The 115,343-nt window shown below is 65.2% G+C and carries 84 protein-coding genes and 2 pseudogenes (2 of these 86 running past the window's edge); 49 read left to right on the top strand and 37 right to left on the bottom strand.

Translation table 11 applies throughout. From position 1 onward, the window contains the following. The 3 genes from OG225_RS41420 to OG225_RS41410 all read right to left on the bottom strand — a co-directional run. Positions 1 to 341: the 5' portion of a thermonuclease family protein gene (locus OG225_RS41420; protein WP_331758696.1), read on the bottom strand. The gene continues 133 nt to the left of window position 1, outside the view; the window shows 341 of its 474 coding nt (coding positions 1-341); the start codon lies at positions 339 to 341; the stop codon falls past the left edge of the window. 574 nt (positions 342 to 915) lie between these two features. Next, on the bottom strand, positions 916 to 1,272 hold the full coding sequence (locus tag OG225_RS41415) for a regulator (RefSeq protein ID WP_405183666.1): 357 nt from the start codon (positions 1,270 to 1,272) through the stop codon (positions 916 to 918). Further along, a complete protein-coding gene (locus tag OG225_RS41410; RefSeq protein WP_331758692.1) occupies positions 1,269 to 1,550 on the bottom strand; it encodes a hypothetical protein in 282 nt (93 codons plus the stop codon). Before OG225_RS41410 ends, OG225_RS41415 begins: the two co-directional genes overlap by 4 nt. Before the next feature lie 312 nt (positions 1,551 to 1,862). Here OG225_RS41410 and OG225_RS41405 point away from each other — a divergent pair, with 312 nt between their 5' ends. From OG225_RS41405 to OG225_RS41395, 3 genes are all read left to right on the top strand, one after another. Continuing rightward, on the top strand, positions 1,863 to 2,039 hold the full coding sequence (locus tag OG225_RS41405) for a hypothetical protein (RefSeq protein ID WP_331758691.1): 177 nt from the start codon (positions 1,863 to 1,865) through the stop codon (positions 2,037 to 2,039). 395 nt (positions 2,040 to 2,434) lie between these two features. Next, complete coding sequence (locus OG225_RS41400; protein ID WP_331758690.1) at positions 2,435 to 3,217, top strand: MerR family transcriptional regulator; 783 nt, start codon at positions 2,435 to 2,437, stop codon at positions 3,215 to 3,217. Positions 3,218 to 3,410: 193 nt separating this feature from the next. Further along, positions 3,411 to 3,950 carry a GNAT family N-acetyltransferase gene (locus OG225_RS41395; protein WP_331758688.1) on the top strand — a complete coding sequence of 180 codons (540 nt, stop codon included), beginning with the start codon at positions 3,411 to 3,413 and terminating at the stop codon, positions 3,948 to 3,950. A 198-nt stretch (positions 3,951 to 4,148) separates the two neighbouring features. Here OG225_RS41395 and OG225_RS41390 read toward each other — a convergent pair whose 3' ends face one another. Genes OG225_RS41390 through OG225_RS41380 form a run of 3 tightly spaced genes read right to left on the bottom strand, consistent with a single transcriptional unit; the run spans position 4,149 to position 8,114 of the window. After that, positions 4,149 to 6,656 carry a hypothetical protein gene (locus tag OG225_RS41390; protein WP_331758686.1) on the bottom strand — a complete coding sequence of 836 codons (2,508 nt, stop codon included), beginning with the start codon at positions 6,654 to 6,656 and terminating at the stop codon, positions 4,149 to 4,151. Next, entirely contained in the window at positions 6,649 to 6,999 is a 351-nt protein-coding gene (locus OG225_RS41385) for a helix-turn-helix transcriptional regulator (protein ID WP_331758684.1), read from the bottom strand. The genes OG225_RS41390 and OG225_RS41385 overlap by 8 nt, the downstream gene beginning before the upstream one ends. Continuing rightward, positions 6,990 to 8,114, bottom strand: coding sequence for a tyrosine-type recombinase/integrase (locus tag OG225_RS41380; protein WP_331758682.1), 1,125 nt, complete (start codon positions 8,112 to 8,114; stop codon positions 6,990 to 6,992). The genes OG225_RS41385 and OG225_RS41380 overlap by 10 nt, the downstream gene beginning before the upstream one ends. Before the next feature lie 136 nt (positions 8,115 to 8,250). On the opposite strand from OG225_RS41380, the gene OG225_RS41375 reads away from it, so the two are divergent. Next, on the top strand, positions 8,251 to 9,045 hold the full coding sequence (locus tag OG225_RS41375) for an ATP-dependent DNA ligase (RefSeq protein WP_331758812.1): 795 nt from the start codon (positions 8,251 to 8,253) through the stop codon (positions 9,043 to 9,045). A 254-nt stretch (positions 9,046 to 9,299) separates the two neighbouring features. On the opposite strand, the gene OG225_RS41370 is transcribed toward OG225_RS41375, so the two are convergent. Continuing rightward, positions 9,300 to 10,244: a replication protein RepA gene (locus tag OG225_RS41370; RefSeq protein WP_331758680.1), complete on the bottom strand. Its 945-nt coding sequence runs from the start codon at positions 10,242 to 10,244 to the stop codon at positions 9,300 to 9,302. Positions 10,245 to 13,158: 2,914 nt separating this feature from the next. On the opposite strand from OG225_RS41370, the gene OG225_RS41365 reads away from it, so the two are divergent. The 4 genes from OG225_RS41365 to OG225_RS41350 all read left to right on the top strand — a co-directional run bounded on the left by OG225_RS41365 (position 13,159) and on the right by OG225_RS41350 (position 15,502). Beyond that, positions 13,159 to 14,127, top strand: coding sequence for a replication protein RepA (locus OG225_RS41365; RefSeq protein WP_331758678.1), 969 nt, complete (start codon positions 13,159 to 13,161; stop codon positions 14,125 to 14,127). Positions 14,128 to 14,427: 300 nt separating this feature from the next. Continuing rightward, positions 14,428 to 14,574, top strand: coding sequence for a hypothetical protein (locus OG225_RS41360; protein WP_405183665.1), 147 nt, complete (start codon positions 14,428 to 14,430; stop codon positions 14,572 to 14,574). Then, the gene (locus tag OG225_RS41355) at positions 14,571 to 14,960 is read left to right on the top strand and encodes a hypothetical protein (protein ID WP_331758675.1); all 390 of its coding nucleotides are present in this window, start codon (positions 14,571 to 14,573) and stop codon (positions 14,958 to 14,960) included. The genes OG225_RS41360 and OG225_RS41355 overlap by 4 nt, the downstream gene beginning before the upstream one ends. Positions 14,961 to 15,040: 80 nt before the next feature. Next, a complete protein-coding gene (locus OG225_RS41350; RefSeq protein ID WP_331758673.1) occupies positions 15,041 to 15,502 on the top strand; it encodes a hypothetical protein in 462 nt (153 codons plus the stop codon). A 134-nt stretch (positions 15,503 to 15,636) separates the two neighbouring features. Here the strand turns inward: OG225_RS41350 and OG225_RS41345 are convergent, their stop codons facing one another. Together OG225_RS41345 and OG225_RS41340 are read right to left on the bottom strand one after the other, a co-directional pair. Next, on the bottom strand, positions 15,637 to 16,077 hold the full coding sequence (locus OG225_RS41345) for a hypothetical protein (RefSeq protein ID WP_331758670.1): 441 nt from the start codon (positions 16,075 to 16,077) through the stop codon (positions 15,637 to 15,639). Positions 16,078 to 16,538: 461 nt separating this feature from the next. Further along, complete coding sequence (locus OG225_RS41340; protein ID WP_405183664.1) at positions 16,539 to 17,270, bottom strand: hypothetical protein; 732 nt, start codon at positions 17,268 to 17,270, stop codon at positions 16,539 to 16,541. Positions 17,271 to 17,515: 245 nt separating this feature from the next. Between OG225_RS41340 and OG225_RS41335 the strand changes: the two genes are divergently transcribed. From OG225_RS41335 to OG225_RS41310, 6 genes are all read left to right on the top strand, one after another. Continuing rightward, entirely contained in the window at positions 17,516 to 19,819 is a 2,304-nt protein-coding gene (locus OG225_RS41335) for a DUF6603 domain-containing protein (protein WP_331758663.1), read from the top strand. A 1-nt stretch (position 19,820) separates the two neighbouring features. Then, positions 19,821 to 22,403: a hypothetical protein gene (locus OG225_RS41330; protein WP_331758660.1), complete on the top strand. Its 2,583-nt coding sequence runs from the start codon at positions 19,821 to 19,823 to the stop codon at positions 22,401 to 22,403. A gap of 70 nt (positions 22,404 to 22,473) precedes the next feature. Continuing rightward, positions 22,474 to 26,151, top strand: a complete 3,678-nt coding sequence (locus tag OG225_RS41325) for a hypothetical protein (RefSeq protein WP_331758658.1) — start codon at positions 22,474 to 22,476, stop codon at positions 26,149 to 26,151. Then, positions 26,151 to 27,656 carry a hypothetical protein gene (locus tag OG225_RS41320; RefSeq protein WP_331758656.1) on the top strand — a complete coding sequence of 502 codons (1,506 nt, stop codon included), beginning with the start codon at positions 26,151 to 26,153 and terminating at the stop codon, positions 27,654 to 27,656. The genes OG225_RS41325 and OG225_RS41320 overlap by 1 nt, the downstream gene beginning before the upstream one ends. Continuing rightward, a complete protein-coding gene (locus OG225_RS41315) occupies positions 27,653 to 31,363 on the top strand; it encodes a S8 family serine peptidase (protein WP_331758653.1) in 3,711 nt (1,236 codons plus the stop codon). The genes OG225_RS41320 and OG225_RS41315 overlap by 4 nt, the downstream gene beginning before the upstream one ends. Next, positions 31,360 to 32,829, top strand: coding sequence for a hypothetical protein (locus OG225_RS41310; protein ID WP_331758651.1), 1,470 nt, complete (start codon positions 31,360 to 31,362; stop codon positions 32,827 to 32,829). The genes OG225_RS41315 and OG225_RS41310 overlap by 4 nt, the downstream gene beginning before the upstream one ends. Before the next feature lie 361 nt (positions 32,830 to 33,190). Here the strand turns inward: OG225_RS41310 and OG225_RS41305 are convergent, their stop codons facing one another. Together OG225_RS41305 and OG225_RS41300 are read right to left on the bottom strand one after the other, a co-directional pair. Beyond that, positions 33,191 to 33,988, bottom strand: a complete 798-nt coding sequence (locus OG225_RS41305) for a hypothetical protein (RefSeq protein WP_331758648.1) — start codon at positions 33,986 to 33,988, stop codon at positions 33,191 to 33,193. Continuing rightward, positions 33,988 to 35,109, bottom strand: a complete 1,122-nt coding sequence (locus tag OG225_RS41300; RefSeq protein ID WP_331758646.1) for a ParA family protein — start codon at positions 35,107 to 35,109, stop codon at positions 33,988 to 33,990. The genes OG225_RS41305 and OG225_RS41300 overlap by 1 nt, the downstream gene beginning before the upstream one ends. A 1,558-nt stretch (positions 35,110 to 36,667) precedes the next feature. On the opposite strand from OG225_RS41300, the gene OG225_RS41295 reads away from it, so the two are divergent. Continuing rightward, positions 36,668 to 36,829: a hypothetical protein gene (locus OG225_RS41295; protein ID WP_331758644.1), complete on the top strand. Its 162-nt coding sequence runs from the start codon at positions 36,668 to 36,670 to the stop codon at positions 36,827 to 36,829. Positions 36,830 to 37,108: 279 nt separating this feature from the next. Here OG225_RS41295 and OG225_RS41290 read toward each other — a convergent pair whose 3' ends face one another. Both OG225_RS41290 and OG225_RS41285 read right to left on the bottom strand, forming a co-directional pair. Continuing rightward, a complete protein-coding gene (locus OG225_RS41290) occupies positions 37,109 to 38,410 on the bottom strand; it encodes a ParA family protein (RefSeq protein WP_331758641.1) in 1,302 nt (433 codons plus the stop codon). A 513-nt stretch (positions 38,411 to 38,923) separates the two neighbouring features. Continuing rightward, positions 38,924 to 39,502 (bottom strand): hypothetical protein, encoded by a 579-nt coding sequence (locus tag OG225_RS41285; RefSeq protein WP_405183663.1) that lies wholly within the window; start codon positions 39,500 to 39,502, stop codon positions 38,924 to 38,926. 289 nt (positions 39,503 to 39,791) lie between these two features. On the opposite strand from OG225_RS41285, the pseudogene OG225_RS41280 reads away from it, so the two are divergent. Next, positions 39,792 to 39,920, top strand: a pseudogene (locus OG225_RS41280) (hypothetical protein); the annotation flags it as partial. Positions 39,921 to 39,948: 28 nt separating this feature from the next. Next, a complete protein-coding gene (locus tag OG225_RS41275) occupies positions 39,949 to 40,236 on the top strand; it encodes a hypothetical protein (RefSeq protein ID WP_331758637.1) in 288 nt (95 codons plus the stop codon). A gap of 218 nt (positions 40,237 to 40,454) precedes the next feature. Here OG225_RS41275 and OG225_RS41270 read toward each other — a convergent pair whose 3' ends face one another. Together OG225_RS41270 and OG225_RS41265 are read right to left on the bottom strand one after the other, a co-directional pair. Next, a complete protein-coding gene (locus OG225_RS41270; protein WP_331758634.1) occupies positions 40,455 to 41,582 on the bottom strand; it encodes a PASTA domain-containing protein in 1,128 nt (375 codons plus the stop codon). Positions 41,583 to 42,281: 699 nt separating this feature from the next. Then, positions 42,282 to 42,938, bottom strand: coding sequence for a hypothetical protein (locus tag OG225_RS41265; protein ID WP_405183662.1), 657 nt, complete (start codon positions 42,936 to 42,938; stop codon positions 42,282 to 42,284). Positions 42,939 to 43,047: 109 nt separating this feature from the next. Between OG225_RS41265 and OG225_RS41260 the strand changes: the two genes are divergently transcribed. Together OG225_RS41260 and OG225_RS41255 are read left to right on the top strand one after the other, a co-directional pair. After that, positions 43,048 to 43,572 carry a hypothetical protein gene (locus OG225_RS41260; protein WP_405183661.1) on the top strand — a complete coding sequence of 175 codons (525 nt, stop codon included), beginning with the start codon at positions 43,048 to 43,050 and terminating at the stop codon, positions 43,570 to 43,572. Positions 43,573 to 43,942: 370 nt separating this feature from the next. Then, entirely contained in the window at positions 43,943 to 45,058 is a 1,116-nt protein-coding gene (locus OG225_RS41255; RefSeq protein WP_405183660.1) for a pentapeptide repeat-containing protein, read from the top strand. A gap of 695 nt (positions 45,059 to 45,753) precedes the next feature. On the opposite strand, the gene OG225_RS41250 is transcribed toward OG225_RS41255, so the two are convergent. Continuing rightward, positions 45,754 to 49,782 (bottom strand): hypothetical protein, encoded by a 4,029-nt coding sequence (locus OG225_RS41250; RefSeq protein ID WP_405183659.1) that lies wholly within the window; start codon positions 49,780 to 49,782, stop codon positions 45,754 to 45,756. Between the two features lie 417 nt (positions 49,783 to 50,199). Here OG225_RS41250 and OG225_RS41245 point away from each other — a divergent pair, with 417 nt between their 5' ends. The 8 genes from OG225_RS41245 to OG225_RS41210 all read left to right on the top strand — a co-directional run bounded on the left by OG225_RS41245 (position 50,200) and on the right by OG225_RS41210 (position 59,255). Next, the gene (locus OG225_RS41245) at positions 50,200 to 50,400 is read left to right on the top strand and encodes a DUF397 domain-containing protein (RefSeq protein ID WP_331758623.1); all 201 of its coding nucleotides are present in this window, start codon (positions 50,200 to 50,202) and stop codon (positions 50,398 to 50,400) included. 190 nt (positions 50,401 to 50,590) lie between these two features. Further along, entirely contained in the window at positions 50,591 to 53,002 is a 2,412-nt protein-coding gene (locus tag OG225_RS41240) for an NB-ARC domain-containing protein (RefSeq protein WP_331758620.1), read from the top strand. 172 nt (positions 53,003 to 53,174) lie between these two features. Next, the gene (locus tag OG225_RS41235) at positions 53,175 to 53,510 is read left to right on the top strand and encodes a hypothetical protein (RefSeq protein ID WP_331758618.1); all 336 of its coding nucleotides are present in this window, start codon (positions 53,175 to 53,177) and stop codon (positions 53,508 to 53,510) included. A gap of 1,251 nt (positions 53,511 to 54,761) precedes the next feature. Next, entirely contained in the window at positions 54,762 to 54,959 is a 198-nt protein-coding gene (locus tag OG225_RS41230; protein ID WP_405183658.1) for a hypothetical protein, read from the top strand. After that, positions 54,956 to 56,248, top strand: a complete 1,293-nt coding sequence (locus OG225_RS41225) for an integrase (protein ID WP_331758615.1) — start codon at positions 54,956 to 54,958, stop codon at positions 56,246 to 56,248. The genes OG225_RS41230 and OG225_RS41225 overlap by 4 nt, the downstream gene beginning before the upstream one ends. Next, on the top strand, positions 56,245 to 57,258 hold the full coding sequence (locus OG225_RS41220; protein ID WP_331758613.1) for a hypothetical protein: 1,014 nt from the start codon (positions 56,245 to 56,247) through the stop codon (positions 57,256 to 57,258). Before OG225_RS41225 ends, OG225_RS41220 begins: the two co-directional genes overlap by 4 nt. A gap of 287 nt (positions 57,259 to 57,545) precedes the next feature. Continuing rightward, positions 57,546 to 58,142 carry a hypothetical protein gene (locus tag OG225_RS41215; RefSeq protein WP_331758611.1) on the top strand — a complete coding sequence of 199 codons (597 nt, stop codon included), beginning with the start codon at positions 57,546 to 57,548 and terminating at the stop codon, positions 58,140 to 58,142. A gap of 399 nt (positions 58,143 to 58,541) precedes the next feature. Next, complete coding sequence (locus OG225_RS41210) at positions 58,542 to 59,255, top strand: hypothetical protein (RefSeq protein ID WP_405183657.1); 714 nt, start codon at positions 58,542 to 58,544, stop codon at positions 59,253 to 59,255. Between the two features lie 68 nt (positions 59,256 to 59,323). Here OG225_RS41210 and OG225_RS41205 read toward each other — a convergent pair whose 3' ends face one another. From OG225_RS41205 to OG225_RS41170, 8 genes are all read right to left on the bottom strand, one after another. Continuing rightward, positions 59,324 to 59,578: a hypothetical protein gene (locus tag OG225_RS41205; protein ID WP_331758606.1), complete on the bottom strand. Its 255-nt coding sequence runs from the start codon at positions 59,576 to 59,578 to the stop codon at positions 59,324 to 59,326. A 173-nt stretch (positions 59,579 to 59,751) separates the two neighbouring features. Then, the gene (locus OG225_RS41200) at positions 59,752 to 60,354 is read right to left on the bottom strand and encodes a hypothetical protein (RefSeq protein ID WP_331758605.1); all 603 of its coding nucleotides are present in this window, start codon (positions 60,352 to 60,354) and stop codon (positions 59,752 to 59,754) included. A gap of 231 nt (positions 60,355 to 60,585) precedes the next feature. Further along, complete coding sequence (locus OG225_RS41195; RefSeq protein ID WP_331758601.1) at positions 60,586 to 61,227, bottom strand: ankyrin repeat domain-containing protein; 642 nt, start codon at positions 61,225 to 61,227, stop codon at positions 60,586 to 60,588. Between the two features lie 22 nt (positions 61,228 to 61,249). Next, positions 61,250 to 62,593 (bottom strand): hypothetical protein, encoded by a 1,344-nt coding sequence (locus OG225_RS41190; protein ID WP_405183656.1) that lies wholly within the window; start codon positions 62,591 to 62,593, stop codon positions 61,250 to 61,252. Between the two features lie 830 nt (positions 62,594 to 63,423). Beyond that, complete coding sequence (locus tag OG225_RS41185; protein ID WP_331758595.1) at positions 63,424 to 66,225, bottom strand: ATP-binding protein; 2,802 nt, start codon at positions 66,223 to 66,225, stop codon at positions 63,424 to 63,426. 8 nt (positions 66,226 to 66,233) lie between these two features. Then, positions 66,234 to 68,153, bottom strand: a complete 1,920-nt coding sequence (locus OG225_RS41180) for a hypothetical protein (RefSeq protein ID WP_331758592.1) — start codon at positions 68,151 to 68,153, stop codon at positions 66,234 to 66,236. Positions 68,154 to 68,549: 396 nt separating this feature from the next. Then, positions 68,550 to 68,678: a hypothetical protein gene (locus tag OG225_RS41175; RefSeq protein WP_405183655.1), complete on the bottom strand. Its 129-nt coding sequence runs from the start codon at positions 68,676 to 68,678 to the stop codon at positions 68,550 to 68,552. Between the two features lie 212 nt (positions 68,679 to 68,890). Next, entirely contained in the window at positions 68,891 to 69,136 is a 246-nt protein-coding gene (locus OG225_RS41170; RefSeq protein WP_331758587.1) for a hypothetical protein, read from the bottom strand. 3 nt (positions 69,137 to 69,139) lie between these two features. Here OG225_RS41170 and OG225_RS41165 point away from each other — a divergent pair, with 3 nt between their 5' ends. Beyond that, a complete protein-coding gene (locus OG225_RS41165; protein ID WP_331758584.1) occupies positions 69,140 to 69,760 on the top strand; it encodes a hypothetical protein in 621 nt (206 codons plus the stop codon). Continuing rightward, entirely contained in the window at positions 69,757 to 70,410 is a 654-nt protein-coding gene (locus OG225_RS41160; RefSeq protein ID WP_331758582.1) for a hypothetical protein, read from the top strand. The genes OG225_RS41165 and OG225_RS41160 overlap by 4 nt, the downstream gene beginning before the upstream one ends. Positions 70,411 to 70,428: 18 nt before the next feature. Here the strand turns inward: OG225_RS41160 and OG225_RS41155 are convergent, their stop codons facing one another. Beyond that, positions 70,429 to 70,908 (bottom strand): hypothetical protein, encoded by a 480-nt coding sequence (locus OG225_RS41155; RefSeq protein WP_331758579.1) that lies wholly within the window; start codon positions 70,906 to 70,908, stop codon positions 70,429 to 70,431. 167 nt (positions 70,909 to 71,075) lie between these two features. Here OG225_RS41155 and OG225_RS41150 point away from each other — a divergent pair, with 167 nt between their 5' ends. From OG225_RS41150 to OG225_RS41135, 4 genes are all read left to right on the top strand, one after another. Then, positions 71,076 to 74,393, top strand: a complete 3,318-nt coding sequence (locus OG225_RS41150) for a hypothetical protein (protein WP_331758576.1) — start codon at positions 71,076 to 71,078, stop codon at positions 74,391 to 74,393. Between the two features lie 52 nt (positions 74,394 to 74,445). Beyond that, positions 74,446 to 75,156 carry a hypothetical protein gene (locus tag OG225_RS41145; protein ID WP_331758574.1) on the top strand — a complete coding sequence of 237 codons (711 nt, stop codon included), beginning with the start codon at positions 74,446 to 74,448 and terminating at the stop codon, positions 75,154 to 75,156. Positions 75,157 to 75,319: 163 nt separating this feature from the next. Further along, on the top strand, positions 75,320 to 76,135 hold the full coding sequence (locus tag OG225_RS41140; protein ID WP_331758571.1) for a hypothetical protein: 816 nt from the start codon (positions 75,320 to 75,322) through the stop codon (positions 76,133 to 76,135). A 722-nt stretch (positions 76,136 to 76,857) separates the two neighbouring features. Continuing rightward, on the top strand, positions 76,858 to 77,163 hold the full coding sequence (locus OG225_RS41135) for a hypothetical protein (protein ID WP_405183654.1): 306 nt from the start codon (positions 76,858 to 76,860) through the stop codon (positions 77,161 to 77,163). 468 nt (positions 77,164 to 77,631) lie between these two features. On the opposite strand, the gene OG225_RS41130 is transcribed toward OG225_RS41135, so the two are convergent. The 4 genes from OG225_RS41130 to OG225_RS41115 form a co-directional block, all read right to left on the bottom strand. Further along, positions 77,632 to 78,057 carry a PPOX class F420-dependent oxidoreductase gene (locus OG225_RS41130; protein WP_331758565.1) on the bottom strand — a complete coding sequence of 142 codons (426 nt, stop codon included), beginning with the start codon at positions 78,055 to 78,057 and terminating at the stop codon, positions 77,632 to 77,634. A 484-nt stretch (positions 78,058 to 78,541) separates the two neighbouring features. Next, the gene (locus OG225_RS41125; RefSeq protein WP_331758560.1) at positions 78,542 to 79,687 is read right to left on the bottom strand and encodes an IS701 family transposase; all 1,146 of its coding nucleotides are present in this window, start codon (positions 79,685 to 79,687) and stop codon (positions 78,542 to 78,544) included. 2,352 nt (positions 79,688 to 82,039) lie between these two features. After that, positions 82,040 to 83,104 carry a hypothetical protein gene (locus OG225_RS41120; protein ID WP_405183653.1) on the bottom strand — a complete coding sequence of 355 codons (1,065 nt, stop codon included), beginning with the start codon at positions 83,102 to 83,104 and terminating at the stop codon, positions 82,040 to 82,042. A 69-nt stretch (positions 83,105 to 83,173) separates the two neighbouring features. Continuing rightward, positions 83,174 to 83,866, bottom strand: a complete 693-nt coding sequence (locus OG225_RS41115; RefSeq protein WP_331758552.1) for a DUF6372 family protein — start codon at positions 83,864 to 83,866, stop codon at positions 83,174 to 83,176. Between the two features lie 101 nt (positions 83,867 to 83,967). Between OG225_RS41115 and OG225_RS41110 the strand changes: the two genes are divergently transcribed. From OG225_RS41110 to OG225_RS41090, 5 genes are all read left to right on the top strand, one after another. After that, positions 83,968 to 84,333 carry a hypothetical protein gene (locus OG225_RS41110; protein ID WP_405183652.1) on the top strand — a complete coding sequence of 122 codons (366 nt, stop codon included), beginning with the start codon at positions 83,968 to 83,970 and terminating at the stop codon, positions 84,331 to 84,333. An 85-nt stretch (positions 84,334 to 84,418) separates the two neighbouring features. Then, positions 84,419 to 84,865 carry a hypothetical protein gene (locus OG225_RS41105; protein WP_331758549.1) on the top strand — a complete coding sequence of 149 codons (447 nt, stop codon included), beginning with the start codon at positions 84,419 to 84,421 and terminating at the stop codon, positions 84,863 to 84,865. Further along, positions 84,865 to 85,176, top strand: coding sequence for a hypothetical protein (locus tag OG225_RS41100; protein WP_216917688.1), 312 nt, complete (start codon positions 84,865 to 84,867; stop codon positions 85,174 to 85,176). The genes OG225_RS41105 and OG225_RS41100 overlap by 1 nt, the downstream gene beginning before the upstream one ends. A 778-nt stretch (positions 85,177 to 85,954) precedes the next feature. After that, entirely contained in the window at positions 85,955 to 86,953 is a 999-nt protein-coding gene (locus OG225_RS41095) for a hypothetical protein (RefSeq protein WP_331758546.1), read from the top strand. 261 nt (positions 86,954 to 87,214) lie between these two features. Continuing rightward, positions 87,215 to 87,700, top strand: a complete 486-nt coding sequence (locus OG225_RS41090) for a winged helix-turn-helix domain-containing protein (protein WP_331758545.1) — start codon at positions 87,215 to 87,217, stop codon at positions 87,698 to 87,700. A gap of 157 nt (positions 87,701 to 87,857) precedes the next feature. Here the strand turns inward: OG225_RS41090 and OG225_RS41085 are convergent, their stop codons facing one another. Continuing rightward, entirely contained in the window at positions 87,858 to 88,400 is a 543-nt protein-coding gene (locus tag OG225_RS41085; RefSeq protein WP_216917692.1) for a hypothetical protein, read from the bottom strand. 286 nt (positions 88,401 to 88,686) lie between these two features. Between OG225_RS41085 and OG225_RS41080 the strand changes: the two genes are divergently transcribed. From OG225_RS41080 to OG225_RS41055, 6 genes are all read left to right on the top strand, one after another. Next, the gene (locus OG225_RS41080) at positions 88,687 to 89,085 is read left to right on the top strand and encodes a hypothetical protein (RefSeq protein ID WP_405183651.1); all 399 of its coding nucleotides are present in this window, start codon (positions 88,687 to 88,689) and stop codon (positions 89,083 to 89,085) included. Then, positions 89,082 to 89,645, top strand: coding sequence for a bifunctional DNA primase/polymerase (locus OG225_RS41075; protein ID WP_331758543.1), 564 nt, complete (start codon positions 89,082 to 89,084; stop codon positions 89,643 to 89,645). The genes OG225_RS41080 and OG225_RS41075 overlap by 4 nt, the downstream gene beginning before the upstream one ends. Further along, positions 89,642 to 89,845 carry a hypothetical protein gene (locus OG225_RS41070; RefSeq protein WP_331758541.1) on the top strand — a complete coding sequence of 68 codons (204 nt, stop codon included), beginning with the start codon at positions 89,642 to 89,644 and terminating at the stop codon, positions 89,843 to 89,845. Before OG225_RS41075 ends, OG225_RS41070 begins: the two co-directional genes overlap by 4 nt. Positions 89,846 to 92,016: 2,171 nt before the next feature. Continuing rightward, the gene (locus OG225_RS41065) at positions 92,017 to 93,078 is read left to right on the top strand and encodes a hypothetical protein (RefSeq protein WP_331758539.1); all 1,062 of its coding nucleotides are present in this window, start codon (positions 92,017 to 92,019) and stop codon (positions 93,076 to 93,078) included. A gap of 2,162 nt (positions 93,079 to 95,240) precedes the next feature. Further along, positions 95,241 to 101,759, top strand: coding sequence for a PA14 domain-containing protein (locus OG225_RS41060; protein WP_405183650.1), 6,519 nt, complete (start codon positions 95,241 to 95,243; stop codon positions 101,757 to 101,759). 18 nt (positions 101,760 to 101,777) lie between these two features. Further along, positions 101,778 to 102,044: a hypothetical protein gene (locus OG225_RS41055; protein WP_405183649.1), complete on the top strand. Its 267-nt coding sequence runs from the start codon at positions 101,778 to 101,780 to the stop codon at positions 102,042 to 102,044. Positions 102,045 to 102,391: 347 nt separating this feature from the next. On the opposite strand, the gene OG225_RS41050 is transcribed toward OG225_RS41055, so the two are convergent. Further along, positions 102,392 to 103,024 carry a hypothetical protein gene (locus tag OG225_RS41050; protein WP_331758533.1) on the bottom strand — a complete coding sequence of 211 codons (633 nt, stop codon included), beginning with the start codon at positions 103,022 to 103,024 and terminating at the stop codon, positions 102,392 to 102,394. Positions 103,025 to 103,404: 380 nt separating this feature from the next. Here OG225_RS41050 and OG225_RS41045 point away from each other — a divergent pair, with 380 nt between their 5' ends. Further along, a complete protein-coding gene (locus OG225_RS41045) occupies positions 103,405 to 103,608 on the top strand; it encodes a hypothetical protein (RefSeq protein ID WP_331758531.1) in 204 nt (67 codons plus the stop codon). Between the two features lie 170 nt (positions 103,609 to 103,778). Next, complete coding sequence (locus tag OG225_RS41040; protein WP_331758528.1) at positions 103,779 to 105,209, top strand: DHA2 family efflux MFS transporter permease subunit; 1,431 nt, start codon at positions 103,779 to 103,781, stop codon at positions 105,207 to 105,209. 56 nt (positions 105,210 to 105,265) lie between these two features. Here the strand turns inward: OG225_RS41040 and OG225_RS41035 are convergent, their stop codons facing one another. Beyond that, on the bottom strand, positions 105,266 to 105,973 hold the full coding sequence (locus OG225_RS41035) for a TetR family transcriptional regulator (RefSeq protein WP_331758525.1): 708 nt from the start codon (positions 105,971 to 105,973) through the stop codon (positions 105,266 to 105,268). On the opposite strand from OG225_RS41035, the gene OG225_RS41030 reads away from it, so the two are divergent. Then, a complete protein-coding gene (locus tag OG225_RS41030) occupies positions 105,972 to 107,222 on the top strand; it encodes an NAD(P)/FAD-dependent oxidoreductase (RefSeq protein ID WP_331758522.1) in 1,251 nt (416 codons plus the stop codon). The two genes, OG225_RS41035 and OG225_RS41030, sit on opposite strands and share 2 nt — an antisense overlap. Positions 107,223 to 107,507: 285 nt before the next feature. Beyond that, positions 107,508 to 108,338: a response regulator transcription factor gene (locus OG225_RS41025; RefSeq protein WP_405183676.1), complete on the top strand. Its 831-nt coding sequence runs from the start codon at positions 107,508 to 107,510 to the stop codon at positions 108,336 to 108,338. A gap of 140 nt (positions 108,339 to 108,478) precedes the next feature. Here OG225_RS41025 and OG225_RS41020 read toward each other — a convergent pair. From OG225_RS41020 to OG225_RS41005, 4 genes and pseudogenes are all read right to left on the bottom strand, one after another. Further along, positions 108,479 to 109,015: pseudogene (locus OG225_RS41020) on the bottom strand (IS630 family transposase); the annotation flags it as partial. Positions 109,016 to 109,134: 119 nt separating this feature from the next. Beyond that, entirely contained in the window at positions 109,135 to 110,646 is a 1,512-nt protein-coding gene (ltrA, locus tag OG225_RS41015) for a group II intron reverse transcriptase/maturase (protein ID WP_331758516.1), read from the bottom strand. 545 nt (positions 110,647 to 111,191) lie between these two features. Further along, positions 111,192 to 111,782 carry an IS630 family transposase gene (locus tag OG225_RS41010; RefSeq protein ID WP_405183648.1) on the bottom strand — a complete coding sequence of 197 codons (591 nt, stop codon included), beginning with the start codon at positions 111,780 to 111,782 and terminating at the stop codon, positions 111,192 to 111,194. 32 nt (positions 111,783 to 111,814) lie between these two features. Further along, positions 111,815 to 112,915, bottom strand: a complete 1,101-nt coding sequence (locus OG225_RS41005; protein WP_331758509.1) for a hypothetical protein — start codon at positions 112,913 to 112,915, stop codon at positions 111,815 to 111,817. A 411-nt stretch (positions 112,916 to 113,326) separates the two neighbouring features. Between OG225_RS41005 and OG225_RS41000 the strand changes: the two genes are divergently transcribed. Next, positions 113,327 to 114,157 (top strand): class I SAM-dependent methyltransferase, encoded by an 831-nt coding sequence (locus OG225_RS41000; RefSeq protein ID WP_331758503.1) that lies wholly within the window; start codon positions 113,327 to 113,329, stop codon positions 114,155 to 114,157. A gap of 1,161 nt (positions 114,158 to 115,318) precedes the next feature. On the opposite strand, the gene OG225_RS40995 is transcribed toward OG225_RS41000, so the two are convergent. Beyond that, on the bottom strand, positions 115,319 to 115,343 hold the 3' portion of the coding sequence (locus OG225_RS40995; protein ID WP_331758497.1) for a cytochrome P450. It continues 1,385 nt past the right edge of the window; the window shows 25 of its 1,410 coding nt (coding positions 1,386-1,410); the start codon falls outside the window, past its right edge; its stop codon occupies positions 115,319 to 115,321.

The following is a 115,343-nucleotide window of genomic DNA, read 5'->3' as shown; positions in this document are numbered from 1 at the left end:
CGTGCGGCTTCGATGCTGTAGTTCCAGCCGTCGCGGTCCACGACGGCCAGCAGGCGCCGGTATCGGTCGCGTTCGTCCTGGGTGGGGTCGGTACTTAGCGTGACCACCCGGCCCGCGAGTTCGGCGGTGGCGAATGCGGTGGCTTCGGGACCCCAACATTCGACAGCTTTGTCGGGGTGTTTGGTCTCGGGGGTGTCGATACCGAGGATGCGGACGGTGTCGTCACGACCGTCGGAGTACTCGACACCGATGGTGTCACCGTCGACGACCTTCACCACGGTCGCGGTCGTCGTATATGCCTGGGCTGACGGTGGGGTGAGAAACGCGACTGTGGTCGCCATCCCGAGGCCACAAGCGAATGAGATAGCCGTCTTTGACATCGAATACCTCCAGGTCGAGGGCATTCAACTCTAGTCGCCACCGTCCCGGACCGAAGCGTTCCAGTCCGAACTGATCGGTTTGATCGGGTCTGGACTCGGTTTGGTTCGACTCGGCGATGTGCCCAACTCATCCCCACGGTCTGGCTACGCGATGAGATCGACTTGTCGGGGGGAAGGGAACCCGGTCCCCGGCCCCAAACTTGATCGTTGGGGCCAACGCATTTCCGACACGGAGGCAGTGGTGATCGGCGCCAGGAAACCACGGGTCGCCGGTTCGGTCGAAACCGTCCGGGCCGCTGACACACCGAGTTGCTCGGTGGGGCCCCAGTCCGTGACAGCGCTTTCGGAATCTTCGGGCATGTCCTGACGAATTCCTGGCGCCGCAGGCTTCGAAGGGTCATCGGTCATCGCCCCCTTCAGTGACGTGACCGCACGGTGGCGTGCCGCATTCCTGCCACTGGCGGAATCGAACCACTGTCCAGCGAGTCAGAGGGTTTGATCACCAGCACGAAGCTGGCTGTGGCGTGGTAAATAGTCAGGCCGAGTGCGGGAGGCTACGTAACGCACGTACCGCCTCGTCGACGGTGATCAACTGCCTCTCCGGATGTTCGGACGCCTCGATCTGATGATCGACCCACTCCCGCAGCAGGCTGGACACATCGGTCCCGCGTTCTTTCGCGAGCTCGGCGAGCTTTTCTCTCTGCGTTAGCGAGAACCGAACTGTTGTCGGCACCAGCGCCACCGACGCCACCTCTGCGGCATCTGGTACTGGCAACTCGGACACGTCGGCTGCCTCACTGCTACGGACCAGCCGGCCAGCTAGGAAGTCGTCCATGAGACCGGCGTCGGCTGCCTGTCCGGTCAGTTCTTCGATGCGGCGTTCGGTGCTCATTGCTGTGCCTCCCATACGGTGTATTCGGCGTTCTCGTCCACCTCTAGGGGTCGAGCTGCGAAGATCAGCCAGTCCCAGTGATCTATCTGGATCACCACCAGGGCGACAGCGCGACCTTCGCTTGTGCGGCTGAAGACTTGAAGCACTCGCGCGTCGACTTTCGACTCGATCCGCAGCGGCCACCGCCGCGGGTAGGCGAGCGCTTGCAATGCCTCCGCTTTCGTGACGTCGTGCAGGAACTCGTCCTCGGCAACGTCGTCCCGAAAGTGATAACCCACCCATTGAGCATACAAGCGAATACGCAGGACGGGTAGTCACTAAGCGGTGGTCGCCGTCATACCCCAGATTCTGTGTCATCAGTTGTTCGTACGCGGTGATGACTCGGGCCGATTCTTCGCGGGCCAGCAACCATGGATCGTGTACCGCGTGCCAGGTCTCGTCACCGCGAGTACCGAACAGCACGAACTGCACTCACCGCACCGTCGAAAAACGGGATAGCTATATCTGGGAGCATACCCAGTAACACCAGTTCAGACGGTTATAGCGCGGATTGCTAACCGTACGCTGGAGGGGTGGTTTTGCCGCTACCCATGCTCGCGACCCCGGGGACGCCGCCGGTGGATAACGAGCGATGGGCGCGAGAAATGAAATGGGACGGTGCCCGGGCTTTGGCGGTCGTTCGCGGGGGTCGGTGCAGGATATTCAGCCGGAACCATCGAGAGTTGAGCGGCTCGTTCCCTGAGCTCGTTGTGACACTGTGTTGGTAGAGAGCGCTTTTGCTATGTGCGGAGTTGCCGCAAGTACGTGTGTCCCAACAGCTTTGGATCGCTAGGGCTCGTTGATCTTCCATACGACCGCGCTGGCCGCTATCGCTCGGCCAGGCCTCACTGCAAGGGACAACTCCGCGCCTGCCGATCCTCGCGACCGTTCGCGATCCTGTTCCGCGAGAGCAGCCATGCCGTGATGTGGAATCAAAACCGTCTGCGCCGACCAGGATGCAGTCCGGTCCGCCGCGACCTGTACGCGGCAATACAGGACGTCTTCGCCAGCGTTGCAGTAGCGCGATCCAACGGAAAGTTTCGACTTGCTCCTGACGTAACGTGAGGTCATAGCGTCGGCGGTACCCGCGCGAGGTGCGCCGGTGGAAGTGAGACGGAAGCGGATGGACGAGACGGGTATCGAGCAGGTGTGGAAGGTCGGCGAGCTCGCGACCAAGTCCGGGCTGACAGTGCGCACGCTGCATCACTATGACCACATCGGGTTGGTGTGCCCGGCCGGGCGCACCAGCTCCGGTCACCGGCTCTACTTCGAAGCCGATGTCCAGCGTCTGTATCAGGTTTTGGCTTTGCGCCAGTTGGGTCTTGGTCTGGACCAGATCGCGCAAGTGCTCACTGGCACAGTAGCTATGGCGCAAGTGCTGGCCGCACATCGCGATTATCTGGCTGCTCAGGTGGCCGCGACACAGGACCTGCACGCTCTGGTAGCGACGCTGGTGACGACGGCCGAGAACCGGCCCGAAGTCTCTGCGGATCACTTCCTGGCACTAATCAGGAGGACTGTCATGGTCGACGACACTGCCAAGCAATACTTCACCCGCGACAATGCCAAGGCATTCACTACCCTCTACTTTGCGCAGCTCGCGGCCCAACAGCGTGCACTGGAGCTCTGGTACGCCGAGGATGCGCGACTCACTGTCGGGGACGCTCCGTACGTGGGCACCACTGCGATCTTCGAACAGCTCCTCCGCCTGCCACAGGCTGGGTACAAGGTCAACGCGATCGATGTTCAGGCGGGCACCGATGTCTCTGTGCTTCTACGGGTGAACGGGAATCTCATGCGGGACGGAGTTCTCGAGGCTCGCCCGTTCGAGACGTCGTTCACGCTGAGCAGATCCTCGGCAGACGACGCATACACGATCGCCAGTCAGATCTTCCAAGTCGTCTAGATCGCGATCAGCCGCAAGACTTCGCGTCACGCGATGCCATGAGTTGGCTGGCCGTAGCGGAAGCGCGCGATATCAGGTCGCGCGCTTCTCTGCAGATGCGGACGTTCGTGGCCGCGCCCAGCGCCATGCGAGAGCGTATGCGAGGATCCTGAGCCGAGCGGCAGTTCGACAGTGCACCCGTCATACTGCCCACATGGGAGATCTTGTTATTCGCGCGGCGAGCCCTGGAGATCTATTGGCCGTGCTGAGGCTTCACGGCGGGCTGACATCGGATGGTGATTCACTCCGCGCCGCAACGGACCTTCAGCAGCGAACTTGGGCACGCATGATGCGTCGGTCGGATGATCTCACGGTCTACCTCGCCGAGGTTGATCATCAGCCCGTGGGGACCGCTACCCAACTCCTCATGCCTCATGTGACATACGGCTGTGCGCCAACCTCTTTCATCGAGGCTGTCGTAGTCGCTCACGAGTATCGGCGCCAGGGAATCGCTAGCGCGCTGATTCGCCGTCTGCTCGGCGATGCCGAAAGAGCAGGGGCCAACAAGGTCCAGCTCCTATCCCACAAGCGCCACGCCAACGATGGAGCGCACCGGCTCTACACATCGCTCGGGTTCGAGCCAGAAGCAGAAGGATTCCGGCTATATCTTCAGCAAGTTCCAGCGGCCGTTCAGGCTGCCAAGGCTGCCGCAGACCCGCGGTTGGTCAGCGGATCGCGGCCGTCTTCGCAGTGATATCGACCCCCGACCATCGGAACTACCGCGCATTGCAGCCCGAGTGATGAATGCTCAGCCGAGCTCTCTAGCCTGCCTTGCCGCCGGGGGTCGTGAACATCGAACCGGGTTACGGGGACACGCCGCTAGGGTGCGCGAACATCCGACGGTGCGAGAACAACCGACGCCGGAGTTCATGGACAGAGCCATGATGGCCGGTCATCGGTTCGGGAGATGGTTGTTGTGGGGACCAGTGCCGCCGTCGGTATTTACTTCAGCCAGGCGTAGTGCGCCATATTGTGCGTTGCTCGCGGCGACGGCATCGGCCCATCGCGTGACTGCGGTGATGTTCATCCCGGTCAGCCGGGAGATGATGGCAGCGGGTAGCTGCATCGCCAGCGAGGCCAGCGCGGTCGTGCGAGCAGGGCTCGGCGAGACCCCCAGTGCGCGGACTCGCTCGGCCAAGGCATCAGGTGTCATCGGGTGCCCGGGAATGGCGCCGGGGTAGAGCCACTGTAGGTCGCTGGTTTTCCCGAACAGCCTCACCGCCTGGCGATCTCGCGTCGCCGACTGCGCAAGGACCCCCACCTCCTCGGGCAGCAGCAACGGCTCGGCGCCGAGTTTGACGTGGACCAGATCACCACGGTGGGTGACATCGCTGAGCTTCAGTTCGGTGATGGCATGGCATCGGATGCCATAGAGCAGGATCAACGCGGCCGCGAGGCGGATGCGGGCGGGGACGGTCTCGGCGGTGAAGACCGTGTTGAGTTGACGCCAGTGCTCGTCCTCGCTGAGACCGACCACGACCAGATCGCTTCGCCGAGCGCGGGTTACCGTCAGCGGTTGGGCGTAGCCGTTGCGTCGGGCCCATGCCAGGAAGTGTTTGATTCGGTACCGCTCGGCGGGTCCGGCGGCCCGGAAGCGGTCGACCTCGCTTTGGCTCAGTGTGGCAAGGGATTCGCCGGTCTCGCGGGCCCAGGTGAGCAGGTCGATCACCAGTGTGAGTTCCCGGCGTCGGCTGGCAGCTTGGCCCAAGGTGGTCGGCCGGGGGCTGGTGCGCAGTGAACGCAGGTGGCGCCAGCGCGCAAATTGGACGAAGGCCTTGCTTTCGACGGGATCGGCGATGGTGACCGCGGCGTTTGCGATCCACTTTTCCAGCGCGGTCAGGCGTTCATCGCGGGGCGGCAGGACGGCGTGTTCGACGAGAAAGGCCCGGACCGCGAGGGTGCGATTCGGGCTGCCGAGGTGATCGAGGGCGGCGTGGTCGATATGTTGCATGCGCAGCAGTGCCCGCAGGATTTCGGTGGACTTCTTGCGATCGAAAGTGTTCAGCACCGAGGCTGGATCTGCGGCCATGCAGGCGTTGCGCAGCAAGCGAATTCGGTCGTCGTGGGTGTCATCGCCGAACAGGGCGGTGATCTTGTCCTGGGCGCGGCAGCGCTGGCACAGCGATCGGGTCAGGTGGGCATGTCTGGTGCACCGCTGGCAGTCACGGAACGAGACCGGGTTCTTGATCCAGCACGGCGCGCAGTAGTCGTTGCCATTCTTGCGCGCGTGCACGCGCCGGGGGCGCTGGCAATCGGCGCATTGGATGATCGCTTGTTCGGCGCAGGTAGGGCAGATGGCGTCCCCGTCGCGGGTGCGTCGGCTGACGATCCTGATGCGCTCGCAACGCATACACAGATCGATCGGTTTGGAGCAGGCCTCGCAGATCGCGCGGTCGGAGCCGGCGAAGCGGCAGTACCCGTGTCGCCCGCATCGGGTGCAGGTATCGGTCAGCTGTTTGCGTCTGCATAGATCGCAGAGGGCGCCCTCGGGTGCGCGGTAGGCGATACGGCGATGCTTGCCACACGCCAGGCAGATCGCCTGTTCGTCGGGCAATGCGGTGGCGCAGCTTTGGCACAGCCGTGTTCCATCCGGTTGGACCCGTTCGAGATGGGTGGTGGTCTGACCACAGCCGCCGCAGCGGGACGCATGGCCACGGCGATAGCACTTGCTGCAGCAACGCCGCCCGTCGAGCACATCAGTCAGCCGGTTCTCGGTGCCGCAATGTCCGCAACGACGGCCAGGCAGCGGAGCCCCGGCGGCGCGTAGAGCGTCATAGAGGATGCCGAACTGCACCGATCCCAGCGCTGGATCATCGAACCAGGACCGAGCGTAAGCCTCGAGTTCCAACGCCAGAGTCAGCCGCCCCCGCGCCGAACCGACGCGGGCACCGATGATCTTGTCGATGACCGTCGGCGCGAGCGTCGGCACCCACTTTCCGATGACCGCGGCGATTCGTGCATGCGCGGTCGGTAGCATCCGCCTCCAGCAGCTGCGGCAGTAGTTTTTGCCGGCGACAGCGGCCCGGAATGCCTGCTGCGATCCGCAGCACGAGCATCGGCATTTCATGCGCCGCTGCTGGGCCTTGCAGCCGTCGCAGCAGCGCATGTCACCGTCACGGTTGCGCAACCGCCGGGCTCTTCCGCAGCGGCTGACAGGCCGTCGGACTGTGGTCGCGCCGCGGCCGTGCAATTCGGTGATGATCCGTTCCAGGGCTTGGGGCATCGATGACGATCCGCAGGTCAACAGGTCTCGGTCGTGCTCTAGCGCAGCCAGCAACCGCAGCGCCGGTGGCCCTTTGATAATGATGGCGTCGACGACGCCGTGGATCTCCTCGACGGGCAGCGTCGTTTCGACCTCGGTGATCAGCGCAGTGATCGCCTCGATGGCGTGTTCACGCATCGGTGCGTGGCAGAATTTCTGCCCGGCGCGGCCGCAAACCCTTCTCGCGCAACACCTCCGCCGAGGAGTGCTCACCTGCCGACGCAGCGTCGGTGCCGGTCGCCGCGGCCCCCATCTGCACCCGGTCGATCAGATCGTCTGCGCTGCAGTCGAAGATGTCCATCAACGCGACCAGCACGTGCATGTTCAACCGCTCCGGCTTCTCCGCGACGAGACGATAGACCTGGCTGGGCGACAAATGGATGCCGCGTTCGGCCAGCATCGGTGCCAGCTTGGTGGTGCTGAACATTCCGCGCGCCGCCATGACCTCGCGCAGCTTCCACTCGTATCCGATTACTCGCATGGTGAGCCTCCTGGTGGCGCTCCCGCTGCCCGCATCCGGTCCAGCGCCTGGCGCATCATCTTGTTGGCGAAATCGCCGCTGACGGTCGTGTAGATCGCGGTCGTCGACTGATAAGCGTGTCCGACCTGCTGCTGCACGAAGCGTGGGTCAGCGCCGTCCTCGATCAAATGAGTGACATAGCTGTGCCGCAACGCATGTGGCGACAGAACCGGATCCAAGCTCAGCGCGTGGCGGTACTGCGCGAATCGCTCGGCGACTTCCCGGGTGCGCATTCGCCGTCCTCGTTCGGTCAGCCACAGCGCATTGGTGCCCTCGCTTCGCAGCAACGGCCGGACGTTGGCGATGTAGTCCTCCACCGCCGAAACAGCCCATCCCCACACAGTCACCACCGACCGGCGTTTCGGCGCGCCACCGCGAGATGCCTTGCCGTGGCGGACCTGAAGCATCCCGAACGACCCGAACTCCGGGGCATGGGCGTTGCGGTAGAAGTCGCAGGTATCGAGGTTGACAACCTCGACCGGCCGCAAACCCCACCCGTACATGACCTTGAACAATGTGGCATCGCGATAGGCAGGAAGCGCACCCTTGCGGCGAGCGCTCAGCCGGAGCTCGACCTCGTTGTCTGCGTGGTCGAGAAACCCCTGTAACTCCGGCCGCGTCAGAGCACGACGTCCTGGCCGGCCTTCATAGTCCTGCAAATGCGTGACGGTGTTCCACTCGTGGCACACCTGCACCGGATGGGTTCCGAAGCGCGCCTCGCATTCCTGCACCCACCCGTAGTGCTCAGAACAGATGTAGTCACAAAAGCCTCGCACCGCTTGCTGGTAGACGCGGATCGTGGACGGCTCTCGCCGCAGGACCCCCACCAGGTGCATCATCCATTCATCCAACGCCCCGGCGTTCCACTGCCATGGCCACTCGCCGGTGAAGCGCTGGAACTGCCGGACTGTACCGACGACCCGATCGACGGTGTTCTTGCGCAGATTGCGGCCGCCGATCTGCTGCATCGCCCAGCCGTCCAGTATCGCGTCGAACACGGCCTCCTCCTCGTTGAGGAAAGAGACGCCAGAGGCCAGGTACAGAGACGAATCACCGTGCGGAACACCTCTGCGCATTCCGTACCACCCGTCATCAGACGAACTATTCGGTCATTAGACGGGCGACATTAGCCGACCGGAACCCGTACCAGCACCCCAACCGCGAAACTGATGCTGACGACACGCCACACCGCCGCCCTGATCACGAAAGTTCCTGCATCAGACGCAATTCCGCCGAGAATCGAATCTGTCCGGACCTGATGGATTGCTGCTCGACGGGGAGATAGTGGCACCGGAGCCGGCAACCGGTGTCCCCCGATTCGGTCTTCTGCAACGCCGGTTGCACGCAAAAGCCACTGCCGCGTTGATCCGTTCGATCCCCAGCCAGTTCTACGCCTTCGACCTGCTCCACCTGGGCGCCGAGGATCTCATGCCCCTCCCCTACCTCGAGCGCCGCCGCGCACTGCTGAACCTGGAACTGTCCGGTGGCCGAGTGGTGACCCCGCCACACTGGCAAGTCGCGGCCTCGACGCTGCTCGAGGTCGCCCGACAGCACGAGGTCGAGGGAATCCTCAGCAAGCGAGTCGACGGCCCCTACGTCCAAGGACGGTCCAAACTCTGGATCAAGTCGCCGATCCGTCGCACTCTCGACGCTGTGGTCGCCGGGTCGCTCGGCCGCGACGCCGAAGGGGTATTCCGCTCCTTGATCCTTGCCGGGCATACCGAAGACGGTCGCCTGGCCTTCGTCGGCTGCGTCGGCAGCGGAGGAACCCGAGCCGTCAGACGCCTCACGCAGACCAAGCTCGAACGCTTGTTCCGCGACACCAGCCCTCTGGATATACCACCACCCGGCAATGTCAGCGCCCATGCTCACTGGGTCGAGCCACGCCTGGTCGCCGATGTCACCTACAGAGAATGGACCGGTAACGCACTGCGTCACAGCGCCTTTCGCGGGCTCCGTACAGATATCGACCCCGACGATGTCGGCCTCCCCGCAGGTAGTACCTGACAGCCGCATGAATGTCTTGCTCACGCGCACAGCCTTACGCCGCGGCAGGGAGGGGCTACGTGCGAGCAGCGCCACTCCTCGCGACGCAGACCTGTCCCTGCCCCGCCGACAATCCGTTCCTGCTCGCAATATATGCGCGGCGCTATCGCGCATATATTGCGAGTCGGTCCCTCAGGAGTGAGAGGTGCGCGGGCCCCTGACGAGGCGGATGGCATCGTCTCCAGACCCTGCACGTGTGGATTGAGTGCAGCCGATCAACTTACTTGAGTGCCGACGGCAAGCGAGCGAAATCCCGGTGAAGGCGCCACATGAGGCAGGCCCGGCAACAGCTTCACGCCAGAGTCGGTGACCTCGACGTTGGCTTGCGGGTACACGGCGACTACCTCTTTGAGGGCCTTCATGAAGTCGTTGCGGAACTGGTGTCGCCGCCGCCGATCCGTAATATCGGCGGTGGAACCGAACTGAACCATCAAGGAATCCCAGGGCACCGTCGTCGCTCTGCTGACGGTGAACATTCGATAGGTCAGCCAGGTGTAGACATCCAGACGCAGAGCGGATCCTCCGAGCGCTTTGATCGCGTTCAGATCAAGCGGCACCGGATGCCGGGTCACTTCGTCGAAGAATTCCGGGGACAGGCGGACCATCGAGGAGAACAGCGCTCCTTGACCGTTTTCTGGTTCTGCCCCGCACCACAGGTTGTACGCAGAGGCAACCGAAAGTTTCGCCCCGACCTTACGGTTCGCGTCACCTTTGTATTCGACGCTGATGTTGGCGTTGAACAGACGATGGCCTTGCTCGCGCATACGAGTGAGCGAGCCTGTCTTGCCGCCGGTCGCTGTGAGGCCCATCGCTGCCATGAACTCGGTCAACGATCCGAAGGTGATTTCCGGCGACTGTGTCCGCACGGCCTCGGTGGCGAGCAGTGTCATCATCAAGCGGGGCATGGTCCCGTACGGGAACCCAATCGACTCTTCCTCACCACGGTCGTTGATGGTCATACCAGGCGAGATGGTGAGCAGTAAGTCACCGTTGCGGCGTCCCCAGACTCGCTTGTCCTTGCCCGGGTTGCGATACGGCAGGGACGCTTGGGCTAGCAACCGCGGGCCGAAACCGACTTCTTGGTCGCCCTCCCATACCTCGGCGGCCGCGCGCACGATGTCCAGTGAGGTCCGGGGCGGTCGCGGCATGGGGTCCAGCATTCCACGCCGACCACAAATTGCCAGTTCTAACTACCGGCGTTTCGCTCACACAGTCTCGAGACAGATCCCCCGCTCACGCATATCTTGCGGACAACGCGCACGCCTCGAATAGCGTGTTCGCTTATCGAAGCTGGTCAACCCGCTGCAAAGGGAGTCGATGCGAGGTACGTCGCGCACCGCTTCGGGCGGCCATCCCTAGCTGAAGGAGCGGCGCACCCCTCTTGACGCGCACGCTGCCACCCCGAGGGCGTCATACCGACCAATGCCTGAAGCCGCCTTCGCGGGTGACGGTGGCGTCTTCCACCTTGGAGGTCTGTAGGCGGACGCATATCTGGCGGACACGCTCGTTCCGCGCGCATATCTCGCGGACACACGCCAACACCTACTGCGCATATCTAGCGGACTCGGCGTTGTGCCCCGCGCATATCTCGCGGACAGGCTCGCGCCCCAGTACGCATACTTCGCGGACACACACGAGAGGCTGCGCATATCTCGCGGACTGTGGATAAGTCACGTCCGTCAGATATGCGCAGTGAAGAGGCTCGACTGGCAGAGGTGACGGCAATCTCCCAGTTCAGAACAGGGATGTCCGCAAGATATGCGTGCACGAAGCAGCGGTTCTGCGCATATCTCACCGACTGTTGGAGGGAGAAGTTGTCCACGCATATCTTGCGGACGTTTTCCACAGGACCGTCGCGCACACAGCGCAGGACGGGCGGCGTGTGCGCATATCTTGCCGACCGGCCGAATCGCATTTCCCCAGGACAGCACGCATATCTAGCGGACACACCACGCATAACTCGCGGACGCAGACTCTGTATTTGTCCAGGTGACACGCCAAAAATCGGCTCCTCCTGTAGTTCTTTCCCTAGAAGAGAAATCCTGTAGTAGGCTCGCGCTGGCTGTGGATACGGACCCCCCTGGCCAAACCCCGAGAGCGATGCCTGATCAAGGACGTTCTGTCGACAGCGCCTTCATCAGCGTCGGAATCCTGCCCCTATGGCAAAGTCTGACCTCCGCGCCTTGCTTTGCGGGTTGGCGTGCCGCGGACACCACAGGCTCCGCCTGAAGCTCCTTGTGAAACTCGCGGTGAGCCTGCCTGTCGAAGCGACTATGTCTGCGGCCATCGCCGTCACGTGCCTATTCAGCGTTGATGGCTGCAGCCGCCCTGGCCTCAAGACACGCATGGGGGACGGGATCCTGACCGCGACATGCGGCAAAGTGCCGGTTCCACGCGAGCGCCTCTTGCGCAGCCGTACGCCCCAAGACCACGAAGCTGTTCGACTGTCCTCGGCCGCGCAGTTTGACGCTGTCAGTGGAGCTGACCGCCAGCGTGTCACAGGGCCAAATCCTGCAGTGCCAGAAGTAGATCCCGCCGTGAGCCGTTCATCCTTGACGGTCGTTCCTTCAGAAGTCGCTGTCCGCGCATTTGATGCCGACCCGAACGCTCTCTCAGGTCGCGACTGTTGCGAACATGCAGATCAGCGACCACCGTCGGCATCGAATGCAGCCAGGAGCGGTTCCAGTCCATCGCCCCTGCTTCGCGCACTGACAACACCACCGGTGGCCATACGAACGACAGTTGATCATCCGGTCGCGTTGATACCGACCCTGGTCGGTCAAATATGCGCAGCGACAGCCTATTCACCTGCCCCACCCGCCTGTGAAGCTGTCGAGTGGAACCACCGTGTGTGCTCGATCGTCCAGATCGTCATGACCTCGGGTTGCGAGACGGCGACTGAGTAGGGAATCCGCGCACCATCACCGGTCAGCTCAGCTCTCGCCCTGAGCTGGTGGTGGCGGGACTCCGGTCACACGTCCAGCGAGTGCGCATTAGAAACCGACCGCGGACCCGCCGTCCGATGATCGAACGTGGCCCCACCAGCGGGGGTGCGGACTGGTCGGCTTCTTATGCGCGCGATGTGACCGCGCGGGAACAGGGTGAATGAACCTGCTCTACGCATAAGAAGCCGACCGCGCAGGTCAGGACACTCATTCGGGCACGCTGATCACGCCGCCTCCGAGCAAATCACCGCAGTCGAGGGTCCGCAGTCGCAGTCGACATACGCATTTCTTGCCGACCTGAGGTGTCGAGTGCTGTTCGCACCTTCCGCTGCCATCACGAAACTGCCGCACTACGAGCCCCCTCCCACTCGCGAACGGGCACCGTCGTCGCAAGGACTGCGCACTAGCCTGAATCAGCGGCACGACCTAGCCTCATGGGCCGAGCGCCGCTGACACGAGGCGCGACACTCCAGATCTGCGCATTTCTTGCCGACCCTTCAGATATCCAGCTAGTCGGCTGTCAGGTGCGGCGTATTTCTTGCCGACCTGTTCATAAATGTGTGGACAACCCTGTGGATATGTATTTTGCCCACACATTAGAAGCCGACTCGTTTTCTGGGACTTTGGTGCTCGTCCACACATTTGTTACCGACCATACCCACATTTGTCGCCGACCTCGTTGCTCTGTTTTGCCTGGTCAAAGCATGTAAATTTCGCCCTACAAGTAGTGTCTTTCCTGTAGAGAAAATCATCTAGTAGCAGTAGGGCCCGCCCACCTGTGGAGCATCGCTGGACCTGGACATCCATCGCGGCAGAACCTTTCCTCTGCCTGCTGGGCGCGGCCGGCCGAGAGCCAGTCGGCGTCGTGCTGGCGGTTCGCGCCGTCCGCGCTCGGGCTCCGAAGCCCGCCTGACTCGGTTGGTCGGCTTGTAATGCGTGGATTCTGCCGAAATGCGCCGTCATAGGATCTCGAATTTCCTTTTCTCCACGACAGTGCGCATTTCTTGCCGACCTGCTCGATCGATCCGCGTTGGTCATGCACGTCCGCTTAGATAAAATAAGTCGGCTTCTAATGCGCACAAATGGCGACACGCCGCCCGTGCCCGCGCACATCCGGGGCAGACATGCAATGCTGGCGGTCATGGCGCGGCCGAAACGTGATGACGCAGAACTCGCAGCCTGCGCTTCTGAGATCCAGGCTCTTCGTGAGCAGGAACTGCAAGAAGTCGGCTACCTGGGCCGACTGTTCACGCAGTTCAGCCTGCCCTACAAAGATCCCGGCCTGGACAAAACCGTCTGGGGCCGCCAGAGCGGCGCATACCGGATCTCCGTACAACCCGGCATGGTCCTGGAGGACGGCGCCCCCCAATCCTACGGATTCCCCTTCGGCGGCATCCCCCGGCTGATCCTGGCACACCTGTCCACCGAGGCAGTCCTCACCGGAGAACCCGTCATCGAGCTCGGCCACTCCCAGAGCGAGTTCATGCGCACAGTCGGTCTCGGCCGCGCCACCGGCGGAAAAACAGGCACAATCGGTCGCTTCCAGAACCAGACCGAGCGACTGCTGCGCTGCAGCATCATCATCGACTACCGAGACAGCAACGCCAATCAGCGCTCGAAGGCCATCAAACTCAGCGTCGCCACCAGCTGGGACCTGTGGTGGACAGGCCAGTCGCCACGCCCCAGACGCCAAGGTGACCTTCAACCCTCCCTGATGCCCAGCACCATCCACCTGTCCAGCGAGTTCTTCAAAGAAGTCATCGCCCACCCGGTGCCAGTGGACATGAAGGTGCTCAACGCCTTGCAATCCTCGCCGATGGCAATGGATATCTACATTTGGGTGACCTATCGGGTGTTCAAACTCGAAGAACCCGTACGTATCTCGTGGCCGCTGCTCATGCTGCAATTCGGCACCGCCCTCGCCGACACCAAACAAGGCCGCTTCCAATTTCGCCGCGACTTCAAAAAACACCTCGAAGCAGTCAAGAGTTTCTATCCGGACCTCAAGTTCATCGTCGACGACCAAGCAGGACTGACTCTCTACCCCAGCCCAACTCACGTCCTCAAGAGACCCTCACGACGCCTGCACGCCATCTAGCGCTGCGCATATACGGGGGCCAAGCCGTTCGCCGGAACAAGTCCAACCATTCCGCCCGGACCGCATAACGCGGCCCGCGCGCTGCACGCCAGCGAGGCGAGCAGGGTGTGTGACCGGAACGCAGCCACGAAGCACGGTCATATCGTCACAGTGATAGGCGCGAACGTCGGACAGACGCCGACCGTGACGATGCCAGGCGTCCGACGGAACACAACAACAGGTCCGTAGGCGGCCTGCGGGGTGGACCAAGCGCCGTGAACGTCGGTATCCCCCTGTCGCTGATCTCGTATGATGTGGTCTATGAGCGAGCAGCCCCAAAGCGAAACGACCACTCCGTGGGTCGTCGACGCTGAGGCGAGCGCCGAGGACAAAGCTGTGGCGCACGCCCGTGTGGAGGCGTTCATGGCGCGCCAGCGCGAGCGTGAGCGCACCGCTAGCGCCGCGTGATCTACGACTCCCCCGCTGCCGGTATCATCCTGGACTCGACGGCCCTGGCTGAACTGCCTGCCAGCTTTTTTCTGCAAACCCTGGTCAAGACCCACATCGAGCAAGACCGACGCGTCGTAGTCCCGGTCGTGGCTCTCTCTCACGCCGCCAACACCAGCCGCATCACCTACGCTCGCATCCACCACCGCGGCGTCACCACCATCGACTACACCGCAGGCATCGTCGACGACATCGCCGATCTCGCCCGCGAAGCCACCGGACCCGTCGCCCTCGATGTGCTGCATTGCGCCTATGAGGCGGTCCGGACCGGCTACTACCCGATCCTGACCGGCCAACCCCAGGCGTATGCCCATATCCCCCACGCTCTGCACCTCGAACCTCTCTGACCATCCGGCCAGAGGCACGGGGGAACGTGCGCACAGCTGATGTCAGGTCGTGTCCGCGTTCGCGGATCGAACGCCGGTTCGTGTACGCCCGAGGTCCCGGCCCTGCCAGTGACCCGCGCAAGTCGGCGTCGGAGCTCTGTTCTACCGACTGCCTGCTGCCCGATCTCGAACAGGTGCTGGGGTTCACCGCGATCGACGACTCCGCCGTGGCCTGCCGCAGGCTGCTTGAGCTCGGCGCGGGACTGGTGGCCGCGACCATAGGCGGCGACGGCGTGCTCGTCGCGCAGGGTGAACGCCGCACGTGCCCGCCTTCGCCACCGCAGTGGTGGACACCCTGCCGCAGCGTCGCCTTCTCCGCACGTTTCCTGGTCGGCGTGGCGGCGGACCGTGATCCCCGGCAGGTAGCTGTACTCGGCTGCGCCATAGCGGCATTGGTTGCCGGTGGACTCGCCAGCGACCACGGCGAATTCGTCCTCGCCGCCGCTGACGAGTTCGCCGCGGTGACACCCGTGCTCGCGACGTCCTACACCCCGCCGCGCTGATCGACCCGGCATCGAAGTCCTCGTGGTGCCGGACCTCGGGTGGACCGCCGGGCTGCACTGAGGTTTCGAGCGCAGATTGCCCCGCCACCGTGATTGCGCGCGGCAGCCCCACTACCTGCCTGTCGTTCCGGCGCTCAGCCCCTGCCGAATTGCCGCCATTCGGCCCATGCCTCGTCGAGCAACCCGGCCACGGCGTCATAGGTTTCCCAGGTGTCGGGGGCGTGATAGATCGTCTCGTATCGGGCGACCTCGGGAACAAAGCCGTAGGCCCGCAGATACGGCCCGTAGGCGGCCGCCGCGAACGCCTGTCCACGCGCGTTGAGATCACCGACATTCAGTTCACCGCAACAGTGGTCGAGCAGGTAGCGTCCCGGTGTCTTCGCCCGCGTGCGCAGCAGTTCCAGTTCGGGCCGCGGTTCCGGTTCCGGTGCGCCCCAGACGAGCACGGTCGGCGAATGCAGGTCGCGGGCCACGGCCCAAGCGTAGAACATGCCGATATGGGTGGCCGCCGCCGCGGGCGCCAATCCCAACTCGGAAGTCGAGTCCGTATGCCAGCCCGAATCGTCGTATGTCACCGAGTCCTCCACCTTGGATAAGTGCACATCGTGTCCGGATCACATGATCCCCGCGCTCCGATCATGCCTACCTCCACCGGCTCACAGCCCCCCGGGGCCGACGCCTCGTAACTCACGGCGATCGCCGCAGCGCGGTCGTGCAGGTGCGGCGCAGCGAAGAGGAGCCGACGGCACCTCCGTGTTGTCGGCCGCGCCCATAGCACTCACTCGGCGTGCCTGACGTCCTGGAAGCTCGCCTCCACCTGCGGTCTCCAGGAAACGTCCGCACGCTGACCTCAGGGCTCGACCGCGCTCGCGGATCGAACGCCGTCCGGTATGGCACGCCCCTGGATCTGCCAGTAGCCTCTCATGTCGGCGTCGGAGTTCTGAACTGCCGCCAGGGCGAAGCCACGGCTTCCGCAATCGCCGCCGCCTATCACATCGCTCACCCGATCTCGGCACACTGCACCTTCCGGCTTCGACTATCCGTAGACGCCCTTCTCGATGCCAGGCTCATCGAGATCCGGACCAGTCCACCAGAGTTCGCCGAACTCCGGGTACAGACAGATCACCGGAACTCGGCGCAAATCCCAGGGCGTACTCTCACCGGTCGCACCCTTGAGCCAGGCTTCGACTGCGGCCCGGGGACCGTCATCGTGTGCGGGGATCGCTCGACTCAGAAGGTCTACCCGTCGGCCGCTATATCGTTCCCAAGCAGGAATCTTCCTGGCTATCTTCGGGTCTGCCCGATCGGCGGCCGTGTAGAGCTGTCGACCCAGCTCGCTCACTCCGAAATCGCGATTGCGTGTATTTGCACCGCGGTTCCAGGGAAACTGGCCTCCGTTGCGTCCGGCAGGGAGCGTGTAGAGCAGGTAGACGTCGAGGTCCTTGACGCCGCGGTCGCCACGCACGTAGTGCCTCGCTCCACCTTGGACGAGACAGCATGCCAGCAGATCGGCGGCCCACTCGGGATGCTTCTGACGAAACTGCTGGTGATCCACCTCGGCGAAGTACGCGAGCCGACTCAGGTGCTCGTGTGTGAGCGGTAGAAAACTGCGCTCCGAGCGCTCATCGGTCATCCGACAAATACTGCCACCGCCAGCAGCCGAGTCGCGCGGCTTCTCGGCCCAGTTGAACCAATGCGTAAAGTACCGCGTGTATTCGATGCCGCCCGGGTAGCGAACGAAGGATCGCTGCCCGCGCGCGTAGGCCACCCGGGCCTCTCAGCGCTGGGCGGTGCCCGGATGCAGGTCGTGCAGGTTGCCGAGGACGACATCCTGGTTAGCCAGTTCGCGGTGGAGGCCTAGCCTGTGGCGGTTCCCGTAGACATGCTCATAACTTCCGTTCGTGCAATTCTGCAGACCGGCACGAAATTCGAGTCGACGCTGACCAAGCACTACTAGATCCCTGTATGATTTCGCAAGGAGATCGGTGTGGGTGTACTCACGCAGGGAGCGCCATGAACGGTGCAGATCTTGTCGCTTTTGTGGATGACCTGCGCGATCGCCTTGCGGCGGCCGCAGGCGAATCTGTAGATCTCACCGCCGATCTCAACGCCCTCGTTACCGATGCCGAGCAGGTCGCCGGTCTCTTGAGCAAACCGACAGGGACGGTGCCCGAAGCGAAGTGGCGGGCCGCTGTCACCAAATTCGAGCAGAGTCGCTCACGCGTTCTAGAGTTCCTCACAAGGGCGACCGCAGGTGCGCTTGCCGACACCCCGGTGTTCAAGGACGTGCTGGGCAACGCAGAGGAGATCGCCCGCACCGGCCTACGCGTGAGTTTCGACCTCGGGCCGGTCCACGTCGCCGCGAGTTCAGGCGTGCTCTACCTCGACCCTCCGAAGCTGGAGGGTGACGTCGTAATGCCCCCGGTCCCCATCGGGCCGTTCCCACTCGGCGCGGTCAACGCAACAATCGCTTCGCCGTTCGGCGGGAACGGGCCGTCGATGCCGGGCGGCGGTGTGCTGGTCCGGCTGGCCCACCCGGACGGCAGCGAGAAGGGCTGGGGCGGGCGGATCGAGGTCCCACTCCCGCCCGTGCAGGTCAGCGCGGCGGCCATTCTCGCGGTCGACGGCACGGTCCCGAGTTTCCTGGCGGTGCTCGGAATCGAGTTCGTCCCCCCGATCCAGTTGTCCTTCGGCTTCTCGCTGGACCGGGTCGGTGGGATCATCGGCGTCAACCGGACGATGTGGGTCGATGAGCTGCGAGCCGCGATCCGGACCGGTGCCGCAGCTGACGCGCTCTTCCAGGTTCGTCCGCCGAGCGATCCCGCAGTGTTCGCGACCACCCTCGACCGGCTATTCCCCCGCAGCAACGGTTCTCACCTCGTCGGTCCGTCGCTCAAGCTCTCCTGGCTCTCCTTCGGCCAGCAGGGGAGCTTGGTCGCTCTCGATGTCGCGGTGATCGTCGAGGTTCCGGTGGGACGGGTCGCCATCCTGGGCTCGGCACGGATAGCGATTCCGAACCTTCCGGCTGTGCTGAATCTCCGGCTGGATCTGCTCGGACTCTTCGACCCGGTCGAGCAGCTGGTCAGTATTGACGCCAGCCTCGTCGACAGTCATATCCTCGGGATTTTCGAGGTGTACGGGGACGCCGCACTGCGGCTGTCCTGGGGCAGCCAGCCATACGTCGTCATTTCAGTCGGCGGCTTCTTCCCCGGCTTCGACCCCAAACCCGCCAAGCTGCCACCGATCCGGCGGGTCGGCATGTCCCAGTCGGTGCCCGGCGGTGTTATAGCGCTGCGCGTCGAGGGGTACTTCGCCGTGACCGGCAACTCCCTCCAGATGGGTGGACGCATCGAGGCCGGGATCGATTTCGTTATCAAGGCGCACGGCTTCATCGAGGTCGACGCCCTGATCCAGTTCCGCCCCTTCCGGTTCCAGGCTCGTATAGCCGCCGGCTTCTCGGTCTCTGTAGAGGGATTCCAGTTCGGCAGCGTCCACCTTTCCGGGCAGGTCTCTGGCCCCGGCCCCATCGTCATCCAGGGCTCGCTGTCGATCTCGGTCTTCCTCTTCGAGATCTCCTGGGATCAGACCTTCACCCTCGGCTCGGGTCCCGCCGACGCGCTGCCCCCATCCCGGCCCCTGCTCGACATTCTTGCCGAGGAGCTTGGCAAGAAGGAGGCTCTTCGCGCCGCCAGCACCTCCGACCCGCATGTAGTTCTCGCCCCTCGCCCGCCGGCCACAGGGTTTGCCCTCGTTCCGCCGACAGGGACGTTGCAGGCCGTCCAGCGGGCCGCGCCCCTCGGGATCCCGCTCGACCGTGTCCACGGCCTGCCGCTCGACGGGAAGCAGGGCGCGCGAATCGCGGGCAGCGGAAACGACGTGCTCGATGGTTTCGCTCCCGCCAGCTTCCTCAACTTGACCGACGCCGAGTCGCTCAACCGCAAACCGTTCGAGGACCTGCCTGCCGGCAAGGTGCTGACCCCGGCCGATCCCCTGCTCACGGACTTCCCCAGCGTCGCCGAGATACGCAAGATCCACCAGATCGTCATCGACACTCGGACCGGTGCGACGCTCGAGGGCAAGAAGGCCGCCATCGTGGACCTCGCCCGCCTCGCCACGATGGTGGTCGCCGCACGAGCGGAGCCTGCGCTGTCCGACCCGACCCCGGTACTTAGCGCAGTGCGTGAGCAGTGGGTCGAGGTCGGCACCGGCACCATGCACCAATCGGCCACAGCCGCCCACGAGTTCGCCCGGGGCAGCACCGTCGCGGTGGCTGCCGCGGACCTGGCCGAGCCGGTCGACCTGACGGGGGTGATGTGAAGTGGACGAACCCACGGGGCGATACTTCGCCCGCTCCGAGCGGGCACTGCGCGCCAGCGGCACGACCGCAGCCGACGGCAGGCTTTCAGCGGCCATCGACATCGAGCTCACCGACCACAACGGCGTCGGCGCCAGGCAGATCCCCTCGCCATATCAGGTGATGGGGCCCGGCGACGTCGCCCGACTCGCGCCCGGCGCCGTCGTGCGCCGATTCCCCGCGCCCGGCTGCAGCGATGCCGAGACGAGCAAGCTCGCGTTCGTCGAGCTCGCGGCGATCGACCTGCCGTGGCGTTACACGCCCCAGCTGCCCGACGGGATGAAGCTCGCGCCGTGGATGGTGCTCCTGGTGGGCGTGCCGGGTGGGCACGGTCTCTCCCTACGCCCGGACGGCACCGTGCAGATCAGCGTCGCCGTCCAAAATGACCACAAGCTGACCGAGTCGGCTCTGTGGGCCCACGTCCATCAGGTCGGCGTATTCGAGCGCGCCCGGCTCCTCAGCCCCGCCAAGCTTGCCGTGCAAACCCAGTACAGTGCCGCTCTCGTTCCCGCGTTCACCGTGGACGGCAATCCCTGCTGGTCGGATACGCCAACTGAGCCCGTCGTGCTCCCCTGCTACGACCACTGGGAGTTTCGCACTGGGCCGGAGGGCGACTTCAAGGAGCTGGCTCGCCAACTACGGCGGGCCGATCTCGCCGAGCTGGCGTTGCGGGGTGGCCGACCCTTCGGCCGGGCAGACCTCGCCTATATCCCTCGCACCGGCGCCCCTCCGTCCATCCTTCCTGCGGGCGGAGCGCTGCGGGTGCCGTCCCGCTCGACCCCCGACCCTGCGGACGCGCCCCCGCCAGCTCTGGTGGCCAGCGACGTCGCCGCGCTCCAGACCTCGATCGCAGTCCCCGACGGCCGCGACGTGATCACCTCACCCGACTACCCCGGAGCGTTCACGGCCGCAGGCACGGTAGCCGCTCCGGCTGGCTGGATCACCCAACTCACTGACGACCCTCGGCTGCGCGGCGCCGCTGGGCTCGGCGCATGGAACGCCGCCGCCTGGCAGCAGCAGATCGCTGATGCGGCCGCGACCAAGCTGGGCGATACCGTCATGGCCGCCGAGCAGATCCGCAGCCTCGCGCTCGGTGTCGCCGCCAGCCGGTCGATGTGGCGGCGACGGGTACCCGTCGACACCGCGGCGGCGCTGCTGGTCCTGGCCCCCTCCTTGGCGCGGCTGCCGACAGGCAGTGGGGACACAGTTCTGGACGCGATCAGTGGACGTACGCCGCAGTTGTCGCCCGCGCTGTTCTCGTCGGCCGCCCGGCGCGCCACCCGGCCGGGACCTGCCCGCTCGGCGCAGGCGGCCGAAGGGGCGGCCGACCTAGGTGCGATGATCGGCCACGCTGCCCGCTGCCCGGACCCCAGCGTCCTACCGGACCCCTTCGAGCGCCTCGAGCCCGACCCGGGCGCCGACCGCCGCGCCGCGGCGAGGAAGGCGATCTTCGACAGCACCGACGATGTGGCACTTGCGACCGCGGCGGCCGAAAGGCTGCTCTCCGGCGCCGACGTCAACGTGTCCTGGCTGGCCGCGACACTCGATGCCTTGCGCCCCGGCCCCGACGGCCGCACTGACCCCGAGGCCGTGGATCGGGTGCTCACCGGAGACGGCATCCCGGACCTGGAGGATCCGACCAGTACCTGGCCCGAGGTACCCGACGAGCACGCGCCCGAATGCCGCCCTGTCGACATCCAGGGGCTAGGCCTGGCGGTCGCCAAAGCAATCGACCCGACCGTGCCGGTCCCCCCGGTCGCGCGGCGCGTCTTCGCGATGCTGCCCGGGGTGACCTCGATGGGCCCCCTCGAGGTGGAACCCGAGCTGGACCTGCCGCTGTGGAGCTTCCTGTCCACGGCCTCGCCGGACTGGATGCTGCCTGGGGTGGGCGACCTCGCCGAGCACGAGGTCGTCGGAGTCGAGACCAACCCGACGTTCGTACGCGCGCTGCTCGTAGGGGCGAACTGGCAAGTGGCATCTGAACTTCGCTGGCGCAACGTCCCGCTGGTGCCGCGTAGCTCTCCGCTGCGCAGGTTCTGGCAGCGAGAGCCCGGCACCCCGCCGAAAGGCAGCCCCAACGACGTCTACGACATCCGACCGGTGCGCTTCTGGGAGCCGGATGTGGCGCTCGGCGACGGCAAACTCTCACCCACCAACCGCGGGAGCGAGGCAGTCGTGGTGTTCAACACTCCACTGTTCCGGCGCTACCCCACCACAGTCGTCTACTTGTACGACGCGCGGCCGACCGACGTCAGCCCACCCGACTGGGCACCGCCGGACCCGAACCTGCCGCTGCAGGCCACAAAGCGCGTCGAGCCGACGTTCACCGGCACGATCGGGACTGACGTGACGTTCTTCGGCTTCCCCGTACCCGCCTCAGCCCTTTCCAACCACTGGGTGGTGCTCGAGGAGCCTCCTGCCGGATACCGGTTCTACGCCGAGCCGCAACCCGATGTACCCGTACCGGCTGAGAAAGAGCACTCCGGCGACTACGCCCACCGCCGGTTCGCGCTTCCGGTCCGCGTCCTACTGGGGCCGCTGCTATGAACGCAGCGCACGCCCGCCGCAGTCGTGGAGTTGAAGCGATGCTGTCTCGTGCGACGAACCGGGAGGCTACGTGACCCGCGTCGAGGTGCTCGCGCCCCTGCGGCTCGAGACACGCTTCCTGCCCGACGAGGCGGGCGGGTGGACGCTGAAACTGCGCGTCTACCCCGACGATTTCTCGCTGGGTCGGCCGCAACCACGGCCGACGGAGCCGGAACTGTCGGTCCTGCGCGACGCCCTCAACTCGACCGCCGACATCGTCGACCAGCTCGCCGCGGCTCGGACGGCATACCGCGCCGCGGCGAGCGCGCTCGGCGCCCGCCGGGCCTGGTGGCTGTGGCGCATCGCAACCGTCCCCGAACCTGCCCCCACCGGCGCGCAGCGGGCCGTCGACACGGGCCTCCAAGGCGATCGCGAGTTCCTGACCTCGAAACCGGTCGGGCTGCCCGACGCCCTTGAGGTCTGGTTGCTGTTCACCGACGGGCAGCGCCGGTGGGCCGCCACGATGACGCCCGACCACGCGCAGATCCGCATGGACCTCGAGATCGATGCGCTCACCACTGCGATCTACGACAATCCGGTGTGGTGGCTCGACTACAGGCGCGCGACGGACGTCGGTTTGGCCGCCGAGTTCGCGCTCACCGCCACGGAAGCCGACACAATCGACACGCTCGTGGTCGTCGGCACCGGCAGCACCGATGCTGGCGACCTTCTCGCAGCCCATGCAGCCTCAGGCCGACTGGGGGTCCTCGACTGGGGCACCCCGACCAACACGATCAACGGCACGGCGACCACCCCCTTCGGGGAGGACCCCGAGACCTGGCTGAGTCTCCTCGACGCCACCGCAGCGAGCCAGCAGGGCAGCACCGCACTGCTGCGGGCATTCGGAGTGCCCCACGCCGAGCTGGCCGACTGGCTGCCTGTCCCCGGCGGCGACGAACTGAACACAGAGGCGGGCCAGCGGGCCGTGGAAGGCCTGTGGCCCGTGCTGTGGGGCCGGACGCTGCGCGATGTGATCGGCTCGCTCGGCGTCGAGCCGGCACTTGCCCGCTGGGCGGCGGCCCGGCTGGCAGTGCAGGGCCCGCTCCCACCGATCCGGATCGGCGAGCAGCCCTACGGCGTACTCCCCACCACCGCCTTCGAGCGATGGGTCCACGATCCGGCCGATGACCCCACCGACACCAGGCTCGAGGGCGCGGTCCTCACCTGGGCCACGCGCTGGCGGAAGGGCGCTGCTGCCGCTGCTGCCGCCTCGACCCCGGTGCCGCGCGTAGAGGCCGCACCTGGCATCGACCCGCACCCCGGAGCGGCACCGGCCATCGGCGCCAGCGCCGACGAGCTGCTCGCGCTCTACGGACGGCACGCACCCTCGGCCCACTGGCGCGTGCGCCCCGTCCTCGATCTCTCCCAGCTCCAGGCCATCCAGCTCCAGAACTGGTTGCCGGTCAGCTTCATCACCGACTACGACAGGGCCGCAGCGTCGGCCTGGCACGGAACGCCCCACCCCGTCGGCGCGGTCGCGGCGGCGGGTACTCGGCGCCACGTCCCCGGCCCGCCCCGCGACGCCTGTGACGATCCGGCAGTGCTCCACGAGATGCTCTGGGAGGAACCGGAGTCGCTCTACCTCAACGACCGACGGCAGCTAGGCCTGCTCGGCCATCTGGTCCGGGAGTCGATGATCGCCGCCCGGGCGACGATCGGCCGTGCGGTGCTCGACACCGAAGCCACCATGGCCATCGACCCGGCACGGCGGATCCCGCTCGACGATGACTTCCGGTTCGCGGTAATGCGCGGGACAGAGACCGACGTTCAGGCAGTGAGCGCGACGAGCCCGGAGGGGGAGCTGCTCGCCAACGCGTTCGAGCACACCCGCAAAGCGCTGCACCGGCTCGTGGAGCTCTTCGAGCAGGACCGCGATCGGGTGCTTCGCGCCGTGAAGGCAACTCTGGACACCGCCTCGTTCCGCGTCGACCCGTGGCTGACCGGGGTAGCGGCGCGCCGGGTTGAGCGCCTCGCGGAGTTCGGGGCTCCGTTCTTGCTCGGCGCCTACGGTTGGGTCGACCACCCGCACCCGTGGCGGCCGGGTGAACCTCAGACGCTCGCACCGGGGCCGACGGCGGCCGGATTGCTGCACGCCCCGTCGTACGCCCAGGCACAGGTGGCGGCGGTGCTCCGGGACGCGGCGCTGCGCACCAGTGACGAGGGCCGCTGGGACATCAACCTCACCTCCGCACGGGTGCGAGACGCGATCGAGCTGAGCGAGCGTGTCCGCCTCGGCGTCCACCCGTTCGAGGCCCTCGGGCTTCAAGTCGAGGCGATCGCGGGTGACCCCGACGTTGTGCGTCTGCTACGCAAAGCGTTCCCCACGACCCCCGACGACCTCGTTGCGGGCGGGGCCACAGTGCCCAACGACCCCACGCGCAGAGTCTGCGACGGACTCGCCGTGCTTGAGGCAGCTCGCGCAATGACCTTGCCCGCAGGGGTACCCGCCGACTTCGCCGAGAAGGTCGCACCGCTGGACGACGTCCTCGACACCTACGCCGACCTGCTGCTGGTCGACGGCGTGCACAGCCTGATGACGCGCAGCCCCGAGGCAGGCAGCGCTGCGATGGAGGCTGCGGCGGGTCTGAGCGCCGCGCCCGCGCTGTGGGGCATCCGCACCCCGCGCGAGGCCACGACCGTGCCCGTCTCGTGCTGGGTGGTGCTGCCGCCGGGACAGGGGGCGGGAGCCGACCCCGTCGCTGTCGCCGACCCGGCCTTCGCCGCGCTCGTACCAGCTGGCGCGCTGGACGACACTGGCCACCCCGATGTGGCCCGCGCTGCGGCGTTGCTCGGCGCCGCCGAGGCGCCGGCCACACCAGACAGCGACGAAGAAGACGCCGCGACGATGTCCGCCCTCATCCATGCGATGACCACCGACCTCGCCAAGCGCTGGCGCACCGTTGCCGACCTCGCCGAGGCCGACCTCGCCCTCGTGGCGGATGAAGCCAACCCGGTCACCCGCGAGGAATTGGTGCAGCTCGACCAACAGTGGCGGCTCAGCCTGCACCGCGAGCAACAGGAGTGGACGCACGAGGACCGGGCCCGACAAGCAGCGGAGGTCCTCACGCAGCGAACTCAGTCGATCGCGGGCGGTGCGCCCGGGACAGCCGCAGGCCTGCAAGTCGCGATCCGCGAACTGGTCGCACGGCCCGACTTGCCGGTCCTGCCGGTGGTCGACCGGAATCTGCTGCCCGGCTGGATGCCCGACCCGGACGGAGCCGTTGAGTGGCTGGAAGTGGTGGCTGCCGTCCGCCCCCGCATCGCGCAGCTCGAGGCACACCAGCTGACCGCGGCCCACCCGTGGCCGGCCTCCGTTGAGGCACCGGGCGGCAACCCGTGGTCGCCGGATGGCGCGGTCCAGGTGGCGTACGGGCCAGGGCTGGTGAGTGGCGACGTCACGGTCGCGGTGGCGGTGCTCGATTCCTGGGCCGACTCGGTGCCGTCGAACCACCATGTCACCCAAGCTGCATTCGGGTTCAATGCGCCGAAGACCCGCGCCCCGCAGGCCGTCCTGCTGGCGGTCCCGCCGGCCGTCGATGTGCCGCTCAGCGACGACGCAGACGCTCTCGTCGGCGTCGTAGTCGAAGCTCGCGAGCTGGCATTGGCCCGCGCAGCCCGCCCTACCGACCGCAACGGGCTGCCCTGGGCGACGCCGTCGCCACTCGTCCAGCTGCAGACGCCGGTCAACTTCCTGACGGGGTGGTCCTGATGACGATGATGCGGCGGGGCTGGCTCGAGCCGGGGCGGACCGATTCTGCGATAGGGCTGCGCGCCGAGGTCGCCGACCCCGTGTGGTTCCTGGCCAGGCAGTGGGAGCTCGGCGAGTTTCAAGGTGAGGACGCCGCCTCCCCCGCGGTGGTCCGGCTTGCCCCACAGCATCACCCGCTGCGCTACGACCCCGACCGCCCCCACCTCGACCCGACTGTCATCCCAGGTGAAGCACTCATCGAGGCCGAGCCGGGCGACTGGTGGACGATCGGACGGCGCGTCCGGATCGGCCGCGCCGTCACCGCCTCCCTCGACCCGGCCGACGTTGACCGGTATCGGTTCGGCGAGCTCCCCGTGCCGTACGACCGACTCGCGGATGCCGTCGATGGACGCGCCGTCTTCCTCAGCGGCCTCCTCGCGGGCAACCCGGTATGGGCGGAGGTGCCCTCACCGCCGACAGACCGGTTCTCCACCTCCGCGCTCACTCATTCAGCTGCGTTCGCAGCTGGCAACGCCGCGCTCCGCGTCGAGGGGCACCGCGGCGGGGACGTCGACTGGTTCAGTGTGGACGTCGACCCCCACCCACCGGTCCGGCTCGAGGTCGACGCTCCCGAGCCGACAGTGCGACCGGTGGTTCCGACCCGGCTCACCTTCCCCGGAGCGCCACACCCGCGCTGGTGGCAAATCGAGGACGCGAAGGTCGACGTGGGCGGATTCGCCCCCGACCGGTCCCACCTCGCCACGATGCTGCTCTGCGACCTGGCGGTCGCCCACGCCGAGGACTGGTTCGTCTTCCCGGTGCCGCTCGACCCGGACCTGAGCAAACCCTCATCAGGGGTGCTCGCACGCCTTGGGGCGACGGTGACGGTCACGGATTCCTTCGGGGAGCCCTACAACCTGGAACCACCCCCCGAAACCTGGTCGCTGTACGCCATACCAGGTCTGGCGCCGACCGACCTCGTGGTCTGGCCAGTGGCCGTGGCACCGCAGGCCGGTCCCCTACTCGACGACATCGTGATCGGCATCGACGAAGACGCCAACCTGACCTGGGCAGCCGAACTGCGGGCCGACGGCCTCGAGTTCCTCCCCGATGTCGCGACCGACCAAGCCGTCGCCGAAACCACCCGGACCGGCACCCGAGAGTTCCACTACCTGCCGATGACAACCCTTCCCCAGCACTGGCACCCATACGTGCGCCACCCGGACTGGCGCCAAGCGGTGCTGGCAGACCTGACCGGCCCGGTCCCCCGACCTCGCCCCGGGCCGGTCTCCCGAATGATCGGCGGACCCTCCGGACATGGTGCGGGCCGCGGCCACACCATGTCCGCGACAGCAGTGCCCAGTTCCGGGATCAGGCTGCGCCGCCGCGCGATGCTCGCCCGGGACACCCTCGGTCGGCCGGTCCTGTGGGTCGAGCGCAGCGTCGTACCCGTCGCCGGGCCACCCACCTCGCACCTGCGCTGGGACGTGATGGCCGAGGCGCCGCTGCAGGAGGAACGGCCATGACCTGGATCAACCTGCACCTCGTCGACGGCATCCCCCGGCCGACGACGGTCGACGCCGTCGAAACCGAGCTCTGCGCACTCAGCACCGACTTCGCCGCCGGATGGGCAGCCGTGCAGGCGCAACACCCTACCGCCACCCTTAACTCACTCTTCGCAGGGCCGGGCGGGCTCTCGGCCGAAGCGATCACCGACCTCGCCGACGCCGCCCGGATGTCAGGTTCCGAGCCGCCAGACCTACTCCGCTGGCTCACCATCGAATGCCCCGACGACCTGATCGAGGAACTCCTGCCGGTGTTGCAGCAGCTGCGGCTGGTCGACTGGGTCGAGCCGCGACCGGTGTCCGTACCAGCGTCGCGCGACGGCGTCGTCTCGTGGGGGACAAACCCGAAAGCGGTCGGTAGCCCCGCAATATACGGCTCACCGTTCGGCGTCGACACCCTCCACGCGTGGCGAGTCGACGGCGGCACCGGTCTCGGAGTCACGGTAGCCGACGTCGAACGCGGCTGGTTTCTTGGTCACGAGGACCTGCTGACGGCCAAGATCACCAAGTACTCGGTGTTCAGCGAAGCCAGCCCGGGTACCCACGGCACCTGCGTGGCCGGCGTCCTGGTTGGCGCCGACAACGGTGTCGGCATCGTCGGGATCTGTCCAGATGCCGAACTTCTGCTGGTCACTCCGATACGGGCGGACGGGGTCAACAACCTCGCAGTTGCAGTCATGGTGGCAACGAAGGCGGTCGGGGCGGGCGGCGTCGTCCTCATCGAGCAGGCAGACCCCATCAAACCTCCTCCAGAAAACGGACCTCACGTACTGGTGGAGGTCGAAAGGGCGGTCCACGAAGCGATCAGCAAGGCCACCCAACTCGGCGTCACCATCATCGAACCAGCCGGCAACGGCAGCATCGATCTCGACCACCCCCCAAAGTTGACGCCACTGCCCGGCTGGGGCTTCAGCCCGCTCGACCTCACCCTGCCGACAAAAAAGGACTCCGGGGCGATCGTCGTCGGTGCGGGCACCCCGACAGTGATCCCGGCCGCGTGGCGCCCGCATGACTCCACAACACGTGGTTCGCGAGTGGACTGCTTCGCACACGGGGCAGGCATCCCAGCGCCCACCACCCCCGGATCGTCTGACTTTCAGGAATTTGATGGGACTTCGGCTGCGTCGGCGGTCGTAGCCGGCGTCGTCGCCTCCATGCAGGGGATGGCCTTGGCCGCAGGCCAAGGACCACTGCACCCAAACGAGGTCCGCAACCTACTTCGCGACCACCGCCTCGGCACGCCGCTCGCGCCCGGGTTCACCGGAATCGGGTCGTCGATGCCGGACCTGCGCAAGATCGCCCGCGCCCGAGGTTGGGCACGGGCATTGCCTGTGGCGGCAGTGCCAGTCGCTGCCAACGCGGCACTTCTGGTCTACCTCGACGACGAGGACCACGTCGTGCGTCGGCACTACACATCGTTCACTGGCTGGGGCTCACCTCTGCGGGTCATCGACCGCGGCTACCTGTTGCCCGCCCAACCCACCGCGGTGTCCACGGCCACGCCGGGTCGGCTCCTGCACCAAGCCCTCGCGAGCGGGCCCGGTGGCCTTCACCGGGCGTGGTGGGACTCGAATCTGGGCGAGGAACCGTTCACACTCATCCCCGCATCCCGCGATTTCGCTCCCGGCACCACAGTGGCGGCCGTCGACGCCGGTGCCACCGACTTAGTGCTGGTCGGGATCGACGCAAAAGCCCGGCTGGCTATGGCCCTCCCAGCAGGCCCGGCCTACCCAGGCAGTTCATTCACCATCGGCGGCCCGGCTCTTTTTCGCATGACCACCGGGCCGGTCGCGGTGAGCGTCGCCGCCGGCCACGTCGAGGCCTTCGCGGTCGCCGACCACGGCACCCTCGTGTGGTGCCACGGCGATGCGCCCTTCGAGGATCCCTGGCAACCACCGGTCGTCGAGCCCACTCTCACCTCTTTCGTTCCGGGTGCCCGGCTGGCAGCGCTATCCGTCGACGGACAGGTCCTCGTCGCGGCGGTCGGTGTCCAAGGCTGGCTGCACGCGGTCCAGGTCGACCCCTCGCAGGGTGGTGGCCCAACAGCGTTTTCCACCCCGGTGGTCATCGACACCGCAGCAGCGATAGCAGCCCAAGGACCGCTTGCACTGGCCCGCCTCACCTCGACGGACTCCGACTTGGTCCTGGCCTTCGGTGTGGACACCGACGGCGCGGTGCAGGTCTCGGACCGGCCAGCCGCGGGCGGCGACTGGTCTCCGATGCGCAGGATCCCATCGCCCGTGAAGGCCAGTCCCCTCGGTGGTGTCGTGGCGATCACCATGCCCGAGCGCGGGGTCATGGTGTTCGCAGTTGGCGTTGACGGCAAAGTGCTGTCCGCTCAGTCCCTGACGCCCGGTCATTGGGATGGCTTCGCGCCGCTTCCCGAGGGGCTGTCCGCGCCGCCGATCCCACCGGATCCCTCACCGCCGCCGACCCCAGGTTCGCCGCTGATTTCGGCGGCATTCAAGGGTGAGCCGATCCTCGAGGCCATCGCTGCCAACACCGACCGGATCTCTCGGACCCGCAACACCCCCAGCTCCGCGGTCGGCAAGATCCAGCACGCGCTGCTGGTCTGGGACCCGGGTGCGCTCCCGGTGCACGGTGAGGATCAGAAGTACGGCGACGAGACCGCGGCTGCCGTACGCCGCTTCAAGGAGATCGCGCTGAGCGTCGCGCCGACGCAGGTCATTGACGACGTGGGGCCGGCTACCGTCCTGCAGTTGGACAAGATCCAGGCCGCGAGCGAGGGCCTGCTCGGCAAACAGACAACCCTGCGCTTTTTCACCGAGTACGGCGAGGTCGCGGGCGGCCTAGCGTTCTCGGTCACGACTGCCGAGGCGATCAAGCTCCTTACCACCGACGCCGCCGGGAGGGCGAGCGTGCACCTCACCGCACCCGGACGGGTCGAGCTCGACACCGGGTCCGCGCTCAACGCAGTGGGGAACCTGTTGGGGCGCCCGTGGCCGCCTCCGGCCGGGTTCCCGGACGCCCCTGTGCTGACACCGGCTGCGAACTCATCGGTCATGGTCCAGCCCGGCGACGTGCTCGACATCGTTGTCGCGACCCGGGTGAACCTGACCGCACAGCTAGTCTCCCCGCTCACCGGCACACTGCGCGTGGACGGCCAGGGCGTCGCGATCAGCGAGACGGCTGGCTCGGTCACCCTCGCGCTCCAGGCGACTGGCGGCCGAGCGGCGACGGTCCTGGTGGACCCGCTGGCACCCGCTATGGCACTCCCCGATCTCCCGCCGCTCGTCGGTTGGACGCCGATCGGCACCTACACGGTCCGTCCCGGCGACACCGAGGAGGGCCTCGCAGAGCTGTTCGTCGGCGACCCAGCCGGGTACGCCGAGATCAGCGACCATCCGCCGGTGCCCGGCGAGCAGCTGACCCTACCCGTCACCCCGGGATGGCTGCGGCTGGCCACCCATTCAGTGTCTGCGCCTGATCCGGTCCCCTGGTTCACGGTCACGCCCGACCGGATCGTCGCGGCCATGCTAGCCAGCGGCGATCCAGAGTCAGTGGTGGATGTGACGGGGGTCCTCGACCGGCCCCCAGCGCCCGGCATCGACGCTGGCACAGACCTGTCGGCGCGAGCTGAGGCGCTGGTCGTGTTGCTCCAGGGGGCACCAGTTGGTCCCGACACGGAAGTCGAGGAGAGCGCGTGATCATCACTCTCGTCTGGCGTCCCGCCGACCACCAACTGCTCCAAAACGTCAGCTTCGAGTGCCGCGAGGACGACGTGCCTGTTGCGACGACCGTCTCGCCAGGGCGGGCCCAAGCGGACGTCTCCGACGTCGCCTCGTCGCTTCGCCTCACTCTCACGTTCAAGGCCACCGTCGGGACGATCACGGCCGAGGTGCTGCGCATCGAACAGCTGTTCAAACGATCACCGCTCGCGTCGGCACAACTACCGTTCTTCGACGCGGTGAGCTACACGGTGCTCACCGGGCCGAGCCGGAACACGATCGACGGATTGCACCCGCTGCTACGCGGTGGCGGACAGAGCTGGTCGGTCGGGACGTCGCTCGTGGACGTGACGGGCCTGATACCCGTCTTCGGCCAGCAGATGGCCCGAATGGCGCCGCGCGCTGGCGGCGGTCATCTCGCCTCGACGACGCGGATCTTTGCGCGCACCGACGACGTGCTGCCACAGCTGTGGATCGTCGCAACGCCCCACGCGTGCCGGGGTGCAGACGCGACCGACGTTCTCTGCTTCCTGGGACCCAGCCAGAACCACGGGACACCACCGCCGCTCGCAGAGCAGTTCTCGGTCTTGGCCACTACCGCGAAACTGGTCGCGCACGGCGCTGTGATGTTCGGCGGCGGCACGCCAGACGGCGGCGGAAACACCCCGCCGACCCCTCGCCTGATGGACCGCTTCACGCCAGGCAATTTCGTCCTCGCCAACGGGTTCGAGGCCGCCCTGGTCGCCAGCGGCAAGCACGCGGTGTTCGCGATCCCAGTACCGGCCAACAAGTCCCACAATGTAGCCGCCACCGCCGCCCTTCCCGGGTTGCTTGCTGACGTACACCGGCTCGTCGTCGCTTTAGGCGATGCCCACCCGTCGAGCGGGAAGAAGCTCGTCAAGCCTCAATTCGCTTTGGCTGCGTTCAGCAGTGGCGCGCTCGCCCTTTGGGGCGAGCCGGATCCGGGGCATCGGGGCCCCCTCGCGCCGACCACACGCCGACCGGGGGCGTTGCGGGCCGGCCCCGACGCCTACACCGACCTGCTGCTGTTCGAAGGGCTCGACACCACCGCACACCTCAACGACCTAGCCCGCAGTGGTTCCACCCGAGTGGTCTTCATCGGCTACGCCCGCGGCACCGTGGCCGTACCTTTCGCCAAATCAAAGCTGATGCCGAAGCTCACCGGCCGGGTCAGCCGGCTCCCGCTCCCCTCGACCGTGCCAGGCGAGAAGGAACCAGAGTCGGCGCCGCTCGACCAGCTCAAGGTACATAGCCCCAGCCTCGCCCACGCACTCGCAGCCCTGGCGGCGCCGCCAGCGCTGCCGAAGGACCTGTTCGTCCTCAAACACCATCTGTGCACGTGGTCGGGCGACGACGAAGGCATTTCCGGGGCTCCCGAGCAGCACTTTCTCCTCCAAGCGCTCAAAGGGTCGAAGCTGCGCTGATCAGCCCGACCAGTGCGCGGAAGCGCTCACAGCTCCGATCGGAGAACTGAGGATAGAGCTTGCGCCGACCCATGACGGAAGCTTCCAATACTCGCTTCCGATCTGCCTGAGCGAATTGACCCGGGGCGGTGGGGATCCGGGTAACGAGCTTCGGAATACTCAGGGTCATCTGCGCGACGGGACAAAGGTAACCGGCGCTATGTCGGGACATTTGCCCTCGACTGCGACCGCGGGCCACAGTCGAGGCTAGGTGATGGGCGGTGGCGGCTGCCACCGCCCATCGCCCAAGGTGGGCGTTCATTTTGTCACGTGATGCAAGATGATCTGCTGAGATCCAGGCTCATGCCCAATTCGAATCGATCTACTGCCCGTCAAGGTCGACCACGCCGGGCTCGTTCCATCGGTCTGTCCGATCGAGTGAGTCGAGAAGCCGGAGCAGCGCCGCTGTCTGGAGGTGACCGATATTTCCGTATCCGTAGTTGGTTCGGATATTTCGGCTGATGGTGGCGAAATCGGCCGATGTCTTCTTGCGGAGGCGGCCGGTCGTCCCGACGGTATCGGGCGCTTTCAGCCCGAGAGTGTCGAGATAATCCTCGACCCACCTGTTTGCCTCGGCGGGATCTTCCGGCACACTGCTGATCGCCACATCCATGTAGTGGGTTTCAGCGAACTTGACTCCGAGTGTCTCTTCGTCCTTGGCTCGGCGTAAGACGAGGCGCTGCTTGGCATCGGCCGAAATGCGAACGGGTGCTGTTCCCCAGTCTGCCGGGCGACGTTTCGCGGATTTGTAGGCCTCCTCGACGGCGGCCCGAAGCCGGTCGTCTTCGCGCCGTTGGAGTTCTTCGGCGCGGGAGGTGACGACGCGTCGACGAGATTTCGATGTGCCCGACACCGACGACTCTGAAGGAGCCGACCGGGATGCGGGGTTGGCACTGACGATCGGCGCCGCAAGGGCGGCGCTGACGTCCGGAACGGCGGGACGTGTCTCCTCCACCGTCTCGACGGTTTCGGCGGGCGGGGTTGTGATCTCGGTAACCGAGGCAGCGGGACGCGGCGCTGCCTTGCTTGGCGCTGTGGGTTTAGCGTCGGCGTCGGCAACTGCTGTCTCGGCGCCAGTGCCGAAAGTGCCTTCGAGCACGCCTTTACGTTGCAGAGCCATCACAAATCTCCCTTCTCAGCGATAGCTCCTGTCGCCCAGGGCGACAGATCAGTCCCCCAGGCTTTCAGCCAGCGCTCTTCAAGTTCTTTCGCGTCGGGATGCCCGATTTTGTCCAAGGTCTTCAGTAGCAGTGCTTCGCCGACCTGGCACAGTTCGGCAGCAGCGCCGCGGTCTTGTCGTTCGGTCAGAAATCTCGACACGGGCACTCGGTAGCCTTGTGCGAGGGGGACGACGGTGCGGCTGGACACACGCGGCTTCCATACCTCGATCTTCACCGCTTCGTTGCCTGAGTCCTGCTGTGCTCGCAAGTCGGCAATCTCAGCGTTCGCGACCCGGCTCTGCGGCCGATAGGAAGTGAAGACCAGTCCGATGTCCTCGAGCTCTGGATTGCCCCAGTTGTCGCGGACATCGCGGGCGAAGGTGAGAGTGTTCGCGATGGCGTTCATGCCGAAAGGCTCTGCGGTGGTGAGCACGATGTATCGACGCATTGCCTTGAGGAAGGCGCGTGCCAAGTCCGAACCGCCGGGCAGCATGTCGCCCAGTACAAGATCCCATCTCCGATTAGGTGCGATGCCTTGAGGTTTCGATGGATTGTTGAGGGCCTTGTCGAGTCGATTCAGGTCAGAGAAGTTCCATCCTCGACTGATGTCTTCCATCGGATTGTGTGTTGGCACTATCGCTAACGTGCCGAGCCTTCCTGGGATGAGCGGGCCGCCCCTTTGGAACTCTGCAGCTGCGTTGTAGGTCCAGGGGACCAATTGAAACGCTTCATCTATGACGCCATCGGTATCTGCTTCGAGAACCTCGACCATAGTGTCGCGGTCAGGCTCCATCACTTGCTTTCCTCCGAGTCCGATCTTGCCGGTCGGAACAAGTTTTACTTGACTGTCCAGTGCGATAGAGAGGTTTCCTTGAGGGTCTCCGTCGAGAGCGAGGATGTTGAGTCCGAGACGGACGCCCGCGTCGGCGATCAATTGAGTCAGGCTCGTCTTTCCTGGTCCACCCTTTTTCCCCAGGATTGCTACGGAGTTTTTCGGATCGTTGATTCCATCCCGTATCCACGCGGATGGCGGAAGTTGCGCTATGACTTCAGCGCGTTCATCCGTCTCGACCTCTGTCATCCGCTATTCCCTTCCTTCGAAACACGGACAGTACGAGCATGTTACCGAGTTGACAGAGGATCGCACGCACGACACGCCGTTAGATCTCTTACATCTAACCTCGGTCGCGATGGCGCATCTCGAACGCATGCAAACTAGCCGGTTGAGCAGACATCTCGCGAGATGCATCTCGTTGGAAGGCATCTTCCGAATCTAGTTGTTAGAGTCACTGTTAGAGTCACTGTTAGAATGTTATAAGACCAGTTCAATGGCATTTTTGGTTCACTTCCTGTGGTGACGGATTCAGAGTCGGAGATCCGCACCTTGGGTCGCACGCTTGAATTCTGTTCCCTGTTGGCACCTGAAATCTCCGGCCGAGCCATGGTGGGGGAGTGGAAATCTCGCGGGTGTGTCGCCCAAAAATAGGCATTCGCGCCGTCGTCTCCGTGCGTCGACGGCGGGTAGACACGCCCAAGCGTGGTAGGCGAATTCCAATTACATCACGTGATGATTCGGACCTATACATAGGAGGTGCGAGTGGAGTTCAGATCCGTCAGCGGGCCAGGTGGGCGGTCTCGTCGATATTTCCAGATCTGGTTGTCCGACAGGCTATTTGGTGCCTGAAGCGCCCCAAATGCTCGTCATCATCGCACCTGAGCAATCTCAGATTCGTCCGAACTCAACGATCATCGAATCTTCGGAGAACCGAAGTGCTGGCCGACTGTCAGACACGACTGGTTCTCCCAGCCACGAGGGCCTATCGCGCCCCCAGGCAACAGCGGCGAAGCCAGCGACAGTCTGTCCACCTTGACCAGAAGCAACCTGTCTGCGGCCGTGGAGCGGCCCGCTACAGCGGGGTTCCGAAAGTTCGCCGTTCGCGCGGAGCCGGATGCGACAGATTTCAATGCACAGATCGAAGGGTGCCCGAGGTCATAGTTGCCGGGTTGCGGCCTCGGCCGTTGGAGGTCGGTGCGACGCCTGACCTCCAATGCCCTTGTCCTCGACTGCCGAGAATGCTTGGCCGGCGTTGTGGGGGGCAAGGGGACCCGTCGACGGTACGGGTACGCGGTGCTCCTGGGACAGCGCATTCGCCCCTGCGAGAACCCGCGCGCCCAGGGTCCGAACGCGATTGAGATCCCGACCGCAACCGAGTTTCTCTTCAGCGAGAGACGCGGCGCCATCGAAACCCGGGGGACCTTGGTGCGGCGGCACCACAGGGGAGATCGCAGAACTGTGCCTGGTGTACAACTCGTGCTTGTTCCACACCGGCCCCCGTTGGTCGTTCAGGTCATCGGCACATCCCGCTCGTCGGATTTCGTCGCCCATTACCAGGGGAGAGGATCGGCTTTCCGCCTGCACTGTCGGCCTGAATCCCCCGGCAGCGCTTGCTGTAACCGCATTAGCACTCTTCCGCACACCTGTCCGGAAATGTACTAGGGTCCTGAAAAGGACGGGAAGCCGATTGGCGAGTGAACTCAGCGCCTAGTGTCTGGTGGATCCGGATGCTGCGATCGGCTCGCCACGGGAGTGCCACCGTGGCGCCGGGACAGGATGTGCTGATCCAATACGGCCTGCCCGGGTGGCCGAAATCCGGGAAGCCTGGTTTGGCACCGCCCCGGCGACCGCACTGGATCTCTCCGCGGACCCGGATGGCGTGTTCTGTGTCACCGCCGACGACGTCGAGATCATCGAAGTCTTCGACGCCCGCGACCCGGCGACCGATACCGTCGCGCGGGATTGACCCCGGCAGTGAGTCCGCTCCCGCGCACGGGGGATTCACCAGCACGACTGCCACCGACAGACTCCACCCTGGACTATCTCGGCCGCGATCGAATCGGGACTGCTCACGCGGGACGGCATTGGCATACGGAACCGCGCAGTCGGGAGTTCGGCGCTTTGTTCGGTCACATCGCTGCACTAGCGTCGCGAGTCGGCATGCCAAGGCCGTAAAGGCACGCAGGCCCGTCAGCGACACGGGTTCTTGCTGTGCGGCAGGTGCGCCGATGTCCGTAGCGCGGAGCTACGCCCTGCGGCGATGCGGGTCGATCCGATGCCAGAGCGTCGTTGCCAGAGCGCGGTCGGCTGTCCACTGATGATCGTTAGGGTGTGTCGTGATCCACTGTCTCCAGGTGAGTGGGTCAGCGAGAGCGCCGATGTCACACATTGGAGGCAGCAGTTTCGTGTTCTCGACGGCTATGTCGGCCAGTACGGTCTCGATGCCAGGGAACAGCTCGTCGTCGACCCGCGTCAGGACCAAGCCCACGTGGTGGACTGCTGTAGCGCCGCCGCTGAATTCGGCGGCGCTATATCGCTTGTCGATGTTGGTCAGGATCGTATTTGTCGGAAGCTGCGAGATGCGGCGCACGACGTCATCGTCCGCGGACTGTCGGCCGTGGGCGAGGTCACCGAAGGCGGCTTCATCGAATGCTTCGATGAGGTCGATGTTCGGGTCACGATGATCGAGGACTCCGACTATCTCCGGCTCGACGTCGCGAAAGGTGTCGAGCCAGCGACGTGAACCGGGATCCCAGTCGGCACCGAATCTTCGCCGTCCGCGGGCTGCTACCTCCGTCATCACCAGGGCCGCGGCCGCGGCCTCACTGTATGGCTCCGAGGAGTTCCGATCCTGTTCCCACCTGTCGAATCCTTGATCGAGCCACTCGAGGAGCTCTCCCCGTTTCTCTAGCGACTGCCGGTAGCTGCGGTAGGGCTCAGAGTAGGTAGCGTCGATGTGGTCGACGACCAGCGTGGGATCGAAGTTGGCACAGCCGAAAACGGCGTCGACGAGATCGACGATGAGGCCGCCGGCCAGGGGAGCGGTGTCGACAACAACGACGTCGAAGCGCTCGCGGGCCGATTCCAGAAGTGCGCGTGCCCATTCGACGTTCAGGCTCGAACCGGGCCGACCGGCACCGGCGAGGACCGATAGTGTCCCTGCCCTGTCGAAGCGATGGACCATCACAGCGTCGTTGTCCAGAACGTCGTCGGCACCGCGATCGGCGCTCTCGCGCACGGGTAGGGCCGCACCGCACAACCAGCCGAGATTGGACTGTTCGTCCATGTCGAGCAGCAGGACTCGCAGCCCCTCGGCGGCCAGTGCCGCGCCGATATGGCGAACCGTCGTGCTTCGCCCGGTCCCTCCATGGTGACTGATCGCGGCCACACAGATCCCGCGACCAGGCCCAGCGGGACGCTGCGAAGAAGTAGGCGAGGATTGTCGTCGTGACTTTTCGGCGATGCGGAGATCGCGGGCTTCGACGTATCCACCAGCATCCGCGGCGCGACGGCGATTCTTGCGGCGGTGGCGCTGATTGCGAGTCATGACGCACTGATCCCTTACCTGCGCTGTGTGTCCCGCATCCACCACGCGCTGAAGGTCAGCAGTCGTTGGGGTCGGATTCTTCCGCTCTGAATCAGAGCTGAACCTTTGTCCTCGGCGCTGACGATGATGCGGGCATCGTGATCAGCTCGGACTGGCGTCGACTCGCCGGTCATGATTCTACAGACCGACCAGCGGATACACGTCATCGACCTGGTGCCGCCCGGGGACATGTCTGGGAAGACATCGCCTGCTGTTGCGTGTGCGGGGAGGTGTCACAGCAGGTGGGGGTTGGTGTGTGTAGCCCTCGGTGGTAGCAACGCTGAACTCGCCACCTTCCGCAGCCATGCCCTCGCCCGACTCGCGGCCCAGCAGCCAGCACATCCAACACCTACGCGCGGCAACGGCGGTCAACGCTTCCACCGGAAGCGCCTTCGGAACAGTGCAGGTGCGGGACCGATCACCAGTGCTTCAAGCCGCGATGTGGAGGCTGCGGGGACCGCAGCGTGCTCGTGGTCAGCGGGTGGCGGTGTAGAGGTCGGCGGCCGCGAGGAGGCAGCCGGCGAGTTTGCACGCCTGGGCGACCGTGAGCGGGGTATGGGATCCGGGTAACGCCAGATCCAGGAACACCCGCCGGGTGTCGGCGACGTCGAGCGCGAGGACCTGCACCGAAACCGCGGACTCCAGCGGGAGCGGGCCCTCGGTGTACACGAGCAGGGGCATGTTGGTATGCCGGATCCCGTCATCGAAGGTGTGGTCCTCGACGCACCATGTCGGGCAGCCGATCCCGGACGGGAACGTCGCGTCGTGCAGGTCGGTGGCGTGGAGCAGGGTGACCGCGGTGGCGCGGGCCTGCCAGCGGTTCAACCGGACCGCACCACGCCCGGGCTTGTCCAGATGGATCGCGGTGTCACGGCACCCGTCGACATCGACAGCGACGACCCGCGTCACGACCCGGTCACCGTCCTCGGCGCCCGTTGATCCGGCCACCGGCACCGACATCGACGGCCCTTGATGCACACCGTGACCGGATCTACCCGGATCCAGCGACATATGCCGAATACACCACGCGGGACACGACAGCACCTCAGCCATCACGTCATCCCTCCCCGATCGCTGTCGACGCACCCTCGTCGACGACATATCCCCGCCCCGAGCATAGCCACCCCGCCCTCACCGTGGCGCCCCAGTTTTCTCGACCGGCCCACGCCCGCAACGCATTCCTGATCGAGGGTGGCGCCCGCTGGTCGGCCCTGTGACATCTCCGGTGGTGTCGGTGGGTGCTGTCAGAATCGCGGGCGAGCCCCGCAGGCCGGAGGAGAACAAGATGGCCACCACTGCCGACGACGGTCCCACCGTGCGCCTGGTCACCCACTGACGCCGCTGTGGTGGGTGGCTGCTCTCACCGCGATCGGTCACCGAAGGAATCGGACCGACCTGCGCGATCAGGGAACGGGCCGAGCGACGTGCCGCGACCGCACCCGAATTGACCCTGTTCGAGGTCGCAGCCTGAGCCGAACAGCCGCCGCACGAGGGCTGACGTGCTGGTCCGGGTGGCCGCGGTGATCGTGCCCACCGACCCGAACAGGGCCGAGACCATCGCCGATCACGCCGAGGCCATCGCCAACAACATCACCGACCCGTGGCGGCGGGCCGGCGCGCTCGCCCGGGTGGCCGCGGTGATCGCGCCCACCGACCCGAACAGGGGCAAATCCTTTCTGGCCATCGCCTGGGCGGAATCCAGTTGGGAGATCCCGCTCGCCGCACTGCGAATTGTCGACTCCTCACTTCTCCGAGATCTCGTGGCGGAGCCCCTTGATGAATGGTGACCTGGAAATTTGACATGTCATGTATCTAGGTAGCCAGTTTCCGACTTCCTCTTCAGGTTGATGCCCGATAATGCGCGTTAGCGGACATCAATCACACGAAACACCCAGTCGGACAGATTTTTTCGCGCGCTGAGGCGCCGGGCACGATCGCCCCAAGGGGGTATCTATTCGGTGCTGATCGTCCGGGGCCGGAGATCCGAGATGGCCGAGGGTTTTCGTTACCAGGCTTCGGTGAATTCACGCTCGGTCTGGTCGATGATGCGGTCGACGAGCTGGTCGATGGTGGCGTGTGGGTGGCGTGGTGTGAGTCCGGCGATGACGGGGTCGGAGTTGATTTCGAGCACGACCGAGTAGGGGCCGTGTGCCCAGGTGATGCGGGAGACGCCGGTGTCGGTGGCGATCACTTTCGCGCCGGAATCGAGGGGGGTGCGGGCTGCGTGGGCGAAGGGCGTGTAGGGGCCGGTGAGGATTTCCGGTCGTGTCCCGTATTCGGCGTCGGCGCGTGCGTCTTGAGGGTTGGTGTGGACGGTGATCTCGATGACGACTTCGCCGAGGTCGTTGCCACAGGCATATACCGCGTCGCTGGTCGGGGTCGCGGGGCTGCTGAGGGGCTGTTCGAGTTTCGGTGACATGCGTGCGGCCCGCAGCGCGCCCGGGTCGATCATCAGGCACGCGTTGTGGGGTGGGGGCTGGACGGTTTCGGGAATCGGCGGAGTCGTCGGCGCGGTGGTTTGCAGCGCTGGTGTGGTCTGGCTCGGGGGCGGCGGGGCAGGGGAGGGGGCGTCTTCGGTGTGTGGTGTCTCGCCGGTCTTGACCACTCCGAGTTCGACGTCGGTACGCTCTGCCAGCAGTGTTCCGGCGGCCGGGTTCTGGCTGGTGACCTGCCAGTTGCTTGCGACCCACACGCGGCGGTCGGCACCGGTGTCGTCGTGGGTGGTGGTGTCGAGTTCGAGGTCGCGGAGTATGTCGTTGGCTTGGGCCAGTTCCATGCCGACCAGCGCGGGCATGACGGCATCGGGATCGCGTCCGGGTTCGAGGTGTTCGGCCAGCAGTGCTCCACCGAAGATGAGCGTGATCGACACGACGATTCCGAGGGGGATCGGATTGAACCCGGACCAGGTCGGGTCGGTGGTTCTGCGGTGTTTGCGGGCGACGCCGAGCAGGTACAGCACGGGAATCAGTGCCAGCCCGATGTAGAGGAGCGTTCCCGGCAAACCGATCTCGGTGAATCCCACGGTGACCGCGCCCAGCATCGCGAAGCAGAAGAACCCGACCGCACAAACGAACTTCCACCGCGGCAGGACACGCGCGACCTCACGCAATCCCCATACAGCCGAATTGATCACCGGCAAACCATACGCACACACCGATCGATGCACGGCGGCTACTGACTAATCGGTCGGGCGACCACGTGGAAGCACCGGTGCGTGTGGACCTCGGCGGGCGCTCGGCGATGCCGTCGGTTACCTAGTTTGTGGACACTCACAACGTGATCCTCGGTGCCGCGATCACTCCGCACACGCCGACCGTTCTGTCGCATGCGGACAGGCGCGATTCGGTTGTAAATGGTTCGGCACCTTGACATTTTTTAGGCCCCATCACTCGCCGCCGACGTCGCTGACAGCCTCTACGTCGTGAGGGTTCATCAGGTGCAACTCGCGCTGGCCGGTCTCGTTGCCCTGCATGGTGGGTATCGGCGCCCGACAGTTGCCGGTCCGTGTGAGGTGACCCCAATGGTGTTGTGGGAGTGACGCGGAAAGGTGTCGGCGTACGCGGATAGGCTTACCGGAATGCAGGGGCCAACGCGTTCAGCTCAGGTCGAACTTCCATCCGAGTTGTGGGGTGGCGACATCTCCGGTCTTTTCACCGCCTGTGGATTGGTCGCCGAACATCGCGGTGCCAACATGTGGGCTGTCCGATCGGAACACCGTGCTGGACTTCGTCCTGATCTGGTCCGCTCGTGGACGCTGGCGGGTCCGCGGCGACGCAATCCCCGTTTCGACATGCTGCCGAGCTACATCGATGAGATCGAACCGCATGAGCTGTCACGCGAGGCATACTCGGCGATGCACGCGATGCGTGAAGCCGCAGCTCAAAACAGTGATCTGCTGACACAACTTCGTCACTTTCAAATCGAACTGACCCAGGCTGATCTTGAGTATGCAGGCCAACTCACCGAGCGTCAGTTCGAACTGCTGGGACGGTATCGAGACCCGAACAGCCGCGAAGTTCAGTTCCCGAATCGCAGCGTGCACGTCGTCGCTGCCACCCAGCAGTTGTTGTTCCGTGTGAAGTTGGCGTCGGTGTTGATTCGAATCGCCCAGGATCCTCGTGTGATCGACGAGCTGAGGACCGGGACGGCGCAGACTCCGCAGTCTGGTCTGTTGTTCGGATCGGCCACCAAGCAAGCACACACCTTGATGCTGACCGGGTCGTTTCTCGGTCCATTGTTGGGATGCCTGATGCCGCACATATGGGCGAATCCCTGCCCACGCGTGATGTCGACGATCATCTTCGGATACGGGCGCGCGGTGAGCGGCTTGGCTCCGGGACTCGGAATCAGCGAACAATCGCAATTGCTGCAACGAGGCGGTCGCAGCAATGGCCTGAGCATGCCCGTGATCGGCGCGGGCGCGAGCGAGGCAGCGATCGACTGGTGGACCCAGCGACTGGATCAGCTCTTCCGGTACCTGACCTGCCACCTACATCGACTCCACCGGCCACTATTCCCCGCACGAGCACCTGCATTGGATGCTCACCTTCGACCAAGTGCTGAGATTGACAACGTCTGTGCAGAACTCGGTACGCGACATGAGCGCCCAGCGAATTCTCGCGTTCACCCTGCTGGGCTCCTTCGCCGATCGTCTGCTCACACCGAAGAACGGTATCGAGGATCTGTTCAAACTGTCCTACGCCCGCGCCCGATTCGACGAAGTCCGACACGCTATGCCCGCCGACGCCGCCCAGATCTTGCTCCCCGCCGCGCAGCGAGCCCTCGACGCACTCGAAGCCGTCCGGAAAGGGTTCTTCATCGCCCACCAGCGCAAGGGCGGTGGCGTCGAGATCCAGATGCCCAACGGGCCACGGCGGACCTACAACTTCGATGACGCGGTCGCCAAACTGATGGTCGTTCATCGCCACGCAACCCACGGATACGGACGAGGAACGAGACCGAAAAGCGTTGTCAGCGCAGAGGTGACCGAACGCCTTCTGGCCCACCACGACGGCGAAATACCCGATGACCTCGCACTACTTCCCTACCTATACCTGTTGGCTGCGCTGAGCCGACCCGAACAGATCCGCAACCAGATCATCGATCACGTCGAGCGGATCTGAACAGCTGCGGACCGTCGGACGTCCCCCAGGCGGGCCGCTCCGTCCGGCGACGATAGCTTAGACCTGCCGGACGGGGGCCGTGCGCGTTCCTCCGTCGGCAATCTCGACCTGGGGATATCATGGTGGTACAGGGTGTAGCGCGCGTGTGTTTTCCGCCGCTGACTGCGAGGCGACACGAGTTTGTCAGGCTCTGGCGACGACACTTTGTCAGTTGGCTATATGGAACCCGACCCAGGTGGCCCTGCGCGGGCTGGTGCTGGTTGTTGCGGCAGGTGGAGCTCGCTGGGCTGGAATAGGTGCATCGCCTTGAGATTCCGTTGGCCGGCATCGTTGGCGCGATAGACTGTGGAAGTCAGCCGAATCGGGGTGGTTGGGCTGCGAGATCGCCACAGGATGGTGCATCGTGGCTACCGAAGGCGACGACATTTTCCGGATCGAGTTCGATCCGCACTTCACGCCAACGCGGAGCAGTCGTGCGGTGGTCGTCGCGCGGCAAGCATTCCAGGTGGCGGGATTTCGAAGGCTTCCGCTCTTGGCCGCGATCGTGGCCGCAGTCGTAGGCGGTGTGGGCGTTGGGCTGATGGCAATGTGGTTGTTGCCATCGGTGATCCAGACCAGCAGCAAGCCTGCCGATCCGATCGACATCACCAGACTGGCGCTCGGGATCACTGCCGGTGTGGGCGGGATCGTCGCGCTGGTCGTGGCGTACCGACGGCAAAGCGACATCGAGGTGAGCCGCTTCATCGAACGGTTCGGGGCGGCGGCGGCTCAACTCGGTGACAGCGACGCCGCGGTCCGGATGGCAGGCGTTTATGCCATGGCGGGCACCGCCGACGAGTCCCGGGGGCTTCGTCGGCAGCAGTGCATCGATGTGCTGTGCGGCTACCTGCGGCTGCCGTACTCACCCGAGTTCGGAGCCAACCATCGCGCGCAACTGGTCATGAAACGAACCAACACGACCCCCGCCGGGACGACGGTCGAAGAAGCCGAACACCTTCAGTACAGGCACAACGACAGACACGTTCGTCGCGCCGTCGTGCAAGTCATCGCCACCCACCTTCGCGAGAACGCTGAATACTCCTGGTCGACACACGGATTCGACTTCCGAGAAGTCGAGTTCGAACGCGCGGACTTCAGAGGGGCCGTGTTCGGAGGCCCCGCTTGGTTCGGAGATGCGAGGTTCACCGGTGAGGCATGGTTCGACGGCGCACGATTTCAGGGCACGGCCCGATTCGACCGGGTGAGGTTCACCGGGGCCGCCCGGTTCGAGCGCGCCGCCTTCGCTGGCGGTGTGCTGTTCACAGGCGCCACCTTCGCAGCCGGGGGCTCATTCCGGCACGTAGATTTCGGCTCACGCCCAGCCACTTTCGAGAACTCCTTCCCGCTCACATCCCCGCGGCCTCGCTTCGATTGGGACAATGATGTGTCGATGAAACCGGCGAATGTCACACCGGATCACTGGCCGACAACCCCAGCCGCTGGATAGAGCCCAGACCAGAGACAGAGATCGAGGCGGGCCCAGGACCGGTGGTCATAGGAGAGCGGCCAGCTCACCGCCTTACCGACCCTCGACCACGTCACCACCGTCCCCGTATGAGCTGACGCTTCGGCCTCGGAATCGAAGTCGCGGCCCTGGCTGAGCAGTTCGAGGCGGCCGACATCGGGCTTGGAGTTCCTCACCAGCGAACTCCAGGGCTCCCACGACCGGTCCCGGGATGACATCCACCCGTGCTTGCGATTCGTCGTGGAATTGTCAGTAGGTATTCGTCATGATGTACGTCAGTAGATGCGGCAGCCTGGTGCGTGTCTTCGCATCGTGACGGTGTAAATCAGGGGGAATGCAGCCAGGCAAGATTGCCGCAGGTCGCCCAGACGGTGGCTGGCGCGTTCTCCGGACATCGGAGCCTTGGGTGCGGCGGCGTGATGAGTGGGCTGCACGCCAGAATCGGATGTTGTTGCAGCGCTGGAATATTAATTCGTAAATGCGAACTGGCAGTGGATTCTTCGTGCGGTCGATGCGAATTCGATTCCTTCGACGGTGCCTTCGCAGAGGAGGTCGGTGGATTCCTCCCGACGGTTGGCGCGGCGGCGAACGGCGTCGGTGTCGCGGTGGTTTGGTGACCGGTCCGCCGGTTCAGTCGGCTCGTGGTCCAACCGTTGGGTTGTGTCGGGCCTGGCCGGTCATGGGCACAGTTGTCGGTACGCCGCGCCGGTGACGTACCGGTTCCACGCATCCGGCGTGAACATCCCAGGGGTCTGCCCGCACAGCAGATCGAGAGGATCGACCAGGAAACCCGTGTCCCACAACCGCACTGTGCCGTCGTAGTCGCCGGTGGCCAGGGTGCGGCCGTCGGGCGCGAACGCCACCGATACGTTACCGGTGTGGTCGGTGAGGGGGTTGCCGATCGGCCGGTGTGCGGCTGTGTTCAATAAACGCACTGTGCCGTCCGAGCCGCCGGCGGCCAGGGTGCGGCCGTCGGGAGCGAAGGCCACCGACCGCACGGCGCCGGTGTTGGCGGTGAGAGGGTCGCCGATCGGCGAGTGTGTGGCCGTGTCCCATAACCGCACTGTGCCGTCGTCGCCGGTGGCGAGGGTGCGGCCGTCGGGAGCGAATGCCACAGACCACACGGCACCGGTGTCGCCGGTGAAGGGATCGCCGATCGGCCGGTGTGTGGCCGTGTCCCATAACCGCACCGCGCCGTCGCCGTCGCCGGTGGCGAGGGTGCGGCCGTCGGGAGCGAATGCCATCGACAACACGACGCTGGTGTGGTCGGTGAGGGGGTCGCCGATCGGCGCGTGTGTGGCTGTGTTCCATAACTGCACTGTGCCGTCGGAACCGCCGGTGGCCAGGGTACGGCTGTCGGGAGCGAACGCCGCCGATGATACGGCTCCGGTGTGGCCGGTGAGGGGCTCGCTGATCGGGCGCTGCGCGATCGCGTCCCATAACCGCACCGTGCCGTCGTAGCCGTCGCCGGTGGCGAGGGTGCGGCCGTCGGGCGCGAACGCCATCGAGTTCACGGTGCTGTGGTGGTCGGTGAGGGGGTCGCCGATCGTTGAGTGTGTAGCCGTGTTCCATAACCGCACCGTGTCGTTGCCGCCGGTGGCCAGGGTGCGGCCGTCGGGCGCGAAGGCCACCGAGTTCACAGCGCCGGTGTGGCCGGGAAGGGAGTCGCCGATCGGCCGGTGTGTGACGACCAGGTCCCACAACCGCACCGCGCGGTCGATGCCCCCGGTGGCCAGGGTGCGGCCGTCGGGCGCGAACGCCACCGAGTTCACAGCGCCGGTGTGGCCGAGGAGGGGGTCGCCGATCGGCCGGTGTGTGGCCGTGTTCCACAATCGCACCGCGCCATCGTCGTCGCCGGCGGCCAGGGTGCGGCCGTCGGGAGCGAATGCCACCGCGTTGACGGTGCTGGTGTGGCCGGTGAGGGCGTCGCCGATCTGGGAGTGTGTGGCCAGGTCCCATAACCGCACCGTGCCGTCGTAGCCGCCGGTGGCCAGGGTGCGGCCGTCGGGCGCGAAGGCCACCGACAACACGACGTTGGCGTGGCCGGTGAGGGGATCGCCGATCTGGGAGTGTGTGGCCAGGTCCCATAACCGCACCCTGCCGTCCGAGCCCCCGGTGGCCAGGGTGCGGCCGTCGGGCGCGAACGCTACCGACACGGTGCCGGTGTGGCCGGTGAGGGGGCCGCCGATCGGGCGATGCTCTATCGCATCCCATAACCGCACGGTGCCGTCGGAGCCGTCGCCGGTGGCCAGGGTGCGGCCGTCGGGCGCGAACGCCACCGAGTTCACGGAACCGGTGTGGCCGGGAAGCGGGTCGCCGATCGGCGAGTGTGTGGCTATGTTCCATATCCGCACCGTGCCATCGAGGCTGTCGCCGGTGGCCAGGGTGCGGCCGTCGGGCGCGAACGCCACCGAGTTCACAGCGCCGGTGTGGCCGGTGAGCGGGTCGCCGATCGGCGAGTGTGTGGCCGTGTCCCACACCCGCACCCTGCCGTCGATACCGCCGGTGGCCAGGGTGCGGCCGTCGGGCGCGAACGCCACCGAGTTCACGGTGCCGGTGTGGCCGGTGAGGACCGCGAGGTGGGGATTGACGGCGGCTTCGATCATCGCGGTCTTTGCTTCGGGGGATCCGCTGAGCCGCCATGCGGCGATAGCGTCGAGTTTCGACCCGAACGGGTCACTGGTGGCCAGCAGCGTGCTCTGGCTGATCAATTGTCGTGCGATTGCCAGGTCACGCTGGCGGGCCGCGCTGCCGCTGGCCTGGAGTGCCACGATGGTGGTGGCGGCCAATCCGATCACCAGCACCAGCAAGACGACGATGACGGCGCGGCGTTGCAGCGTCCGCCGCGTGCGGGTGCCGGTCGCGGCAGCGAGGAATTCCGCCTCGACCGCACCCAGTGGCGGGTACCGACCTGGATCGGCGGTGACCCGGTCGGCGGCGGTGACTGCGGTGTCCAGGATGCTGCCACTGTAGAGGTAGGCGGCGTCACGACCGCGGTGGCGCCACTCGGCGGCTGCGGTCCGCAACCGGGCGGATATCACACGAATATCGTGGGTTTCGGCCAGCCACACGTCCCGCAGCAGCGGCCACGCCCGAAACACGATCTCGTGGGCGACCTCCACAGTATCCGGTCCCAGCGTCAGCAGGCGTTGACCGGTGAACGCCTCGAGCACGGCCTCCACGTCGATGACCGACCCGATCCGGGTCAGGTCGGTGCGGGGGATACGGTCGGCGGTGTCGATCCCGTCCGCGTCGGCGACCGCGAGTTGGGTGAACACTTGCCGGGCCACCGCCTGCTGGTGCGCGGGCAGGACGTCGTAGACGCGTTGCGCCGCGGCCTCGATCGCGCCGGCGATTCCGCCTGTGCGTTGGTAATCGGCCACCGTCAGCGTGTCCCCGGCCCGATTCCGCCACGCGGTGTCCAGGGCATGCGACAGTAGCGGCAGTACCCCGGCCGTCGACTCGACCCCTGCCATCGCTGTCGCGGTGAGCCCAGATGTGCCGGTGCGGATTTCACGCAGCAGTCGGTCCCGCAACGCGTCGTCGACTCTGGACCCGGCGATCCGCGCGGGCTCGGTGATCACCATCGCCAGTTGCTCACCGTTCATAGCGGTCACCAGATACCGGTTCTGGACCGCGTCGGTAAGTTCCGGACAGTCGGTGCAACGGGATTCGAAATCCGCCCGCACCACCAGCACCACCAGAGCCGTTCCTGCGGTAGCGGCCGCGTGCAGTGCGGTGATGAACCCGCTGCGCTGGGTGTCGTCGGTGCACTGGGTGAACACCTGCTCGAACTGGTCGACGACAAGCAACACCCGATTCGGCGTCATGTCCGGGTCATGAGGCGCGCCGACGGCTTGCTTGGTGATCAACGCGAACCTGTCCGGGGTGGTGTCCAGCTCACCGCGGACCGTCGCCGCGCTGACCGCTGTCCCCTGCGTGATCGCGATCGCCAGCGCGTCCAGGGGATCCTTCCCGGGAGAGAACACCCTATTCGGCCAGTCCCGGGCCTCGGGCGTCTCGGGCAGGCCGGATTCGCGCAGCCACGGCAGGACCCCCGCCCGCAGCAGCGAGGACTTCCCCGCTCCCGAAACCCCCGATACCAGCAGGATCCCGGAATCCTGTAGGCGTTGCGACAAGCGCTGCACGAGAGCGCCGATGGCGGTCTCACGGCCGAAGAAGAACCGGGCATCGGCTTCGACGAACCTCGCCAGGCCTCGGTAGGGAGAGACGTAGTGCCCGGTGGCTGGATCGGCTATCTCCGGCACCACGTCATCGGTCCACGCTCGCGCTTTGGATTTCGTGCCGGTCCGGGGCCGCCCGCCCGCGGGTACTTTCTCCGCGTTCGCCTTCTTCCACAGTCGCTGCCACGCGTGCACATCGAGCAGTTCCGGCATGATTTCTCCGCCTGCTGGTGGCTGCTGCGATTCGGCCGCGGCCGTCACCTTATCGATGAGGGTTTGAAGTACTGGTTCGACGGTGTCGAACGTTTTCGGGATCTGACCGGATCGCCACGCGCTGATCCGCTGAAACGCCAAATCCGGCGTACCTGGTGGTCGCGCGGCCCGCACCCGTTCCGACGCCGTCCGCGCCAGCCACTCCAACTTCGGTTCACCGGCTGCCAGGTACAGCGCGTTGAACCGTGCGACGAAAACCTTCCGCAGCAAACCGGAATCGCCGCTTGCCGTCGATTGGGTCCCCTCCACGACCGCAGATCGTACCGTCCTCCTCAGCACCGTGGGACAGGATCGGACGGGAAATGGCGGTGTCTGAAGGCCGCCGCGTGCCGCCGGTCTTCCGGCACCCACATCAGTTTTCCGGCACCGGAACCATCCGTGACCTGCATTGTTCCGGCGGGCGACCGACTATGCCTCGGTGACGGTGATCTGAATCATTTCTACGGTTTGATGTGTCGCTATCGAATTGACGCGGCGTCACATCACTCGAATACGGCGAATTGTATATTCCCGTTCGTCACCGAAAGAAATGAGAATTCCCATGAGGGGTGAACTCTGCCCGAAATACCGCGAATTCACGGGCGTCGACAACAATTCCGGAATTTCTGTGCCGCATGCGGCTTCGGCGGTACACGGCGTGCGGCTCGCAAGTCTGGAGGCACGGTGATGAGTGCTCAGCGGGATTGGTTCAAGAGCAGCTTCAGCGGGGGCAGCAGCAACTGCGTGCAGGTGCGTTTCGTCGCTGGGGAAGCGCGGGTGCGTGACAGCAAGGATCAGGGTGGTCCGGTGCTGGTGTTCACGCGCGCCGAGTGGGAGGCGTTCGAGCTGGCGGTCTTCCACGGGGAGTTCTCCTTCCCGGTGGAGTGAGTCCCAGTCGTCGCCTGAACGGACAATCGGCCCGGCCCATGGGCGGGCGGCATCCGCACACCAGCCTGGTGTGCCGATGCCGCCCTTGCGTCGAGGGCCGGGGTCGCACTGGGCTGGAAGAGCGTTGGGGCGCTCGTGGATTCGGGTAGCCTGGCACACGGTGGATCGCGGTGGTTGGTGGGAGGCGCGGATGAGCGGGGGGACCGGCCAGCCGGGTCCGGGTGTGCACGGATCGACGTCGTCGCATCTGTCGGGGAGTGCCGCGGATGTGGTGCAGGCGCGGGATGTGCACGGCGGGATCCATTTCCACGCGGTGGCCGACGGGCCGCGGCCGTCCTCGATACCTCGGCAGCTGCCCGGCAACGTGCGCGGGCTGGTCAACCGTGTCGGTGAACTCGAACAGCTGGACACCGTCCTCACTCCGGAGGGTGAGGTGTCGGTGGTGGTGATCGCGGGTACCGCGGGGGTGGGCAAGACCGCGCTGGCCTTGTACTGGTCGCATCGCCATCGCGGTCGTTTCGGCGATGGCCAGCTTCATATCAACCTCCGCGGCTACGATCCCGGCGAGCCCGTGGCGCCGACGGTGGCGCTCGAACGGTTCCTGACGGCGCTAGGTGTGACTCCCGGGGCGGTGCCGGCGGAGTTGGAGGCACGCGCGGACCTATACCGGTCACTGCTGGCCGAGCGCAGGATGCTGGTGGTGCTCGACAATGCGGCGACGGTGGGGCAGGTGCGTCCGCTGCTGCCCGGCTCCGGTGACAGCCTGGTGGTGGTCACCTCCCGCAGCCGACTGTCGGGGTTGGTGGCGCGCGACGGAGCCCGCCGGATCGTGCTGCCGTTGCTACCCGAATCCGAGGCGGTGACCTTGTTGCAGGCCACGACCGTCGGCTATCGGCACACCGACGAGCAGGCGCAGATCGTGGAGCTGGCCCGGTTGTGCGGCCGACTACCGCTGGCGTTGCGGATCGCCGCCGAACGCGCCGCCGCCCGCCCGCACATGCCCCTGGACACCCTGATCCAGGACCTACGCGACGAGTCCTCTCTATGGGACGCGCTCTCTTCCGAGGACGATGACGCCGACGGAGTACGCACCGTGTTCGCCTGGTCCTACCGTGCGCTACCCGAAGCCGTAGCGCGACTGTTCCGACTGCTCGGAGTGCACCCTGGTCCCGAATTCGGTACCGATGCCGCCGCGGCACTGGCCGACCGGTCCGTCGGTGAGATCCGGCGGCTGCTCGATGTGCTGGTTGGGGCCCACTTGGTCGAACAGTGCGGCCCGGACCGCTACCAGTTCCACGATCTGCTGCGCGCCTACGCCATCGACCAAGCCGCCCAGCACGAGGACCCGGCGCAGTGCCACGCGGCCTTGGAACGTGTCACGCTCTGGTACCTGCACACCCTGCGCTCCGCGAACATCCTGGTAGGTCTCACCGGAGATGTCGACCTGGTGCAGAACAGCAGTCCGCTGGCCGCCGCGCGGGACTTTCCCGACTCGGAGGCCGCGCGGACATGGATCAACACCGAGACCGACAATCTGATCGCCGCCGCCAGTGCTGCGGCGGCCGCAGGTCTGCACCGGCTGGCCTGGCAAACGCTCGCGACACTCCGCCGCCCGTACATCGACCGCCACCCGGTCGAGGATTGGATCCCGCTCGGCGAGCACTGCCTGGCCGCCGCGCGCAGCGACGACGATCCGGCCGGGCAGGTCGTGGCCCTGGTCGGACTCGGGATCAACCATCGTCTGGCCCGACATCTCGATCAGGCCGTGGACTGCCACCAGCAGGCCATGCTGATCGACACCACGGACACGGACCCGGTGATCGACCTGTTCCGACGCAACACCCTGGGACTGGCCCTGATGAACACCCGCCGGTTCGGGCCCGCCCGTGAGGTATTCGAGCAGTTACTCGACACCACTCGTAGCATCCAAGACCGTTTCTGGACGGTCACAGCGCTGGGTAACTTGGCCGATACCCTGTGCCGGGCAGGAGATCTCGAGCACGCCCAGGCTCGTATCACCGAGGCGTTCGCCTCCGTCGCGCCGGACCACCCTCCCCACGACCTGGCCGATTGGCTGTACATCCAGGCGATGATCCTGCGCGAACGTGGGCACATCGCCGAGGCAGAACACGCGATCACCCAGGCCCTCGACATCTGTCGGGGAACGAATCTGCTGCTGGAGGGATACCTCGAGAACGAGCACGGCCGCATCCTGCTGGCCGCGAACCAGCCCGGCCGCGCACTCGAGGTCCTCGCGCACGCCGCGTCCATCCACCGCCGCGCCGGCAACCGCAGCCGCGAAGCCCTGGCTCTCGACGCTGCTGGCCAGGCATACCAAGCCATGGGCCGCCCCGACGACACGGCCGCCTTTCACCAGCAAGCAGCCGCAATCCACCGAGAACTGCACGACGACTGGGAACACGCACTCGCATTGACTCACCTCGCCGACGCCCTCGATACCCTCGGCGAACCCGGCCGGGCTCACCACACCCGCACCGAAGCGGCGGACCTGATCCGCGCCTACGATGACCCGCGCGCCACCGCACTGCGACAACGCCTCTCCCAAGCTGCGGATGATCCGGGTACAGAGCGCACGACATGAAGATGCTCGGCTTCATCCCGGCCCTACCGGCCATGTGGTTCGATATGGGGCTAACTGCGCCGATGCCGCTGTAGCGGGAACCAGTCGTGCTATACAGCGGCTGGTTGTGTAATGGGTTGATAGCATGGCGATTTGAAGGTGTTCGATACTGTCCGAGTGTGAGGATCCCGTAATGGTCGAGCCTGCCCTGATCGCTATCGCCAGCGCGCTCGCCGGTAGGGCTGCCGCCAGCCTGTACGAACTCGTGCGCGCGCGATTCGCCGACGACAGCGAGGACACTGCCGCGCTCGAAGCCGCAGATGGCGCCGAACCCGGTTCCGCACCAGTTGAGAGGCTCGCGGAAGTGCTTCGACGCACCGAACAATCCGACCCTCAGTTCGCGGCACAGCTGCGCGGGGAGTGGGCCAAGGTCGGCGGAGGAGACGGCGACATCAACAACCAGATCTCGGGGACGGTGTCCGGAAATGCTCTCCAAGCCCGCGACATTCAAGGCGGCATCAACTTCTGACCGGGCCAAGCACGGACGACGTCCGCACCGCGACAATCTGTGTCGATGTCACGTCGCGTAAGACTGTTCTCTCGTGCCCGCAGGGTAGACGGCACGGCCGTCGTTTGCCCTGCCCAGAGCCCCCGCCCAGTGGTATCGGTGACCGGAGGAAGCGCGAGCGATCTGATAATAGCCGAGAAGATGCCCTTATCGGCGGTCAGCGCAGAACACGCAGGTCAGGACATTCGACGGCCCCGCCATGCCTGTCTCACCGCTTCGTCCTCGGCAATCCTCGCGGCACGGAAACCCGCAGGTGGCGGGCCTCCTACTGACATTGTGGTGACGAGACCAACCGACACTGAATGACGAATCCGCAGTTCAGGGCGCTGACAACGTGCTGACGAATCGCAGCAAGTTGACGCATCATCTAATTTCGGCCAGGGTCGCCAGTTCCTGACTTTCTCCTCAGGTTGATGTCCGATAATGCGTGTTGACGGACATCAATCGCATGAAACACCTGTTCAGGCTGATAATTTCGCCACAGTATGCCCGGACGACCGCACCGGGCCCGCCCTGTGCCCGGCGCTGGCCGAGGCCGCAGGAGTGCCCGCTCGGTACACCTGGCAATTGACCGAGGCGCCAATGCGAGGGCGGACCGGCACGGTCGTGGTCGCGTGCGGCCGTCGCCGAGCCGGTGCCGGACCGGCACGAATACATCGAGCCTGCGGTCGCGTGCGGCACGAGATCAGCATGGAGACGCGGCAGCACCGAGCCAGGACCGAAGCGGCAGGGCTCTTGCCGCGACCACGCGAGCGGCGCCAGAAACGTTCTCGCTCGCGGACTCTCCGACCTCGGGTTATCCTGTTTCGAGTAGCGTGCCGCACGCGTGAGAATTCCGCGCCGACCTGCTGATTCGCCCGATACGGGCACATTTCATGATCCATCCCCGGTAACGGTAGGCCGTGCGCGCCGAGGATAGTCACTTCGTCGTTTTGTGTTCGGGGTTGGGATAATGGCACTTATACCAACCCCAATCGGCAAAACAGCAGGTGGTAGGGCAGATCATCAGCGGATACCCGGTGTGTCACAGCGGGTTCGCAGGTCACCGGGCCGGTAAGCTCTGTGTTCGTGGTCGAGACGCGCGTTGCGGACGCGTCCGCCGGGATCGCGGCGGCAGGTCAGAGGTATGAGTCGAGCGAGTGGGCCGACGCGGCTGGGGTGGTGGCGGTGCCCGAACTGCGGTGCGCGGGCTGTCGCCGCCGGAGTCTGTTGATGGACCAGGCGACCGGGACAGCGGTGTGCGCGCAGGGGGAGTGTTCGGTCGCGGCGATGGATGGGGCGGTGTCGTGGCTGTTGGTCGAGGCCGGGATCGACCACGATCCCGTCGGTGGTGAGCGGTCGGTCCACGGTCGCGGCCGCCCGGTGTCGTTCGAAGGACAGCGGCGGCCGCGGCAGGGGATGGGCCGGTGACGGCCGATCCGGTGGCGTCGTTGCCGCGGCCCCGGTTGAACGCGGGGGAGCGGGCTCGCATCCGCCGCCTGCGCACCAGCAGCAGCGGCGGCGGACAGCAGGAGGGGAGTTCGGGGCGGGAGCTGGCGGTGGTGCCGGTCGCGTCGACGCCGGCGTTGACCGAGCAGCAACGCGAGGCGATCGCCCACCGCCGCGCGCACGCCCAGGCCGCCAATACCCGCGCCACCTATACCAGCGCCTGGTCCCGATTCGAGAGCTGGTGCGCTGACCGCGGTTTCGAGGCGTTGCCGGCCCATCCCGACACCGTCGCCGCCTACCTCGCCGTGGCCGATGACGAGCGCGACGAGCAGGGCGAGCCGCGCTACGCGCGCACCACCTTGGAATTGTGGGTCGCGGCGATCTCGCGTGCCCACCGTGACCGGCAACTGCCCGACCCGACCAGGTCGCCGGTCGTGGGCGGGGTCGTCGAAGGTATCAAACGGCTGCGCACCAGTTCGGGTGAACGCCCGGACAAGGCCGTGCCGCTGCTGCACACCGACCTCGAGGCCATCGTGTCGGCCATCGCCGAGCACAGCGCCGCCGGGCGGGCGTGGAAACCGAAGGTGTACGCGCGCCGCGACATCGCCCTGCTCGTGTGGTCCTACGCCGGTGCGTTCCGGGAATCGGAACTGTGCCGGCTGTGGATCGCCGACATCGACCGCGCTGGTGACCCCGACGACAAATGGCTCGCGATCCGACTGCGCGGCACCAAGACCACTCAAACCCACAGTCCCACCGTCGTTCTGCCACGCGGTACCGGCTCGGCGCTGCTGTGCCCGTGGTGTGTGTATCTGCGGTGGCTCGCGGTCGTGGCCGCCTACGACACCGCCGCGACCGGCCTGGACCCCGCGGCCGGGCAAGCCGCGGGCGCCAAGGCCGTGCAACGGCTGCTGCGCCGCCCCGACGACCCCACCGTGCACCTCTGCGACGCGCCGTGGCCGCGGGTCACCCGCGCCCGCACACCGATCTTCCGGCCCATCGACCACGGACTGCCCCGCGACCGGAAAGAGTTGTCGGGCTACTCGTTCGGGGAGATGATCAAGAAACGGGCACTGCTGGCCGGTTACCCCGCCGACGCCGCGAAAGCTTTCCGCGGGCATTCCCCGCGCGCCGGGTTCAGCACCGACGGGTTGGCCCGAGGGATCTCGGCCTACGACATCGGACGCCACACCCGCCAAACCGTGCGCACCGTCGCCGGCTACGACCGCAACCAGCCCTGGACCAACAATCCCGCCGAAGGGCTCCTGTGACCGTCCCCGACGGGCTGCCGGTCCACTATCAGCGCGAATGGCAGCGATTCGACCTCTGGTGCGACGGCGCCGACCGCACCCCGTTGCCCGCTGACCCGCTCACCGTGCTGGATTACCTGCACGAGAGCGGCGGCACGCCCGCGACGGCGCGTCGACGGGTCTCGGTCATCAACACCGCCCACCGCCTCCACGGTCACACCCCGCCCGGGGGCGCGGAACCGATCCGCCGCGCGGTCAACCACCGGCGCGCCCAACGACTGGCCCGCCGCGCCGCCGCGATCGAACGGCTCCTGCCCGCGATCCCGATCTGGGGTTGGCCCCACGGCCTGGTCGGGCGCCGCGACCGAGCCCTGCTCGTCTTGGCGGCCGCCGGACTGCCCGCGCCCCGCATCAGCGCACTCACCCGCACCGATGTCACCATCGTCGGCGACGGTACCGTGCTGATCGGCGACCCCGCTCTCACGGTCGTCGCCGGTCCCGATCCCTACCGCTGCCCGGCCGGCGTCCTGCGCGACTGGCTCGACGTCCACACCCTCGTCCCCCACCCCGCAGGACACGCACTACTCGAACACCACCTCGAACAACGCACCCTCCCCACTCCCACCGGACCGGTTCCCGCCGGGGATACGCCGCTGTTCACCAGCTTCGACCGCCGCGGCTGGACCCCCCTGCCCGACATCGACCCCGAAACACTACGCCGCCCGGCACTACTGGCCCTCACTGGCGAATCGGTCACCGCGATCGTGCGCGCCCACCTGTCCGGCCGCGCCTCCACCCACCGCCGACGCCGACGCCCGACCCGGCCGGCGACCACACAACCCCAGCCGCCGCCGATCGAAGAGATCTACCTCGACCCCGACTACCACGACGCCGGCATCGCCGCCCGCCACCACGGCACCGCCGAACTCAACACCGAGATCGACGACCTCCTCGCCGACTTCGACACCGACGCCGACCAACTCAACGCCAGAATCCTCGAACTCCTCGACATCGCTACAGAAAGCGCGTAATCGAGGCACACTCTCACCCACGAACAAGGTGTCACTGTGACGGCTGGAGTGGCCCGGACTCCCTCTGGTCTCGGGGTGGTGGTGAATGGCGGGGGTCGCCGTGACGTGTCCGTGGAGGGCTGCCGCGGAACCGACTCGTTCGGCCATCCTCGCGTCGAATATGGCAGCAACACAACATGATTCCCGGCCGTCCTGGTTCGTCCGCCGCGTACCGCTCCCGGAGTGGTGTGGCTCTGCTTTGCCCTACTGCTCTTTGCGTATGTCTCCGTTGATACGCTTCTACGAACATGCGTGGGAAGCCGATCCGGGTGTGTCGCCCGCGCGGATGGCCCCAAGGGCTCTTCGGCCGCCGCGACGCCGCACTGCTCACCCTCGCCGCCGCCGGACTCCCGTTCACCACCCTGGCCGCCCTGCGCCAACGCGACCTGCACATCGACGACGACACCGTGACGATCGGCGCCCAGCCACTGCTCACCCTCCCCGCGACCGGCGACCAACACACCTGCCCGGTACGGGTGATGCGCCGCTGCACCGCGCTGCTGATCCACCTCCCCCACGACGGCGCGCCCGTGCTGCTCGAACACCACCTCACCCACGACGAACCCACCCGACCCGCCACACTGCACCCCGACCACCGCGACTTCCCCCTGCTGACCGGATTCGACTGGCGCGGAACACCACTCGCACTACCCGGCCACCTCGCTACGCTCACCGCCGGCCACATCGCCGGACTCGCCGCCGCCCGCCACCGCGCCCACGCCCTCGACGCCGCCCTCGACGCACTCTTCGCCCGCCTCGACCGCGAAACCGACGAACTCCTCGCCCGCAGCGCCGCCCTCGACTACCCACCCGGTCACACAGGTGATGCCGGTGAGCCCGAATGACCACAGCGTCCCGATGTGCCTCACCGGTCCGAGGGGCGACGGTGACAGGGTGGACCGAACCACGAGGAGAAGGTCCCGCCTCCGCTCCGGATCGACATGTGGCATCACGTGACGAAACTTCTATGATGTTCGTGGTCGCGGTCGAACAGCGGTCCGCGCCGCCGAATGAGCGTGGTCGACGGTCGGCTCCGAGGTTCGGGACGAAAAGTGTCGAGCGCGTACACGCTGCGCAGTCCGACCCTGGTGACGCCGGCGGTCGCGACACCGGGTCCCGGGGCGACCGATGAGCGCGCTCGTGGACTCGGTCGCCGTCGAGAAGCGACCGCGCACGGCCGCCGCGCTCGGGCCGATGGGAACGACCGGCCGACACCGGGCCGGGCGTGCGCGATACTGGTCGTCGTGTCGATCACCCTGGCAGAGTTGGCCGCGCCGTTGCGCGAGTGCGGGAGCGAGGTGCTGTCGCTGGCCGCGCCGATGCTGCGTTACCGCAGCCTCAACACCACCGAATACGTTGCGGCGTCGATGGATTGGTGCGCGCAGGTGTGGATGAGCGTGGAAGACCTCCCCGGCTACGACGGTGAACAGGTCTGTGTCGGCTGCGTCGATTTCCTCACCATCCGGCTGGGGCGTGAACTGATCGGTGACGACGTGCTGGACTCGCATTCCCAGGATGCGGTGGAATTCGCGCCGCTGTTCGAGGGAGCCTGGCTCGCCGGGGCAGTGGCCGAGCAGTTCGACGCCACGACGATCAACGATGTGCTGGTCGTACTGAGCGTCGAGCTTGCCTCGCCGCTGCGGGGACATCGACTCGGCGCGTGGATGGTCTCCGAGATCAGCGACCGGATGCTGTCCTCTCACGACGGCCTGATCGTGCTCTCACCGGCCGCCGACACACCACCGTCGGATCAGCTCGCCGCGAGACGACTCGAACGGTACTGGCGCACCGCTGGAGTGGCGCCGATCGCCGCCCACCCGCGGTTCCTCGGCCAGGCCAGCGCCTACACAACCCTCGAGGACGCCCGCGAAGGGCTCGCAGCGACCGCGGATCTGCGCCTCCAGGTCACCGCCGCGGAACTGCCCCACCACAACGACCACCACCGCGATCACCAGTGAATCGCGGCCACGGTCCCCACTGAAGCCCTGCCGCCCGGTGAGGCCTCATCCTCGTTCGGCAGCGCTGCTCACCAGGCGGAGGCATCGCTCTGTCGAATGCGCTCGGCACGGGATGAGGCTTCCAGTCCGGTGTGGACGGAGAACGCGAGCCACGGAACGAGACACACGATGACGATCACGACGCCAACCGTGGCTCTGCCCCCCAGCGCGAACACCCCGAGACACACCGCCGCCGGAATTGTCGCGGTGGCGAGACCGCTGGCGACCGCGAGCAACACATTCCACGCACGTTCGATCCCGGTCGCCCGCCTCGGGTTACCCATGAGGCGAGGCTATCGCCCCGATCGCGGCGGGTGGTGTCGTTCCTTCGACGGACACGACCGGGGCGGCCGGTGGACGGCGCCGCGATGCAGATCACCTGTTCCAGGTGTACGGCCGACCTGCTGATCGCCGACGAGCGCGGCGATCAGCGAACCGGCCGGTGGCAGGAATCCGGTTACAGGCTGATCGCAACGTGTGCGTGCCCGGCCAGCCGGAGTTCGGTGTAGTGGGCCAGTCGGTTGACCTCGGTGATGAAGCGATCGGCGTTGGCGTGGCAGACCTCGATCAGCGACAGGGTGTCGGTGTGGCCCGTCGTCGGATACCGCCCCTGATCACCGCGCGGGTCCAGGCGGTGGAAGCCTCGGATGAACGCGGCGATGCGCTGCTGGTCGGCACCAGCACCGAGCAGATCGTCCCCCGGCGCGAGCGCGTCGAGCAGATCGGCCAGATCGTGCCTGTAGCGGAGTCTCCTCGGCAGGGGCGACGAATGGGCTGGCTTCCACATCGACGCCGTCCGACCCGACAGCCTCACCGTCCCGTGGAGCGCCCGCGCGACAGCGTCGCTACACGCGGCCAGCCCAGCGCTGCCAGGGGCCTTGATCAGCCGGGCCGGGTTCGGGCACTCACGTCGTGTGCTGCGCCCCATGCCAGCCTGAAGCAGCAGCGGTTCGTGGCTGCCCGCGAACCGCCCCTCACGCGAGTCACCGGCCAATGGCACCACCGCGGCCGCGACCCCGGATCCAAGCCATCCCAGATCCGGTCCAACAACCGAGACCATGTCGTGTCCACCTCCACCGCAACCGGCTGCCCACTGGTCGACACCGCGTCGGCGTCGCCGCCGTAGGTGGTCACCGCATACCCTTCGCGAGCAGACAACGACGGGACATGCACCACATGATGCCGCGAGCCAGGAGCATCCGGCCACTCCGGATGCGCCACCGCGCCGGCCACGACCTGATTGGCTACATGAAACTCGTCAAAGCGATATCAACGATGTGAGACACGGGTCTTATGTGGCTTCTAGTCGCTCGATGACAGCCTGTCGTTGTGCTTGTAGATTCGGAGCTTCCACCATCCGTTCGCGCGTTCGCATAATATCGCGGGGAGTGCATCCAATCTGATCTTTCAAAGTGGGGTCTGCGCCTGCGTCGAGCAGTTCCAGCATACTTCGATAGCAACCATTTTGGGCTGCGCAGTGGAGGGCTGTCGTACCCGCGACATCTTGAACGTTAGGATCGGCACCGGCTTCCAACAACATGCGAACCGAGCTTTCGTCACAGACCACGGTCATGAGTACTGTGCGTAGAAAGTCTGGTTCGCGAACGTCGACATCGACAGACGGTGAATCCAGCAGCTTCTTCAAGAACCATGCATCTTCTATCAACGCGGCATAAGAAAGTATGGTCATTCCTTCTTCGTCCGTATGGCTCAAGTCCGCTCCGTTGTCCACAAGGACGCCGAACGCGTCCCTTCGCCGCAGGTACATCGCCCACATCAGCAGGCTTATCTGTCCCTTTCCGGTGGAGTTCGGGCTCGCTCCGGCCGATAGCAGGCGGCTCATCGAGGCAGTGTCGTCCTCGGCGATCGCGCGCGCCGTCTCTACTGCCATTTCGCCGGAGAAGATATCGTCCGGCCTTACAGCTGGGTCCATTCCGTCCCTTACGATACGATCTCTATTTCGGGTTGTCATATTCTATGCGTTCCGATAGCTGTTGCCGTATGGATGCGATGACGCTCTCCATGCCGTGGCGTTGAATAGAAGTCGTGCCAGCGATCGGAGGCAGTGTTATCTTCTTTCCGAGAGACTCCGGTAGTCTGGCGATTTTCTCCTGTAGCCTTGTCAGTATCTCACCTTCGACTACCACGTTGCGTATGAATCCGTCGGACATCGCCTCGCGAATTTTGGCAACTCCGAACAGGTCGTTCTTCGATGCGTTCGCTATCGTATTGTCGTGTATGCCTGCCGCGTTCAACAGAACCGCGGGCTTCTTCGTCAGAATAGACGCGGTTTGAGCCAGGCCTGCACCCAGTGAGTGGCCGACGTAGGTCACACTTCTGCTCTCGGCTCTGGATACTTCTGCGGCGATGATGGCTGCCGCATTGTATTGCCGAGTATCGCGGCCGATACCTTGTCGGACATCCGTCACGACATCGGGCACGCTGGGGACGATACGTCTGACACTGGTGCCGCCGAATCCCACCACCAAGTCGCCTTGATCGTTGCCGTATACTGCTGCCCGCAATCCAATCAGTCTTTTCCGGAATAATTCGGATTTAATTCCGACCTCTCGCATTTCCGGCTCGGTGAGTCTGCTGTAGCCGCCAAACTCTTTCCCTGACTCGCCTCGGTAAGAGTCCTCCGCCATCAAGGCATAGAAAAGATCTTCATCCGAGAGTTCGGGCGGAAACGGGGATTCGAGATCGCTATAACTTCGCCACTCGCGGCGGATGCCCCCATTGTCGAACGCTTCGAAGTACGCGGAACGCGGAGCATATTCGAGAGGGTCTCCAGTTGTGGAAACCTGTTCTATGTACAGTCCGGAACTCGACGTGATATCCGGCGAATAATAGACTTCGTGATGTTCCGTTAGGGCTCGGAACGAGGTTTCGAGGGCAGGCAGTGTGTTCTCGCGCGAGTTGTCCGGAACCGTGGCATCCGATAGGTCAAGCCGCAGTTGAGCCGCGGCACCTGAATCGAGCACCTGCGAGATCGGATCGTCGCGCGCTTCGAGCCCCTCTGCGATATTGGCGACCGCCAGCGCATCTACCCCGTTTGGCGGCTCGATCGGGTCGCTGAACCCCGGGCCGTCCTGGGCCTTGTGATCTGTGCCGAACCCGACGGGCGGCTGCTCGTTGGATTCGATGATCGAGGGAAGAGCAGGTGTATCCGTGGAGGACGACGTGTGCCCGGTTGGGTCGCCGGGAGGACTAGGTTCGTCTTGTGCAGACGTGGAGTCCTGTCCGGGGACGGGCTCGTCGGGATCATCGGATCCATCGCGTGGCTGGCTCTGACTCACGTCGTCGTGCTGCTCAGCCCGTGTGCGTCCCGCCGAGAGGGTCTGCTCCGCGAGCGGATTCTCTGGTTCTTCGCCCGATTCCGGATTGCCGCCCGGAAGGTGGGAAGCTGGGCTCGTTGCGGAAGCGCCAGGGACTGTAGGCGGGTCGTGCGCTGGTTCGGCGTGTTCGTCCGGGTGGATGCCTGTAGGGGTGGCATCGGGTTTGGGCTGGACAGCACGTCTGTCGCCGGGTAGATCTCGCTGATCGTCCGATTTCTGGCCGGGGTGTCGGTCGAGGCCAGCGGCAGGGTCGGTGGACTGTGGAGGGTCTTGGTCGTCGGGCGGTCGTGCCGGTCCGTCGTGATCGTTCGAGATCTCCTGGTTGCTGCTCCGGGTACCGGGACCGGTGGGTGAGCCGGGGCTTGTTGCTGGGGGTGGCCCTTCGGGCAGATCTTGGCCAGTGCGGGCTTGGAGCACCCCGGTGTCTTGTTGTTCGCGGAGGCTGCGGGGGTCGGTCGGCTTCCTGCTCGGAGTAGTGAGTGATTCGTGAGTACCCTCGGTGTGCTGTTGCGCGGTCGGAATTATGGGTGATCGGTCTTTCGGGGCGGGGGTGGCTCCGGTGGCCGGTTCTGGGTCTTCGTGGATCGGTAGGTGCCCGGTGGCGATTGCGGCTCGGGGACCGCCGGTGGCTTCTTGATCGATCTCGGTCCGGTGACGGGTTCGGTGGGGGTGGCGGTCGTTGTGCGGCGAGAGCGTGGATTGTGGTGTGTCGCGGGGTGGGGTCGACTCTGTTGCGGTCGGTGGCGGTTCGGAAGTGTCGGCGGCGTCGAGTCGTTTGGTGAAATCGATGCTCATGGGGCGAATTCCTGCTTCCCCAGGACACCGATCGGCCACCGTTCCCGGAGATGGATATGGGTTGTGGCTTGGCCGAGGCGCTCCAGGATCGTGGTGGCGGTGCTGAGTTGGTCGATGGCCACGGAGATGATCGAGGGCTGTTCGCGGCCGGTGACGGCGGAGTTGTCGGTCAGCGTGTCCGGGTATTTCCGCACTTGGTCGAGTTGGTCTGCCGCGGTGGGACCGGGCAAGTTGATGCCCCTGGCCAGCCAGTTGTCGGTGTCGGGGTGCGCGGGTGAGCCAGCAGGGGTGGCGGTGAGCGTGCGCTCGATGTCGACCCACCGGAATCTGCCCGCTTGCCAGCGAGTCGGGTTGGGGTCGAGTGGGGGTGCGGCGTGGTGTAGCCAGGCGTCCACGACCGCGTTGAGGCGGTCGGTGAGCGCCTCGGGTTGGTAGTAACGCTGGAGTTCGGTGTAGCGGGAGTCGATTCCGGCGTGGATGCGGTGGGCGAGGGCGGCGCGCACGACCGGGTGGCCGCTGCGGGTGAGTTGTTCGTCGAGCCAGTCGGTGGTGGGTGGTGGTGGGGGGTATCCGGACAGGTGGGCGATGATGACCAGTTCGATCCACACGATGATGCGCGGGTCTCGGGCGAGGCGGTGCGCGGCGTCGAGGTCGCGCAGTGTCAGCGGTGACCGTGCGGGGGTCGTGGCCGCGGCGGGGTTGGATGCTTCGTGGTGTTCGCGCAGGGGGACGGTGATGCGCAGGGGGCGGTCCATGCCGTCGGCGAAGACCGCGGCGCGTCCGGGCGGGAGTGAGACGACGTGGCGGGACTGTGCCTGGTCGAGGTTCATGGTGGCGCCGACGGTGTCGCGGTCTTCTGCGGCGGGGAGGCGGTGCAGGATTTTCAGGGCGGTGTTCTTGACGACGTCGGGGCTGATCTTGGCGGGGATCTGTTCGGCGACGATGAGTCCTTCGCCGTAGGCGCGGATTTCGGCGAGCAGCGAGGTGAACAGTTCGACGGCGTGGGCGGCGGTGGTGCCGGGTTCGGCGCGTTTGAGGAGCCGGTGGGCTTCTTCGATGACGGTGATGTGGCGTAGGCGGCGGTCGCCGGGGTGGGTGCGCAGGTGTTCGTAGAGGCGGATGAGGATGGCGCCGATGAAGAAGGCTTTGTCGGAGTCGTTGCCGAGGTCTTCGATCTCGAGGACGGCGTTGCGGGTGAGCAGGTCGGGGATGTCGAGGGGGTAGCCGCCTTCGAAGAAGCGGCCGGTGGTGCCCAAACGGAGGGAGCCGATGCGGACGTCGATGAATCCGCGGACGTTGTCGGTGATCTCGCGGCTGTAGCCGATGCCGTCGACGACGGTCAGTGCGGTGCGTTGTAGGTCGCCGAGGTTCGGGTATTTGGGGGTGATGCCGTCGAGGTTGGAGGCGCTCAGGACGGGGTTCCAGCCCAGGTCGGTGTAGATCTGGTTCAGGGCGTGGGCCAGGACCTGGGGGAAGGGTTCGGCGGGGTCGAAAGCGGCGAGGAACAGTGCCCGGGTGAGGTCGATGTGGGTTTGCAGGGGGAACCCGGGTGCGGGTTGGAGGGGATTGATCCCGACCGGAATCGCGTCGGGGTCGCCGGGGCGGATGACGGTGACCGGTTCGCCGATGCGTCCGGCCATGCCCGCGTATTCGGCTTTGGCGGGTTCGATGACCAGCCAGGGGATCTCGGCGGTGTGCAGGCCGTCCAGGATCCGGCGGACGGTCTGGGATTTGCCGGAGCCGGTGGCCCCGGCGACGAAGGTGTGCCGGTTCAGGGTGGCCAGCGGAACAGCGAACTCGCCGACGGGTTGATCGGTGGCGTCGAGGATGTCACCGACTGCGACGGCGTCGGTGGGGTCGGCGGGGTCGTAGTCGGCGGTGACGTCGAAGTGCGCGGGTTCGGTGACGCGGATACCGGGGAGTTCCCGGCGCGGCGGTCGAGCCAGGGCGGTGAGCAGTTCCGCGGTGGCGACGAACGGGGACCCGAACTCGCGGTCGGTGCCGGGACCGGCGGCCGTCCACGCCCGTGACAGGTCCGCACCCGGTCCGGTGCGGTCGGGGCGCAGGGTGTAGGGGTGGCCGTCGAGATCGCTGGCGGCGCACAGGATCGCGGCGGCGGCGCGGGCGTTGGGTAGGTTCTCGGCGCCGACGAGCAGGTGGATGTTCCAGATGCCGGTGGCCAGGGCGCGGGAGAGTTCGCGGTGGCGTTTCTCGCCGCGGGTGACCGCGAGGCGGGCGGGTTCCCAGTTGGGTGAGGCGCGTTGTTCGGACAGGTCGGTCTCGAGGCGCATGATGTCGTGCTCGAGGGCTTCGGCGTCGAGGGGTTCGGCGACGACGAGCCAGGCAAATCGGCCGGTGATGTGGTTGATGTAGTCCTCGAAACCGCCGCGGCCCGGCACTGCGGGCTGGCTGGTGTCTGGGGTCCACAGGGCGTCGGGTCGGCCTTCGCAGCGGATCCACGTCAGCGTGTTCCATTGCCGGTGGAGCAGTGCGGTGTCGATCGGAACGGCCTGGCTGCCCGGTGGGTACAGCAGGGCGTGGCCCTCGGTGAGCGGGCAGTAGGGGCTTCCGCCGACCAGGATGCGGAGTTGGCGGGTGTGGGTGGGGCGGTCCCAGGCGACGGCGAACGCCCCGGCAGGTTCGGTCTGGCTCAGGTGGGCGTGGACACTGCTGACGGCGGCGAACAGCTGCGCGGCGATTCCCGCGTCGATCTCGGCATCGGAGCGGGTGCCCGCGGCCGGGACCGGTCGGGGTGTCGCGGTCATCCGATGGAACTCGAAACCGTCCAATATCTGCATCGGCGGTCCTACTGTGGCTTGTACTGCGGTGTGGGTTGTTCTTGCGGCCAAGTCGGCGGCAGGACCGTGGGTGTGATCGGCACGGCGGACGGGATCGGTGTGATCGGCGCGGCGGCGGGCGAGATTTCGCCGCGGCCGCCCGCGGCTGTGATACCGGGCGGGAATCCGGCGACCTTGTCGAGCAGGGCGATGCCCGGGTTGGAGTCGGCGGCGGCGACGACGCGGGATTCCTGGTCGGCGTCGACGAGGACGAACGCGGTGATCGGCAGACTCTGCAAGGTCGTGGGTTCGACCGTGTAGATGTACATGAGTTGGACTGTCGTGCCGGAGTTGACCGAGTCCGCGACCGATTCCGACGACGAGTAGTTGCTCGAGCTGGTGTCGCCGTGGGTGGTTCCTACGGTCCTGCCTGTACTCGTGGTCTGACCGGTTTGCACGGACTGTTGCGAGAGCACGAACTTGTGGCCGCGGCCGATCAGGTCGGCGCCGGCGGCTGCTTCGGTGGCGTTGCCCAGTCTCATCAATATGGTGGAGCTTTCTCCTGTGCCGAGCAGCTTGATCATGTCGTCGCGCAGGTGCTGGAGCATCAGCACCAGCCGTACTCCGCATCGGGATGCGTAGTGAGACAGTGTCTCCAGAGCGGGTAGCCCGAGTTGGTCGGCGCCCGCGACCACGATGACGTCGTTGGTACGGGAACGGCCCGCCCGCAATTCGTGCAGCACGCGCGCGAGCACGATCCGGTCCAAGGCGTTCTTGCGTCGCGGATGCGGCGATCCCGTGGTCACCACCGCCAGCCCTTCGCTGGGCCATATCTGGGCGGCGCCGTGCGTCGTGGTCGCTGATTCGTCGACCTTGACGAGGTCGAGTAGAGATCCGATCGACTCCAGCGCCTCGGTGGCGCGGGGAGTCGCGGTGATCTTGTCGGTGACGACGCGCAGTGAATGCAGTTCCTGCGCCGAGAGCACCAGCTCGGAGGTTTCGTAGAAGCCTCGGATCGCACGCACAGCGGCGTCCAGGCGGGTCAGCGTCAGCGGCGCGTCTAGTCGCCCGGCGATCTTGGTCAGCAGCGCGGCGTCGATGTCGTGCAGGTCGGCGGCATGCTCGGACAGGCCGCGGCGGATGGCGGCGGCTTCGGCGATCACCTCCGCGGCCTCGGCCGCCGACAGCCCTGCCAGCAGCCCGATCCGAGCGGTATCCATGGGCAGTTCGACGACCGTGACCGGGCAGGCGCGGATCGCCGCGAATCTGACCAGGTCGTGGGCGACCTCGTGCTCGGTGAAATCCAGGACCAGCATCCCGGCGTCGGTGCCCAGTACCGAGGACCCCATGGTCGCCAGCAACGAGGTCCAGCCATCGACCGTTCCACCGAAGACATCGAGCCGTCGCGTCCGGGACCGCGGCGTCACCGGCCGCCACCGCATCGCGGTCTCGAACCGCTCGTCCTCGCAACGGTTGTGATGGGCGATGGCGGCCCGCCAGCGCGCGACGTGATGGTCGTGTATCGCGTCGGCGCGTCGCTGGACGAGGGCGAACTCACCGCGTGCGCGGCCGAGCAGGTTGGAGGTCCAGACCACATAGGCCACCGCCACACCGAGACAGCCCAGCCACGTCAGCACGCCCAACCCCGCATTGACACCGACTCCGACGACGACCATCGGCAGCCACGAAACAGCGAAGACGCACGCGGCGAAGCCCCACGCACCACGAGCCCTGTGCTCGGCCGTCCTGAGCGAGAACGGCACCTGTAGCACGGGGCGATCCGGCGGCGAGCCTGCCGATGGATGCGGCATCGGCGGCCGCGGCGGCGTGTACTCGAATCCCCAGAACTCACCGGCGGTGAACAGTCTGTCCGCAAGATCGCGATCGAGATCGGTGACCGTCCAGGGCGGCTCGACCCCCTCCTCACCCGCCCCATCGTCTGGCCTCATGAGCGTTCCCCGATCCTCGGGTGAGCGAATACGCCGGCGCACACAGTCCTCGTCGTTCGACGCTCGACCGCAGACACCGCCTCGATCGATGACGAGAAACACACCACCGGCCCAGCGGTCCGCGACGTCGCGCTCACGTCCCGCGCGACCGCCGAAACAACATCGACAGCGATCGACTGACCGGCGACGTTCACCGCCGCGCCGGCAGTGGCGGACCGCACTGTCGATTCCGTTGTCACCCACCATGTCCGTTGTAGGTCAGCGCCTTCGCGACCCACTGATGGACAACGGACCCGCCAAGCCCCCGGCGGAGGCCTGCGCCGCCGGGACGACGCACGTCGGAGGTTGCGTTGGCGCACTGTTCGCTCGACGCGGTCGAGAGGATCTCGCATGGTTCTACTTGCTGAACTGGCTGAGGACGGTTCCGCAGTCACCGCAGATGACCTGGGTGAAAGTGGGGAAGTCGAGCTGATGGGTGGTGCGGTGCTGACAGCGTTCCGCGGACCGGACCGGGGCCGTGCTCACTGCGATGTCCTCCAGAGGGGTGACGATGTCCAAGAGAGCCCGGGTGGTGATCGGGGGCTCAATGACTGAGATGCGTTCACGCATCCGATCGGTTCGCTCCGGCGCCATGATCCGATATCGGGTCCACCCCGCACCGGTCCGCGGCACAGATCGTGTCGGACACGTGCGGTCGACGGTTGCCATCGCGCGAACCGACGAGGGCGCCAACCGCTTCACATAGAGGACAGGGATCCACCGTCCGCGCCGAAGGGGTACGGGATGAGACAGACGAGGCTCTTACTGGCGGGCGCGGGCTGGTCGTGGTGGTCGATCGCGGGTGTGTCCGCGAGCGACCGTGTCGACGGTGTGGCATGCGTGGGTGAGTCGATCACGGGAGCGGTGTCGTGGGCGTTGTCGACGTCGCGGATGTGACCGGGGTGCGGATGGGTGCCGATGTCCTGGATCGGTGGTTGGGTCATTCGATGAGCGAGGTTCCGGCGCGGTTGCACGCGGCGGTGTTCGAGCATGTTTTCGGTGCGGCGCTGCCGGTGGTGGCCAGTTACGCGGCGGGCAAGGCTCGTTATCTGCTCGAGCGCCTGGATCCGGACATGCGTGGGGATTTCGAGGATATCGCCCAGGACGTGTTGATCGGGTTGACCGAGCCGTTGCCGGTCGAGCGGATCCGGCACTGGCGCGCGGTGCTGGTGCAGGAGTTGCGGTGGCGGATCCTGCACCAGCGCCGCGCGCGCCTGGCCGCCAAACGCCATCCCGGCCATCGGGTGGGCTGGGAGGAGGTCGGTGACGCCGACACCCCTGCGGTGGCCGATATCGGCGTCGCGGTGGTGGGCCGCGCGGTCATCGTCGCGGCGCTCGGCGCGGTCGCCGATCACCAGACACGCGCGGTGTTGGAGGCGACGTTCGTGATCGCCGCGGACGGTTCCTATTGCGATGTCCGCACCACCGCCGAAGCCGCCACGATCCTGGGAGTCAGCCGCGAGAAGGTCAAACGCCTGCGCGCGGTGGGGACCAGGGAACTGCGACAGGTGTTGGGTGAATCGCTCGACAGCGATGCGGAATTTGACATCGAGGAGGCACAGCGATGAGACACGACCGCGTGGCAGCAGGTGTGTGGTTGCCCGTCGACGACGCCGAGGTGCTGCTGGCGTTGCTCGAGGAATCCGAACCGGTCGATGTCGATGACGTCGGCGCTCGCCTGGCGCGGCGGGTCGCCACACGATGGGCTCGGCAGTCGGGTGCGGTGTCGCGGGCCGAGGGTTCCGCGGTGCTGCGGATACCGGGTTGGGCGGTGCAGGTCCGTGCTGCGGCGTCGAAGGACAACCCTGTGGTGCAGGCCAGGACCGACCGGGAGGTGGGGGTGGAGTTCACCCGCACGGTGAGCGCCGGGCAGGCGACACGGTTGACGGTGCGTTCGTTCGCCGGATGGGCGGTACCCGGTGATGTGGTGCGGGTGGCCGTCGATGACGACGCGAACGGTTGTGAGGTGTTGGTGGTGTTGTATCGTGACGAACACGACAACGTGGCCGGGCAGGTGGTCACCGGGTCGATCGGTATGACCCATGATCTGCGGATCTCGGTGTTCGCCGCCGAGGGCCTCGAGGCCGGTCAGGCGCGGATGGTGACCGAGGCGGTGCGGGGGTCGGCGACCGCGGGACGCAACGCCTGGCGGCGGGTCGCGAAGGGACTGCCCGAGGGGGATCCGGTCCGGGCCGCGATCCTCGCCGGACTCGGATAGGGGGGACGGGTCGGTGTGTCAGATGGGGCAGGCGGTGGAGGTCACCATGAACGAGTAGGCGATCTGGCAGTACCATTGCCTCTCGATCTTCCAAGTGCCGTCCACGGCAACGAAATTGACGATGATCGGCAGGGGTTGGGAATTGTTGATCGTCCAGGTGCCGTGGGCGACCATGCCCGGCGCTTCGGTCCTGGTGTCGGTGATCGTGATCGTCATGGTGGTGCCGCCCTGGCGGGTGGCCTCGGCCATCCGGTTGGGCAGGCCGGGATCGAGTTCGCCGTGCTCGACCTTGCCGACCTTCTCGGTGTTCGGGACCGCGGGATCGATCATCATCGCCAGCAGTCCGGTCACCTCCTCGGGCCCCGGAACAGCCGACGTCACACCGGTCGTGGTTGCGGTCGAGGTGTCGGTGGTCGCGGATTCCGACGGTTGTGTCGGGGCCGAGCATCCGGTCACCGCCCACAACGCCAGGCCGGCCAGCGCCGCGGGTACGGCCATCGTGTGGGGATGTCGGAGAAGGAGTCGTCTCACCTGGGTCCTCGATGCGCGCGCGGTCACGGACCACACGCCGCACCCGGCGGCGCCGGAAACCTCGGTGGCGCTGTCGATTCGGTACGGACTCGTGGCGGGGTCGAGGATAGCGCGTCGAGCGCGGGGGTGCTGAGATGACCGCCGGCGGTGATGATCTCGTACTCGAGGAGCTGACCGGGGCAGCTCAAGCGTGGTTGGGGCGGTGCGTGGCCGCGGTCGCCGCCGGACCGGATGCCACCGCCGTGCTGCTCGAGCCCGGACCCGAGACGTTGGTGTTGGCGCGCCAGTCCCTGGCCCGGTGGAAGAACATCGAGAGCGATGATCAACTGCTCGAGGAAGAGACCGACGATCCCGGGGAGGTCGCCGACGGGCGGCGGGTGTCGGCGGACCTGTCCGCGGCGCGGGCGATCGCCGTCCTGGCCGGCGCGCTCACCGGCATCGTCGATGTCGAACAGGGCGCGCGGGTCTTCCTCGACCACGCCGAAGCGGCCGGGTTGCGTTCGGCCGGAACACAACTGCTGCCGGCGGGAACCCCGCTGACCGGCCACACCGCGCCGCTGCGCGACCTGATCCTGCACCTGCTGGGCCTGGGCGGGCGAGCCGGCCGTGGCTACGCCATCATGGCTGCCCTCGAACTCGCCGGACTGCGTCCGCCCACCGTGCGCTGCACCCGTATCCGTGTGCTGTTCGTCAACCACCTCGGTGTCGGGGAGGTCGGCACCCTGTGGCTGCGACAACTACGAGACGGTCCCAGCGGCCTGCATCCCGACCCGGCCCGCATGGGGTTCCTGCACGCCGACACCGTGTTCGTCGACTCGGTCCGCCACGCCTGGTCGATCAGCAGACTCGCCGACACCGACGCCTGCGTGCTGTGGTCGGTGACCCTGGACGGCAACGCCCCGGCCAACGACATCGACGGCGCGTCGATGACCGCGGCCTTCGCCGTCGCCCTCGACGACCTCGCTCCCCGACACCGCCTGCTGCGCCCCCTGCGCCCTCGACGGCTGGACCCGATGTGCGCGATCACCGCCGGACTGACCGGTGCCACCCTGACCCCCGTTCACGGGTACCGGGCGAAACTCGCCGCCGCTCAACAGCATTCCCTGCGTGTCATCGTCGCCTCCGACGCCCACGCCACCGCCCGAGAGCAGGCGCCCCAGGAATACGGCGACCACATCCACGACGCACACGACGTGACCGAAGCCGTCGCCCGTGCCCGCACCCGCTTCAACCCGGCCCCCTGGACGGTGACGGTCGTGGCGATGCTCACCGTCCTGGTGACCGTCCTCTCGATCACCCACGTGATCGGTCAACGCCTCGACGACGTCGCGGCCCGTGTCGAGTCGACGTCGCGACTGTATGCCAACATCGCCCGCACCAGCGCCGCCGCCGATCCCGCACTGGCCCAACAGATCGCCCTGGCCGCCTACCGCCTCGCCCCCACCCCCGACGCCCGCTCGGCCCTGCTCGAAACCAGCGCGGGGGCGCCGCTCAGAATCACCCCCGCCACCGGCTTCGGCCCGGTCTCCCTCGACGACGCGCCCCGCCTCGCGGCGACCCCCGACGGGAGGTTCCTCGCCGTCGGCGGCCACGACGGCCTCGTCCACCTGGTGAGTGTCGCCGACGGCGCGATCCGACGCCTGCCCCCGATACGCACCGACAGTGGCACGATCCGCGCGCTGGCCCTGAGCGCCGACCGGCGGTGGCTCGTCGTCGCCGGCGACCGAGAATCCGCACTCTGGGACCTCGCCGCCACACCCCGACGCGCGGCGACCCTGCCCGCGGATCGGCGACCACCGTGGAGCGTCGCGATCAGCCCCGACACGCGAATGATTGCCCTGGGCACCCGCGACGGCCACATCTTCACCTGGACCCGCACCGACACCGATACCGACAGCCTCATCCCTGCTTTCCCGACGCTGACCGTCGCGGCGGGACAACGCACGAGCGTGGCCCTGTCCGACCGCGCCCTGGCCGCCGCGGTGCCCTCGGCCCTGACCGGCACCTGGACCACGACCCTGCGAACCTGGGACACCACCACCCTCGACCCCGCCCCGGTCACCGACCTGAGGGTCGAACGTCCCGACGGAGCACAGGCCCGCACCCTGCAATTCGACACCGCCGGAACCGTTCTCGCCCTCGGCCTCAACCCCGGCGCGATCCTGCGCTGGCGACTCACCCCCACCGCCACGATGGACCCGCTACCCGGGCTGGACAGACCCGGCGCCGACTTCCTCGACATCTCCCTCGACGGCGACGCCCGCCGCGCCGCGATCGTCGGCGCCGACTCCACGGTGCGCGTCGTCGATCTCGACACCGGGGCCACCACCACGACCGTGCGAGTCGCGACACCGGCACGAGCACTCATCACTGGAGCGGCCCTGCTCACCAGTAGCCTCGACCGATCCATCCAGTTACACCGCCCCTGGGCGGCGCTCACCCCCACCACGCCGCTGACCCTCTACCGCTTCCCCCACCGACACACCCCACCCCCGGGCCTCGACGTCCCCGCACTGCCCCTGCCACGTGCCGGCCTCGCCGCGCCCGAACCGACCACCGGAGACCCCGAAGGGTTCATCGACGTCGTCGCGACCTCACCGGACAACCGCCGAGCCGCCACCCGCACCGCGCATGCCATCCAACTGTGGGACACCACCGACCCCACCCTCGCGCGCCCGCTCGGCCCACCGCTGCCCTCGGCGGGTGTCGACGTCGCGGCCATCGTGTTCGCTTCCGACAACACCTTGGCCATCGGGCGTGGACTCACCTCCACCGTCGAACTCTGGGACGCCACCGGCCCCGGCGAACCGGTACAACGGGCGACCCTGCGCTTCGGGCGCGGATATCCCACCAGCCTCGCCTACAGCCCTGACGGCCACACCCTGGCCGTGGGTAGCTACCTCACCGGCGTCGTGCGCGTCTACGACCTGCGAACCAGCTCTAGCGCACCCCCGAGCATCGACCTGCCCCCGATCGACGCCCGCGGCGAAACCATGACCCTGGCCCTGAACCCCGAAGCCATCCTCGCCGTCGGAGTACGCGCGGGCCTGCACGTCTACGACACCACCGCCCGCCCCGCCGCCCGCGAAATCGCGCTCCCAGGAGGCGGACTCGATGCCGTCAACGCTGTGGCCTTCGACGACTCCGGTACCCGCCTGGCTGCCTCGACCACCACCAGCCTGCACCTGTGGGACCTCACCGACCCCGATCACCCTTCGAGCTACGCCACTCTCGCGCGCGCACCGATCCACTGGAAACCCGCCATGCTGTCCTTCGACTCCACCGGACAGACACTCACCGAATCCGCCACCGACGCGACACTGCGCCACTGGAACACCGACGCCCAAACCCTGGCCAGCCGGATCTGCGCCAACGGCGCCACACCCATCACCCCCGACGAATGGCGCCGCGCACTACCCGGCACCACCCCCGTCGACACCTGCCCCCCGTAGGCTCCACGTGGTTCGCACGGGACGTGTCGTCCAGACGAAGGACTCCGCTCGAATGCCGACGACCGATGCGATGTCCGCTCGTGCCCTCGCCCGCGGTCACCTCGGCACGGTGACCGCGCCGGCCGCGAACCGCTCGACGTCCGGAGGAGGCGATGACGGCGTCGATATCCGTGCGGCAGCAACTGACAGTGCGATGAGGCACAGGATCGGCGCTCAACCACTACTCACGCTGAGGGCTACCGGCGACGAACACCGTTGCCCGGTCCAGGTCATGCGCCGCTGGACCGCGGTCCTGATCCACCTCCCGCACGGCAGCGCGCCCGTGCTACTCGAACACCACCTCACCCGCGATGCACCCACCCATCAAGCAGCCCTGCACCCCGACCACCGCGACTTCCCGGTCCTGACCGGATTCGATTGGCGTGGAACACCTCTCGCGCTACCTGGCCGCCTCGCCGCCTTAACCCCCGGCCACCTCGCTAGCCTCGCCGCCGCCCACCACCGCGGCCACGCACCCACCAGACGCCGCCCGAAGCCACCAGTTGCCGCGAAGCCCCAAACAGCCGATCTCGAACCCGACATTCAACTCGACCCCGGATACTACGAACGCGGCATCGCCGCACGCCACCGCGCTCATGCCCTTGACGCCGACCTCGATGAGCTCTTCGCCCGCCTCGACCGCGAAACCGACGAACTACTTGCACGCAGCGCAGATCTCGACTACCCACACCAGCCAAGCGGACAATCCATTCCGCCGGATTGACTACAGCGTCCCTGGCGCGGAGCGTGCCGATCGGTCTAACCTCGATTGGGCGGCGAGTTCGGCATAGGCGCTGACGGCGGTGAAGTACAGACCGAGGGCTGGCAGGGCGAGGCCGCGCGAAACTCGGAGGACTGCCACGTATGCGCGGCTTAAAATCACGGCCATGGCCACCGACATCATCGACTACCAGAAGATCATCCGGGACACCTTCGACCATCTCGACCGGTGGCGCAAGGCCGCATCCCCGTTCGTGCCCGGCTCGGGCAGTGAATTGCGTGGCGATGACCTCGACTGGCCGTGGGAGCCGTTGTCGGAGACCGCGCGCCGCGGTTTGGCTGTCGCGACCGACCACCTGCAGGCGGTCCGGGTCCACCTGGAGCCCGAAGCGGGATTGCCCAATCTGTTCCCTTACGCCCAGTCCACGCTGTGCCGGACCGCGTTGTTGGGCGCCGCGCAGGCGGTGTGGCTGCTCGCGCCCGCCGCCAAGGACGATCGTCTGCGCCGCCACCACATGTTGATCCAGGACCTGATTCGCTGGCACCATCAGTACCTGAGGGAGTTGCTCAAGCATCCGGAGGGCGACGAGGAGCTACGCGCGAACACCGAAGCGGTATTCGCGCTGGTGAACACACGCAAGCAGGAGATTGAGGCCAAGCGGGCAGCGCTCGGCGAGACGGGCAAGTTTGCCAATACCGCCATGGTCAGGGAGGCCGCCCGCGATGTCTTTGGTGCACGGCCCAACGGTGAGGAACTCGTGCTGAGCGCCGTGTCCGAGTGGCGGGCAGGATCCGGTGCAGCGCATGGCTTCAGCTGGCAGGCATTCGGCGGGCCCGGAATGGACCAGGCAGGTTCCGCCGACGGCAACGGGATCTCCACCTTCACCCTCGGAGGGACCTACGCTTCGCTGGCAAACCCCTATATGACGGCCTTCCACATGTGCGCCCAGGGATGGCGGCTGTTGCGCGAGCGAGGCAGGTAGCTCGTTCTCGGATATATCGCCGGAGCGCATGGCCTTGGAAGCGTTCGACATTCGATGCCACAGTGACGAATTAGCCCCTCTCTCCGACCTCGACAAGCGCCATGCCCATGGCGGTTAGTTCGTCGCCTCGTGTCCAAACTTGCACATGACGCACCAAATGCATTTCGGATGCCCATCCGAACCTTGGCACTTCTGTATAATGGGCATCAATCGCAGGTGCAGTGCGTTTGCCGGTCTACGCACAGACCCGCCCGCTTAGGTAACACTGAGCGAGTAGGTCACGTATCTGCCCACACCGAGATAGAGCGTTGGTGCTTCGCAGGCAACATTCGGGATGGGCCATCCCAAACAAGTTCCGCCGTACCGGAGGACGGACCTTGGTTCACCAGTCATGGACTGGTCGAGCTGAGGACCGTCCACTTTCCCTCACTCGACCTGGAGGGAAAGGAACGGACGAGGATGAATCGCCGTGAAACGCTACGTATTTCCGCAGGTGCCCTAACTGTATTTCATCCGTCTGTCGAGGTGATCGGGCCCGACGGACTCCATCGGTTACTGACCGCCGCCGTGATGGTGAGGACACCATCGTGACCTCCGGCCAGCCGAACGATCAGCATCCGCCTGGTACTCGACCGATCGCGCCCCGTGTATCGCGCGCACCGAAAGACGTGCTGGATTCTGTAGATCGCCAACTGACGCGAGCTACCGCCGATGATCCCACTATGGATCGCTATCTCGAGCTGCTGGGTTTCGTTCGATCAACGATCCTGATAGCTGCGGCGCTAGCGCTCATCGGGTGCTTGGCGGTCGGGGTGGGGCTAGGAACGGCCATCTATGTCGCCGGGATGACACCGCGCGCGGCAGCGGGGCTCGGCACGATCGGTGCCGTGACCACGACATGTATCGCACTGTATCGGGGCCGCTTGCTCTTCAAACGCCTACCAGCGCTGATCCCAACCGGTTCCACTGCGCCCCCCGAGCTCAACGCTTCCCCGGAAGGCGAACCCACAGACCAGCAGCCGCAGTAGTCGCCAAAACCCCGGCTATGGTGGTGAGCACAGCACCAACGCTACCGCGCCCGAACAAGAGCCCACCGGCAAGTGCTCCGATAGTCAGCCCCAGCCCGGCACTGACGATCCCCAAGGTGAGCAGCAGTAGCGCCACCCGGGCAGGGATCTGACGAAGCGAATTCCGCACTCTCAAACACTACGTCGCCGAGCGGTCCGACCACCATCAGACCGTGGGAGACTGGCTATCTGTCGAGGCGGCACCCCTGCATCTCGCCCCGTCCCACAGCGGACGGGGCCGCGCGAGGCGGTGCCCACGACCCAGAAGGCCACGCCCGTGCCCGAAGAGCTGAACCTACCCGCGCTGCCCCCGCGACGACTGAGGGCGGGCACCCGCCCGCCGTCAACCACATTCAATACACTGCCTAGCCGCGCCGCTGTCGGCGCACAGCGTGCCGGACCGGGGCCCCGCGGATCCAGGGCTTCCGGTTATGGCGCGGAATCAGCCGCGTTGCGAACATGGACGGTGAGCTGATCCGGTGCACGGTCGTCATCGATGCCGAAGCTGATGATGCGTTCCGGATGAATGCGAATAATGTCTCCGCCGCGCCGGTCGCCTGGCGAGGCGGGCACGGTGATCGCCTCGGCGTGCCCGCGGATCTCGACGCACCGCACCCGCCACGGATCGATCGAGGTGAGGTCGTCGACGACGAAGGCCACCCGTCCATTGGCCACGATATTGCGATATTTCCGGCTGGCGGCCATGTTCATCCCGGCGATATCGAAGCGGCCGGTATCCGGGTCGAATCGGTAACAGACCGGACTGACCTGCAGGGTGCCCGAAGGCTGCACGGTGGCGAGGCGGCCGATACGCTGAGCGGACAGATAGGCGATCTCGGCCTGAGTGAACGGCATGATAACTCCATGAGTGGTGATGGGCATAGGAATACCAGTCGCCAGCTCCTCCCTGGTTCGACCAGGGCCTCGCGTCCATCTGCGACGTCGTTCTCGGACACGGGATATGGAGTTACGGTCGGAATCGTAACCCGAACCGGGCTCGGCGGCAAAAACTGGCCGCCTGTGACTCCCCCCGGGTCACCGGACCGGATCGCCCGCCAACCTAGTCCGGTCTGCGCTGAATTCCCTTGTCGGGGTGTCTATTCCGCTGGCAACGAACGCCGTGCAGGGTTACCCGGACCTCACCACCTTCAAAACACGGCCTAGTACTGCAACTGCACTCAGGTGAGTGGGTGGCCTCGGCGTCGGTAGTGCGATAGTCGGGCTTGATGTTGTCGGCGTCGTCGCCAGCGTGACCAGGCCCAGATGTGGCCGGCCCCATGGCGTGGGGTGAGCACGAATGCGATGAGCAAACGGCGGATCTCCGGTAGCGTGAAAGCGATCATGCCTTCGTCGCCGTCGTCGAGTCCCCCTTTGCCACAATGGTTCTCGTGGCGGCCAGCCAGGCCAGGGCGAGCATCGACAAGGTGACGTGGGCATACCAGGCCCGCCATTTGCGGACCTGGTAATGGTCGAGCCCGGCCTCGCCTTTGGCCTGCTGAAATGCCTCTTCCACATGCCATCTCGACCCCGCGGTCCAGGCCAGATCGACCAGTCTGGTGGCGGCCGGGCCATAGCAGAGGTAGTAGGCGATCTCGAGTTCTCCTTTGCTGTTCGGAGTCAACGCCCGCCGGGCCAGTAGCCAGTGCCCGCGTCCGGTTTTCCAGGTGCCATCGATCTGGCGGCGCGCCCAGTCGTATTCGCGCGGCCCGTGCGCGCCGGCACCGACCGAAAGCCGCTGCCAGGTGCGCTCACCGAACTCCGCGACCAGATCATCAGCGCGGGCGACACGGTCGGCGCGGGTGCTCACCCGCTGGTCGCAGCGGGTGGCCATCACGTAGAACACGTCGTGGTCTTCACACCAATCGCGCAGGTAACCGGCCTGGCCGTAGGCTTCATCAGCGGTGAACCACGCAAACGGCACCTCCGCCACCAGCGCGCGTTCGAGCATGGCGATCATCTGCCGAGGCTTGGTCGCGAACTCGACATCCTCGGGCATCCCCGCGTCACGACAACGCGCCCGATCGGCGGTCCAGGACTCGGGAACATAGAGTTCCCGGTCGATCAACGCGTGCCCGTGGCGAGACGCATACGCCAGGAACACCCCGATCTGGCAGTTCTCGGTCCGTCCGGCGGTGCCGGAGTACTGGCGTTGCACGCCTGCGGATTTGAGGCCCTTCTTCAGGAAACCGGTCTCATCACCAGCCAGCACCGCAGCGGGATCACCGAGGTGCTCGACCACGTAGTCACGCACATCATCACGTACCCCATCGACGTCCCAATCGGCAGCACGCAACAGCCGCTGCATCCCGTCCGGAGTGCTTTCACCAGCGCGTTCAGCCAGCGTCCACCCATTCTTGCGTTCCAGACCCGCGGTCAGTCCCGACACATACTCGCCCGCCCGCCCTCGCGGCTCAGCGCGGGTGAACCGTCCCTCGATCCTTTTCATCAACGAATCCAGCTCGGCCACAGCATGATCCAACACCACCCGACAGGTCTACCAGCAATCAACCAGGCGAGTGCAGTTGCAGTACTAGGCCATCCGCGCTGAGCAAGCCGCAGGCGAGTGGGTGCCCCCCACCGGGTGAGCAGCACGCTACTTGTGCCGGCACCTTTCCGCCGGATCGTCGGCCGCAGCGGTCGACGGCGGTTCGAGCGAGCTGGCGCGCGTCGAATGGGAACTCGAGATCGAAGTCGACGGCGACAGGACAGAAATCGAGATCGAGATCGGAAATGGGGTCGGGTGGCGATTCGATCGAAATCGTCGTCGCCGACCACCGGCTGGGTCAACCGGCCGATCACGAACTCATCGATCCACGTCTGCAACGCGGCCTTACTGCCGGCTGCCGCCAAAGACACCAAGAAGGAATCCAGCGACCGCCGGTGACGCTCCGCCCGATCGAGTGCGCCCCATTCCCGGTCCGGTGTCGCCAGCACCGCCCGCGGATCCACCCATTGCAGGCATTCCGATACTGCCTCCCAGTCGGGGCCATGGTGGCAGCGCACCGCGGCACCACCGTGGAATACCGCCACCGGCTTGACCTGCGGAGCCGCCCGGTTCGCGGCCTCGGTGTGCTCGGCCAACCGGGAACGACGCAGCACAGGGTCAGTTGGTATCCGGGACCGCAACTGCGACAACACCTCTCGCAGCGCCTCGCGTTGTGGTGCGTCGGCGGCCGCGCGCAGTCGCTGATCCCATTGTGCGGAGCCGTCGTCGAGACTGCATGCCCGAACGCGATCCAGCCTTTCGACGGCTGTCGTCGAAACTTCAGGACCCGCCAACTGGCTTTCGGTGGTGCCGTAGCGACGCAGGACTACCGACATCTGCGCAATCGTCGGTGCCCATCCCCGCACGAACCGGCCGTCGTCCAAGTGCGCCCGAACACGCCGCGCTCGTCCCGTCTGACCACCATGTTTCCCCCTGCTATCGACTTCGAGCGATTTGTGCGCCGAGTATCGTCCACGCCACCGACAGGACCATCCGAGAATCGAGAAGCCCACGGTCCCAATCGATTTACCTGCACGACTCATGGGTTCATCGATCCGTAGTGGGCCGCAGGAACCGGCAGTTGGTGGTCAACAATCCGTCGCCGCGTCTGGGCGCGGTGCGCCCACGCTGTCACCGCCCCTCCGTCCGGGTCCAGGGGTCGCATCCGCCCTGTGTCTATCACGTGACGTTTCAACGGGTAGGTCTTTGGTCGTGGGATCTCCGTGATGGATCGCCCCCGAGGCTCGGACGCATTCGCCGATTTCGCCGCCTATAACGTCGTCCTGCCCGGACGACGACCGTTGGTTTCGCGGTGGATTCGGAGCGCGACTCGTCCGCGCAAGCGTATTGGAATCGAGGATTGACTCACTGCCGCGTTTCAGTGGTGGCGGTTCGTGGTGGATCGGTGCCCAATTTTTTGTGTGTTTCCGTGTGCGATTTGTGTTGCCGAATTAGATACGCAATTTTCTGTGCCATTTTGGATACCTCCTTTGTGGCATAGGAGATTGGTCTTGTTGTAAGATTCATAAAACGTCGCGGTGACGGTCCTATAATCGTTAACGAACATTCCTAGCGGATCGGTGGTGTCGTGGCAATTCGGCTGGAACAGCGTGGTGACGTTACGGCGACAGGCTATTGCAACCAGAAAGGCCCCGTATTGCTGTACACAGCGACACGGGGCCAGCGTGACCGCAGCATGACCGGCTGCGGACGGGCGGTTCGTAGCTATCGCCAGGAGTGCGGCAGTGTCGCGAGAACTGCGGCGGCACCGTACGCCATCCCCACTGCCAGCAGCATAAATGCCGAAGGAGCTGGGGCGATGCCGAGATTGTCGCAGATCTGCGCGCACTGGGCCGCCCCGGCGAACAGAGTGAGCCCGGCCGAGAGCGGGTCCTGTGGTGCTGGCCGTGCGGGGTCGTAATTGTTGGTCATGTGGGCGGTAACCCTTTCATGATTCGATGTGCAGACAGTGGGATATGCGAAGGCCCCCTTTCGCAAGAATGTGCACAACCAGAGCTGTGCCATTCAAGTAGGGGGACTCCGCATCCATTCTTTGGTCGATAGCCGACCTCGATACTAGCCGATAAAATGGCGTGGAGTAAACGGTGTCAGCACTGTCCACGCTACGGACGGAGAAGCCCGATCCTTTTGTCTCATTTACCTGCACATCAGCGATCCGAACAATCGCAGAAGAATGTTTCTCCCTGCGGCGGGATTCCCCGGTGATGGCGGCAACGACTGGTTGTGGCCGCCACATCGGCGTCGGCGTGAGCACGCCGATGTAGGTGCCGCAGCAGGCGGCGTCGAGCCGGACCCGCCAGACCGTACTGATGGCAGGTCGGGTCGGTCTCGCTATCCGCGCGAGCGTGCCTTCTCGAGTTCTGCGCGGTCCAGGACGGTCCCGATAGGCCAGTCCATGGACAGCAACTGTTCCAGCCCTGGTCCGCCGCCATCCCATTGGTCGACGGCAGGGGCGGTGATGTCGTCGAGAAGTCGAGAGACGAGCAGGGCCAAGGCGTTGGTGACCGCGCTCTCGAATCCCCAGCTGATCATGTGGGTGTCGCGGTGCGGTGCCAAATGTACGGTGCCGTCGGCGAGGCGGATCCACAGCGGGTAGCCGAGCACGAGCTCGGCCAGAGGACTGGTGACGGGGAGTCGATGCGCCGACGCGGCCACGAGCTGGCCCGAGGACAGTCGGATCGCGGGGGTGTCGGTGATCGGGTCGATCAGGTGCTCGGTGATCTCGGGCGGGGGCTCGGAGCCGGGGCGGGTATAGATGGCGCGGGTGTAGAGGACCTCGAATCCCGCGCAGCGATGCGAGGGTCGCAGGCGCGCGGCCCATTCGTCGGCGAACGGTTCGGTGGGGTCGAGGAATTCGGCGCTGCTGTAGGGCAGGTCGCGGGTGGGGCCGCAGGCCACGACCGCGGCCATCACTCGGTGGGCGATGTCGCTGGTGTGTCCGGCTATCGACAGCCACCCGTCGCGGCGTACGACCTCGGGTGGGGTCGTGGGTTGGGGGACCGGCACGGCGGTCACGGGCACCTCGGTCCACGCTTCGATGTCCGGGTTGTCGGTGATCCTGGCGACCGCGCGCGCGGCCTCGTCGCTCGCGCGGTGGCGTGCGGCCGCGACGGCGGCGATCGCTACGGTGTGCCCGCTGCTCCCGGGCGGCAGGATCGCGGCAAGATTCGACAGCAGAGCCGGATCGGGCCGCACGGCGAGCTCGGCTATCGGGGTGGGCGCGTCGCCGGGCTGCCACCGCAGTATCGCTGCCCGCTGACGTAGTTCGACCGGCCAGTACGGGGCGCGCCCGCCCAGCACCAGCGCGAGATCGGCCCAGTCCGTCTGATCGTCGGGCACTCGAGCGCCGCTCTGGTCGCGGATCTGAAGCGACGGCCCCGGCCGCGTGGAAGTCATTGCCGGCGAGGGTGCTGCCAGCGGTGAGCAACGCCCGCAGGTCGTCGGTGGAAGCGGTCGCGAGGTTGGTCATCGAGGATCTCCTGGGTCGATCGGCGTGCGGGGGCGGGTGGTCGTGTCGGTGAGGCCGAGCGCGAGTGTCAGCGCGTCGGCGACGGGTCGGCGGTGGCGGGGATCGAGGTCGGACAGGACATCGGCGAGGTCCACCGGTTCCCCGCAGGCCAGGCTCAGCGCGAGCGCGAGCACGCACTCCTGGCTGAGGTCGAGGGTGAGGTGCTCGGGATCGTCGGCCAGCGCCGACCACTGCACCCGAACGACGCGCTCACGGTTTCCGGTGTCGTCGGCGTCGAGGTCGTCGACGACGTGGCGGCGGACACCGAGGTGTCCGAGCAGTCCGGTGTCGGCCAGCAGCGCGACCGCCGCGGCCTCGCACCGGGTGCCGCGGCGGGTGATGGTGGCGTCGAGGGCTTCGCGCAGGATCGAGGCCGGGGTGTCGGGGACGGCCAGCAGGTGATAGCACCAGGCGCAGACCGGCAGCGGTCCGTCGGCGCCGGGCACCCGGGGCGCGTCGGCGGGGTCGTCGGTGACCTCGAGGGTGATGAGCAGCCCGGGTTCCGCGGCGTTCAGGCAGCCGCCGGTGCCGACACCGCGGTGATAGATCCCGCACAGGCAGCGGCAACCGCCGCGGGCATGCTGGGTCCACGCCATCGCGACCGGGACCCGCACGGCCAGGATCGGCGCGGGCACCGCGTCGCCGGTCATCCCGCCTCGCCGCCGAACAGCCGTCGCCGGGCCGCTCGCACGACCGGCAGCCGGGCGCGATCGGTCTGCTCGATTTCGCGGGTTTGCTGGACCGTTCGCGGGTGCGCGCTCACATCGAGGTCGGGGACCTCGCCGAGGACGACGACACCGGCGAGGTCGTCACAGCCCGGATCGACTGGGCGGGCCTGGCGCACGCCGACGATCTCGGGCCGCTGAGCAGCACGGAATACCGGCTGCTTCGCCTGGCGGTCAGCATCGCCCGCGGCGGTATCGGCGTCGAATTGAACGAGGCGCTGCGGGATCTGGGTGACGCGCACTCGCGCGCGGTCCTGCACGCGGTGGCGGTGGCGTTGGGCCTCGGCGAAGACGTCGAGATCACCGACTCCGCTGCCTACATCGCGCGCAAGCAACGCCACGACGACAGGCTCGCCGCGCTGCTGGGCGAGCGCGCAACGGAACTGTCATGAGCTTGGACGACCTGCTGCCCGTCCCGACCGAGGGCGACCGCCGCCGGTGATCATCGGCCCCGAACCTGTTGAAAGACAACACCATATGTCCCGCGCTACCGCACTCGATGGTGAAGGCGTCGTCTCGACCGTGTGGGGGCTCGACGCCCCCCACACGGTCGAGGAACTCGGCGAAGCCATGCTCGCGCTGCAGCACCTGATCCGCTGGAGCAACCACGCCACTCTCAACGCACCCCGCACAGTCCTGCCCGACGCCGAGAACGTCGCGACCGTCACCCGGCGTCTCGGCGACGCCCTAGGCGGGCTGCCGCAACTACTCGACCAACTCGCCGGGCGCTGCGACGGGATGGCCGAGGACCCTGCGCTGCGCGCCGCGCAATGGAACGGCCCGGACGACCCGCGCCGGGCCGCGAGTTCCGCGGCCGCGGAACTGCGCGCGGTGAGCGCTGTCGCCGGGGCGCTACGCGAACGGATCCAGCGCGCCGCTTCGGCGATGACGACTATCTATCTCGACGACGAGGACGGTCGCTGATGAGCCTGCCCACCCAGCAAGAGATCTTCACCAACGCTCTGCGCCACCTCGACCTCGCCCGCGCCGCGCTGGCCGAGTCGCGCGACTGGCTGGCCTCGGACTGGGCCGGGGTCGAGACCGGGCTGAGCCTGCCTCGCGAGGTCGGCGAGCAGCGCACCCGCGTACGCACGGCGATCTCCGCCGCCAAGAACGAAGTCGACGACGCCAGACACGCCCTGCACGAAGCGCTGCGTCACTACGCCCCGCCCGAACACGGTCGCGTCCTCGAAGACCCGCGCGCCGAGATCGCCGACGACCGGGGCACGCGGTGAGGCTCGGCAATCCCACCGCGCACACCCCCGTCGACCAGGACCGTGACACCGAGCCGATCACGGCCGTCGCCCCGGCGGCCGCCGCAGCGCGGGCCGAGCCATCGCCGATGAGCGGCCGGGCACGGCTGCGGGCGGCCGCGGCCCATGACGATCACCCCGAGCTGGTGCGCGCCGCCGCCCCGCTACAGCGCGGCCCCGACCCCGCCCAACACCACCCGCACCTACGACTCCGCGTGGCGGGCGTTCGAGACCTGGTGCGAGCGGCACCGGGTCGACCGCGCTCCCGGCCACCCCGCGCACGTCGACCGCACTCCCGGCCACCCGCGCCGACGACGGGGTCGCCGCCTCCCCCTCGCTGTGAGGGTGGCCGCGATCGCGGCGCGCCACAGCCGCGTCGGGCACCCCGGCCCGACGCTGGACAGCGGCGTGAGCGCCGTCCTCGACGGGGTCCGCGCGCTCGCCACCCGGGCCGGGCGCACCGGCGCCGCTCCGCCCGCGTCGATCTGGGATTGTGAGAACAGAAGTAGAGCCTTGCATCCACTGCGCCTACCTATAACTCGCAACCGATGCTTCCTCGAGCGAACTACTCGGTAGCGCATGGGAGGGATGCACACGGGGTTCGTACACTGCGCTGGTGAATTCCGGTGTATCGGCTGAGCATCCTGCTGGTTTCGAGGTGGATTTCAGCTATTGGTTCGACTGCGACTGCGGGCGACGTGTCGAGGTGACAGCTGCCGAGTACGAGCACCAGTGCGGCGGAGACGAGGAGTCATACCCTGTGTGCGAGTGCGGGGACACCGTCGATATCTCGGCAGCACACCCCGCCCTCCGCGATGTCGATGACATCGACTGCCACGACGATCAGGTGGACCGACACCTCTGGTATCACACCAGCCCTTATCAGGATTGGCCATCTCCGAGCTACCGGAGTGACATCGCCGCGCTGATCAAGCGATCGTTGCTACCGCCTTCCGACCACGAGAGCGCGATCGAGGGACGAACCTCGCTAGCCCTGCATCTGGGAACCTACGCCGCAGCAGTCGAGAACATGCTGCGGCGCATGCGCGATCAGGACTCGCCTGCCCATCGGTACTGGCTGCACCAGGTGCAGATCCACCTCGGCGCTGCAGATCTGGCGGCGGATGTCCGCGGTGAATTGAGCGGATGGTTCGGGGACGTGCCGATGACGGCGCTGGCCGACCTCGGCGCGCGGGCTGTCCGCTACGTCAACACTCACGAGTCACCCGGGTCGATCTCACTGGCCATTGACCCGGCGGTGATCGTGCGCGTACGAACCATCCCGCTGCCGCCAGCCGCGTCGGCGCTGCCCGCCACCGAGGAGGCCGATCAGGCCGTCGAGCGTGCAGTCGCTGCACTAGCAGCGGCACAACAGCTCCGACCCGACACCACCGGAATCCCCGAAGAGGAGATCTTCGAATCAGAGCTGGACCTTCTCATCGCACAGGCACATGGTCGCACCATCAGCGAGATCGCAGTACAGCGCGCAAGCGAGCTCGCCGCGCAGTTCGAGAAGTCTCGCGATCAGGAACGGGACACCCTATCGAACCTGCGTGCCGAACTCGCGAAGATCTATCTACCCGACGTCAATCCCCAGCTACGCGCCCGCGTGGACGACCCCATCCCTTTCGGTGCCGCGCCCGGACAGTACCACCAGAGGTTGCGTGAGCTGGCTGCCCCGATAGTGCGGCCACGGGCAGTGGTCAGGCAATTCGCCAACGCACCTTGGCGGACATTCGACCCGACGAACCACCCCTGAACACAGGAGTTCGAGCACTCGAGCCGTCGACGTTTCCTTGTCGGCGACGGTGGCCGAGCAGGACAACGTGGTCGCACTGATCGAGCCAGCGCGTTCGATCTGGCCCGACTATGTAAGGGAGCACTGCTTTGTCGACGGATCCCACGACCATCGGTGGATCGAGGCTAAGCCCCCTTGCCGAGAGTGGATGCAAGGGCTGAAACATCAACCCACACTGAGCTTATCAGTACATACTCTGATAAGCAGTGTTAAGGTGGCCGTATGGCGCAGTACTACGACCTCGCCGACCGGCTCCGCGAGCGTATCCAATCCGGCGAGTTCGCCCTGGGTGACAAACTCCCCAGCATCAGCGAAATCCAGAGGGAGTACAGCGTGCACAGCCTCAATACCGTGCGCGCGGCCCAGCAGAAGCTCGCCGAGGAAGGGCTCATCGAGACCCGTCAAGGTGCGGGAGCGTTCGTTGTCGGCACAGAATCCCTCAAAACCGTCGATATCCTCGGCGAACTGACCACCTTGCGTGATCGCATGACCACCGTCCTCGCGGCCATGGACAGCCAGCGCCGCCACAGCATCACCATCAACCTCGACGACCCCGCCGAGGACCATCTCTACTTCGTGCTCACCGACGCGTTGAGTGAATGGGCCTCCCAGCAGCGTCACGAGGCAGAGCATGATCAGCCCGAATCACGGATCGCGTGGGCCGAAACCGCTGAGCGGCTGCTCGCACGCATCGAGAACGCGCTGTAGTCGGCGCAGATAGTCCGCGATCGGACCGGAAGGCGATGATGAATACCGCCGAGAACCCCCGCCGGACAGGAGAACACGCGTCCGGTGCGCACGGTGTCCGACATCCCTAAACCGACAACGTGGCTGTCCCACGCCATTCGGGGCCAGCAGCCCGGGTCTAGCCGACGCAGGTACCGAAGAATCGGCACTCGAGGAGAGCGCGCGGGTCCAATGAGGCGGCTTGGGGTTCGAGTTCGGTGAGGATGGCGACGATGTCGGCGAGTCGCAACTCGTCGCCTTCGCCGAGGGGAAAAGACCGTTCGGCGGGGTTGTGCACCTCGCAGCCCGCTGGGCTACCTGCGGATTCGATCACGAACTCGACCGGTCTGGACTCCCAGCCCATCCTGAAACGACAGTTGAGAGGGAGGGGCGTGACATCGGGGAAGTAGTTCATCACCGCACCCCCGAAACTCGCCGGGTAGCGCCAGCCCGCTTCGGGATCAGCCGGATCGCCGGGCTCGATATGGCCGCTTTCGTCAGCGACCCACCCTCGGCGTGTCAGAAGCTCATGAAGAGCATGCAGGTGCTCGACTGTGGGAGCGGGGTAGCGAATCACATCCATTTGTCCGGCACCTCTCAGGCGGTTGGTTGCGGCAGGACAGCCAGTCACCGTGCAGCGCAGAGTGTCTGGATAGGCCGTCATCACCATACTGCCGGTCATCGAGATGGGCGGCCGGGTGGGATCGGCATACTGTTTGCCGCGTTCCTGTTCTCCTCGGCCGAAGTTCGGAGGTTACCCACTCATGGCCTGGGCTCCGCTGGTGTCCGCGATCGAGGTTCGTCGGGATGTGTCGGTGGTGGCCGTTATGGTGGTGCGTGGCTGTCCGCCAGCCGGTCCGAACTCGCCCGCCCACGCCCGGGAGCGAGTGCTCCACGGGCGAAGACGTCTCAGACTCCGCGGTGCAGAACCCGTTGCTGTGGCGTCGATGTCGCTGTGGTGGGGCGGCGTGGGTGACCTCATCGGAGAGCGAGCACCCTTCATGCCCCGCGAATCCCGCGCGCTGACCCGCGCCACCCGCGCCCGCGCCGCCGACCGCGGCCTGCCGTATCAGCAGGCGCGCGCCGAGGTGATCGAGATCCACGCCCGCGCCGAAAGCGACGATATGAGTTTCGCCGAGGCCCAAGCCGTCTACGACGACCCGCTCAACCAGCTGTTGTGTCACCGGTGCGGCTGGTTGAACGGGATGACCTGCCCGCAATGCGGTGGCTGTGGATGTTTCAACGCTGTGTGCAGCGGGTGGCGCCACGACGAGTACATGCACGAAGACGAGAGGGCCGAGCGGAACGCCTGCCCGGAATGCGGCGGGGACACCACCACCGGATACGACTGCCGGTGCGACCAATGACCACCGAACACCCGGTGCCCGACCCGATCCCGCTGCTGGCACGCGGCCTGAGGGTGTTTCCGCTCCCGCCTGGAGAGAAGGTCGCGCCGGCGGGCTGGCAGCACACACTGCTCACCGGTGACATCGCCACCGTCGCGGCGGCGTGGCCGGAAGGGGCGAACATCGGCGTCGGATGCCGCGCGTCCGGGATCGTCGGCATCGACCTGGACCGCCACCTCGAGGGCGGTGTCAACGCAGGAGCCGACGGCGTCGCGAGATTCGCCCAGGTGTGCCGACGGTGGGGCCAACCCCGCCCCGTCACTTTGGAGGTGGCGACCCCGAACGCGGGCCGCCACTTGTACTTTCGGGTTCCACGCAGGCTGACTGTGGCGTCGGTGTCAGGTGGGACATCGCCGCTGGGACCCGGTATCGACATCCGCGGGCCCGGGCTGAGGCTGGGCGGCTACCTCGCCGGACCAGGATCGGTGATCGGCGACCGCGCCTACACCATCGAAACCGACGCACCTATCGCGCTACTGCCCGGCTGGCTGGCGGCCCTGATCGGACGGAGAACCCGATGAAGTTCCGGATCACCGGCACCCTGGACGAACTACACCGAGCCCGCGCCTTGCTCGGTGAAACCTTGCACGTCCGAGAGGCGTCCGAGCCCTACCCCAACCGCGGCGACTCCACCCTGTACCGGCTCTACGTCGACGCTGACCTTCCCACCGGCACAACGACTCCCGCAGAGGCGCCGGACCAGGGACGTGATGGTTGGTGAGCACGAACAGGTCGAGCTCGTCCACCGCGAGTACACGCCGCTAGTTCCTGTTAGGGTCGAATTCCGTGTCAATAGCACGTTCTTCCAAGGGATTTCGCGTGCGAGCACGTGATCGTCCGCGCGGTCCGCATCGACCAGAACTTGAGCAGAGCGAAGCGTAGATTCGTGCGCGCGTAGTCTGCGCCTCACGTCGGTCGTTCCCGCAGGCTGTCGGGCACAGGTTGATCTGGACTGGCTCGCCGGTAGCCTCCCCTGCGTGGCAGGTATCGGACTCCGCTATTTTCCCGTCCTTCGTGTCCGCTCGCCGTACGATTCGATACTCGATCGGGGCTGTATGTCGTGGGCTGGCGGGTAAGTCATGGTCAGTTCGGCGGCCGGTGGGTTGTTGAGGCATCGTAGGAACCGACACTCGCTACGTTGACGTAATTCTCGATCTCGCCGTTGCGCACTGCGGGGCGGCAATTCGTAGCTGAACAATCGGTCACAACGCGGTCCAGGTGAAGCTGCTTCTGCGCGGTGCCGAATATGTGATCGCCGCAACAGGTTCCACGACCGTTCGACAGAACGTGGATTCAACAATCGACCTGGAACGGAAAGCAGCCACGCAGACGCGGTGTGGTCGGCGCGGGCTCGAGTGCCGGTGTGGGCTCGGGTCATCGGGGACGGGCAACTGCGAGGCCCGCATCGTCGACCGCACGCTGTCGTCGCTCGTAAATCCGTGGCTGACCGCGCCAGTCCATCGGACAGGCGGTCAGCAACCCGATATCTGCGTAATCATCGTTCGGCGCCTCGATTTCACGGATGCTGCAAGGGGTTCGTCCGTGCGTCGCGCTTAAGATCGCGGAGCATTTTCTCATCGTCATCTTCGCCGAGGTTAGCTATATAACTGTCTGGTATCGAAATGGTGTACGCAAGATTTCTTTGACAGAGTTCGCATCTGTCCAGCATGAAGTGACCTACGCCACGTTTACATAAGCCTTAGAGGCTACGTAAAGTGCAGACTGGTCGGTATTATTTGCGGGAATGCGCCGATCACTTGGTCGGGCCCGCGCGGTGTGGTGGAGTGAGATGAGGGTTCGTCGCCAGTTTGGCGCGCTGAAGTACCAGCGATTCGTGGCCCTTTGCGGTGTTCTGGCCTGGTTCCCAGGGTTGTTCGTGACTGTGATGTACGTATTACGTGTGCTGCCGAACGTTTTCGATGCGTTACGGCCGAAAGAGCGTTGGATTCGTGGTCAACCTGCCGGATTTTCGACTGGGGAGACGTCTCGGTATATCTGTCGAGGTGAATCCGGGGAATGGAAACCCCGCAGTCAGGTCAGAATTCGGCGCGGGCAGCGACATTCGTACTCATTGTTAGCAGGACTCTGTCTGGATCGGGTCATCGTCGAGAGGTGTTCTTTCGATGGCTTCAATTCCGTCATGCTGCTTCAGCGAGGGGCAAATACTTTGGACTACGTAGATTCCTGCTGAAATACCTGCCTGCGTAGTTAAGTGGATTGGTGCCGTCTGTTGCGGTCTGTGACAGTCGTGTAATGGTGAAGGCGATTGGTCTGAGCGAGGCGGATATTGCTGTCTGTATCCAAGCTCGGATACTGCAGGTCGGTGCTGATGTGTCAAATCGGTACTCAATCAGTCTCGGTTTCTCATAACCTAAATGTTGGATGCGTCCCTGGCATATTGGCTTGCTGGGTGTTGGAGGTGTGGTTCGATGAAGAGAATAAATTTGGTAGTAGCTGGAATGGCTGCCGGTATTGTCCTTGCAGGTTCTCTGGGGTCGATGGCTGGCGCTGTCGCAGAGCCGATCCCGCTTACGCCATATTCGGCGGCCGAGGAGGCCGTTGACGCGCCGAGCGAGTCGGGTGAGGGAATTTCGCCTGCCGGGAGCGGCTCATCGTTTTCGGGTCCAGGGTTTGCGGGGTCCTCGACCACCGGGTCATCGGGCTCTTTCAATCCCGGATCGAGCGACGGAAAGGGCGAAAGCGGATCCGCCGAGACAGCCATAGCGGGGTTTCTCGGCCGGATCATCCGCGGAGTCGTGACGGGTTCCTGAGAGCTCATCTCGTCCAACCATCTGACGCGCTGCTCTCGGGTTTCGTTCTTTGACTGTGTCGGGTGGCGTCGGCGAGTAATTTACCGCGATTCGTTGTGCAGTGAGAAGAAGGCAAGACCAGATGCGAGCAGATGACAACAGCGAACCCGAAGATGACAATCCCGAGACCCACCAGGGCATTGCAATTCCTAGGAGGATCACGGATTTCGATAGCAACAGCGAGGCGGACCCGGATGCGACCGTCGTGATCATGCTGCCCCAGCAAGCTTTTGATGACGGCGTGGTTTTGGATGTCGATGTGGTCGTAGAAGGCGAATTGACCGACGTGGAGTCCGACGGTGCCGACGGCCGGCCCGTGCCGTTGCTGAGTCGATGGCAGCGGTTCGTTCGAACAGTGGGAAAAGACGTTCTCAGGCGGCACCTGCCCTACGCGGCTGTCGCGGCTGTCGTGGTCAGCGTTGGTGTCGGTCTGTGGATCATTACGGCGGGACCATCAGAGAACTCCGAGACGGTTGGTGATGCCGCGGCATCGGCGGAGCTGGCGACGCAGAGTTTCGACGACATCACCGCCTTGATCCCCGGTGACTACACCCCCACCGAACTCGTGCCGACCGCACCGAGTTCGATGTCTGAAATCCCGAGCGAGGTAGCTCTTCCGGGGCAGGACATGAGTGCTGAGTTCGGAGTTGCCGAGGACCCGACCGTCCCTGGCGTTGTCACGGTGACCGAGACCGCGCCCGCTGAAAGCATCGGCGATCCGGTCGTGGTAGAGACCGTGACGCAAACACCGACCGAATCCGGTGTTCCCTCGACTGTGACCGAAACGTCGACTGCCCAACAATGGCCGAGCGTCTCGCTCAACGGAAGCGTTTCGATGCCACCGGTGACCATTCCGCAAGGAACAGGAGCGCCCCAGATCGTGGTCGTACAGCCGTCGACCGTCACTGTGACGGTGCCGGCAGAGACCACGTCTACAACCGCGGGGCAGTCTCCCCCGAAGTCTGCGGTGCCCAGAACGACGACCGCGAGACCGAGTGTCTGCCGCACCCCTGCGGCGACCGACAAGCCGAAAGCCAGAACAACGACTGCGTCTCCAGCGTCGACGACTCAGTCGGTTCACCCGTCCACGCCGACTACCCCGAAGAAATCTTCCTCCACCACCACGGTGCGGCCATGCAAGTAGCGAATCGGAGAGCGAGGGGAACTAGTTGGATCCCACGTGGTCGATGAAGCGCATCGGCGAACTCCACCGGCGCTGTCTCGGACTATTGCTGATCGGAAGCGGGCTGTTCGCAACCATCAGTTACGGGGGGCAGCAGGATTCTCGGGGATGGGAGGTGCCTGTGTCGGGCGAGATGATGCCATCAATCGGATTGGTGGCAAGCGACAGCGTTGCGGACCCCTTGCAGGAGTGGGCCCGAACCAGGGCTGACCGTTACGCAATTCCCGCACGAGCACTCCAGGCGTATGGGTATGCGACCGTGGCCCTCGGCAGAGCGCAACCGAACTGTCATTTGGGGTGGACCACCCTCGCTGCCATAGGTCGCGTCGAGAGCGACCATGGTCGCCACAGGGGTGCCCGGATCGGAAGCGACGGGCAAGTGAGTCCACCGATCCGAGGAGTTCCACTGGACGGAACCAACGGCAACGCCCGGATTATCGACCCCGCAGGAGCAGAGCGACCGGTGTACGCGAGGGCGGCAGGGCCCTTCCAATTCATCCCGGACACCTGGAAACGATGGGGCACCCGCGCCGATTCCGACTACCAATCCATAGCAAAAAGCCCTCAAAACGGGAAATTCGCAGAATCCGACCAAACACAGGGAAACCCGGACGATATCGATGACGCGGCACTAGCCGCCGCGCGATACCTATGTGCGGCAGGTGGCAACTTGGCTACCGCCGACGGCTGGCGAAAGGCCATCTACGCATACAACCACTCCGACGCCTACGTCAGGAAAATATACGAAACAGCCATCAACTACGCGAGATAACCTGCTCGGATCGCGAGGTCGAGCCGCATCGCGGGTGACGGTCGCAGTCCAGATCTGCGAACGCTGACACACGAACTTCCGCCCAGCATCAACGGCTCGGCAGGGTTGCGGCATCCACAGATCTTTGCCAAATAGTGCCACCTGTCGCACGCGTCAAATTCGCGTTTCCGACCTTCACGCACCTGAAACCAGTCTTTCCCCTCCGTCGGGGAACGAAAGGTTTGCTGTATCCGCTGGCTGCAAGAAATCCGTGCTGGGAGGCGAGGATAAAAACGACTTTCTTCCTCGATTTGTCAGCCCCGCGAGGGCGTGTTACAAAACATAATGCCGATCGATCGAAATGTCGGCCGCAGTCCGCTCGGCGGGGGCCGAATGGGACGCGATCAATCCAAGATGAGGAGTATTCGATGAATAGGTGTCGTAGCGCGATCGGAGCCGCCATTATGGTGGCATCGGGCCTGACATTCGCGATGGCGGGCACCGCCACAGCAACGGCCGAGGCCCCGAGTGTTGTGGCCGAGGCCAGTACAGGCTCGGCGAACACACTGATCGGCATCCTCGGATTACTAGCTACCGGCAGCAGCGGCTCCGGTTCATCGGTGAGCTTCGGTACGGGCAACGTCGCTGGAACGACACCATCGACGGGAAGTTCGGGCACCGGCAGTGCGGCATTGTGTACGACCAATCCGAGCACTGCCGGCTGCCCCAAATAGACGCGGGTTGGGCGCAGGGCCCAACCCCGGTCCGTCGCCGAGAAGCATGGGGCTGCCGGGTCGTTGGGAACCGGTAGATACCAACGGTGGCGGATAAAGCGGTGCGGACTATCACGACCAAGACGTCGATGAAGTTCAACTGCTTAATGTGAGATTGCATTGAGCGAGCGTCTTCGGTGGCGGAGGTGACCGTCCATCGGACCTGCTCGATAGAGGGTGAAGTCGGTGAGGGGACCATCGCGCTGCAGCGCTGCGATCTGTGAAGAATCTCCGGCCGGAGATACGAGTGAACGACTCCGACAATGGGTCATCGTCATCGGTATCAGATATGTGTATGGGATAGGTGTGGGTGTGGGTGTAAGCCTTGCGCAGTCCTGGGTCCGGGCTCGACGGAGGCATTCACAGTCTTCTTTAACTGGCATTACAGCACGAAGTCTGAAGTTTTGACGTCGGTGATTTCTGTATTGAACCGCACGAGGTGATCGGATTTCGCCTCCTTGGTTGCTCGATCCATGAATTTTCGGTCATCCCCAGTCTCCTGGGGTTTCGGTGTTTGGTTGTGGAGTGTGATGAGGGTTCGTCGTCGGGGTAGCGCGTTAGTGCGTTGGTTCCCGGTCTTGTGGGTCTTCCGTAGTGCGGTGGCCTGGTCGGTTGTGTTGGTGGTGTTGCTGATCGCGACGGTGACCCAGGTCGTGGTGTCACCCGTCGCGTTGGGTGCGCCGCGCCCGAAGGATCCGCGGTCGATGCCGTTGATGGTGTCTGACGCGAAGCCGAAGGCTGATGTCAGCAATCGGCAGGCGGTAACACCGGAGGCGGACTTCTCGCCGTTGCTCCCGACCGGGGGTACTGATGGGAAGAGCAGTTTCGACCCGAAGACCTCGAAGGAGACCGGGCGCACCGAAGACTCGATCGAGTTCACCAACGCCAACGGGACCAAGACGTTGGTGTTGTCTCAAATTCCCCTCGGCGTTCCCGACGGCAAAGGCGGCTGGGATCCGGTCGACACCCGCCTGGTAGAGAAGAAGGACTCCAAACGAGTCACGGCGGTCCGCACTGGGGTAGGGATCGAATTGGCGGAGTTCGCCAACGACCCGGCGCTGTTCAAGGTGAACCAGGGCGGTGTACCAGTCACTCTCGAACTCGAAGGCGCGGGTAAAGCCGGCCGCAAAGTCGACGGGTCGACGGCAACCTATGCGAACGCTTTGCCGAACACCGACGTGAAGTACGAAGTGTCGGCGGAGGCGATCAAGGAATCGATCATCCTCAAGAACGCCTCCGCTGTCGGAGAGGGCAAATGGTCGTTCACCTTGAACACCGGTGCCTTGACCCCGAAGGTCGAGGGCAAGATCGTCAAGATCTCCGACGACACAGGCAAAGTTGTGGCGTCCCTGCCGCCGATCGCAGTGTGGGATTCAGCTGGCAGTGAAAAGGACAAGAAGGGCTCGGCGCGCACGGGTGGCACTTATACCCTGGCACGTGACGGGACTGCCTGGAAGCTCACGGTCACTGTCGACAAGAGTTGGTTGAAGGATTCTGCTCGCAAGTTTCCGATCGTGGTTGACCCGACCTACACCTTCGGGTACAACATGCAGTCTGAGGCGATCGCCTACAAGCAAGGTGCCCTCGGCTGCACTCCGGAAGATGACTGCGGAATCGCCGTAGGTAACGCACGAAATCTGCTTGGGCAGAACGGCTTCTGGCGCACGGCGCTTCGCTACAATCTGACGCCGCTGGCGAACAAGACTGTCACTGGTGCGCGCCTGGACCTGAAACTGTTGGCACCCATCGCCGAGATGAAGCCGGCGTCTCAGTTGACGTTGTATCAGGCGACTTCGCCATTGGGGTTCGGCGCACTCGGACCAGAGCTGGCCTCGGCAAGCATCGGCGAGAACGGGTCACTCTCAACCGCGGCACTGTCGAACGTGATCGGTGACCGGGTCAAAGCAGCCGACAAGAATTTGTGGGTCATGCTAGCGGGAACAGAAACCAATACGTACTCTTTCAAGCAACTGCTCGCGGCGCTGATCATCGACTATAGCGAGGGCGGCGCGCCGGTTCAGGGCCCCCAGGTGAATCCAGTGGGGCCAGTTGAGGACGCGATCGTCGCGACCGACACCCCAACCCTGGAAGTCAGTGCCGCGACCGCTGGCACATTGTACTGCTTCAAAATTTCCACCGGTTTCGACGGCCGATCCGGCAGTGTCGTCGACTCGGGCTGCCTGAATACGCCGAAATGGACAGTGCCCCGGTATGTTCTACGCGACGGTGGTCGCTATACCTGGACCGTGGCGACTGTATCGTCCGGTGGCGCGACACCCACGGCATCGAATTGGGTTCGACACTTCACAGTCGACAAACGAGTGGGTTTGCCCGGTCCAGCGCCGGTTGACAGTGCAGGCCCTGTTGCGGTCAACCTTTTCAACGGCAACGCACACACCGAGGCTGCGGGTCCACTGTTCGAAGCTCTTGGCGGTTCGGCCGGTGTGACGTTCGCATACAACTCACGCCAAGGGGGAGATTCTCACGGCGTGCGGGCATCGTATTTCAACGATGCCGATCACAATGGTGCTGCGGACTCCGTACCGATCCTGGTGCGCAGCGAGCCGCAAGTGAACTTGGACTTCGGCAACGCGTGGAGCAATGTGTCGGAAAACCTTCCTTGGAAGGAAGATCCGATGCCTGAAGCTCTCGACGACCAATGGTTCGTCGTCCGATGGGAAGGCTACTTCCAGGTGCCGGTGACCGGTGATTTCAGCTTCGCCGGTAGTCATGCCGACGGCGCCAAGGTCTGGGTCGACAACAACATTGTCTACGACGGTCCTAACGCCGCGACGGTGAGCACTGCTTTCGCGACAGCATCAACCAAGAAGTCAACCGATGTGACCTTGACCGCAGGACAGCGGGTGCCGATCAAGATCGAACTCTATCATCGCTCGACCAGTAATCCGCGAATGGTTCTGTGGGCCAAGAGCACCACGGGCACTACCCAACGCACGCACAACTGGACCCCGAGGATTGTCACAACCGATTGGCTGTATTCTCAAGATCCCTCACCGTTGCCAAACGGTTGGACCATGGGATTGATGGGCAGTGATTACGTCGAGGCAACGATGCTCGATGGATCAGTTGTTCTCACCGATACCGCAGGCGGCAAACATACCTGGGCGAAGTCTTCGAACGATGGATACACCCCGCCCAAGGAAAGCGATGGCGCGCTCGGAATCGATGGAGGTGGGCGGATCTCGGTCACCGAAAACGGTGTTGTTTCAGTGTTCAACGTCGATGGCACACTTGGCGCTGTCTCCAAGGTTGAGGACAGCAAGAAGCCTGCTTCGCTGCAGTATCTCTACAGTGGGTCGCCCGCCCGTTTGACCCAGATCAAGGATCCGGTGTCTGGTCGGTCCCATACCTTGTTCTATAACACCGACAACAGTAACAACTGCTACGGCGGGGCCGCCTTCCCGACAGGTGCCTATTCTGCGCCTGCACAGAAACTCTGCCGCATCCGATACTGGGACGGGACCGAGACGCGCCTGTGGTACATCGTCGGCGCGCTTGGGCGGATCGAGAACCCAGGCTCAGAAATTCGCGACTACAGCTATCTAGGAATCGAGTCGGCCAAACTTGCCTACGATCAAGCAGGCAACGACAGTGAGAAAAAGCAGAGGGCGATCGACAGTGTAGGGGAATTGGACGAAATCCGAGATCCTCTAGCGGCCGATTGGCTAGCGACTCAGACAACAGCGCTGGACGGCAAGACTGACCGAACAATTTTGGACTACGACGCATTTTATGACGATCCTCAATTCTTGGCACCCCCGCAATCTCGGGTGATTACTGTCACTGCTCCTGCCCCGAACGGCCGGGCATTGGCACCCCACCAAACGCATCTATACCGATACGACGTATTCGGTAGGCAAGCGTCGGTGGACATCGCAGGTATCGACAAATTCGGTGTGCGCACCGTCACCTGGGACGATGCAGGGCGCGTGCTCAGTGAAACTGATGCTGTCGGCGACACATCCCGAATGGAATGGAACTCGAAAGACAAGCCCACCGTAATCATTGACACGACAGGTCGTCGCACAACGCTCATTTACGACCATGCAGACCGGTTGATCGACCGATTCGGTCCGGCAGGCCCACAGTGCTTCAACGGGCAAACGCCGAAACCGGAGTGCTTGGCGAATATGCCGCACACTCACCGAGCTTACGACGAGAACCTGACAGGGCTGGAGTCTGCGTTCTACGACAACCCGTTCCTGGCGGGTGTCCCGAAGGAGTGGGCGACTGGTGTCGGTACCGCCACGGGGGCACTACACAGGACATGGGGTTCGACCCCGCCGGTCGCCAATAGCGGCGGCTGGTCAGGTCGATTCCTTGGCGAGATCGAATTCCCCGACGCGGGCGAGTATCACCTCGGATTCACCCTCGTTGACGGTGCCCGACTGTGGATCGATGATGTCCTGATCGTCGACAGTTGGACCGACAAGCCGGCTACCACGACTGCGGGTGCCTCCTACGTTAACGACACATCAGGTAGCCGGCATCGGATTCGAGTCGACTACTACAACCGCAGCGGGACCTCTGGTGCGCTCGAGTTCAAATGGAAGCCTCCGGGCACGGGCACCATGGTGACCGTTCCAGGGCAACATTCGGCTCCGCGATACGGGCTTGAGACCAGCAAGATCACCTACAGTGCTTCTGGGGGGCCCGTCGAACGCGCAGCGTCCATCACAAGCGCGGTGGGGTACTCGGATGCGGCAAATGGCACCGATCCGGTATTCGGTCTCAAGACAACTCAGATCGCTGATCCGGGTGGGCTGAATCTCACGACTCGTGCCGTTTTCGAACAGCCTGGACAGGGTTTCCTGCGACAACTCTCAGCAACGATGCCTGCCGGTGACCCCACCAATATCGACAATCGCGGCACGTCAACCTACTACGGCGACACCGAGACTCGCGCAAACCCGTGTGATCAGCAGTCTGTTGCTGTCAGTCAGGGCGGCAGGGTCAAGACCGTGCAGGCATCCAAGAACTCGCAGGGTGTAGCCAATACTCTCGAAACGGTCTACAACGCCGCAGGGCAGATCGCCGCCGCTCGTACCAACAATGAGCCGTGGTCATGTCTGAACTACGACAGCCGCGGCCGAACGGTGAAGAAATCGTTCCCAGCTATGGGCACACAACCGGCTCGGACGATCACCTACAACTACGCCGTTGGTGGTGACCCTCTGAAGAAGGCGACCAGTGACGAAGGTGGCACGACCACGACAGTGACCGACCTGCTCGGTAGAACGACCACATATACCGACGCCAACGGCGTGACAACCGCAACCGCATACGACCTTGCCGGGAGAATCACGAGTCAGACCAGCACGATCAAGGGTGTGACCTCCAGTCTGAATTTTCATTGGGACATCGCATCGCGCTTGACCGGTCTAGATTTGGACGGGGCCAGCGTGGCGGTCCCTGAATACAACGCAGGATTAATGCGAGGCGTCGCATATGGCAATGGAACCAGCCTCGCCATCACCCGCAACGACGTCAATTCGATCCAGGCGTTGGCATGGCAAGTGCCGGGCTCAACGGTTACCAGTGGCGTAACTCGTTCCCGGGACCAACGCATAATCGACGAGTCCATCTCCGATACCGCCAACCCAGGCTCGGATTACAGCTTCGCTTACACCTACGACTCAGTCGGTCGGTTGGTCAAGGCTGCGGTGCCCCACCATCAAATGACCTACGGGTACGCAAGTGACAACGGATGTGGGCCCAATCCAAAGGCGGGTCAGAATACAAACCGCACATCCTTGGCCGACAGCTTCAATGGTGCCGCGCCCGCCGTCACCAACTACTGCTATGACAACGCCGACCGCCTACTATCGACCAACGGCGCCACTGACTTGGCGCTGACCTACGACCAGTACGGTAACGCGATCACGATCGGAACAGACACGCTCGGCTACGACTCGACCCGTCGGCATGTCGCGACCAACACTGCGTCCGGGTACGCGATCGGCTACACCCGCGATGTCACCGATCGGATCACGGCGCGGTCAGTGCAGGTCAACCAGAACCCGGCACAAGTGACCCGCTATGGCTTCCTTTCCGATTCCGGAGGGCCTGACTTCGTCCTCGACAACAACGCGAACCTCCGTCAGCGGATACTGAAATTGCCTGGTGGAGCCCTTCTCACCAAGACCTATGCTCCGACCGGCAGCAGCAACTGGTCGTATCCCAACATTCACGGCGACATCATGTTCACCGCCGACGGAGTTGGCACCCGAACTGGGACGATTCATCTCTACGACCCATTCGGACAGAATATCGACCCGGTTACCGGCGTGTTCGCAGATATCCCTATTCCGGCTACTGCTGAAGGCGGTATGGACTTCGGGTACCTCGGAAAGCACACCGTCCCGATCGAACACCTTGCGAGCCAACAAGCTCTGGAGATGGGGGCCCGGACATATTTGCCGATTCTGGGTAGGTTCCTGCAAACCGACCCGGTCCCCGGCGGATCAGCCAATAGCTATGATTACGCAAATGCTGATCCGGTGAACAACCGTGATCTTACTGGTGAGAACAGCAACCCGATGGGCAGCCTTGAGCCGGGGCAAGGTGGCCCATCCGGAAGTCCCGGTTGGGATGGCTTCGTCGGGGACATGTACCCAGGGGCCTTCAACACACCACGTGGTGGGACCAATAGTGGCGGCGCTGGCGGAACGGCCAACGGCGGTCAGGGGCCAAGTGCCAAAGGTGGGCCTGGTACCTCTGCACCTGGCGCCCTTGGAAGCAATTCCAAACCTGAAGTACCAGCACCGGGCAAGGCTGCGACACCGCAGACACAACAGAACATTCATACCGGTTACAGCAACGGCCGAACCTTGCAACAGATCAGCGGAGACCTATTCGGTCGCGGCAAGGCAGTCAATCCGTCGAGTCTGATCGGGCAGCGGAGCGCCGAGGAGTTACGACGCATAGCTACACGTGAGGACGCCGTAAGGATCCGAGATATCTATGCAAACGCCGCAGCGAACAATAAGGGTGGTCGAGATGCTTCGAGAGACGAGAACGGCCTGACCGTACCTGAGTCGAGGGCGATCCTCGCGCAGGAAGTGATCGATGCCTGGGATGGGACACTAGGTCGTTGACGATGGAAAGGACGAGCGATGGCAGATTCGACGATGGTTGATATACGGTTCTCTGCAGGAGGTGAAGAACAAACAACGGTCCAATTCGAGCCGCTCGGGACAAGTTTCGACCTCGAAAACCAAGACTTCATTGTCCTCCGAACGCCGAGGGAGAAGGTTGACTCAATTCAAGTGGAGATCTTTCCTTCCTACATCAAAGTTTGGGTGGCGTACCCCGAAGATCGTATCTGGTCGGACGAGCACATTATCTTGGATCGAGATGGTATCGAGATTGCGAGGCTATAGGAGGCTTTGTGTCACACGATTTCATAGCGAGTTGCCTGCACGGACCTACGGAGAATGACATCCACTGATTGAATCGCAAAATATTGAACGCCCGGAGTGGGTTGCTGACGTCAAGCTCACTCTGGGCGTTCAGGCTATTTACGGGGACGGTGCGGTCGGTTTAGGTAGCTCATCGTTAATCAGAATGGACAGGCAGAAAGCCTCAGATGTCGAACATTGTCTTACAAGCCGCCGCCAGCGTGGACGCCCGAACATACACAACGCCCGCCACCGCTTCGACCGCCTCGATCGCCGTGTTGAAACAGCAGGCCCACAACATGATCAACACAGCCGCACACGGCCTGATTTCACGCAACTTTCCTTACGTCGAGTTGCGGGAGCAGAAGATGGGCACGCCGAGGTAGGTCGGCGAGGCGGTGGTGGGGGTGCGCTGCGACTGCGGAAGAGTGCGACGGCGTGAGCGACGGAATCCTTACGGGTGGATCAGGGGCAGCCAAGGCGGCCTCGATCAGATCCGAGCGTGCATCGTTGGTCCCCTCGACCAACCGCCCCACGTCCTCTCCGCTTTCGGCCAGGCGCAGTTCGACGCCGTTGCGGGCCAGGATGCGGTTGATGGTCCATCTGTAGAGGATCTGGGCGGGCCGTGGGGTGAGCACCGAATAGTGCCAGCCGCAACCATCGAAGTTGTGAAAGAAGTGTCGTCGTGGCCTCGCCACGAGATCGTGAAAGATCTCGACGAGGTCGAAGAAGTTCATCTCCTCCCAGTTCGAGGGCTGCGGTGACCACAACGCTCGACTACCGATCCGGTCGGCGATCAGGGTGTCGAGGGCGTCATCAGGATTGGCTCCGGCGTAGTCGTCGTGTACGCCGGCGTCCGGCGCCGCCTTTTGCAGGTATCCGCGGTGCTGGAACTCGTAGATCGCAGCGAGCCACTCGCGTTGCGCCGAGTCGATGTCCCGCTCCGGCTGGTCGATGGTCACCGGGGTCGCTATCCGTTTGGAGTAGTACGCCCGGGGCGCGTGCTGCTCAGGCAGCGTTGACGCCGCAGCGACAAGGTCTTCGAGGAACTCCCGCTCAGGATAAACCGACTTCCGACTTCTGGAGGAAGGCGTCTCCCACGGGTCGTCCGCTGGGACCGCTGGCGATGACGACCACCCTCCGCACAGCACCGCAACTGCTCGCCGCCGCCGACACACCGACAGGTTGATCTTACAGCTTCACAAATCCGCGAATGTTCTTTCCGCACTGCCGAAATCGGCGCATCCCGGCGCTATCGCGGCGATGAAGGAGATCTACAATCATCCTGCTCAACGCCACAGACACGACCCTGGCCGACGCGATCGAGCACGCCGCCGCACTCGTGCGTGAGCAACTGACCGAATTCCACTCCCTGCATACCGGACTCACCGCGCGCTGCGCGGGACTCGCCGACACCGCATTGGGAATCATCATCGGCGAGCACATCGACGACCTCACCGGCGCGGTGCGAGCCACCTGGGTGTGGCAGGTGCGCACCGCGCGCTACAAAAGCGCCTCCATCTTCACCGAAAACCACGAGCACTGAGCTTGCGGGTAGGGATCCTCCTGAGGCCCGCGACGCCCAGTTCTCGGAGTGACTACGGAATCGATGTTGTGAAATAATCGAAGTCAATGTATTTTCGGTGTCAGTTCGATTATTTGCGGTGCGAGGCTGTCCGATCCCCTTGCGTCGCCCCTTCGACACAGGAAGCGCAGATGGTCACCACACAGACGTCCCAGACTCCGCCGCCGCCGATCAGTGATCGGCAGCTCAACCTCACGATCGCCACGCTCGGCGTGGGTGCTATCGCGAGCATCCTCGACTCGACCATCGTCAACGTGGCGGTCGGTCATCTCTCGACGGTGTTCCATGCCGAACTGACACATACCCAATGGGTCATCACCGGCTTCCTGCTGGCGATGACGGCGATCGTCCCGCTCTCGGGCTGGATGATCGACCGGTTCGGCGGACGCGCTACCTGGTTGCTGTCGTTGAGCGTGTTCTTCATCGGGTCGATTCTGTGCGGAATCGCATGGAATCTGAACTCGCTCATCGTGTTTCGAGTAATCCAAGGGCTGGGCGCGGGTTTGATCCTGCCAGCCTTGATGACCTTGCTGACCCAAGCGGCTGGTAAGGCGCGGCTGATGACCGCGATGTCGAGTTTCGCGTTGCTCGTCCAGGTTGGCCCGATCCTGGGTCCGGTCGCGGGCGGCGCCCTGACCGACGGGGCGAATTGGCGCTGGCTGTTCCTGGTCAACGTGCCGTTCTGCGTCGCGGGAATAGTAATGGCGCTCAAAGTTCTCCCGCGGCATACGCCTAGTGCGCAGAAGCGCTCACTGGATATCGTTGGCCTGACGCTGCTCGCCCCGGCTCTGGTCGCACTGGTCTACGGCGTCGGCAACATCGACGCCACCGACGGTCTCGCGGCGACGAATGTCTGGATCCCTTTGATGATCGGTGCTGCCCTGCTGGCTGGATTCGTCGGATGGTCGCTCTACGACGGCGCCCAAGCACTCATCGATGTGCGACTGTTCGCCGATCGCGGCTTTTCCGTTGCCAACGGACTGTCGATCCTGTCCGGCTTCACCATGTTCGCCGGCCTGCTGATACTGCCGCTGTACTTTCAGGCGGTACGCGGTTCATCGATCATCGAATCCGGTCTGCTACTGGTGCCGCAAGGTCTCGGTGCGGCGGTGCTCATCATCTTCGGCAAGAAAATCCTGAGCTCGGTCGCAGCGCGCTGGAAGATTCTCGGCGGTTTCGTCGCAATGGCGGTGGGGACGATCCCATTCGCCTTCGCCGGAGCCCGCGAGATGACCTGGCTGCTGATCCTGGCACTGTTCGTACGCGGACTCGGTATCGGTGCGAGCACACCCGCGATCAGCGCAATCGCGGTCGCTGGACTGCCCAGCGATCAGATCGCACGAGGGACAACAGCGTTCAATATCGTTCAGCGCGTGGGAGCGCCGTTCGGAACCACCCTTGTCGCGGTAATTTTGGCCCGTGCCCTCGCGACGGCCGGATCAGGAGTCGAAGACATCGCCGGCGCCTACGGCGTCGCCTTCTGGTGGACCATCGCCTTCACCGTCCTGCCCGTCGCACTGACCTTCCTACTTCCCGCTAAGCAGGTGCATTCCACTCACTGACGCGCAGACATGTAGTGGGGCCGGCGATGACCATCGCCGGCCCCACTTGATGTCGTTCACTCAGCGACGCCGAAATCGGCCCAACCATTGCGTAGCAGAGCGAAAACTCGGGCAAGTGCAACGGCGGGCTGCGGGGCATCCTCGGCGAGCGCCTCCGCTTCCAGTGCGTACCGAGCAAGTGCCCCGGCGGTGATATCACCTTCCGGCAGACCCGCCTCCTCGGCGATCACCGCCGCCAGACTCTTCTCCCACCTGCGCCGCATCCGCACGAAGTGGTTGTACAGCGCGGGGGTTCGATTGATCAGATCCTTGAATTCCTCGCGCGACTGCCCGTCGACCGAAGGCACCTGTTCCATCGACGCGACCGACGACAGGTGTGCCTCGAGCGCATCGAGGATCGACACCCCCTCCGCACGCTCTCGAACCGCGCTCACCAGCGCCTTCTCGTGAATATCGTCATCATCGAAGATGAGCGCTTCCTTGCTCGGAAAATAGGCGAACAGAGTGCTCACCGCAACGTCGGATGCGTCGGCGATCTCGGCGACCGTCACTCCGTCGAAGCCGCGCTCCTGAAACAGCGCATAAGCAACCTCGGCGAGACGCTTGCGCGTTTGCGCCTTCTTACGCTCACGGAGCCCTACAACCACCATGTCGTGCAGGATACAGCGAAACCGTAGCGCCAACAATATCGTCATCACTTTGAATTTGTAGCGATGGTGGACTAGCGTGGGTTTCCTGATTCCTTTCACGATCGGAGTCGCCATGACCTATCCTCCGACGGCCCGCCACCGTCGACCGCGGGTGGCGATCGTCGGTGCCGGCCTCGGTGGCCTCACCGCGGCCCGGGTTCTGCAGCAACACGGCCTCTTGCCCGCAGTGTTCGATTCGCGCCCCGCGCCACCGACGGTCCAGCGTGGCAGCCTGGTCATGCATGCCGACTCCGGCCAAGCCGCACTGCGAACCGCCGGTCTGATGGAGCAATTCGCGACCGCCGCGCGTTCCGAGCCACGCGGTGTGCGACTGCTCGACAAACGCGGCGGCCTTTTGTATCAAGATCGCGGCACCGTCAACGAGCAGACAATGCCCGAGATGAATCGAGGCGAACTCGTTGCGCTGCTGACGAATTCGCTCGAACCGGACACGGTGCGCTGGAACCACACCGTCACCACGGTCCACGCGAACGCTGACGAGGGCTACCTGATCACTTTCGATGATCAGCGCACCGACTCCGTCGACATAGTGATCGGCGCGGATGGTGGTTGGTCACGAATCCGCGAACTGGTCTCCCCGACGAGTCCGGGCTACACCGGCGTCACCTTCGTCGAAGTGTGGCTCGAGGATGTCGCCTGCCGCCACCCGCAGGTCGCCGCACTGGTGCGTGAGGGCAGCGCCTTCGCGGTGGCTGACAGCAAAGGGATATTCGCACAACGCCAACCCGGCGACCGGGTCCGCATCTACATCGCATTCCGCGCGGGCATGAACTGGCTGATCGACGGTCCCCTCGACCAAGGTTGCCGCGCGGTCGCTTCCACGATGGACGCGATGTTCGAGGACTGGGCGCCGGAACTGCGATCCCTGATCACCGATGTAGACGACCCGTTTATCGTCCGACCGGCCTACGCCCTGCCAATTCCGCACCGCTGGAAGACCACGCCGGGTGTCACCCTGATCGGCGACGCGGCGCACCTGATGCCACCGGTCTTCGGTTACGGCGCCAACCTGGCGATGCTCGACGGCGCCGAACTCGGGCAAGTGCTCGGCGACGCGATACAGATCGGTGCGGGACTGGACGAGGCGCTGCGCAGCTACGAGAAGACAATGCTCGCACGCTCCGTCGACCTCCAGGTCTGGGTGGCCGACGGCCTCGACGGCGCGATAGCCCCCGATGCGCCGCGCCACACTCTCGCGCACTTAGCACACCACCGCGACAGGGCATGGCGCCACACCAGCACGAGCCCGTGTGATTGCAGCACGTACAGCCCGCGCGCCCTCGAAGCCAGCGGCGCGCCGTGAGCGCGCCCGCCTGCCTGCGGCAAGCAATCCGACAGTCCGTGACGGACGTCACCGATCTGTCCGGAATTCGGTCGTTTTGCCAGGTGACCAGATGGCCTGGCACTCACGATGTCGCTTTTCGGCGGGCAATCCATATCACCTGGCGCAGCACGGCCCTCAACGTTAGCGACAGAACACCATGCGCAATGAACGAAACCACATCGCCGTATTCAACCTATGATGGGATACGCTGCGCCAGGGACGCTGCAGTGTTTCGAAATATTGAGTTTGCTAGGGGTGGAGAAAATGCAGAGCTTCGGGGGAAAGTCTGTCGAGACCGACATCGCTCACCAGCGCTCGGATAACGAAAACGACCACCGAGACGCACCGAGATACGAAGGTCTACCTACAACAGTATGCCTCGGCGACACCTCCTTTGTCGTGCCGAGCGAATTATCGACGACTATCGAGACCGCCGAATTATGGCGAATTGTCGTAGTCGAAAGCGATGTAGACGAAAGAAACGTTCTGACGCGCGATCTCCAAAAACACGGACATACCGCACAAGGAGTCGGGACCGGCAGAGAAGCCCTCGCGGCCCATCGCGAAGCAGACCTCCTGCTGCTCGATGTCGAATTACCGGACCTCGACGGTCGCACCGTGTGCCGTGCGATCCGGGCCACGTCCGACATCCCCATCATCGCGGTCACAGCCCGCGGATCGGAGCTGGACATGGTCCTCGGCCTACAGGCAGGTGCCGACGACTACATAGTCAAACCTTATCGAGGTTCCGAACTACTGGCCAGAATCGAGGCGGTCATGCGTAGAGCGCGCACCCGCAGCAAAACCTCGACCACGATCGAGCGCGGACCACTGGAGATCAACACCAGCACCCGCGAGGTGAATTTGAGCGGTCGAAGTATCAGAATGACCAGAAAGGAGTTCGACCTCTTACGTCTCTTAGCAGCGAATCCCGAGAAGGTAGTATCGAGGAAGCTGATAATGCACGAAATATGGCAGGATTCCTGGTCTCGCCGCACCGTGGACACCCACGTAGGAAGCATCCGCAACAAACTCGGTGCAAATAATTGGATAGTAACCGTTCGCGGCGTAGGGTACAGAATCGGAATGCCATGACCCTCGCTGGACGCACCTGCCGAGAACCGCTGTGGACATTCACGAATCGAGAAGCCGGAGATTTCTTGCCGTGCAGCACTGCACTGCGAAGGTTGGGTTGTATGAGAAATGCAACGTCGCCATACACGCCAACCCGATATCTAGTGGGCCGTATTTGAAGTTCTTCGGCGGTCGGCCTTGGCCAAGATCTGCTCTGCGGTCTTGGTCCAGACGAAGGGCTTCGCTCTAGGGTTCCAGCCGTTGATGAACTCACGGATCTTGGTCGTCAGCTCGCGGACGTTTCGGAAGGTGCCGCGGTGGATGGCTTGGCGTTCGATGATGCCGAACCACACCTCGACCAAGTTCATCCACGACGCCGAGGTCGGGGTGAAATGCACTCGGATACGCGGGTTCTCGGCGAGCCAGGCCCGGACCTCAGCCTTCTTGTGGGCGGCGTAGTTGTCCATCACCAGGTGCAGCTCACCGGCCGGATAGGCGCGGGCCACGTGACGCAGGAAAGCAAGAAACTCCTGGTGGCGGTGCCTGGGTTTACACACCCCGGTGACCTTGCCTGTAGCGATTTCCAGCGCCGCGAACAGGGTCGTGGTGCCGTTGCGGACGTAGTCGTGGGTTTGCCGTTGCGGGATCCCGATCTGCATCGGCAACGTCGGCGCAGTCCGGTCCAGGGCTTGGATCTGTTGGGTCGAGGACGGGACGCCGTGCAGCGTTTCAGCTGTCGGTTTCCCCGTCCCCGCCCGCCGAACCCGGCGTGCGAGTTGTCCCCGCACCGGGCTCTCCACGTGTCCCGAAAGGGGTTTTATGCGATGAGTTCGGACAGGTAGCCGACGAAGACGACATCGTCGTGGTCGGTCCGGCGGTAGCGTGCTCCCGCTGGGTCGACCGCATCGAGGTTGAACGGCGTGGAGATCTTCGTTCCGCGGTAGCGGTAACGCTCCACGCGCATCTTCGCCGGGTTGTAGAGGGTGACACTGTTGTCGCTGATCCGGTCGGCGCCGTAGAAGCGTCGGCGGACCTGCTTCCAGGTCAGGTGGGGGTGCTTGCGGCGAATCCAGTAGATCACCCGCCACCAGGCATACCAGCCCAGGTAGGAGAAGGTTTTCTTGGACACGCCGTAGCGGAAGTAGGCGGCCCAACCCCGAAGTATCGGGTTGATCTTCCGCAGTAACTGCCCCAGCCGCAGCGACGTCGTCGCTGCCCCGGTTGCCCGCTTGATCTTGCGCATCACCCCGGCCAAAGCGTTCTTGGACGGGATGGTCAGCACGACGCGACGGCCATCGCCCCGTGTCCACCGCTGGACGCGGAAGCCGAGGAATACATAGCCGGAATCGACGTGCGTGACGTGTGTCTTCTCCACCGAGAGAGTCATCTTCAGCTCCCGGCCCAACAACTCGCCGATCTCGGATCGCAACGCTTCGGCGTCGGACCGTTCGCCGTGCACGAGCACGACGAAGTCGTCAGCGAAACGCACCAGCCGATAGTTCGGCAGCCCTTTGCGGCGGCGCTGTTGACGCCGCCACGGCGGGCTCATGTCCCGTTCCTGGATCAGCATGAAATGCCGATCCAGAACCGACAGGTAGATGTTGGCCAGCAGCGGCGAAGCGACTCCACCCTGCGGCGTGCCGGTCAGGCTCGCCGCGAAACCCCCGTGTTCGCTGATGATCCCGGCCCGCAGGAACGCACGGACCAGGCCCAGCACCTTGCGATCGGTGACACGCTCAGCCACCAAGCCCATCAGGACCTGGTGATCGACGTTGTCGAAACACGCGGTGATGTCCCCTTCGACCACCCATTCATAGCCTTGGGTGTGCATCTTGTGGATCTCGGCGATGGCATCCTGCGCCCGTCGCCCAGGCCGATACCCGTAGGAATGCGGGTAGAACTCGGCCTCGAAGATCGGTTCCAGAACCAGCTTGAGCGCCATCTGCGCCACCCGATCCCGCAAGGTCGGTATCCCGAGATGACGGAGTTTGCCGCCCTTCTTCGGGATCGTCACCCGCCGGACCGGCAGCGCGGTGAACGTGCCTTCTCTCAAGGAATTTCGCAGTTCCTCCAGAAAGGGCAGCACCCCGACGACGTCCTCGACGTGACTGCGGATGACCGCATCCACCCCTGCCGTCCGGGAGCCCCGGTTGCCCGACACACGATCCCAGGCAACCAGCAAAGTCGCCCGATCACAGACCAGATTGAACACATCATCGAACCGCTTACACGGTTCGTCTTTCGCCCATCGGTGCAGTTTGCGCTGGTGACCGAGTACCCGACGTTCGGCCATGAACAGCACCGTCTCGTCCAGCGCACCGCTATTCAACGATGACCTCCTCCTCACCGGTCGTCACTGCCGATCACGCTGTCGCCCTTCCCCAAGTGCACGGGCTTTCCCCGGCTCGAAGTACTACGGCGACTCCGCCACGACCCGATACCCACAGCGGGCGTCGCGCCTGCCCACCGACCGGTCGATGACCGGTTCGGTTCGGGCGGCATCGGGCCGCTTCCCACGTTCACTGATGTCCGTTACGACGGTGTCGGCATCCAGCTATACCCCGGCGGCATCGCCACCGGCCGCACATCGCAGTCTTGGCCGGGGCCTCCCACCACCCAAAACCCACAGGCGATGAGAGCGAGCAGATCAAGACACACGACCTGCCCAGCGCCGCAAGCGATCCATCCGCCAGATTTCGCGGATCGCTGACGACTGACGGGGCTTCTGCCACTGGTTCGGTTTCCCTATGCCTTTCCGTCCTCGCTCGCGGGCACGAGCCGTCTGACAGTTCCGGCTCGCCCCTACATTGTCGAGGCTGCTCCCGGCCTCCCCCTCAACCCAGGGCTCGACCTGCCTCCAGCTTCGACCGGTCGCTACGACGACCGGCGGCGGGCACCACCTCCCGCACGGCTTTCATCAGCGCCTCGTGGCGCACGGGACTTCTCGTCCACGCAGAGCACGATCGCGTTCTCTGGCGGGTTCAGGTAGAGCCCGACGATGTCGGTGACTTTGCCGGCCAGTTCCGGATCGGTGGAGAACTTGAACGTCTCGGCTCGCCACGGTTGGACCCCGTACTCGCTCCATACCTTCGACACGGTCCCGTGCGCGATACCGAGGTGATCGGCCAGCAGGCGTGAACTCCAGTGTGTGACACCGTATTTGCGTGGCGGTGGGGTCAAGGTGGTGGTGATCAGTTTGTCCCGGTCCAGAGTCCGCGGACGTCCTGAACGGTGCTCGTCGTGCAGGCCGTCGATCCCGTGCGTCTGGTAGCGGGATCGCCAGTTGATCACGGTCTGGCGCGAGATATCGAACCGGCGAGCGATCTCGGCGTGGGCCACACCGTCGGCGGCCAGGGTGATGATCCGGGCTCGTAGGACGAGTCCGGACTTCATCGTCGTGGACCGGATCCAGGCTTGCAGGATCTCTCGGTCACCGTCACGCAACACCAGAGGGGCAGCTCGCACGTACCGATTCAACCAGATCGCTTACTGCCCAACTACTTTGGAATCGACCCACTAGTGTAGGCGCGTCTCGATGTTGGGGAAGCTCTGAGGAGTGTGGCGAGGACTGTGGAGGCGGTGAGTGTGCCTGTGGGGCGTCGGTAGATGGGGGAGTCGGCGATAGTGGGTGTGGTGAGGGCGTAGCGGTCGGCGAGGTAGCCGGTGGCGGCGCGTATCAGCAGGATTGGCGCGCCGGGTAGGTCGCGGATCTCTCGCAGGATCTGCCAGAGGGTGGTTTCGGGCATCCCGCCGGCCATCAGGGACAGAGACCGGTTGCCGAACTCGACGGTGGGTGTGCCGCAGTGCAAGGCGCTGTTGAGAACGCTGGCGTGGGCGAGAGCTTGCAGCGCGGCGTGCGCGGTCCAGCGTTTGGACGAGTTCGGCCATGTCGCGTCGGTCCAGGCGATGGCGGCGGCGAGCCAGCGTCGTTGCGATCCGGTGTGTTTCGTTGCTCGGGTCGTCCCCCCTGTGTGCTCTATGTTCTTGTGCGCGTGAGACAGGAATTCGGGGGCGTTTCGTGATGTCCACGCACAGGCGTTGTTCCAGTCGCGGCGTAGCGCTCGATGAATGTGGGATCCGTAGCGGTGGTAGGCGTTGGCCAGTCCGGTCCAGGTGCCGCCGTGGGAGGGGAGTTCGGCGAGTAGGTCGGTGAAGCTGTAGCCGCGTAGTGCGGCGGCGGTGAGGACGGATCGGCGCGCGGCCGAGCGATCCAGTTGCCCGTTGGGTGCGCGCCATCGCTCCTGCGGTGCGTGCCCCTCGGGCGCGAACGCGAGCGCCGCGGTCGGGAACGGTGTGTGTCGGCGATAGTCGGCGCGTAGGCGCGCGTCGTCGCCGAGCCCCTCCCAAACCTGGCTGAGGTCCTCCGGCAGGGCATCACCACTGGTGCGCGCTGTCGCGCGCGCCTGATGGTCGTCGCGCGCGGGCGGGGGACGGGTGTCGGTGTCGAGGAGTTCGGTGAGGCGGGCCCAGAAGGCGGTTGGGGAGCGGGTGGTGAGTGTGTGGACGGCGTGGTCTCGTGGGCCGTCGAGGAGGCGGAATCCGCCGTCGCGGCAGCGGGATCCGGGTGGGGTGATGCTGCCGGCGCGGTCGTTGAGCATGGGGGTGATGTCGAGGCTGGGTAGCCGGTCGGCCAGTGCGGGGGAGTGTGGTGCCGTCGGCGAGGGGGATCAGGATGTGGCGGCCGCCGCTGGTGGAACGGTCGGAGACATCGACGTCGCGCACCCAGAACAGTTTCCCGGAGATCCATCTGAGGTAGCCGCCGTACGCCGCCCCGACCCCGTGCAGTCGCAGAGCCCGGGCAACGCGATCATCTCGGCGCTACGTAGCTGGCTCATGGCCCGGAAAGCTCGATACGAGTCCGAGTTGCCCAGCCTCAAAGCCGAACTACGCGAGCGAGCTCTCGCTGCAGCCATCGCGAAGTGGCGGGCATTCGGACCACAGCGTGCGTCCTCGGTGCTCGTATCTCCAGCGTGCGCTCTCAGGCCATCGCGATGAACTAGTTTCGGATCATGACTGAAGCTAACGAGATTCGTGCGGGCGAAGACTTCTTCCGGCGGACGCACAACCAACTGTCAGGGGAGATGAGCCACTACGTGGTCGCGAACCCGCTGCCCGACGGTCGATCCAGCTATCAGTATCTTGCTGACCAGGTCCCGAATGCTCAGGAAGTCCTCGATCTCGGTTGCGGGGACGGTTCCCTGCTCGTGGTCCTCGCCCGAAACGGCGCGACCAGACTTGCCGGCATCGATCTGTCCGACGTCGAACTTTCGGCCGCCACACAGAGGCCAGAGCTGTACGGCGCAGATTTGCGACAAGGACGAGCCCAGGAGCTCCCGTTCGCTGACAAGTCGTTCGACACCGTGATCTCCCATATGGCGTTGATGCTGATGGCTGAGATCGAACAGGTCTTCGCGGAGGCAGCGCGAGTGCTGAAACCAGCTGGCAGGCTGGCGATCTCGGTCGGGCTCAAACCTGCGGGCGGAAGCGGACGCGCGCTGTTCGAGAAGGTGGCGCGACCGATTTTCGTCACGGCACAGCAATCGGGGGCGATGCCCTCACTCGGAGACCGTCGGACCCGAACCCGAGAGGGACTGAACGAGTTGGCGACAGTTGCCGGATTCCAGCCCATCGACTGGACCGAGATCAGCCACGGTCCGCGCGCGACGCCAGAGCAGGCATGGCAATCCGCTGTCGACTCCTACTACGACGCCACTCTCATCGAAGCAGGCCAGCTTCAGCGCCTCCGTGACGAATTCCTCGACCAGGCTTCGGACCTAGCCGAGGAAGGACTTCTTGCCCACGGTGCTCGTATGGCAATCGCCACGACCCAGCTCCGTTGATCGCGATGCAGAGGGAAAGCCGAGGATCGAACCACGCTCTGCCGAGAAGCTAATACCCAGCTCTCACTTCGCGAGGTCCGAGATCACCACACCGTTCGAAGGCCGAACCTGTTGCCGTGAGGTGGATTGCACCCGCCCGGACAGACCTGTTGATTCCCTCCGAGCTGCAATAATTCAAGTATCTGTCTGGTTCCATCCCACTTCATCTCCACCGCCCACCCGACATGATCCAGTGGCCGACGCGACGGTCAGCATCAGTGCCGGGTCGTCAACCATCCAGGCAGCTTATTTTTGGCAATCGATGCTGGGCGCTATCCGGCCGCACGGTTGTATACCACAATGCGAACACCTGTTCGATTGCGAGGTGGAGGCGCGGTGGCAGGCGGTCGATCCGAAACACCACTGACCGGACTCGCAACGTCGAACAGGTCGCACGCCGTCTGGTCGGGGACCTTCTCGAGATGAACTTCGCGGAACCATGACGTCGTCGACCGGGGATCGGTCAGCTCGGTGCCGACGCGCCGCTGCATTCGGACACCCGTCAGGGCTTGAAAATCGTGATCGTCGGCAAAAATGGCGAAAGCCTCCGCGGCCAAAGCCGGTCAACGTAGGGACCTTTCGACCACGACGAACTCCACCTGAGATGTCGATGACCCTGTACTGTCCGTCCTCTAGGGCCGGTCCGCCCGGGAACTGCACAGCCACAGCGGTTCCCGGGACAGGCCGACCATCCGAGCGTGAGTCGCGCGACGGGCCCGACCGGCGCAGTCGCGGTGTTTGACCATTGTCGTGCCTGGACGCTCTCTACGGGAGTGAGGAATGCGAGCGACGATCCATCGTTGCCTGCCGACTCCTGACCTGCGCCTATAGTTGGATCGCAGAGCTGCGCCGTGGTCAGGGCTGCTTGGTTCGGCACGACGGCCAGGTCAAAGGAACGGTGCCGACTGTGATGACCGAAGCGAAGTCGCGCCGCGGGACGGCCCCAAGGCGAAACTCTGAAGCGTGACCATCACCGGGTTCGGTGCTGGAGGAAAGATCCTCACCGCGTTCGCCTATGGATCGGCTCTGCAGCGGCTCATCAATTGAAGTTGTTCCTGATCGGCGGTTCTTCGGGGTGGTTCAGGCTGTATTGGGAATCCTGAATTGATGCGCGGTCAGGGGTTATCGAGGGTGGAATCGTAGGCGT

Origin of the sequence: Nocardia sp. NBC_01377 (assembly GCF_045040005.1) — a bacterium.
Classification (GTDB): domain Bacteria; phylum Actinomycetota; class Actinomycetes; order Mycobacteriales; family Mycobacteriaceae; genus Nocardia; species Nocardia noduli.
The sequence above is the reverse complement of the archived record's forward strand: the minus strand, read 5'-3'. Positions and strand labels throughout refer to the sequence as shown.

Bases quoted from the DNA above. Each gene is read 5' to 3' on its own strand.
- OG225_RS41415 (WP_405183666.1), bottom strand. From the start codon at position 1,272: ATGAGCACCGAACGCCGCATCGAAGAACTGACCGGACAGGCAGCCGAC.
- OG225_RS41405 (WP_331758691.1), top strand. From the start codon at position 1,863: ATGCTCGCGACCCCGGGGACGCCGCCGGTGGATAACGAGCGATGGGCG.
- OG225_RS41400 (WP_331758690.1), top strand. From the start codon at position 2,435: ATGGACGAGACGGGTATCGAGCAGGTGTGGAAGGTCGGCGAGCTCGCG.
- OG225_RS41395 (WP_331758688.1), top strand. From the start codon at position 3,411: ATGGGAGATCTTGTTATTCGCGCGGCGAGCCCTGGAGATCTATTGGCC.
- OG225_RS41390 (WP_331758686.1), bottom strand. From the start codon at position 6,656: ATGCGTGAACACGCCATCGAGGCGATCACTGCGCTGATCACCGAGGTC.
- OG225_RS41385 (WP_331758684.1), bottom strand. From the start codon at position 6,999: ATGCGAGTAATCGGATACGAGTGGAAGCTGCGCGAGGTCATGGCGGCG.
- OG225_RS41380 (WP_331758682.1), bottom strand. From the start codon at position 8,114: ATGCGCAGAGGTGTTCCGCACGGTGATTCGTCTCTGTACCTGGCCTCT.
- OG225_RS41370 (WP_331758680.1), bottom strand. From the start codon at position 10,244: ATGCTGGACCCCATGCCGCGACCGCCCCGGACCTCACTGGACATCGTG.
- OG225_RS41365 (WP_331758678.1), top strand. From the start codon at position 13,159: ATGCTGGCGGTCATGGCGCGGCCGAAACGTGATGACGCAGAACTCGCA.
- OG225_RS41360 (WP_405183665.1), top strand. From the start codon at position 14,428: ATGAGCGAGCAGCCCCAAAGCGAAACGACCACTCCGTGGGTCGTCGAC.
- OG225_RS41335 (WP_331758663.1), top strand. From the start codon at position 17,516: ATGAACGGTGCAGATCTTGTCGCTTTTGTGGATGACCTGCGCGATCGC.
- OG225_RS41320 (WP_331758656.1), top strand. From the start codon at position 26,151: ATGACGATGATGCGGCGGGGCTGGCTCGAGCCGGGGCGGACCGATTCT.
- OG225_RS41315 (WP_331758653.1), top strand. From the start codon at position 27,653: ATGACCTGGATCAACCTGCACCTCGTCGACGGCATCCCCCGGCCGACG.
- OG225_RS41305 (WP_331758648.1), bottom strand. From the start codon at position 33,988: ATGGCTCTGCAACGTAAAGGCGTGCTCGAAGGCACTTTCGGCACTGGC.
- OG225_RS41300 (WP_331758646.1), bottom strand. From the start codon at position 35,109: ATGACAGAGGTCGAGACGGATGAACGCGCTGAAGTCATAGCGCAACTT.
- OG225_RS41290 (WP_331758641.1), bottom strand. From the start codon at position 38,410: ATGACTCGCAATCAGCGCCACCGCCGCAAGAATCGCCGTCGCGCCGCG.
- OG225_RS41285 (WP_405183663.1), bottom strand. From the start codon at position 39,502: ATGGCTGAGGTGCTGTCGTGTCCCGCGTGGTGTATTCGGCATATGTCG.
- OG225_RS41260 (WP_405183661.1), top strand. From the start codon at position 43,048: ATGAGCGCCCAGCGAATTCTCGCGTTCACCCTGCTGGGCTCCTTCGCC.
- OG225_RS41245 (WP_331758623.1), top strand. From the start codon at position 50,200: ATGAGTGCTCAGCGGGATTGGTTCAAGAGCAGCTTCAGCGGGGGCAGC.
- OG225_RS41240 (WP_331758620.1), top strand. From the start codon at position 50,591: ATGAGCGGGGGGACCGGCCAGCCGGGTCCGGGTGTGCACGGATCGACG.
- OG225_RS41235 (WP_331758618.1), top strand. From the start codon at position 53,175: ATGGTCGAGCCTGCCCTGATCGCTATCGCCAGCGCGCTCGCCGGTAGG.
- OG225_RS41230 (WP_405183658.1), top strand. From the start codon at position 54,762: ATGGACCAGGCGACCGGGACAGCGGTGTGCGCGCAGGGGGAGTGTTCG.
- OG225_RS41215 (WP_331758611.1), top strand. From the start codon at position 57,546: ATGCGTGGGAAGCCGATCCGGGTGTGTCGCCCGCGCGGATGGCCCCAA.
- OG225_RS41205 (WP_331758606.1), bottom strand. From the start codon at position 59,578: ATGGGTAACCCGAGGCGGGCGACCGGGATCGAACGTGCGTGGAATGTG.
- OG225_RS41200 (WP_331758605.1), bottom strand. From the start codon at position 60,354: ATGGTCTCGGTTGTTGGACCGGATCTGGGATGGCTTGGATCCGGGGTC.
- OG225_RS41195 (WP_331758601.1), bottom strand. From the start codon at position 61,227: ATGGACCCAGCTGTAAGGCCGGACGATATCTTCTCCGGCGAAATGGCA.
- OG225_RS41185 (WP_331758595.1), bottom strand. From the start codon at position 66,225: ATGCAGATATTGGACGGTTTCGAGTTCCATCGGATGACCGCGACACCC.
- OG225_RS41180 (WP_331758592.1), bottom strand. From the start codon at position 68,153: ATGAGGCCAGACGATGGGGCGGGTGAGGAGGGGGTCGAGCCGCCCTGG.
- OG225_RS41170 (WP_331758587.1), bottom strand. From the start codon at position 69,136: ATGACCCAACCACCGATCCAGGACATCGGCACCCATCCGCACCCCGGT.
- OG225_RS41165 (WP_331758584.1), top strand. From the start codon at position 69,140: ATGAGCGAGGTTCCGGCGCGGTTGCACGCGGCGGTGTTCGAGCATGTT.
- OG225_RS41160 (WP_331758582.1), top strand. From the start codon at position 69,757: ATGAGACACGACCGCGTGGCAGCAGGTGTGTGGTTGCCCGTCGACGAC.
- OG225_RS41155 (WP_331758579.1), bottom strand. From the start codon at position 70,908: ATGGCCGTACCCGCGGCGCTGGCCGGCCTGGCGTTGTGGGCGGTGACC.
- OG225_RS41150 (WP_331758576.1), top strand. From the start codon at position 71,076: ATGACCGCCGGCGGTGATGATCTCGTACTCGAGGAGCTGACCGGGGCA.
- OG225_RS41145 (WP_331758574.1), top strand. From the start codon at position 74,446: ATGCCGACGACCGATGCGATGTCCGCTCGTGCCCTCGCCCGCGGTCAC.
- OG225_RS41140 (WP_331758571.1), top strand. From the start codon at position 75,320: ATGGCCACCGACATCATCGACTACCAGAAGATCATCCGGGACACCTTC.
- OG225_RS41135 (WP_405183654.1), top strand. From the start codon at position 76,858: ATGGATCGCTATCTCGAGCTGCTGGGTTTCGTTCGATCAACGATCCTG.
- OG225_RS41130 (WP_331758565.1), bottom strand. From the start codon at position 78,057: ATGCCGTTCACTCAGGCCGAGATCGCCTATCTGTCCGCTCAGCGTATC.
- OG225_RS41120 (WP_405183653.1), bottom strand. From the start codon at position 83,104: ATGACTTCCACGCGGCCGGGGCCGTCGCTTCAGATCCGCGACCAGAGC.
- OG225_RS41115 (WP_331758552.1), bottom strand. From the start codon at position 83,866: ATGACCGGCGACGCGGTGCCCGCGCCGATCCTGGCCGTGCGGGTCCCG.
- OG225_RS41105 (WP_331758549.1), top strand. From the start codon at position 84,419: ATGTCCCGCGCTACCGCACTCGATGGTGAAGGCGTCGTCTCGACCGTG.
- OG225_RS41100 (WP_216917688.1), top strand. From the start codon at position 84,865: ATGAGCCTGCCCACCCAGCAAGAGATCTTCACCAACGCTCTGCGCCAC.
- OG225_RS41090 (WP_331758545.1), top strand. From the start codon at position 87,215: ATGGCGCAGTACTACGACCTCGCCGACCGGCTCCGCGAGCGTATCCAA.
- OG225_RS41085 (WP_216917692.1), bottom strand. From the start codon at position 88,400: ATGACCGGCAGTATGGTGATGACGGCCTATCCAGACACTCTGCGCTGC.
- OG225_RS41075 (WP_331758543.1), top strand. From the start codon at position 89,082: ATGACCACCGAACACCCGGTGCCCGACCCGATCCCGCTGCTGGCACGC.
- OG225_RS41070 (WP_331758541.1), top strand. From the start codon at position 89,642: ATGAAGTTCCGGATCACCGGCACCCTGGACGAACTACACCGAGCCCGC.
- OG225_RS41065 (WP_331758539.1), top strand. From the start codon at position 92,017: ATGCGAGCAGATGACAACAGCGAACCCGAAGATGACAATCCCGAGACC.
- OG225_RS41055 (WP_405183649.1), top strand. From the start codon at position 101,778: ATGGCAGATTCGACGATGGTTGATATACGGTTCTCTGCAGGAGGTGAA.
- OG225_RS41040 (WP_331758528.1), top strand. From the start codon at position 103,779: ATGGTCACCACACAGACGTCCCAGACTCCGCCGCCGCCGATCAGTGAT.
- OG225_RS41030 (WP_331758522.1), top strand. From the start codon at position 105,972: ATGACCTATCCTCCGACGGCCCGCCACCGTCGACCGCGGGTGGCGATC.
- OG225_RS41035 (WP_331758525.1), bottom strand. From the start codon at position 105,973: ATGGCGACTCCGATCGTGAAAGGAATCAGGAAACCCACGCTAGTCCAC.
- OG225_RS41025 (WP_405183676.1), top strand. From the start codon at position 107,508: ATGCAGAGCTTCGGGGGAAAGTCTGTCGAGACCGACATCGCTCACCAG.
- OG225_RS41005 (WP_331758509.1), bottom strand. From the start codon at position 112,915: ATGCTCAACGACCGCGCCGGCAGCATCACCCCACCCGGATCCCGCTGC.
- OG225_RS41000 (WP_331758503.1), top strand. From the start codon at position 113,327: ATGACTGAAGCTAACGAGATTCGTGCGGGCGAAGACTTCTTCCGGCGG.